Below are 115343 nucleotides of genomic sequence, written 5' to 3' on the forward strand. Positions count from 1 at the left end.
GCGGTCAGTATCCTGGAGAAGTGTCCGTGGGCCACAATGAGCACGTTATCGAGTCCGGATTCCAGCACGCGGCCCACGATCTTGTCCGCCCGCGCTGCCACTTCCTCCAGGGCCTCGCCGTTGGGTACACCGTGGGTCCAGATCAGATACTCCGGGTTGTCCTTGCGGATCAGGTCCGAACTGATGCCTTCATAGTCGCCGTAGTTCCATTCCACCGCGAGGGGTTCCTGTTCGGCATCGGGGAAGCCTGCAAGTTCCGCCGTCCGGCGTGCCCGCCGCAGCGGCGAGGTCAGCACCAGGTCGAAGTCGACGCTGTCGAGGACCTTCCGTGCCTCCACGGACTGCTGCTCGCCTTCGACCGTCAGGGGAAGGTCCGTGAGTCCGGTGTACTGGCCGCTCTTTGACCATTCGGTTTCACCATGGCGCAGGATCCAGAGCTGGGGGCGGGCAGTGCTGTTGAGTGACATCACTTATGACTCCTCGGTAGTGGAAAGTTCGACGCCGGCGGCCGGCTCGTGGTGGGCGGCTTCAGGCTGGTCCGCCCACCACTCACGCAGCTTTGCCTCGGCTACAGCGGGTTCGAGCGGGCCGTACTCCATGCGCTGGTCAAGCAGGAACTTATAGGCCTTGCCCACCACGGGCCCGGGTTTCAGGCCAAGCAGGGCCATGATCTGGCCGCCGTCGAGGTCGGGCCGGACTGCTTCCAGTGATTCCTGTTCCCGCAGCGCCGCGATGCGCGCTTCAAGGTCGTCATAGGCGAAGGACAGCCGGTCCGCCTTGCGCTGGTTGCGGGTGGTCACGTCCGACCGCGTCAGCAGATGCAGGCGGTCCAGGAGGGGCCCCGCGTCGGTCACGTAGCGGCGGACCGCGGAGTCGCTCCAGCCGGCCTCGCCGTAGCCGTAGAAGCGCATGTGCAGCTCGACCAGCCGTGCCACAGCCTTGATGGTGTCGTTGTCGAAGCGGAGGGCCTTCATCCGTTTCTTGGTCAGTTTGGAGCCCACCATGTCGTGGTGGCGGAAGCTCACCGCGCCGCCCGGCTCAAAACGGCGCGTAGCCGGCTTGCCGACGTCGTGCATCAGTGCCGCAAACCGCAGGACAAAATCCGGGCCGGGCACGGGGCCCTCAGCGCCGGTTTCCATCCCTGCGGCCTGCTCAAGTACCTGGAGGGAGTGCTGGTAGACGTCCTTGTGCCGGTGGTGTTCGTCGGCCTCCAGGCGCAGGGCGGAAACTTCGGGCAGGACGAATTCGGCCAGGCCGGTGTCCACCAGGAGGTCTATGCCCACGCGGGGGTGGGTTCCGCAGATGAGTTTCACCAGCTCCTCGCGGATCCGCTCCGCGGAAATGATGGTGATCCGCTCCGCCATCTGCGTCATGGCCTGCTTCACGTCGTCGCGGACGGCCACACCAAGCTGGGAGGCAAAGCGGGCCGCCCGCATCATGCGCAGCGGGTCATCGGAAAAGGATGTCTCGGGGGCCCCGGGAGTGGCCAGCACGGAGGCGTGGAGGTCGCGGACTCCGCCGAAGGGGTCCACGAGTTCCATGGTGGGCAGCCGCAGCGCCATGGCGTTGATGGTGAAGTCCCGGCGAAGGAGGTCATCCGTCAGGGATGAGCCGAACGCGACGGCGGGCTTGCGCGACTCAGGATCGTACGCCTCGGCGCGGTAGGTGGTGATCTCGATCTGGAAGCCGGACTTCTTCATGCCGATCGTCCCGAACGCCCGTCCGATCTCCCAGAAGTTGTCCGCCCATTTACGGATCAGCGCCAGGGTCTGGTCCGGCGTGGCGTCCGTGGTGAAGTCGAGGTCGGGGGAGAGCCTGCCCAGGAAAAGGTCACGCACGGGCCCGCCCACCAGCGACAGTTCATGGCCGGCGTCGACGAAGCGCTGCCCGAGCTCCAGGACCACCGGGTCCACCTGGAAATCGACGGTGTGGGAGTCGGACTTTTGATGTGCGTGCGCCATAGTTACTTAAGCTTGTCAGAAAACCACGCCAACAAGCACCAATAGGGGCCGCGGAACCATGCCGTTACGTCGCGGGTTCCGGAAACTGCGTCACACGCAGTCCACTTTCTTGTCATGTTCCGGTCATCACCAAGGGGCAAGAGTCGTTAGAGTGGACTTCATGGCCCATCCCGTACCGAGTGCTCCAGGCAGGAGGACAAACCCACCGTTGCCGTCGGCAATCGGTGCCCATGTCGCGCCCGCCCAGCACCCGGGGCCGGCCTCGCTGCCTACCGTCGAGGAAGTCTCCGCCGGAGGCGTTGTTGTTGACACGTCCGACGGCGAGCTGAGGGTTGCGATCATCGCCCGCCTTAACCGCGGCGGCCGCCTCGAATGGTGCCTGCCGAAGGGCCACCCGGAGGGCAAGGAAAAGAACGAGGAAGCGGCAGTCCGCGAGATCGCCGAGGAAACGGGCATCAGCGGCAACATCCTGGCGCCGCTCGGCAGTATCGACTACTGGTTCACCGTCAGCGGGCACCGCGTCCACAAGACCGTCCACCACTACCTGCTTCGGGCCACGGGCGGCGAGTTGACCATCGAAAACGATCCCGACCAGGAAGCCGTGGATGTCGCCTGGGTACCCATCCAGGAGCTCGCACGCAAGCTCTCTTTTCCGAACGAGCGCCGCATTGCCGACCTCGCCAGAGAAGTCCTGCCGGAACACCTCTGAGGTCATGTGACTGATTCCATGAAGCGCCCGCGTGCGTAACTGCGCACCTTTGAGACGATGAAGGCCATGTCAGCAGCCAATCCAGCCACTCCCGAGCCGGGCTCGGCCGAATCCAAGTCTGTCCAGCCCGGAGAGGCGCGTTCCAGTGCCATCATGGCGGCCGGAACGCTCGTTTCGCGTTTCCTGGGATTCGGCAAAACCTGGATGCTGGCGGCAGCCCTGGGTCTGGGATCCACCGTCAACGACACCTTCATCAACGCGAACAACCTGCCGAACCTGATCTTCCTGCTCGTGGCGGGCGGCGTATTCAATGCCGTTCTGGTGCCCCAGATCATCAAGGCGAGCAAGGCTCCGGACAAGGGAGCGGACTACATCAGCCGGCTGTTGACGCTGGCCGTCCTGGTGCTGCTGACCCTCACGTTGCTGGTGACACTGCTGGCGCCGTGGGTCATTGACCTGACGACGCAAGGCTACTCGCCGCAGCAGAAGGCCCTGGCGGTGTCCTTCGCATTTTGGTGCCTTCCGCAGATCTTTTTCTACGGTCTGTATGCCCTGCTGACCCAGGTCCTCAATGCCCACGGTGCGTTCGGGCCCGCGATGTGGGCGCCGATCCTGAACAACATTGTCGCGATCGCCGGCCTCGGCATGTTCATCTGGACTTTCGGCGCCAACGTGACCAACCCCCACACCCCGGACACGTGGGACTCCAGCCAGACCTTCCTGGTGGCCGGATTCTCCACTATCGGTGTCATCGCCCAGACCGCCATCCTGCTGGTCCCGGTGTTCAGGCTCCGGCTCGGCCTGCGGCCGCGCTTCGGCTGGCGCGGGGTCGGGCTGGGCCAGGCCGCCAGGCTGAGCGTCTGGACCCTGGCGACGGCCGCCGTCGGGCAGTTGGCTTTCCTCTACGTCATGCGCATCGCCACGATCCCGGGTGCTGAACGGCTCCGCCTGGAACAGGCAGGGGATCCGGCCGCCGACACGCTGCCCGGCAACGCCGTGCTGGAGGTGGCCAGCCAGCTCTACCTGCTCCCACACTCCATCATTGCGCTGTCGCTGGCCACCGTGCTGTTCAACCGGATGACCAGGGCCTCGCAGGACGGGGACCAGGCTGCGCTGCGCAACGCGCTCTCGCACGGGCTGCGGACCATGGCCGTGGCGACGGTGTTCGGCGCCCTGGCCCTCTTCGCGCTTGCCGGACCGCTCGGGATGTTCTTCTCCGGCGGGGTGCGCCAGGACGGCGTCATGCTGGCCCAGACGCTGACCATCCTTGCCCTCAGCACACCGTTCATGAGCGCCAACTTCATGATGTCCCGTGTGTTCTACGCCAACGAGGATGCCCGGACACCGTTCTTCATCCAGCTGGTGCTGGCCCTCGTGAATGTGGTTGCTGCCTTCACGATCCAATTCCTGCCGTTCGATCAGATTATCTTCGCCATCGCCATCCTCTACACCGGCGGCAACATCCTGTCCGTGATCGTCAGCGCAGTCTTCCTGCGCCGGCTCCTGGGACATCTGGACGGCCCGCGGATCGCCAACTCCTACATCCGCATGGGCTACGCCGCACTGGGATCCGCCGTGGCCGGTGCTGTGGCCTTGTGGCTGATGGGCAGCTACAGCGCCGACGGCTTCGCCTGGAGCACCCCTGCCGCCGCGTTGGTGACGATCGTCGTCGTCGGGCCCGTGATGCTCGCGGCCTATCTGCTCCTCCTGAAGCTCTTCCGTGTGACCGAACTTCGTGACCTGCTGCAGCCGCTGCTGGGCCGCCTGGGCCGCGGCTCCGTTGCCGCTGCCCGTGTGCCGGCGGAATCCGCCGGAAGCACCCCCTCAACGGGGCGAACGACGCCGCAACGCGCCACCGTCTCGGTGGACACCGGCCTGATCCCGCGCATCTCGGGTGAATTCGACGCCGCGTCGTTCCGTGCCGGACCGCAGGTTGAGGAACCATCGGAAAGCCGGGACGAACCCTCTCCGGATTCCACGGACGGCTACCTCCCCGCCGAGGATCTTCCCAATACCGCTCGGGGAAGCATTGTGCGCGAAGAGATTCCGCTGCCGGGCCGCAGGACTTATCAGGGCACGGCCGGCCACAACCCCTACTTCAGCCACCGTCGGAAGAAGAAAAGGTGACAATGCGGCGGTTTCACCGCGCCTGTCTCACACGGCCGTTATGCTCCATCGGCTAGGATCAGAAGCTAACTAGGGTAATTACAGACCAGAAATTAACCGGCTAACCGGTGGATCCGCTTTGGCATGACCGAAGCGGCGATTCCCCGGACAGTCTAGGAGGAACCCGTGTCCCACCCGATCGATGTTGGATCAGTGCTCGGCGGCCGCTACAAGGTCACCGCCACCGTATTGACCTCACACGACCATGATCTGGTGCTGGATGGTGTTGACCAAGTCCTCAACCGGCCGGTGAGCATCCTGGTTGCGGGTCCGGACAATGCGGAGCAGGTGGCCCAAAGCGCCCGCGAGGTTGCCACCGGAGAACGTCCGGGAAATGTCCAGATCCTGGACCTGGGCGTCAGCGATGCCACAACCTACCTGATCACCAACCACACGTCAGCTGCCGATCTCCTGGACCTTGTGGTTGCGTCCCACCCGCCCTACGTTGAGCCCTTCTTTACGGACACGCTCGGCAGCGAGATTTTCGGCCAGGCACGGTCCCACGAGCCCGAGACCTACGACGGACTCTACGACGAAGAAGAAGTCGACGCCGGCTACATCAACTACGGCAACAACAAGCCCGCCGGTCAGGACGGCAAACAGTCGACGCCCCCGGTGGTGCCGCCTCGCGCTGCACCGGCGCGCCCGGCGTCGGCACCCTCCCTTGGCTCCTCCGGTGCCGGTGCGGCCAATGGACGCGGACCCGGGGCCGGGGCTGCAGCCGGTGCGGCCGGGGCCGCCGGGCTTGCTGCCGGAGCAGCAGCGGCGGGCAAATCGTCCAGGGGTCCTTCCACCGCACCCCAGGCGACCACCCCGCAGCAGGCCGTTTCCCCACAGGCCAGCACACCGGCGTCAGCGCCCAGCGGACAGCGGAACACCGAAGCGCTAAGTGCCCAGGCTCCGGCTGCGGAATCTCCAAAGGTGTCCCTGTGGGCCGACGATGACTATGACTACGGGGATGAAGCGGCGCCCTCCACCGGACCCGCCAAGACGGCGCGGGAGCGCATGGCCGGCACTTTCCCGGCTTTTGCCCGAAACAGTCGCAACGACCAGACAGACGAATACTACGACGACGACGAGCCGGTGGAGCGCGAGCCCCGGTCAATGCGATGGCTCGTGGGCGGGCTGCTGGCCGCCGTACTGGTAGTAGGCCTCATCTTTGCCGTATCCAACCTGGGAAGCCTGTTCAAGAGCGAGCCCCAGAGCAATCCCGCCCCGGGAACCTCCGGTGTGTCCCAGCCGCAGACGTCAGGGGAGGCCACCCCGAGCCAGTCATCCTCACCCGTGGCAGGCCCGCCGGCGGTCGACGGAGTATCCCGCCTGGGCGACTTTGACTTTGCCGCCACCTATGACGGCGACCTGTCAAAGACCTTTGACGGCAACGGTGCAAGCTACTGGTCGGATATGGAGTTCGCCACGGACAACTGGGGCGGCCTGGCTCCTGACGTGTCACTCGTCGTCAAACTGAAGAGTCCGTCGAAAGTCTCTTCCATCACCCTCAGCCAGCTGGGCGGTTCCGGCGGCAGCATCAGTGTGCTGACGAATGACCGCCCGTCCATGGAGGGTGCCAAGCAGGTTGGAAGCAACAGCTTCACCTCGCCGGACCTGACCATGCCGCTGTCTGAGCCTGTGACGGCGCAGTATGTGATTGTGACCATCAAGAACCTCCCCAAGCTGGCGGCGCCCAAGACACGCTTCGGCTACGGACTCCGTCTCGCCGAGATCAAGGTCCAGTAGGCATCCCCAGGCCCGGCAGCAACGGGTTCATGAACGCGCTCGAGGCCCGGTAACACGGCGTCTCCCGGCCCGACGAGACGGTACCCTGAGTGGTGGCGTCTTGTTGGGCTACCGCCTTCCCCGGAATATTCAGCACCAACTATGGGTTGTGCCATGTGGCCGGCCAGCAAAAGCAGGCGCATCGACTAAGGAAGAGGTTCACCGTTCAGTGAGCAACGCAGAAAACACCGCGTCCCAGGTACGTGATGTCATCATCGTCGGCTCCGGCCCTGCAGGCTACACGGCTGCAGTCTATACGGCACGAGCCAACCTGAAGCCGCTGCTCCTTGCCGGTTCCGTCACTGCCGGTGGGGAACTGATGAACACCACCGACGTGGAGAACTACCCCGGGTTCCCTGAGGGCATCATGGGCCCGGACCTGATGGAGAACTTCGAAAAGCAGGCCGCCCGTTTCGGCACGGAGATCCAATTCGAGGACGTCACCGCACTGGACCTCGACGGCGACATCAAGACCGTCACCATCGCCACGGGGGAGACCTTCCAGGCCCGCGCCATCATCCTCTCCACCGGATCGGCTTACCGCGAGCTCGGCCTTCCGAACGAGAAGCGACTGTCAGGCCACGGCGTTAGCTGGTGTGCAACCTGCGACGGTTTCTTCTTCAAGGATCAGGACATCGCGGTTATCGGCGGCGGAGACTCCGCCATGGAGGAAGCACTGTTCCTCACCAAGTTCGCCAAGTCAGTCACCGTCGTTCACCGCCGGGACACGCTGAGGGCCTCCAAGATCATGGCGGACCGCGCACAGGCCCACGAGAAGATTAATTTCGTGTGGAACACCGCCGTTGACGACGTCCTCGGCGGAGACAAGGTCACCGGCCTGAAGCTGAAGAACCTTGTGGACGGCACCGAGTCGGAACTGGCTGTGACCGGCGTCTTCGTGGCCATTGGAAACGATCCCCGCACCGACCTGATCAAGGACACGCTGGACCTCACTCCGGAGGGGACCATCGCCGTCGAGGGCCGCAGTTCCAAGACGAGCGTCAAGGGCGTATTCGCTGCCGGCGACGTTGTGGACCCCACGTACCGCCAGGCAATCACTGCGTCCGGCTCAGGCTGCGTTGCAGCTATCGATGTCGAGCACTACCTCGCAGACTTCCACGCCTAAACAGCGCACTATTGATCCGAAGGGAAACAACAAGCTAATGAGCAACGCAAAAGACGTAACGGACGCAAGTTTCAGCACGGATGTACTGTCGGCCGACAAGCCGGTCATCGTGGACTTCTGGGCCGAATGGTGCGGTCCCTGCCGCAAGCTGGGCCCGATCCTGGACGAGATCTCCGTTGAGTACAGCGAGAAGGTCAATGTCGTCAAGGTAAACGTTGACGACAACCCGGCTATCGCAGCCGAGTACGGCATCACCTCAATTCCGGCCGTCTACCTGTTCCAGGGTGGCGAGGTGAAGAACACCGTCATCGGCGCCAAGCCGAAGCAGTTCTTCGAGAAGGAATTCGCCGACGTCCTGTCGTAGCTCGTTGACCGCCTAGGGCCGATCAAGCGCCGCGGGCTCCGGTCGCAGAAACGGTGGCCATCACTCATCAGGGTGATGGCCACCGTTTTTCGTTTCTTGGGCGATGTCCCGGTGGGTTGGGAGTATTCGCTTGAGATGCAAGTAGCCGTTTGAGGTGGGAATCAAGGCTTGAGGCGTGAGTGGCTCCAGTGGGCAACTGGGGGAGTCGCTCAGAGAGCCCAACTCTGGTGAGTTGTATCAAACGGTGCTCTTCTTCAGAACGGCCCCTGGCCGACGCTACGATTTTGCCCTTACCTGGGGACACTGCAACCCGTCCGGATACGGTCCTGGGGGGTACCAGCACCTGAAGAAGCGGATCTGACGGCAACTGTTTCACGTGAAACAATCTGACCTAAATGCGTGAAGGCCGATGTGGTCGGAGTCGACCGGGCGTGTGGCCCCAAGGAGGTTCGCGCCGGCGAAGGAGGGAATGACGGCGCAGTCTCGTTCACCAGTTTCTGAATGCCGATGTTTCACGTGAAACAGGAAACTGGGGGAATGGCACATTCCTAGTCTGGGGATGCCTCGAGTCCTACGACTTCACGGCACCCTTTCTTCCCGGTTGCCACCGACCTATGCACGCCGCGCCAAGTGCCCTAACCACTAACGGCAAACCCTTACAGATTTCGGAGGGAACGCACGCATCCCAGGTTCCGGAATCTCTGCTCTGGAACCTCCAAGTCGCGTACAGCATGTCGTTGGCCCCCTACCCCGGACCGCGGGAGCGCGTCTCCGCTTGGCCCGTCATGAACCCACAGGGTCGCAGCTAGGGGATGGGCGTGCGCGCAGAAGTGGCCATTGCGTCCGTGCAGCTGCACCGCCAAGGCGTGTCCGAGTTGATTTCCACCGGCGGCGATTTCGACTTGATCCACTGAGTCCACTTTGGAGCGCCTATCGCCGGCGACGTTCAAGCCGGTGGCCGCTTCCCGAGGTGGAAAACACGTAGACGCGTCGCACCCACAGAACGCTAGGCATGCGGGCAAGTCGAAGGCCCAAATGGAGTGCACCCGGATCATGTGATCGATGTTCCCATCGGATCCGAGAGCTTCCAGAATGCGTTGCACGTCAGGGGCCCGGGAGTCCCGGAGATCAACGAACGTCGTCCGGCGGAGGGCATAGGACACTATTCGCCGACGCGCGTGGGACTTCTTGTCGGCTTCAAGTACCAGGAGAATGTGGCTATGAACCACTATTGTGTGCTGATGAGTTCTTCCCTAGGGGTTTCGATTGGTTCAGGTGCCACATGGGTCGAGTCTGCACCCAAAATAGCTCGCTCTCCGCGGCTAATCGAACGGCCTCTGGACCGGCTGTTTTTTGCTGCCGTTACCGGGATTCACTTCTGCGTCATCGAAGCCCGCCCGCCGCACGCTCGGAACTTGGAACAAGGCCGGGCGGCCAAGGTCCTCAGAATCGAACCCAGCAACTGATAACGGACCGTGGGGTACGGGTCACGCAAGGGAGCGGGGTGCAGCCCGACGACGGCGATCTGCCATTCGTCCCGATCACGTCAAACGAGGAATCACCACCTGGGGTGCTCGAACGTTTCACGTGAAACATCCGAGACGACGGGCCGTTCCAAAGCTCAATCACTTCCCAGTGCGAACCACCAGGCCAAGCCCATTGCGAACCTCACGGCCCAGCCCAGTTTGCAGATCAGAAGCGCACCATGGGGCAACACTGATGCTCAGCCCTGCTGAAGGGGAGCAGCGGTGTGGGGAGCAATTCCAAGGCTCGACGATGCCCGGACAGACCTGAATCCCTACGCCTCGAGGGTGAATTTCGGGGCACCGCAGCCTATCCCGCTATTGTGTGCACTTGTTGGCTCTGCCGGCAGGGGCCACTCTGCCCACTACGGTGATCCAGCTGAAGTGGAGATTGCACAGCCGGCTATTCCCGCCAGGGACTGAACCGATCTGATCGGTGGTCCTCCGGTCGGCTGCTCCGTGAAAACAAACCCTGTTGTGGCAACTACTACCGGACCGCACTTGGATCTCCACCGCAGGGTTTACGCCGCCCCTAAACGGACCGCGAAGCACTCCACCGATCGCTATTTCAGCGGGCACTAGCAGTCGCCCATAGTCCAATTGGCGCTGGAGGTCATGTATTGCGGCATCCAGGTGTATATCTAACTGCTCCACATTCTGAACTGTCATTCCGGAAGTGGGTCGACAGCTCGGCGGGCCCCAATATTGTTTCACGTGAAACAGTGCGCCAAATGCGTGTGGGAACCGCTCGGACCATCACCGTGTACTCTTCCGGGGGCACATGGACAGCACGAGCGGAGGGATACCGAACGAACGCAGGAAGGAAAGGGGAATCGGGTGCCCCGGCTTCTTCAGCCAATGTTGTGGGCTGCGCTGGAAAGGCAATGTGCGCCGCACACGGCGCCAAAACCAAGCGGACGATGTGGGCCTGGAAGGTGATGGGACACGGAACGCCCAACTATGTTTCACGTGAAACACGGATTTCATTTGCACTTAGTAACCGATCTGGATTTCACGGCATCGTCTAGAGGACCTTCGGAGTTCAATGTGCGGGAATAGCCAAAGGAACACATCGCGGCCCAAGTGGCTTCTTGCGGGCTACGCCCCGGGCAGCACGAAGAAGTGTGTCGCATGATTCGCGAAGCAATGCGGCGCTATCCACTTCCAATCTCCTGCAGGGGCAGCAACCGCCCTCAGTCATACAGCTACTCACGGCATCATTCAAGGCTGTGGTAGATCGGCAGTCGGTCTCACTAGCCACCAGAACCAGCCTGTCCTGACCATATGCTGGGCTCCTGTCGTCTCCGCTTAGAAGCTGACACCAGCAACGGGCGTAAACAATTGATCATATGCCCGGCCACAAGTTGCGCGTGCAAAATCCAGCGATCGAGGAAGCTTCTTTCGAACCATCATGTCCAGGGAACATCGGTTGCTGCTGCGCGAAGATCTGGCCTGTCCACTGTGGTGCAAGTGGTCCCAGTCTGGTGGAGCGGCGGCTCTCTCACCGCTTCTCTAGGGGCGCAACCACACGCCCGCGTTGTTGCCGCCACTGCACGCCCGGCCTGGTGCGTCGCTAGGGATCTCTACGGAAGCCTACAGGAGGCACGCCGACAGATCCGCGCACTGACTCCAACAGCCCATGGCTCAGACTACAACGGGAGCTCCGTGATTCCGAGACTATCGATGATTCATCTCGATCCTCCGGCTGCCCTGAACCCGCCGCATCAAGCTGCTTGCATTCCGAACAGGGCGTCCTGATCCAGGCGGGCCGCTCCTGCCAGACTGGAAGTGGATCCCGAGGAGCGCCATGCGCCGGCGTCTCGGCCAGCACCCACCCTTGCCGGATACGTTGAGCCACCAACCATAACGACTTCACGCGAAGTCGCCCGTTGCAGCCTCCCGACCACACATACATGTGCCATCGCGAATCCCGGCCGGGCAGATCATCCGGACAGTGTACGGCTCCCCCCGAGGACTAGCCGCAAAGGCGCTGAACGTCGATGCGTAGCCGTGCACCACTGCCAACGGATTCCGAGCGCGAGACTGGAGAACGCCTCTCAGGGCGGACTGCTCTGCAGCCCGGCTCAAACTGGTCCGTGGGACCTGCCTCGAGGGAGTCTTGGGGACCTGACCCGAGATGGAGCTTGAGCGCTGTACCTGGCGCACGCACCCTTCGGTGTCTTAGTCGAATGTCCACTTTGGCCGGGCGGGTGAGAAGGACCATCTCATGGATCCCGTACCACTGGACGCTGACAAACACGGTTCCTACTAGAGGCTCGGCACCTGCCATAGCTTCATCCTTATCGACGGCGCATGGGGTGCGGGTCGGGTGAAGAGCCCCGAGGTCTCCATCTTTTCGGGCCATTCAGACTGGGCACAAGGCGTTCATCGGAGCATTCGATGCCAACCATCAGGCACTGGCTGGGACGATTTTGCGCCAGGGAGGCTTCTCTTTCTGCGGCGTTCCCGAGGCAATCACACGAACTTCTTCACTGTGATGCGCCTGTCGGGCGCACAGCCGGATATCATTCGATTCACCGCGGAGCAGTCCTGCAACCAGCTTTTCCCCAGTTCTGATTCATTTCTCCACAGACGATATCCACAAGCTTATCCACAGGCCGGGCGGTGGGGTACTCATTGTGACTTTCGACATATCCGACTCGGTTATCGGTCGACCCTCGCGTGTGGCGCGAGTCACTTAAAGCGACGGTTGTGAAGTGTACTGATTATTCATCAAGATGAGACGCAAAAGACGCTAGAAACGGGCGATATTGGCCGAAATTGCTGCATTTTGGCGCTGCTTCGCCTCGAATGGAACGGCGAGCGATGTTTCACGTGAAACACGCAAGGCGACGACGCAAAAACGGCCTTTCGGCCTGCTGACGTTCGCCCGCGTAGGACCTGAGTGAGAGCGTGTCATCCCGGCTCTATCCACAAAGTTATCCACAGGGATATCCACCACGTTATGCACCTCGTTATGCACCGGTGTGTCCGCTCCGCCTGGTCTTGGGCAAGGGACTTGGAGACCTTCACGCGCCACCCCAAGGGTAAGAGAAGACTCCGCGCCGCAGGACCAGAGACATCACAATGCCAGCGAGAGAACACATACTGGACCTCCTTGTTGTCGCTTCTTCCTGGGTTCAACGGCGTCGTGCTCAAACGATGGTGATGTGGGGATGCCCAGAGTTTCGGCTAGGCCGGCGCCCCCATTGGCAGGCCGCCGGATCGCGGACGCGATTCGAAAGGAACGACACATCCGGATCGGCGGTCAACGAGCAAAGTCGACGCGCAGACCCCGCAAAGGCGCGGCCTCCTAAAAGCAAAGTTGGGCTACGGGCAGCAGCGCACGAAAATTCATTCTATGGTTTCCAGCCAGGCACCACCCGCCGCGGGGTTCCGAGCAACGGTTCAAGACCAGGATCACTCGCGTCGCTATGGGAAGGAACGTCCAGGCGGTTCGATACGACGCGAGGAACTCGTCGTGAAACCCAATGACGCCCCCAGTGCGGCGGACTGCCGTGACTAGTGATCCATCGAATTCGCGCGCAGTCGACATTCCCGCGGGGGAGGCTGCCTACACTCGACGCGGGGCTAGCTGGAGTTGGCCGAGGCTTTCGATCGAGAATCTGCGGAGGCACTAGGGCTAGCCCGGTAGGTTGGGGACGCGGTTCTGGACGAAGAGGGATTCGAGAAAAACTGCGGCGGATTCAAGTGCATCTGACCGTCGGCCTGTCGGCGGCATCGCAGCCGCTGCACCGGGGGAGCCCAGCGCATCATAGCGTCGTGGGGCCATGGGCAATTGGGGTTCAATGGAAGAGTGTCCCTAATGGCTATCCACCACGGAATCGCAGAGCCATCTCCGTCCACGGCTAATTAAATATGACTACTTGGTTCAACCAGTATGTTCTACGTTTCACGTGAAACATACAGGTTCGATCACCATCCCCGATCGCCAGCTGACGGATCCTGAGTCGCACCAAAGTCGAACCCCGTCGTCGGCTCGGTTGCGGCTTCAGAGCATCGGCGCCTCCGCTGACGGCGGACCCGTAGCCACAGGGGAGACATAGTTGATGTCCTAACGAGACGTGGCCCCATGAGCGATTCAGTGTTGCGGCGTCGCCGCGGTCGACCACACATCGACTAGCCCAATACACGTCCTCGGAGGAAGGCGGGTCCGCCCGTCAAAGGCGATGACCACGTTTCACGTGAAACATCTCGGATCCATGCGCCGTCACCACCCGTCCCCTCTCCTTGCTCGTTGACCGTGCAACCTGGGCCCTGCATTCTGGGTACGCCCCCAAGATCAAGTCGAGTTGCCGACGAGCGCGTCATCAAAATCGAAGTCGCCGATTCCAACAAGCTCCTCTGCTGCAAAGTGGAGTTCACAGCAAGGAGTTACCTGATGACTGCCGCAACTACCAAACAGCTTGATCCTCACGGGAAGTACTCCTTCGGCGCTGACAGCCACCAACAGACTGCCCGCGAGGCATGCTGTTGCAGCCTAAACAGGGGCGGAAGCAACACCAACAAGGGTCCTACGGACACAAGGACCAGTCTTCTGGAGGACTGAAATCCTGGCGATGGTCACACCATCGACGTAGACAGACCACGGTTTGGTGTATTGACCACGGCCTACCTGCCGTGGTTCTTGGCGCGCTATCCGCATCTGCACCCTCCTGAATGTGCCGGCAAAAACTACCGGATGAAGCGTGGCAGTAGTCCTTGGCGATGTCCATTCGCACCCCGTTCCAAGACAGTGTGGCATTGAGTCACCCAGTACTTGCGCCCCCACAGCCTCCGGAATCCGAGAATGCGCCAGACGGCATGCCCCATCATCCTCGTCGTGCCCAGTGCACCCGCAGCTGACCGCCGTGGCCACCGCGTTTCACGTGAAACATGACGGCATTTCAAACTGCGCAGCCCCAGGAGCTGGGAAGAGATATCAGGCCGAACGGAGGAGCCCAGAGGCAGACTCCCTGTCCTGACCACACAGATAGAACCATCGTGTCTGTTCCGCCCAACCTTCGGGCCACCAAAGAAGTCCATATTGGTGAAATCCGGCTTGTTCATCGTGTCGGCTGGCGCCGATGGCTTTCAATCAAATGCAGAGCATGACTCGGAGCGGCGTTCCGGAGCCGCAGCAGAGGGAATCGGATCGACTACCGCAGCAAAAAGAGTACGACCTCCTGATCGAACGGCACTCCTCCCACAGAAGCGTGCAGTGATGGCTGGGCTTGGCGACATCCCTTGAGGCGCGAAACCTACCGAGAAGGGGAGACAAGCGGTTTCCACGTAATTCCAGCTCACAAATCGTCCAATATAGGTGCTTCGGAACCGCTGTGTGCCCTGCGTAACGCTGCAGGCCCACCGTTCGCGGCTGGAGTGGCACTGGATCAGCAAACAGCGGACCGGGCCCCACAGAGGCCCCAGACTGCCTCAGGGAGCACTTCAGCAGCCCCGCAGAGCCCCATCCAGCCGCCCGTGCCAAGGGGGTTGCGTCGGAAAGCAGGGCGTCCCATCCCCACACGGAGCATCGCCGGATGTGACGCCAAACTAGCAACGCCCACGAGTCGACGCCCGCACAAGCGGCATCACTTCCAACTGCATGTGCAGCAACGACAGCAGCAGTACACAACTGCCCTGGCCCGACTTGAGCAACAACGCCGCTTCAAGGGACAAACGAAAAGGGCCTGTTTCACGTGAAACAGGCCCAACTCCGTGGTGCAGTCTTAGTTCTCGGAACCAGGTGACAGAACTTCCATGATCCGGTTCAGGTCTTCCACGCTGGCGAACTCGATGCTCACGCGCCCTTTCCTGGCGCCGAGGGAGATCTTGACATTGGTGTCCAGCCGGTCGGAAAGCGACGATGCGAGGTAATCCAAGCGTTCGTGGCGTGCGCCCGGGCGGGGGACGTTGTTCTTAGTGGGTGCCGCCGGGCTCTGGTACAGAGTGACAGCTTCCTCCGTTGCGCGAACCGACATTCCCTCTGCCACGATTTTCTGGGCCAGACGTTCCATCGCTGCCGCATCAGGAAGGGCAAGTAGGGCCCGTGCATGGCCCGCGGACAAAACACTGGCAGCGACCCGGCGCTGGACCAGCGGCGGCAGCTTCAGGAGACGGAGTGTATTTGAGACCTGGGGACGCGAGCGGCCAATGCGGTCGGCAAGCTGCTCGTGCGTCGTGCCAAAGTCCTCGAGCAGCTGCTGGTATGCAGCGGCTTCTTCGAGGGGGTTCAGCTGGCTACGGTGAAGGTTTTCAAGGAGTGCGTCCCGAAGCAGGTCGTCATCCGTGGTGTCCCTGACGATTGCCGGGATGGTTTCGAGCCCTGCCGCCTGTACTGCACGCCAGCGACGTTCGCCCATGACGAGCTCAAACGGTTCGCCACCTTTTTCGGTTGAAGTGCGGACCACAATTGGCTGGAGGACGCCTATTTCGCGGACGGAGTGGATAAGCTCCGCCATGTCGTCCTCATCGAAGACGGAACGGGGCTGCTTTCGGTTCGGATGAATGTCACCGACCGGAATCTCAGCGAACCGGACGCCGGGAACCTCCACCAGCTCCGGTCCGTCGTCGGTGTCCGTAGCCGGGCTTGAACCGGCCTCATTCTGTGCAGCAGCACCGGACTGCTTTGCGGCACCGGAGCTGGCAACAGTGTTCCGGGCAGCTGCCTTGTTTTCAGAAGTCTTTTCAGCCGAGGAATTCTCGGTCAGAGATTTCTCGGAGCTTGGCTTTTCTGGTGCCGAAGCAGCTGCGTCCTCTTCAATGAGAACGCTGGCGGCCGTCGTCGGCCTCTTCCTGGCTTCCGGGAAAAACAGGTCAACAGGGCGTGAAGGCGCTGCGCCGTTACCCGAAGCGTTAGCCGGAGCGGAACTTGGAATGAGTGCGCCAAGACCACGACCGAGGCCGCGTCGCTTATCGCTCATGGATAAATCCCTCCAATGGAAGAGCCCGGCAGACCCGGCTCTGGCTAGTGCAATTGTTGAAAATTCTAACGTTCAGCGATTTCCGCTGCGGCTTCCAAGTAGGAGAGTGCACCGCTGGAGGACGGATCGTAGGTCATCACAGTCTGCTGGTAACTGGGTGCCTCCGAGATCCTGACGGACCGCGGAACCACTGCACCAAGGACCTGGTCAGGGAAGTGCTGACGGACTTCGGCAGCCACCTGTGCTGCAAGGTTCGTGCGGCCGTCGTACATGGTGAGGAGAATCGTCGAAACAACCAGGTCCGCGTTGAGGTGCTTCTGGATCATTTCGATGTTCTTCAGGAGTTGGCTGAGGCCTTCCAGTGCGTAGTACTCGCACTGGATGGGGATCAGGACCTCGCCGGCGGCGCAGAAGGCGTTGACGGTGAGAAGGCCAAGGCTCGGCGGGCAGTCGATGAAGATGTAATCAAGACGCGCCTCGCCTGCCTTCTGGCGTTCCTTGGCGTAGACGTCAATCGCACGCCGAAGCCGCTGCTCCCTGGCAACGAGGGAGACGAGTTCGATTTCTGCACCGGCCAGGTGGATAGTGGCGGGGGCACAAATCAGGTTGGCTATGTCCGGGCACGGAGCCACAACATCCTTGAGGGGCAAATCGTTGATTAGGACATCATAGATGCTGTCCACATCCGCATGGTGCTCTATCCCGAGGGCCGTGGAGGCATTGCCCTGGGGATCAATGTCAATGACAAGGACGTTCAGTCCCGCAGCCGCGAGGGCAGCGGCGATGTTCACCGTGGTGGTGGTCTTGCCAACGCCGCCCTTCTGGTTTGAAACCGTGAAGACGCGGGTTTTCTCAGGCTTGGGAAGCTGCCGGCCGATCAAACGCTCACGGCGTTTGTTCTCGTGCGCGAGGTCGCGGGCGATGGGGCTCGAGTCATCGATGGAGTCCATGATGTTCCCGCTGACCGAGTTCGAAGTTTCACGTGAAACTGCGGTCGACTTGGAGCGGTTTGTAACCGAATTCAGATGATTCCACGAGTCACTCTGCGCGATTGAGGGCGCAACAATGGCCCGTGCGGACCCCAGGGACACAAACGGGGGTATCCGCTGTGTGGAGGCTTCGCTACTGGTCACTGTGACACACTCACTCTCATTCGGCTTTTTCTGCCGTTCACTAGCCTAACCGCTTCCCCCTAAAGTCCTGTGGCACCGGGCCAGCGGCTAGGCAATCTTTTGCTTCTTATTAACGATGATTCGGACCACAGTGGTGGGTTCCTCCAGGAGGTCCTCACCGACTACTACGACGGATGTCTGCACGCCACCGAGCTTCCGGATGGCTTTGGCAGCCTTCTCGATTTCCTCGCCGGCACTGCGTCCCTTGATGGCCACGACCTCGCCCTTGCCCGCAAGCAGGGGGATGGTCAGACCGGCCAGGTTCGACAACGCGGACACTGCCCGCGCCGTGACGACATCGGCGTTCACCATACCCACAGCCAGTTCGGCGCGGGTGCGCATCACGGTGACGTTAGTCAGCCCAAGATCGTCTACGACTTCCTGCAGCCAGATCACCCGGCGTTCCAGCGGCTCGATCAGCGTCAGTTCCAGATCGGGACGGGCGATGGCCAGGCACAAGCCCGGCAGCCCGGCACCGCTCCCAACGTCAGCGACGTGGCTGCCGGAAGCGATTTCCCGCTCAATGACGGCACAGTTCAGTACGTGTCGGCTCCAGAGCCGGGGAATTTCGCGGGGGCCGATGAGTCCCCGCTCGGTCCCGGAGGTCGCCAGGTGCTCCACATAGCGCTTCGCAAGTTCCAGGCGATCACCGAAGATCGCCTCGGCTGCCTTCAGCTCCGCGGCAGTGATGTCAACCATTGTCAGCGTCCCGGCGTCTTCAGTCTGCGGAGACAACGATGTGCCTCCCGGCACCTTCGCCTTCGGATTCGCTGACGAAACCAAGATCGGCCACAGCGTCGTGAACGATCTTCCGCTCGTAAGCGCTCATCGGCTCCAGCGCCACAGCGTTTCCGGATTCCTTGACGGAGGCCACGGCGTCCTCTGCGATCTTCTGCAGGTGGCCGGCGCGCTCCTGCCGGTATCCGTTGATGTCCAGCACCAGCCGGGACCGGTTTTCGGTGGCTGAGAGTACGGAAAGGCGGGTCAGCTCCTGCAGGGCTTCCAGCACTTCACCGTCACGGCCGACGAGGCTGTCCAACCCTGAGGACTCTTCCTCGGCCACGATGGAAATGTAGGTCCGTCCATTCCGGACCTCGATGTCGATGTCGCCGTCAATGTCGGCGATGTCCAGCAGCTCTTCAAGATAGTCGGCCGCGACGTCGCCTTCCTCTTCCAGCCGGCTCGCGGAAGAACCCTTGCCCGAATCCTGGCTCTCGTCCCGGGCGTCATCCTGGTCTTCAATGGCCTCGGCGGTAACGGCGTTTTCGGTGCTATCGACAGACATTACTTCTTCTTCCTGTTCTTACGTTGTGGCTGGATGCGCTGGCCCTTGGCCTCGGCGATGGCGGCTGCCGCGGCGGCTTCAGCCTCGACGTCGACCTTCTTGCCTCCCAGGATGGGCAGGGCCGGAAGGCCCTTGGCGGCGCGGCGCTCGGCGAGGGCCTTGGCGGCCGGGGATCCCGGCGTCGGCATGCGGCGGATGACGAAGAACTGCTGTGCCATGGTCCAGAGGTTGGTGGTGGTCCAGTAGATCAGCACACCAATGGGGAAGTTGATGCCACCCACACCGAACACAAGGGGCAGGATGTAGAGCATCATTTTCTGCTGGCGCATGAACGGGCTGGCCATGGCCTCTTCGGACATGTTCTTGGCCATGATCTGCTTCTGCGTGATGAACTGCGATGCCGTCATCGCCAGGATCATCACAATGGAGAGGATCCACACCGCCACAACATTGCCGCCGGGGGGCGTGCCATGAAGCAGCGTGGCGGACAACGGGGCGCCGAAGATGCTCGACTGATCGAACTGGACCACCTGTTCGTGGCTCATGGCGCCGATGCCCTTGCCCGCCTGGGCGCTCGTGGTGATGCCGGAGAGCACCTGGAACAGCGCGAAGAAGAACGGCATCTGGATCAGCATGGGCAGGCAGGCAGAGAACGGGTTGGTCCCGTGCTTCTTGTACATGGCCATCTGTTCCTGCGCCATAGCCTGGCGGGAGAGCTGGTCGGTCTTGCCCTTGTACTTCTCCTGCAGCTTCTTGAGGTCCGGCTGCAGGAGCTGCATGCCGCGCTGGGCCTTGATCTGCTTGACGAACACAGGGATCAGGGCGGCACGGATCACCAGCACAAGCCCGATGATGGACAGCGTCCACGTCCAGCCGTTGGCAGCCGGCAGGCCAATGGTGCTCAGGCCCTCGTGGAAGCCCACCATGATGATGGAAACCAGCCACTTGAACGGAAACATGATTGTTTCAAAGAAGTCCATACGATATCCCTATTCGTCAGGCCGCAGTGCGGCCTTCTCCATCAGACTGTGCAGCCAGGTACTTGTCCGGGTTGTTCAGTACAACAATTGTGGGGGTCCGGTGTTCGGGCCAGTGGCGGTGGCCGGCGGGGACGTGGTCCACGCCGCCGGCGTTCCAGGGATGGCAGCGCGCCAGGCGCCGGGCCGCCAGCCAGCTTCCTTTCACGGCGCCGTGCACCGTGATTGCTTCGAGGGCGTACGCCGAGCACGAAGGAAAGAAGCGGCAGACCTGGCCGTACAAGGGCGAAATCACCTTGCGGTAGGCCATCAGCAGCAGGATAAGAAAGTTGCGGGGCAGGTTCCAGAGCGTCTTGCCCATGAGGAGCGCTGCTGTTTTGAGGAAACGGACGACGGCGGCAATGGCGTTACGCACGCGGTGTCCCTTCCTGTGTTGTTTCCCGTGAAACCGCTGACGCGGCCCGAGGAAGGCGGCCGCCCAGCCGTTTCATGGTCGTTTCCAGAGCGGCGTTGTAATCTGCCAGCAGTTGGTCCCAGCTGGCAGCCGCGGCCGCAGGCAGTGCCCGGACCACAATGGCGAACCCGGTACCGTAATCCTGCAACGACAAAGCACCGGCTTCCCTCAGTCTCCTCTTAACGAGGTTCCTGACAACAGCGTTCCCAACACTCTTGGAAACGATGAATCCGATCCGGCTTGGTTCGTCAGCAGCAATAGCTACCGTATATAACACTACGTTCCGGCGTCCATTGCGGACGCCGGAACGTACAGTTGTTGAAAAATCGGTTGATGTCCTTAGACGGTTCCTGGTGGCTAGCACCGTTAAACTCGCAAAGGGATGTAGACCGACGAGTCAGTGTATTTAGGCCGACAGTTCGGTGCGGCCCTTGCCACGACGGGCTGCCAGGATGGCACGGCCGGCACGGGTACGCATACGAAGGCGGAAGCCGTGCTTCTTGGCTCGACGGCGGTTATTCGGCTGAAAAGTCCGCTTGCTCACGTTAGTTACTCCAGTGGATCAAAGGTGCGCCCACCCGATCAAAAAGGGGAAGAACTGGCCGACGCTAAGTTTTGTATGTGCACACGCTGCCCTCGGCTCGTAGGACGCGGAACGTCAGAGAGATTCAAATGAGGTCGAAAAGCGGACACAAAGGACTTCACAACGTTAGGCCAAAAAGCCTGCCCTAGTCAAACCGGGCCAGGGTTCACTGCCCTGCACCCGCTGTGGTTAACCTCTACCCACAGCCTGTGGATGAAGTGGCTCACAGGGTGCGTTTTCGAACCACAACGGTGTAATTATCCACAAGGCTCTACCCAGCTATCTTCTAGGCTTTTGATCCCCTAGAGTGGCTCAGTAGCCGATTATCCACGCTCTGTGCATAACCCTGTGGATATAAGCCGGAACCACCCCTGGTTCAGGACTTGTGGCTGCAGGTAATGCAGGCAAGCAAGTTTGAGGAACTGATTGATGACAGTAGACGAAGCCAACCACGCGAATACTGTCGGAAGTTCCTGGCGGCGGGTTGTGAGCCTTCTGGAGCAGGACCACCGGGTTTCACCCCGGCAGCGCGGCTTCGTAATCCTCGCCCAGGCGCAGGGACTGATCGGGTCCACCCTCCTGGTGGCGGTGCCCAACGAACTCACCCGCGAAGTCCTGCAGACCCAGGTCAAGGACGCCCTCGACGACGCCCTCCACAACGTCTTCTCCGACGACATCCGCTGCGCCATCGACGTCGACACCGATCTGGTGCCCCTCCACACGGAGCCGGAACCCGCCGTCGAACTTTCCCTCGCGACCGATCCCACGGTGGAACTGAAGCCGCAGCCCATGCTGCCGAGCACTTCCCATGAATTCGGCCGGCTCAACCCGAAGTACGTGTTCGATACGTTCGTGATCGGTTCGTCGAACCGGTTCGCGCATGCAGCCGCCGTCGCCGTCGCCGAGGCACCGGCCAAGGCCTACAACCCACTGTTCATCTACGGTGATTCCGGACTGGGCAAGACCCACCTGCTGCACGCGATCGGGCACTACGCCCGCCGCCTCTACAGCGGCATCCGGGTCCGCTACGTGAACTCCGAAGAGTTCACCAACGACTTCATCAACTCCATCCGGGACGACGAGGGCACCAGCTTCAAGACCACGTACCGCAACGTGGATGTCCTGCTGATCGATGACATCCAGTTCCTGGCCGGCAAGGACCGCACGCTGGAGGAGTTCTTCCACACGTTCAACGCGCTCCACAACAACAACAAACAGGTTGTCATCACGTCCGACCAGCCGCCCAAGCTGCTCGCCGGGTTCGAGGACAGGATGAAGTCCCGCTTCGAGTGGGGCCTGCTCACCGACATCCAGCCGCCGGAACTGGAAACCCGCATCGCGATCCTCCGCAAGAAGGCCCTCAGCGAAGGCCTCTCCGCACCGGACGACGCCCTCGAATACATCGCGTCCAAGATTTCCAGCAACATCCGCGAGCTCGAGGGCGCCCTGATCCGCGTCACCGCCTTCGCCAGCCTGAACCGTCAGCCGGTGGATGTCGCCCTCGCGGAAATGGTGCTCAAGGACCTCATCACGGACGACGGCGCCCAGGAGATCACCTCGGCGCAGATCCTGACCCAGACGGCCGACTACTTCAAGCTCAGCATGGAAGAGCTCTGCAGCAAGTCGCGGACCCGCACGCTGGTCACCGCACGCCAGATCGCCATGTACCTGTGCCGCGAGCTGACGGACATGTCGCTTCCCAAGATCGGGCAGGAGCTCGGCGGCCGCGATCACACCACCGTGATCCACGCAGACCGCAAGATCCGCGAACTGATGGCCGAGCGACGTGTGATCTACAACCAGGTTACGGAGCTGACCAACCGCATCAAGCAGCAGCAGCGGGATTCCTGAGCCTGGCCTCCGGCCCACATCCTTACCTTATTAACAGGAGCATGTGGATAAGCCTGTGGATAGTTAAGGGGACAACCGCGGTTAATGGGCTTAAAACCCTTAAGGCATCTGTGGATCAGCGAAACCGCCAAAAAAGTTGTCCCCATCCACACCCTGTTTAAAACCTGCTTCGCCCACAACGGATGAACAGGGCTTAACCGCGGAATCGTGCCGCGAAACAGGGTTATCCACAGTTTCCACAGCAGTTATTAACACTACTAATCCCAAAAAATTGAAATTCCCTCAAACAACAATCTCGTTCCCCGCCCCGCACAGCCTCGTGACCTCGGCCCGGAAGGGCCAGCGTCCCTGTCGGGGATGGGGAAATCCTCAATGTTCCGGCTAAGCTGTCAGCAGCGCTCCCATCCTTGGGTCTGTTTCTGGTTCAGCAAGCGCGGACCATGCAGGTTCCGGTGTCCGGGGGCAAGGTTTTTTGGACTCCCTGAGGGAGTTCCCGTTGAAAAAATGGCAGCAGCAATGAAAGGCGGCACCCTTCCGTGAAGTTCAGAGTCGAACGGGACGTCCTGGCAGAAGCCGTCACATGGACCGCCCGGTCGTTGTCTCCGCGGCCGCCGGTTCCGGTGCTTTCCGGGCTCCTCCTCAAGGCCGAGTCCGGCACCGTGAGCCTCTCGAGTTTTGACTACGAAACCTCGGCCCGCCTCGAAATCCCTGCTGATATCAGCGTTGAAGGCACCATCCTGGTTTCCGGACGTCTCCTTGCGGACATCTGCCGCAGCCTGCCGTCTGCCCCCGTTGAAGTCGAAACCGACGGCAACAAAGTCACGCTCACCTGCCGCCGCAGCAGCTTCCACCTCGCCACCATGCCCGAGGCCGAATACCCTCCGCTGCCTGCGCTTCCCACCATCAGCGGAACGGTGCCGGGCGATTCCTTCGCCCAGGCCGTTTCCCAGGTGATTATCGCCGCCAGCAAGGACGACACGCTGCCGATCCTCACCGGTGTCCGCATGGAGATCGAGGACGACCTCATCACCCTGCTGGCGACCGACCGCTACCGCCTGGCCATGCGCGAAGTGCCCTGGAAGCCGGTCACTCCCGGCATCTCCACCAGTGCCCTGGTCAAAGCGAAAACCCTCAACGAAGTCGCCAAAACCCTCGGCAACAGCGGAGACATCAACCTCGCCCTGGCTGACGACGACAGCCGGCTGATCGGCTTCGAGAGCGGCGGCCGCACCACCACGTCACTCCTGGTGGACGGCGACTACCCCAAGATCCGGTCCCTGTTCCCGGATGCCACGCCCATCCACGCCACCGTGCAGACCCAGGAACTGGTCGAAGCTGTCAGGCGCGTGTCCCTCGTTGCCGAACGCAACACCCCGGTGAGGCTTGCCTTCACCGAAGGCCAGCTCCACCTCGACGCCGGCACGGGCGAGGACGCCCAGGCGTCGGAGGAACTTGAAGCACAGCTGACCGGCGAGGAAATCACGGTTGCCTTCAACCCGCACTACCTCATTGAGGGCCTCAGCGTGATCGAAACCAAGTTCGTCCGGTTCTCGTTCACCACGGCCCCCAAGCCGGCCATGATCACGGCACAGGCCGATGCCGACGGCGAAGACCAGGGCGACTACCGATACCTGGTCATGCCGGTGCGCCTGCCCAACTAGGTAGCAGCTGATGTCGTTTTGGGCACTCAAAACGACACTTACTGCGACCCAGTTGGGTACATCACCGCAGCCCCACCACAACACCAGCGCAGAAAAGAGTTCCTACCGTGCATATCGGACTAATCGGCCTTGGCAAAATGGGTTTCAACATGCGCGAGAGGCTGCGCAAGGGTGGCATTGAAGTCACCGGCTTCGACCGCAACCCTGACGTTACCGACGTCGCGACAGTTGATGAGCTCATCGCGGCCGTTCCCGCGCCGCGCGTCATCTGGGTCATGGTCCCGGCAGGTGAAATCACCGATGCCGTGATCACCGAGCTGGGTTCCAAGCTCGACGCCGGTGACCTGGTGATCGATGGCGGCAACTCCCGCTTCACTGAGGACCAGAAACACGGGGCCGCGCTGGCTGAGCAGGGCATCCGCTTCGCCGACTGCGGTGTGTCCGGCGGCGTGTGGGGCCTGGAGAACGGCTACGGGCTCATGGCCGGCGGCGATGCCGCCGACATCGAACGGGCCATGCCCGCTTTTGATGCACTCCGTCCCGAAGGCGACCGGGCGGACAGCTTTGTCCACGTCGGCGGAATCGGTGCGGGCCACTACGCCAAGATGGTGCACAACGGCATCGAGTACGGCCTCATGCAGGCCTACGCCGAAGGATATGAACTCCTGGCCGCCAAGGACATCGTCACCGACCTGCCGGGAACATTCCGGGCCTGGCAGAAGGGCACGGTTGTTCGCTCCTGGCTGCTGGACCTCATGGTCAAGGCACTCGACGAGGATCCGGGCCTGGCCTCGATCGACGACTACGTCGAAGATTCCGGGGAAGGCCGCTGGACCGTCGAAGAGGCAATCGCCAACGCGGTTCCCGCGCCGGCCATCACAGCAGCCCTGTTTGCACGCTTCTCCTCCCGCGAGGACAACTCGCCGGCCATGAAGATGGTGTCCGCACTGCGGCATCAGTTCGGCGGGCATGCCACCCGTCCGGCCAAGTAGCGGCAGTCCGAACAGTCCGGGAATCCTGAAGACGGCGTGTACCTAGAAAAGCTTTCGCTGACCGATTTTCGCAGCTATGCCCAGGTGGACCTCACTCTCGAGCCCGGGGTGACGGTGCTCGTGGGGTACAACGGCATCGGCAAAACCAACCTCATGGAGGCAATCGGTTACCTGGCCACCCTGAGCTCGCACCGGGTCAGTTCGGACGCTCCGCTGTTGCGCTTCGGAACTGAGCGCGCCATGATCCGGGCCAAGCTGGTCCGGGGTGAGCAGGCCACCGTGCTGGAGCTGGAAATCAATGCAAGCCGCGCCAACCGGGGGCGCATCAACCGCAGCAACCCCGTGCGTGCCCGTGACATCCTCGGCATCTGCCAGACAGTGCTGTTTGCGCCCGAAGACCTGGCTTTGGTCAAGGGTGATCCTTCGAACCGCCGGCGTTTCCTCGACGAGCTGCTGGTCAGCCTCATGCCCCGCCATTCCGCCACGCGAAGCGACTACGACCGCGTCCTCAAACAACGCAACGCCCTTCTGAAATCAGGCCGTGCCGGCAAATTTACCGCCGGCCACGAGGCAACCCTGGATGTGTGGGACCAACACATGGCACGGGCCGGCGCCGAAGTGCTGCACGCCCGGCTGGAACTGGTGGAACGGCTCAGGCCCCATCTGAACAAGGCTTATGCGCAGTTGACCGACGGTTCCAAAGAGGCGGACGCCATTTACCGGTCCACGCTCCAGGACCTGCTGGACGACGACGGCGCCGGTGCGGCTTTCGCTGCCGAACCGTCCGCCGTCGGGCGCGTTGAGGACCTGCGGGTACTCTCCGTCGATGAGCTGACCGAACGCTATGTGCAGGCGTTTGCGGCGTCCCGCCGCAAGGAACTGGAGCGGGGCATTTCGCTCGTGGGGCCGCACCGTGACGATGTGGAACTCATCCTCGGCGAGGCACCGGCAAAGGGGTATGCATCGCACGGCGAAACGTGGTCCATGTGCCTTTCCCTGCGGCTGGCGTCCTACTACGTGATGCTGGACGATGCCCGCACCGGCGGGTCCGCGCCGATCCTCATACTCGACGATGTGTTTGCCGAACTTGACGTCCAGCGGCGGCGTAAACTGGCGGCAATAGTATCCGGCGCCGAACAGGTGCTGGTGACTGCCGCCGTCGACGCCGATATTCCGGAGGAACTGACCGGGCGGCGGGTGAAGGTCATCCCGGGAGGAATCGATGAGTCGGAATCCCCATGAATAAGGACACCGGAGGTCTGCAGCCCGGCCGAGATCCCGACGACATCGATGCTCCCCAGGCCGCCCTCAACCGGATGCGCGAAGCGGCGGCCGCCCGGGGTGAAATCCGCCGCAAGCACCCGCTGCCCGCAAACGGAGCCAAAAAGCCGGGGCGCAGCGCGGGTACCCGCGGCTTCACCCAGTTCCACGGCACCGGCCGCGATCCGCTGGGCCTGGGCAAGGTGGTGGGACGGTTGGTGGCAGAACGCGGCTGGACCTCCCCGGTAGCGGTCGGATCGGTCATGGCTGAATGGGGCACCCTGGTGGGTCCGGAGATCTCGGCGCACTGCACCCCCGAAAGCTTCACCGACACCACGCTCCACGTGCGGTGCGATTCCACAGCGTGGGCCACTCAGCTCCGTCTCCTCAGCTTCAGTCTCCTGGAGAAGTTCCGTACGGAACTGGGTGAGGGCGTTGTCACCAAAATCCAAGTCCTGGGACCGGCGGCGCCCAGCTGGCGGAAGGGCGGACGGACAGTCAACGGCCGCGGCCCCCGCGACACGTACGGATAGCGGAACGCCACGACCGCCGCTGCGATCCCGGCTGCTGACACTCCCGACTCTTGAAAAATGGCCAAACGGCGTGTAGGGCGCTCAAACTGCCCTGGGCCGTATAGGAACCCAGAGACCGGACCCCTGGAGCCTTGCAGGCGGAGCCAATGGCCTGCCAGCGCCACTTTCCTCTGCGTTTGCGGCCCTGGAATGCGGGATTCCGCCCGCCCACACGGTAGAATCGGGGTAGATAACTGGGCGCCGGTGAAACGTTGACTGAGTCCGTTTTTCGGCGCATTTTCCTGCGGCCGGGGCACGGTTCCGCCAGTCACCGAAGTAGTCGGCGTTATCAGTGACGTGCCTGTTGGCAGGAACCTCTTCTACCGGAGACGGTGACGGCCGGCCATACGAATACAGAGGAGTCGAAAGCGCCTGTGGCTAACGACAATGCAGATATCCCGGCAGTGGAACACGCAGCTGAGGATGCCCGTACAACTGATGCGCCGGCGGAGGCAGCCGAACGCAAGGGATACGGTGCCAGCGACATCACCGTCCTTGAAGGGCTTGAGGCTGTCCGCAAACGGCCCGGCATGTACATCGGTTCCACGGGACCCCGCGGCCTCCACCACCTGGTGTACGAAGTGGTGGACAACTCCGTAGATGAAGCCCTGGCCGGGTACTGCACCCACATCGAGATTGTTCTCCAGGCCGACGGCGGCGTCAAGGTGATTGACGACGGCCGAGGCATCCCCGTGGATATGCACCCCACGGAGCACAAGCCCACGGTTGAAGTTGTTATGACCATCCTGCACGCCGGCGGAAAGTTCGGCGGTGGCGGTTACGCCGTGTCCGGCGGCCTCCACGGCGTGGGCATTTCGGTGGTCAACGCGCTCTCCAGCCGGGTGGACACCGAAGTGCGGCGCCAGGGTCACGTCTGGCGGATGTCCTTCGCCGACGGCGGCAAGCCCCAGGGCGGCCTGGACCAGGGTGAAGAGACGGACCAGACCGGTACGACGCAGACCTTCTACCCGGATGCCAGCATCTTCGAGAGCACGGAATTCGATTTCGAGACGCTCCGCGCCCGGTTCCAGCAGATGGCGTTCCTGAACAAGGGCCTGCGCATCACGCTGACGGACGAACGCAACGCCACACTAGAAAACTCCGAAGACGGGGACCTCGATCTCGACGCCGTCCCCACCGAAGGCGAAGTTGCCGCCGAATACCGGACGGTTGTCTATCAGTACGACGACGGCCTGCTCGACTACGTGAAGCACCTGAACTCCGGCAAGAAGGTCGACGTGGTCCACGAGGACGTCATCGCCTTCGAAACCGAGGACACGGAACGGAAAATCGCGCTGGAAATGGCGATGCAGTGGACCAACGCGTACTCCGAAAGCGTCCACACCTATGCCAACACCATCAACACGCATGAAGGCGGCACCCACGAAGAGGGCTTCCGCGCCGCGATGACGTCACTCATCAACCGCTATGCGCGCGAGAAGAACATCATCAAGGAAAAGGACGACAACCTCACGGGTGATGACATCCGTGAAGGGCTCACCGCCGTTATCTCCGTGAAGCTGGCCGAACCGCAGTTCGAAGGCCAGACCAAGACCAAGCTCGGCAACTCCGAGGTCAAGGGCTTCGTCCAGCGCGTCGTCACCGACGGCCTGGGTGACTGGCTGGAACGCAACCCCGGCCCGGCACGCGACGTGATCCGCAAGGCCATTTCAGCTGCCCAGGCCCGCATGGCCGCCCGCAAGGCACGTGACAATGCCCGCCGCAAGAGCCCCCTCGAGTCCTTCGGCATGCCGGGCAAGCTATCCGACTGCTCCTCCAAGGACCCGGCCAAGTGCGAGGTCTACATCGTGGAGGGTGACTCCGCCGGCGGCTCCGCCAAGCGCGGACGCAACCCGGAAACGCAGGCCATCCTGCCCCTTCGCGGCAAGATCCTGAACGTGGAACGGGCGCGCCTGGACAAGGCCCTCGGCAACAACGAGGTCCAGTCCATGATCACGGCCTTCGGTACCGGCATCGGCGAGGACTTCGACCTCAGCAAACTCCGGTATCACAAGATCGTGCTCATGGCCGACGCTGACGTTGACGGCCAGCACATCACCACGCTCCTGATGACACTCCTGTTCCGGTACATGCGCCCGCTGATTGAAAACGGCTACGTGTACCTCGCCCAGCCGCCGCTGTACCGGATCAAGTGGTCCAATGCGCCGCACGACTACGTCTACAGTGACCGTGAACGCGACGCCCGGCTCGTGGCCGGCCAGGCCTCAGGGCGCCGCATTCCGAAGGACAACGGCATCCAGCGCTACAAGGGCCTTGGCGAGATGGACTACACGGAGTTGTGGGACACCACCATGGACCCGGACCACCGGACCCTCCTGCAGGTCACCATGGATGACGCCCTCGCGGCCGACCAGATCTTCACCGTGCTGATGGGTGAGGATGTTGAGTCCCGCCGAAACTTCATTCAGCAAAACGCCAAGGATGTCAGGTTCCTGGATATCTAAGAGCCCCCACGGCCTTAAATATTCTCGATCCGACATATACCTGAAACGGAAAACATAGACTATGAGTGACGAAACACCCGAGGTTCCGGCCGAATCCGCCGGTCCCGCCGAGCCCGTCCTGGAGGGCGACGTGCTGGTCGACCGCGTGGAGCAGGTGGACCTGCAGACGGAAATGCAGCGCTCCTACCTCGACTACGCCATGGCCGTCATTGTCGGCCGCGCGCTGCCTGACGTCCGTGACGGACTCAAGCCCGTCCACCGCCGGGTTCTCTACGCCATGTTCGACGGCGGATACCGCCCGGACCGCTCCTTCAACAAGTGTGCCCGCGTGGTGGGCGAGGTCATGGGCCAGTACCACCCGCACGGCGATACGGCCATCTACGACGCCCTGGTGCGCCTGATCCAGGACTGGACCATGCGCTACCCCCTGGCGCTGGGACAGGGAAACTTCGGTTCGCCGGGCAACGACGGTGCTGCAGCACCGCGTTATACCGAAACTAAGATGGCCCCGCTAGCCATGGAAATGGTCCGGGACATCGACGAGGAAACCGTCGACTTCCAGGACAACTACGACGGCAAGAACCAGGAACCCACCATCCTGCCGGCGCGGTTCCCCAACCTGTTGGTCAACGGCTCGTCTGGCATCGCCGTCGGCATGGCCACCAACATTCCGCCGCACAACCTCCGCGAGGTTGCCGACGGCGTGCAGTGGTACCTGGCCAATCCGACGGCCAGCCGCGAAGAGTTGCTGGAAGAACTGCTGCTCCGCATCAAGGGCCCTGACTTCCCGACCGGCGCCACGATCCTGGGCCACAAGGGCATCGAAGACGCGTACCGCACCGGCCGCGGCTCCATCACCATGCGTGCCGTGGTCAACGTTGAAGAGCTCCAGGGACGCACCTGCCTGGTGGTCACCGAACTGCCCTACCAGGCCAACCCGGACAACCTGGCCATCAAGATCGCCGAACTCGTCAAGGACGGGAAGATCTCGGGCATAGCCGACCTCCGGGATGAGACCTCCGGCCGCACCGGCCAGCGCCTGGTCATCGTGCTCAAGCGCGACGCCGTGGCCAAGGTGGTGCTGAACAACCTCTACAAGCACACCCAGCTGCAGGACAACTTCGCGGCAAACATGTTGGCAATCGTCGACGGCGTCCCGAGGACCCTCAGCCTGGATGCCTTCATCCGCCACTGGGTCACCCACCAGATGGACGTCATCGCACGGCGGACCCGGTACCGCCTGCGCAAGGCCGAAGAGGAAGCACACATCCTGCGTGCCCTCCTCAAGGCTTTGGACGCACTGGACGAGGTTATTGCCCTCATCCGCGCGTCCAACACCACCGAAGCGGCCCGCGACGGCCTGATGCAGCTGCTGGACATCGATGAACTTCAGGCGCGCGCCATCCTGGACATGCAGCTTCGCCGGCTTGCCGCCCTGGAACGCCAGAAGATCCAGGACCGCCATGCCGAGCTGGAAGCCCTGATCGCCGAGTACAACTCGATCCTGGCCTCGGAAGAGCGCCAGCGCGAGATCATCAGCACCGAACTTGCCGAAATCGTCGCCAAGCACGGGGATGACCGCCGCACGAAGATCCTGATGGGCTTCGACGGTGACATGTCCATGGAAGACCTCATTCCTGAAGAGGAAATGGTGGTCACCATCACGCGCGGCGGCTACGTCAAGCGCACGCGCAGTGACAACTACCGCTCACAGCAACGCGGCGGCAAGGGCATCAAGGGCGCCCAGCTGCGCGGGGACGACGTCGTGGAACATTTCTTCGTCACCACAACTCACCATTGGCTGCTGTTCTTCACCAACCTGGGACGCGTCTACCGTGCCAAGGCTTACGAACTCGTGGAAGCGGGGCGTGACGCCAAGGGCCAGCACGTTGCCAACCTGCTGGCTTTCCAGCCGGACGAGCACATCGCCCAGGTGCTGGACCTCCGCGACTACCAGCACGCCCCGTACCTGGTGCTAGCCACCAAGCGCGGCCTTGTCAAGAAGACCCGCTTGGAGGACTACGACACCAACCGCTCCGCGGGTGTCATCGCGATCAACCTGCGCGACGGCGACGAACTCGTCTCGGCACAGCTTGTCTCGGAAACCGATGACCTCATGCTGGTTTCCCGCATGGGCCAGTCCATCCGCTTCACGGCTACGGACGATGCACTGCGCCCCATGGGCCGTGCGACCTCCGGCGTGACCGGCATGAAGTTCCGCGAGGACGATGAACTGCTGGCGGCAGATGTCGTCAAGGACGGCTCGTTCGTTTTCATCGTCACCGAAGGCGGCTACGCCAAGCGCACTGCGGTGGAGGAATACCGCCTCCAGGGCCGCGGCGGCCTCGGAATCAAGGTCGGCAAGTACCAGGAAGAGCGGGGCCACCTCGTAGGCGCCCTGATTGTCCAGGAAGAGGACGAAGTCCTGGTGGTCATGGAAGGCGGCAAGGTGGTCCGGTCCTCGGTGGCCGGCGTGCCTGCCAAGGGCCGCGACACCATGGGCGTCATCTTCGCCAAGCCGGACAAGAACGACCGCATCATCGAGGTTGCGCGCAACAGCGAACGCGGTCTGGAAGGCGAGGAGGCTGAAGCCACCGACCCGGAAAACCCGTCCGAAAGCCCGGCTGCGGCCGGGAATGACGTAACGTTGGCTGAAGGTGCCGGATCACATGACGGGTCCGCAGAGGAAGATTCAGCACCGGCCGCGGAGTCCGAAGAGTCATCGGACGACGCTGAGCTGGACGAAGAAAATACCGGAGGTAACGAGTGAGCAATTCCGACTCATATCCCAAGCCGAACAGCAACACTCCCGGCGGGATCAGGCAGCCGGCGTCCGCTCCGCGCGTGAACGCCCCCGTACGTCCCCAGCAGCGGCCTTCTACGCCGGGCGCTCCGGCGCAGCGTCCTGTGGTCCCCGGGCAGCGCCCGGCCCAGGGGCAGCGCCCTGCGCAGCCGCCCCAGGGGACGCGCCCCGGCGTTCCCGGCCAGCGTCCGGGCCAGGGCAGCGCCCAGGGCGCTCCTGGGCTGGTCAAGCCGGCTCCGAAGGCGAAGGTCCGCCGTGCCCGGCTCCTCGTCAGCAAGGTGGACCCCTGGTCCGTGCTGAAGATGGCCTTCCTGCTGTCCGTTGCCCTGGGCATAGTCACGGTTGTTGCGGCGATCGTCCTGTGGACCGTCCTGGACCTGACCGGCATCTTCGATCAGGTGGACAGCCTGCTCGGAACACTTGCCGGTTCAGAAGGCGGCGGGTTCGAACTGAAGAAGGTGGCTTCCCTCGGCCAGGTCGCTTCCTTTGCGGTCATTATCGCAGTGGTGAACGTTGTGCTGCTGACAGCCCTGTCGATGCTTTCGGCCGTGCTGTACAACATTTCCGCCACCCTCGTCGGTGGCATCGGCGTGACCCTGACGGACGACTAGTCCGTGGATTTTCGCCGGAATTCCACCGGCGAAATGCCTCGATTTGAGATCGGGCCGGGATGTGCTGTAAAGTCGTGTCTCGGCCCGATGAGGCATCGGGGCGTATAGCTCAGGCGGTTAGAGCGCTTCGCTGATAACGAAGAGGTCCCAGGTTCAAGTCCTGGTACGCCCACGGAACCTGCACAGGTTTTGGAAATGGTTCGGGTAACACCGAGCCGGAACGGGGTGCATGTGAAGAAGTTGCTGGTTGTTGCAGTGGCTATCGCAGGCGCCTTGCTTTTCAAGAAGGTGCAGGAATCCGAAGCCCGGAAAACGGTCTGGAGCGATTCGACTGACAAGGTCGAATAGTCCGGATTCCCGGTCCGGACGCTGGTAAGCAGCGTTCCGGAACTAGGGTACGATTGATGGGTTGCTTCTTATGGGGGCATGGCGCAATTGGTAGCGCACCTGCTTTGCAAGCAGGGGGTTCGGGGTTCGAGTCCCCGTGCCTCCACCATAAGGAAGGCCCCGGAATGCGGAAACGCAATCCGGGGCCTTTTGTTTTGCCCTCAAACCTTGCGCTTGGCGTAGTCGTCCATGCCCTGCCAGTCGATGACGATGTAGGGCTCGTCTCCCACCACCCAGGCGTCGTGCCCGGGCGGAATGATGCCGAAGTCGCCGGGGCCGTACTCCATCTCTTCGCCGTCGTCCATGACCACCTTCAGCCGACCCGAAATCGAGTACCCCATATGGCTCGCCATACAGCTTTCCGTTTTCGCGATTGGTTTGACGTGTTTGGACCACTGCCAGCCTGGCAGGAAGGTGGCGCGTCCCACTGCGCCAGCGTTAATGTTGACCAGTTCCAGCTGACCCGTTCCGTCTTCGAAGGGGCGGGTTTCCTCCGGTTTGTCCAGGCTCATGCGGATCAGTGACGACATGATGGTCTCCTTCTTGAATGACAGTGAGACCGGGGTATAAGACTGGCACTGCGGTATTCCACCGTCAAGGACACGATGGCAGCGGAACCGGGCCTTCAGGGGCAGCACTACTGTTGGAACGGTGAACTTCTTCCTCGCCGCTTTGGGCGTGCTGGGAGTGGCCTCCTCCGGGCCCCTCATCGCCGCCACGCTGGGTGCCACCACTGTCAGCGCCCTGGCCATCGCCTTCTGGCGCAACGCCATCGGAGCCGCGGTCATGGCCGCACCGGTCCTGGTGACGAATCCCCGGCAGTTCGGCAAGGTGACACCCCGCGAGTTCCGCTGGTCCGTCCTCGCCGCCGTCGCCCTAGCACTGCACTTCGCCTGCTTCATCACCTCCCTCCAGCTCACGTCCGTGGCAGCGGCGACGGCGTTGGTCTGCCTCCAGTCCGGCTGGATCGCGGTCTTCCAGCTCTTCCGGGGAGTGCGCCACCCCTGGCAGGTACTGGTGGGCTTGGGGATGGCGTTCGGCGGCGTTGTGGCGATCACGGGCTTCGACATGGGCACGTCACCGGAAGCCTTGCTGGGCGACCTGCTGGCGGTAGCAGGAGGCGCCCTGGCCGGCCTCTACACGCTGGCAGGCGGCAAGGCGCGCGAAACCATGGGCACCGGCACCTACACGACGCTCTGCTACGGAATGTGCGCTGCCGTGGTGGCGCTGCTGGCACTGTTCTCCAAGCAGCCGCTGGTGGGTTTCGACGCCGCGGGCTGGCTGGGGATCCTTGCCATCACCGTGTGCGCCCAGCTGGTGGGGCACACAGCCTTCAACCATCTGTTGGCGACCATGAGTCCGCTGCTGGTATCCATGATCATCCTGCTGGAGATTCCCGGCGCCGCGCTGCTGGCGGCCGTGTTCCTGGGTGAGACTCTCCCGGGCGGCACCTACGCCGGTCTGGCGCTGATTATGGTGGGGCTCGCCGTCGTCGTAGCCGGACAGCGGCGCAGAAGGCCCTTACGCGCCGGCACAACCCGCCTGGCGGAGCTGGGAACGGACTGACGCCAGGGAGGCTACAGAAAGCCAGCCCCCGCTGAAGGCGCGGCTGAAGACTACTGTCCGCCGCGGCGCGCAGGCTGGGTGGAGTTCACCGTGTGGATGGCGCGCAGGAGCTTGGCCGGGAAATAGACGGAGAAGAACACCACCATGGGCGCTTTGAGGGCCATCTTCTTGACGTTGTGGGCCTTATACGTCCGGTCGAACCGGGTCACGTAGTACCGATAGTCGCGGGGGGAATCCTCGAGCCGGCGGGCGGACATTCCGGATACCATCTGGGGCCAATACTGGACCCTGAGGTCGTGGTCGGCCAGATGCAGGGAGAGGTCGATGTCCTCGTGCATCTCGTCTTTTTCGTCCCGGCAGGTCTCGTCCCGGATGGTTTCCCAGGCGGAGCGGCGGAGTGCCATGTTGGAGCCGAAGAGGAAGTGGTACTGGTGCTTGGCCAGCTTGAGCATCAGCTGCCGCATTTTGTCGTCTGCTTTGAGCCCGAAGCGGCGCATCGGCATGTCGTAATAGACCACGGGGCCGGTGGCAGCCTGGACGGAGGGGTCAAGGAAGGCTTTCTGGACCTGTTCCACCCAGTCCGGTTCCACCACGGAGTCCGCGTCGATCCGGCCCAGCACCTCGCCTGTGGCGTGGTTGAGGCCGAAGTTACGGGTCGGGATGAGGCCCTGGTCCCGGTCCTGGCTCAGCAGGATGATGGGACTCTCGGGGTATTCCAGCTGCATTTGGCGCACGATCTCAGCCGTGCGGTCCTTGGACATGTTGTCCACCACGATGATCTCCGCGGCAGGCACCGACTGGTAAACAGCCGCGATGAGGCACTGCCTGATGACGCTTTCTTCGTTATATGCCGGTATGACGATGGATACGCCCGGCAGTAGCGCAGCGTCGTGCGAGGCATCCTCGGCGGATCTATCGGGTGACATCACCACAAATTTAGCACCCTTGCGTGTCCCAGCCCGGGATGCCGGGTGAAGGTCGGGGAAACAACAGAGGGACCCCGCAGTGCGGGGTCCCTCTGATGTGGTGCCGTACGACGACGGCCAGGCTTACTTCTCGGTTGCCTTGGCGGCACCGTTGTTCATGCTGGAAGCGATGTTCTTGACGGCAGTCTTGGCGTCCGTGGCAACCTTGGCTGCCTCGTTCTTGGCGTCCTCAACTGCATCCGCGGCCTTCTCAGCGGCGTCGCCGGAAGCGTCAGCAACAGCGTCCGCCGCGTCGACGGCCTTCTCGCCGGCGGTGGCCGGGGTGCCAGCGTCCTCGACGGATGTCGCAGTGACGTCATTGACGGTTGTGGCGGGAACGGGCGCAGGCGCTACAGGGGCCGGCGTCTTCCACGGATCCTCCACCGGCTTGGAGGCCTTCCAGGCGGCCACACCGGCTGCAACTGCCGCGGCGATCACGCCGAAGATCAGCAGTCCGCGGTGCTTGGGCTTCTGCGGCTTGGCCACTTCCCCGGTGACAACGCGGGTGGCTTCGGCTGCTGCGGCCTTCAGCTGCTGGCCCGCGACCTGCGCCTGGTCCTGGATGGAATGCACCACGCCTGAGTCGGCAAGCCTCTGGGCGACGGCATCCACATGGGCCGGTGCGCTTTCGAGCGTGCGGTGCACTGCCTCCGAAGCCTGGCCGATCTGGTCCGAAAGCCTGGGAAGGTACTCCACCACGACGCGGTCACGGGCCTGGGAGATCACCGGGGTGGCCTTGTCCAGTGCCTCGTGGAGGCGCGGGGTGGCGTTATCCACAACGTCATGGATCTTGGGCGCGAGGTGGGCCAGTCCGTCCTGGATACGCGGCGTCACGGTGGCAACGCCGTCGGCCAGGTTGTGGGCTGCCGATTTGAGCCCTTCCTGAATCTTCGGGGAAGCGGTGTCGATGCCGTGCTGCAGGCGGGGAACCGCCCAGTCCACGGCTGCTTCAACGCGGGGGGCTGCCCAATCCTTGGCGTTCTCTACCGCGCTGCTGACTGACTGCTCCAGGTCACGGGCAATACGATCCGATTTCTTCACAACTACCTCCCGATTAATGTGACGGTTCTTTCGTTAGCCTACGTGGATTGGATGGCACCGGCTATTCTTCATAAGCATTTTGGCCGGATTTCACCTAGCGCGGAACTGCCCGGCAGGCCTCCTGCGCCATAGCCCGACATGGAACAATGGGCCTATGACTGCCATCGCAACCGCAAAAGCAACCATCCACACCAGCCTCGGCGACATCGTCGTCAACCTCTTCGGCAACCACGCGCCCAAGACGGTCAAGAACTTCGTCGGCCTGGCCACGGGCGAGCAGGCCTGGACCCACCCGGAAACCGGTGAGGACAAGACCGGAACCCCCCTGTACAACGGCACCATCTTCCACCGCATCATCAAGGACTTCATGATCCAGGCCGGGGATCCCCTGGGCCGCGGCGTCGGCGGACCGGGCTACAAGTTCGACGACGAGATCCACCCCGAACTGACTTTCAACCAGCCGTACAAGCTGGCCATGGCCAACGCCGGCATCCAGATGGGCAAGGGCACCAACGGCTCGCAGTTCTTCATCACCACCATCCCCACCGACTGGCTGCAGGGCAAGCACAGCATCTTCGGTGAAGTTGCCGACGACGAGTCCAAGAAGGTCGTTGACGCCATTGAAGGTGTCCGCACCGGCATGGGTGACCGCCCGGTCGAGGACGTCGTCATTAACAGCATCGACGTCGAGCAGCTCTAACACTCCATGAGTTACGGAATTCCGGCGGCTGAGCCGTCCGCACAGATTCCGGTGTGCCCCCGGCACCCGGACAGGCCTTCCTATGTCCGGTGCCAGCGCTGCGGGCGCCCGGCATGCCCGGAATGCCAGCGGGCGGCCGCCGTCGGGTTCCAATGCATTGACTGCGTCAATGAAACAAAACGTACGACGCCGACAGCCAGGACCGTCTACGGCGGCACCGCCGTCACCGGCAGGCCCTTGGTGACGTTCGGGATCATCGCCGCCTGCGCGCTTCTCTACGTGCTCCAGTGGCTGATCCCTGGGCGGGCGGTCGAGGAAAATCTCGCGTTTGCCTCCGTGTACGCCACGCCCGAGTTTGGCTATTTCGAGCCGTGGCGGATGCTGACCTCCGCTTTCCTGCATTCGCAGGGATTCATCCTCCACATTGCCCTTAACATGTACATGCTGTGGATGTTCGGCCAGGCGTTGGAGCCGCTCCTCGGCAGGCTCCGCTTCCTTGCCCTGTACCTCATCGCCGCCGTTGGCGGCTCGGTAGGATTCCTGCTCCTCACGCCGGTCCTCCCCCCTTCCGGAGTTGTGGGCGCCTCCGGCGCCATCTTCGGACTGTTCGGAGCCATGCTGGTGGTCCAACGCCACCGCGGCGGGGACACAAAGCAGCTCTGGGTGCTGATCGCCATCAACGGTGTCATCGGCTTCATCGTCCCCCAGATTGCCTGGCAGGCCCACCTTGGCGGCTTGGTCACGGGTGCTGCCTGCGCCGCAGCAATCGCTTACGCCCCCCGCGGTCCGCGACAGTGGCTCTGGCAGACGGCCGGCCTGGTGCTTGTCCTCGGCCTGCTCATTGGTGCCACCTGGCTGAGAATGGCCGGCGTCTAAGCATTCGGCTTACGCCGGGCCTGCCGGGACCTGCCCCTGTGCGCCCTGCCCCGTTCGGCCATGTGGCCAGAGCCGTCCCTGTGGGACTGCCCCACCGGAACTACTCCGCAGGGCGCCCGCGCACGGCCCTTCACGTTCTACTCGCGCGCTACTCGCGCGCCGTCGCGGAGCCTGATTTCTTTACAAGCCCCGCGCACCCTGGACCCCGGACGCGCCCTTGCCCTCGCCGACGCGCGGCGCCATGTGCGCGTGCGTCCGCCCCTCCGACGCCTTGCTGGCGCATCCGGCGCCATGCGGCAGGTGACCGCCCGTCCGCATGCCGCGCCCGCGGATCCCTAAGGCAGTCCTCGGGCACCCTCTTGACCTGGCCCGCACCTGTTGGGCCTGGCTTCAGCCCGCACGCCTGGCTTCAGCCCGCCGTCGTCCCGGAAAGTTTTCCACAGCGGTTATCCACATTGTTGGTAACTTACACGGTTGTAGTTCAGCATCCGTCTCCCGTGTTGCCCTTGCCAGCTGGCGATTATCGACAGGGGACCCGTTTTTTGTCCACATCTGTGGATAAAGATGTTCCTGGGGGCTGTGGTTAAGTGGACAACTCGGCCGCCGGTACAGCCCCTCGAACACCTGGAAGAACCCTGAGTGTCCGGCCCGCAGCCGGCCGTTTCCCGCCCGGCTCGGTGAAGCGCGCTCCGCGATCCGCACACATCCCGGTGGAAAACTGCCGATACGGACCGTAAAGCAGTGAAAGGCACCAACTCTTCAACAGGTTATGCACACTGTTAATAACTGCACGCGACGAAGCCGACCCTACAAATTGACCGGCATGCGGCCTGAAAGGGCAATCGACGGCGAAATAACCCCCAGGTTATCCCCACCTGTGGATAACTTCTGGGGATAGTGCTGTTCTTAAGTGGATAAGTGCGTGTCAGCAAAGATTCGACGTCTTCGGCGACGCCGCTGAGGGTTGAGGTGGGACCGACAAGTCTTGTTGGAGCGGATTTACGGCAAACGCCGGCGGTGGGTGGGTTATCCACAGAGAATCCACAGTGTTAATAACTTACAGGCCTGTGGTTCAGCCCGGGAGTGCATCGATGACGGGCCATGGCCTGCGGAATGGCTGGCCGGCGGTCCCAGTCTTATCAACACTGTGGATAACTTTCCCCACAGGGCGGGATAACCCTACGCCGGATCCGTCCACACCCCGGACGAGCCTCGGCGGTGGCTGTCGACCAGATGGGTGTCGATCATGCCGATCGCCTCCATAAGTGCATACATCGTGGTGGGGCCCACGAACGCGAAGCCTTTGCTGCGCAGCGCTTTGGAGAGTGCCACGGATTCAGGCGATGTTGTGGGTATCCCGCCGTGGGTCAGGGGATTTGGGGTTACCGCCGGTTGGAAGCTCCAGACGAAGTCCACCAGGCCGCCCTCGCCCCGCAGGGCGATAGTGGCTTGGGCATTGGTGATGGCAGCCCTGATCTTGAGCCTGTTCCGGACAATGCCGGCGTCGAGCATCAGGCGTTCGATGTCCTCTTCGGTGAAGGCGGCCACGGTATCGGGCTGGAAGTTGTGGAAAGCCAACCGGAAAGCGGGCCGCTTCCGCAGGATGGTGGCCCAGGACAGCCCGGCCTGGAAAGCCTCGAGGCTGATGCGTTCGAACAGCCCCTGCTCGTCGCGGACAGGCATGCCCCACTCAGTGTCGTAATACTGCTGGAGCAAGGCGTCTGTGGCGGCCCACGGCGGACGGGCAAGGCCGTCGCTGCCGACAATAGTGCCGCGTTCTTCCGGGGTCATCTGGGTTCCTAGCTATCCGGTGCGGGTTTGCTGCCTCCAGCATATTCAGCGGCAAGCAGCTGACATGCCTCCGCCATAGCGAAGTTCGTAGCCGACGGTGCACTCTCACATTATGCTGTGGCTCTGATCACAAAATACTGGGAGGTACGTGTGAGGAAAACCAAAATTGCCGTGGCTGGCATTGCAGGGGTCGTTCTCGGGATGCTCAGCATCCAGGCCCCGGCCGTAGCCGCACCACCTGGCGACGACGGGACCACCGGGCCCGCAGCGGCAATCCGGCAGGACAACCGTCCCGGACCGCGCACGAAGGAACTCGTTGACAAGCGCAAAGCGGCCATTGAAAAGGTGGCCCGGGGACAGGCGAAAGCCAGTGACGACGGCGTAGTCCAGTTGGCGGAGGACAAGTTCGCCGAGATCGAAACCAGCAAGCAGGACAAGATCTTCACCATCCTTGCCGAGTTTGGCGACCAGGGTTCAGGTCGCCTCGGAACTGCGCCGGGTCCGTTGCACAATTCGATCGCCCCACCGAACCGCTCCGTGGATAACACCACGCTGTGGACCGCGGATTTCAGCCCGGCCCACTACGAAGAACTTTTCAACGGCAGCGGCGAATCGATGAAGGGTTACTACGAAGCAGTTTCAAACGGCAAGTATTCCGTCACCAACACTGTGACGGACTGGGTCAAGGTGCCCAACAACGGATCCTTCTATGGCGACAACGCCACCGAAGACACCGGGGGCTCATGGGCCTTTATCCGTGACTCCGGCAATGCCTGGTGGAATTCCCAGGTTGCGGCCGGCAAAACACCGGCAGAAATCGATACGTACCTCGCGCAGTTCGACGTGTGGGACCGCTATGACTTCGACAACGACGGCAACTTCGACGAATCCGACGGCTACATCGACCACTTCCAGGCAGTGCATGCCGGCGAGGGTGAGGAAGGCGGCGGCGGTGCCCTGGGCGAGGACGCCATCTGGTCCCACCGCTGGTACGCCTTCGGCAACCAGTTCGGCTCGGCCGGCCCCGACGGGAATCTTTCCGGCGGCACCCGGATCGGGTCTTCCAAGTACTGGCTGGGCGACTACACCACGGAACCCGAAAATGGTGGCGTCGGTGTGTTTGCACACGAATTTGGCCATGACCTTGGACTGCCGGATTTCTATGACACCTCGGGCGCCGCGACCAACAGCACCGCGTTCTGGACACTGATGAGCTCGGGGTCCTGGCTGGGCCACGGTTCAGCGGCCGAAGAAGGGATCGGCACTACCCCGGGCCTGATGGGGCCGGAAGAGAAGCTCTTCCTCGGCTGGCTGGACCACAGCACCGTGCAGGCAGGCTCCACCGGGGACTTCGTCCTTAATCCGGCCCAGCTTCAGGCCGAGGGCAAGGACCAGGCCGTCCGGGTTAGCCTTCCGGACAAGACAGCCACCACGGACTACACCGCCCCCGCTTCCGGAACCAAGGCGTGGTGGACGGGCAGCGAGGACAACCTCAACGAGTCTCTGACCCACGCTGTTCCGGCGCAGTCGCGGGTGACCGTAACGGCGAACGCCTGGTACGACATCGAGGCGGACTACGACTTCCTCTACGGTGAATACTCCACGGACGCCGGCAAGACCTGGCAGTCCGCCGGGCGTGCGCTCAGCGGAGCAGCCGGATGGGGGCAGGTTCGCTACTCCTACGACGCCGCTGGCGCGGCTTCTCTCTTCCGCTTCAGGTACCAGACCGACGGCGGCGTCCACAAAGCGGGTGCCTTCATTGACGACGTGAAGATTTCGGCCGGAAAAGCCGTCATCCTCAGCGACGACGCCGAGTCCGGCCAGGGACAGTGGCTTGCCGACGGGCAGTGGCAGCTGAGCACCGGTTCGGTCACCCGTACAACTGAGCAGTACTACCTCGTGGAAAACCGCGAGTATGTGGGCTTTGACGCCACACTCGCGGAGGGACCGTACGCCTTCACGAAGGGCATCACTTCCCCGAACTGGGTCGATTTCTTCAAATACCAGAACGGCATGCTGGTCTGGTACATCGACGATTCCTATGCTGACAACAATGTTTCCGCCCATCCGGGTGCAGGCTCGGCGCTGCCGGTCGATGCCCGGCCCGCACCGCTGAAGTGGTCCGACGGCACGATGCCCGGCAACAGCCGGCAGCCGTTCGACGCGACCTTCGGGCTGGAAGCAACGGACCCGCTGTGCATCGCGAAGGAAGTGCAGACAGGCACTAAACGCAATCCGGCCATCGAGTCGCTGGACGCCTGTGCGGTGAGCAGCGCGCCGATCGGAGTCTTCAAGGACATTGATCCGCTGGCCTACTACAGCGCGGAGAACCCCTCTGGAAGCGTGAAGGTCGCAGGGCACGGGGTAGAGATATCCGTAACGTCCGACGCCGGCTCAGACCTCGCTATCCATGTGGTCAACCCCGGTTTGTAGCCGGGGCACAAAAAAGTCGGACCGGCATAACGTGCCGGTCCGACTTTTTGCGTGAGGCGGGGTGTCGCGGAAGGGGCTGACAGCCCCGTGGCGGATTCGGCTACGAACGCCAGCGGGTGGTCATCAGGAACCCGGCGATGGCAATGCCGAACCCGGCCACGATATTCCAGGATTCCCATGCCTGGACGGGAAGGGCGCCTTCACTGATGTAGAACGTGATGATCCACAGCAACCCGATGATCATCAGGCCGAACATGACGGGCTTGAACCACACCGCGTTGGGCTTGTATGCCTGCGATGCAGAAGCCGGCTTTTCCGCGGCGGCGGTTTTCTTTCGTGGCTTTGACTCGGGCACGGGTCCTCCTGGTCGGGCTGAATCAAGGGCGGAGCCTCCGGCTTGGTATCCTGCAAGAAGGAAGATGCCGGCGGTGTTGGCGCCTTTGGTCAGGTCTGAATTCTTACTAGCAGCCAATTCTAGCTGTAGTTCAGAACACACCGGCGCCCGCCCGCGCTGCCAATTGAGGAGATCACGTGGTGTTGCTGGAGAAGGGGACGACCTCCGCCGTGCCGGCACGCGGCGGCGGAGTTCTCCGGAAGCTCGTCCAGATCGCTGGTGAGCTGCTCATCACGGTGGGAGTCGTCCTGCTCCTGTTCGTTGCATGGCAGCTGTGGTGGACCAACGTGGAGTCCGATGCCAAGCAGACTGAAACCATCAGGAATTTCGCCCAGGAACTGGGCGGTTCCGAGGGCCCTGTGGCTTCAGACCCGGCCGTCGGGACACCTTCAGCGCCTACCGACTACGGCCCGCCGAAGGTAGCTGAGGCGCCCGGACATGGCGGAACCATCGGCATCATGTACATTCCCCGGTTTGGTGCGGACTACACACGGCCCATCGTGCAGGGAACCTCCACGGATGTACTGGATACGCTCGGCCTGGGTCACTACAGCGATACGGCGATGCCCGGGGCGACAGGTAACTTCGCGGTGGCAGGTCACCGCCAGACGCACGGGGCCGTCCTGGACAACATCCACACCCTGGTCCCGGGCGACAAGATCTACGTCCAGACCAAGGACGGATTTTATGTCTACGTCTTCCGGAACAACCAGATTGTGCTTCCGTCAGCTACGGACGTGCTGCTGCCGGTACCCACCCAGCCCGCAGCCCGGCCCACGGAAGCCTACCTCACCATGACCAGCTGCAACCCGCGGTTCGGCTCGCAGGAACGCATCATTGCGTATTCCCTGCTGGACCACTGGCAGCCGGCATCCGCGGGTCCGCCGGCGGAAATAGCGGCCCAGGTGGCCAAGGCGCTCGGGAAGGGCTGACGTTATGTACGGATGGATATTCCGCCACTTGCCGGGGCCGCTGTGGCTCAGGATCGTCACATCGCTGGTGCTGCTTGCCGGCGTGCTGGTATTGATGGTTCAGTTCCTCTTTCCCTGGATGTCACAGTTCACCCAGTTCACCGACTCAACGATTGGTTTAGTAACTCGACAATGAGCACCACCAAGATCCTGGTCGTAGACAACTACGACAGCTTTGTTTACACCCTGGTGGGATACCTCCAGGAGCTCGGCGCCGAGACAACGGTGGTGCGTAACGACGACGTCACCCTCGCCGAGGCGATCGAGATGGTGGACGCGCGTGACGGTGTCCTCATCTCGCCCGGGCCCGGCACCCCGGCAGAAGCCGGCGTCTGCATTGACCTGATCAAATGGTGCGGCAGCCATGACAAGCCGATGTTCGGTGTGTGCCTGGGACACCAGGCGCTGGCAGAAGCATACGGTGCCACCGTGACGCACGCCCCCGAGCTGATGCACGGCAAAACGTCACTGGTGGAGCACGAAGGAACCAGCGTCTTCGCCGGTCTCCCCTCCCCTGTCACGGCCACCCGGTACCACTCCCTGGCAGCCGTCCGCGAGACCATCCCCGACGTCCTGGAGATCACCGCCCAGACGGCCAACGGAGTGATCATGGGCCTCAGGCACCGGACAGCACCGCTTTGCGGCGTGCAGTTCCACCCGGAATCGGTCCTCACTGAGGGCGGCTACCAGATGCTGGGCAACTGGCTGGAATCCCTGGGCATGGAGGGCGCAGCCGAAAGGGCTGCCAAACTGAGCCCGCTCATCCAGCACTAATTGGTCTAGCCCCGGTCCCGGTCGGTCGGTGTGGGTGTGGGGGTCGGCGTCGGACTGGGGCTGGGCGGAGGCGCCTTGGCAACAATCACGCTAATGGTCTTTCCCTGTTCAACCAGCGCGTTGACCGGGTCGCTCTGCTCGGTCACCTTGCCCGCTTCAACTTCCGAGTTTTCGACTTCCCTCACTGCGATGCTAAGGCCGAGGTTCTTGAGTGCGGCCTCCGCCTCCGCCTGCGGCAGGCCGCGGAGCTCGGGCATGGCCACCTTGCCGGTGGACACCACAATTTCCACGGTGGTTCCAATGGCGACGGTGTCGCCCGGAGCGGGCTTGGTGGTGATCACGAGCCCCGCGGGCACCGTGGCGCTGTTCGCCATGGTGGTGCCGGGCGCGCCGGCTAGGCCGATCTGCCGCAAAACATCCCGGGCAGCGGCTTCCGTCCGCCCCGGCAGGTCATTCGGGATCTTGACGGCGCTCGGACCGTCGGAGATGTTCAGGGTCACCTTGGAGTCGGGTTCCATGGACGTTCCTGCCGCGGGCACCGTACCGATGGCTGTGCCCTTGGTGACAGTGTCGTGCTGGAGCCGGTTGATCTGCGGACTGAGCCTGGCGTTGTACAGGCGCTGCAACGCCTCGGATTCGGTGAGCGCAGATACCGAGGGCACCTGGATCTTGGCCACCGGAGGGGGCGGCTGGTTCATCATGTTGTAGAGCCAGAGGCCACCCCCGGCGAGGACCAGCAAGGTGAATATCACCAGGGTGGCAATCCAGGTCCGACGGCGGGACTTCTGCCGCGGCGTGCGGTCACGTTCCGGCGGAAGCCCGAGGGGAAGCTCGCTTGCCTCCGAGGGTTCGTATACCTGGGCCGGAATTGGCCGGTCATCGCCGAGCGTGTCGTGGACCGGCCGGAGCCTTCCGCTCGGCGAATCGTCAAGGAAGCTTGCACCCGTGACCGAGTACGGGGCCGCCTGGGCCGTCCGTTCCGCGGCTGGGACCGTGTTGTGGGGTTCCGTCGAGGCCTCGGCTGCCGCCACGTCCGGCACGGGAATGCCATTGCGCGCCGCCCGGAGGGCCCGCTGGAACGCCGCCGCATCCTGGAAACGGTCCGCACGGTTCTTTTGCAGGGCCTTGGCCAGGACGCTGTCCAAGGCCTCTGACACGTCTTGGTTGAGGCTGCTGGCCGGTTCCGGGATCTCGCGGACGTGCTGGTAGGCCACGGAAACGGGACTGTCGCCAATGAACGGAGGCCGCCCCGTCAGCATTTCGTACAGCAGGCAAGCCGCGGAATAGAGGTCGCTGCGGGCGTCCACCGTTTCACCGCGGGCCTGCTCAGGGGAAAGATACTGCGCGGTGCCCACCACCGCCTGGGTCTGCGTCATCGTGGCGGACGAATCGGCCATGGCACGGGCAATGCCAAAGTCCATCACCTTGATGGTGTCCGAATCCTCGCAGAACATCACGTTTGCCGGCTTGATATCCCGGTGGACGATACCCGCCCGGTGGCTGTACTCAAGGGCCGAGAGCACACCAAGAGTGAAGTCGATGGCATGGCCGATACTGACTTCCTTGGCGCGGATAAGATCCCTGAGGGTCTTTCCGGACACGAACTCCATCACGATGTAGGGCACCCGGACGGTGTCCTCCGGACCTCCCGGAACCGCGTGGTCCCCGGTGTCGTAGATGGCAACGATCGAGGGATGGTTCAACGCAGCCACCGCCTGGGCCTCGCGCTTGAACCGCGCCTGGAACTGCGGGTCCCGGGCGAGGTCCGGCCGCAGGAGCTTGATGGCCACTGTCCGGCCCAGCCGGGTATCAACGCCGCGGTGCACGTCGGCCATGCCGCCGCGGCCGATCAGCTCACCGAGTTCGTACCGTCCGTTGAGGACGCGCTGGGTATTCACTGGGAGGCTGTCCTCTCTGTGCGACGGGATACGGGGTGAGTCCGGCAAGGTGCGCCCTAGTTCGACGTTGAGGTAGTGGGCGTGGGCACGAGTTCCCGGGCCAGGTGGTAAGTCACGACAGAACCGGCGGGTACCTTCTTGCCGGCGCCCGGCTCCGAACTGACGAACGTGCCGGGCTGCTGGCCTGCGCTGCCTGCTACGTCTTCACCCTTCACCCAGCGCAGCCCGGCGTCTTCGATGGCGCTCTGCGTCTGTGCTTCAGAGCTGCCGACGCCAATTGCCGGCACTGACGACTCCTGGCTCGGGTCGGGGCCCTTCGAATAGGTGACAGTGATGGCCTGCCCGGGGTTTACCGGACCCGACGGCTCGATATTGGTGACCGTGCCTGACGGCGCATCGTTGAAGACCTGCTCGCCAACGACCTGGAGTCCCATGCCAACCAGCGCGCTGCGGACCTCGTTGTACGGCCGGCCAAGGTAGGCGTCCGGGATCAGGTTAATGGTCTCCGGAGTGCTTTGCGTCGGTGTGGGCGTCGGGCTCGCGCTGGTGGGCGTGGGGCTCGCCGATTTGGACGTCGGCGACGTGCTGCTGGGCTTGGCGCTGCTTGACGTCGACGAGGACTCTGCCGGAGCGGACGGGAACAGGATGCCGGCCTGCGTGAGGATCACACCCACGAGTGCGAAGAGCACCAGCAGGATCAGTGCGATGAGCGGCCACGTCCACGGGCTGCGGCCCTGGCGCTGGGGCTCATCCACGGGTTCGTCGTACCGGTCCTTCTCTTCTTCCTGCTCCCAGCTGCGTTCGGCAGCTAGGGCGTCGGCGCGTGACAGGGTGCTGCGCGGACCGGTTGCCCCGGCAGCCCCGGCGGCAAGCCCTGCGGTTGCACCGGCGCCCGCGGCGCCGACAACGGGAAGTGCGGAAGTCGTCGTCGCCGATTTGTCCTTTTCCGGACTGGATTCGATGACGCCGGTCGCAGCGGTGGGGATGTCCACCGGTGCTGTGATTGGACCCGTGGCCGCCTCGAAGAGCAGCATTCCGGGTACAGCGGCATGCGCAGCGGCGATGTCGCCGTTGCGGATGGCTTCCGCTGCCTCGGACAGCTTGATGGCGTTGGCCGGGCGGTTCTTGGGATCCTTGGCCAGCATGGACATCAGGAGTGCCCGTACCGGCGTCGGCAGTGTTTCCGGCAGCGGCGGCGGGGCATCATTCACCTGGGCAAGCGCAATGGCGATCTGCGATTCACCGGAGAACGGACGGTGGCCCGTGAGGCACTCGTAGCCGATGACCCCCAGTGAGTAGATGTCCGAGGCGCCCGTGGCGGTCTGGCCGGTGGCCTGCTCCGGGGCGAGGTACTGGGCCGTGCCCATGACCTGTCCGGTCTGGGTGAGCGGGACCTGGTCCGCCAGCCGGGCGATGCCGAAGTCGGTCACCTTGACGCGGCCGTCCGGCGTGATCAGCAGGTTGCCCGGCTTGATGTCGCGGTGAACCAATCCCTGAGAGTGGGCCACGGACAGGGCGCGGGCAGTCTGGGCGATCATGGACAGCGTACGGTCCGGGGACAGCACCTGTTCGTGTTCAATGATGCTGCTCAGCGGATGGCCCGGGACCAGCTCCATCACCAGGTAGGCCGATCCCTCTTCTTCCCCGTAGTCAAAGACGTTGGCGATGCCGACGTGGTTCAGAAGCGCCGTGTGGCGCGCCTCGGCACGGAAGCGCTGGAGGAACCCGGGGTCGCCGGTGTACTCCTCTTTGAGCACCTTGATGGCGACTATCCTGCCAAGGATAAGGTCCTTGGCTTTCCAGACTTCTCCCATCCCGCCAATCGCAATACGCGTGGTCAGCTGGAATCTCCCGCCGAGGGTGATTCCTGATGTAGGCCTCACTTATTCAACACCGCCTCAAAAATCTTTTTCGCGTTCGGACTGGTTAGCTGTGCACCGGTAGTGATGTCCACGCCCTGCATGACGATGGTCACCGACACCTGCGGGTCATTGGCCGGGGCGAACCCGGTAAACCATGAATTGTTCAAGCCGTCTGTTCCCAGCTCGGCGGTGCCGGTCTTACCGGCCACCTGGACGCCCGGCACGGCCGCGCCACGGCCAATGCCCTGACTGACGACGCTGGTCATCCACTCGGTGATCTGCTGCGAGATCTCCGGGCTGGTGGACGTCCGGAGGACTTCCGGCTTCGGTTCGCTGATGATCCGCAGGTCCGGGGACCGCAAGGTCTTGATCAGGTTGGGCCGCATCTGGACGCCGCCGTTGGCGATGGCTGAAGTCATCAGCGCAATCTGCAGTGGTGTGGCGCGGACATCGCGCTGGCCGATGGCGGACTGGGCGAGCCCGGCCGCGTCGAGTTCCTCCTCCGGGAAGGCCCTCTTGGCGTAGTCCAGCTTCAGCTGGTCACCGAGGTCCTCGCCGAAGCCGAACTTTGCGGCCTGGTCGGCGATCGCTTGCTGGCCCAGGTCCCTGGCAATCTCCGCGAAAGGAGTGTTGCAGGACTGCTGGAGGGCAAAGGCGAAGTCCGCAGTGTTCTGCGTGTAGCAGTTGCCGCCAGCGTAGTTGGGCAGCTTGTACTGGATGCCGGGGAAGCTCATCTCGGCGGGGTTGGGCAGGACACTGTCCTTGTTGTACTTGCCCGAGCTCAGCGCCGCAGCCGTATCAACGAGCTTGAACACCGAGCCAGGCGCCAGAAGCGCGCCGGTGGGGCCGCTGACGTTCTGGTTCAGGTTGATTCCGGGGATCTTGTTCAGCTCGTTGTAGTTGGCTGCCTCGGCGTCCGGGTCCTGGGTGGCGATCAGGTTGGGATCGTAGGACGGCTTGGACACCATGGCCAGGATGTCGCCCGTTTTGGGGTTCGTCACCACAATGGAGCCGCGCTGGCCGTCCGGAATCAGGTCGTAGGCGAGCTTCTGGATCTCAGGATCCAGCGTGAGTTCAACCGAGGCACCCTTGGGCTGGTTGCCGAGGAACAGCTGGCCCACCCGGTCCAGGAAGAGCTGGTCCGAGCTGCCGGCCAGTTGCTGATTGAGGGCGCTTTCCAGTCCGGTGACACCGAAGCTCCGGGAGAAGTATCCCGTGATGCCGGCATACAGTTCGGGCTCCGTGTAGGTCCGCTGGAATTTACAGCTTTCCGAGGCGGCAACGGACTGGGCGATGGGCTTTCCTCCGACGATGATGGCACCGCGGTCGTTGCAGTAGTTCTGCAGGATGGCGCGCTTGTTCCAGGCGTTGGCCTGCAGTTCGTCCGCGCCCACCACCTGGACATAGCTGAGGGCGCCGAAGATCAGCGCGAACATGGCTACCGCGGCAATCCATGAATTCCGAATTGCATGGTTCACAGTTGTTTCACCGCTTCAGTTGGCGCGTCGGGATGGGCGGAGGAAGGCTGCCGGCCGGGTTGTTGGGCCGGTCGCGGCGGGGACGATGGAGCGGGCTTCTTTTCGCCGGGCTCCGCGCCGTGCGGCATTGGCGTGGTGTCCACCGGCCCGCGTGCGGTGTGCGAGATCATCAGCAGCAGGCCAACGATGATCCAGTTGGCCAGCAGCGAGGACCCGCCCGCTGCCAGGAACGGAGTGGTGAGCCCGGTCAGTGGAATCAGCCGCGTGACGCCGCCGATCACTACGAAACACTGCAGGGCGATGGCGAAGGACAGCCCGCAGGCCAGCAGCTTCCCGAAAGCATCCCGCGTGCCCAGCGCTGCACGGAAACCGCGCGTGAACAGGAGCAGGTACATCAGCACGATGGCGAAGAGGCCGATCAGGCCAAGTTCCTCGCCGAAGGAAGCGATGATCATGTCGCTGTTGGCAAACGGCACCAGGTTCGGCCGCCCCTGGCCGAGGCCCGTGCCCACCAGGCCGCCGTTGGCCATGCCAAACAGGCCCTCAACGATCTGCAGGCTGCCGCCGAACTGCCGGCCGTAAACTTCGTCCGTAAAGGCGTTGAGCCACCCGTCGATGCGGAGACCCACGTGGGAGAAGACCCGGGAGGCGATAAAGCCGCCGCCCAGCAGCAGGCCCACACCGATGATCACCCAGCTGATCCGGCTCGTGGCCACGTAGATCATCACGATAAACAGGCCGAAGAACAGCACTGAGGAGCCGAGGTCCCGCTGGAAGATCAGCACGCCGATGCTCACCAGCCAGGCCGTGATCATGGGGCCCATGTCCTTGAAGCGCGGGAACTGGAGCGGCCCGATCTTGCGGCCCGCGAGCAGGATGAGATCGCGGTTGGACGAAAGATAACCGGCGAAGAATATAGCCAGGGTGATCTTGGCGACTTCACCCGGCTGGAACGTCATCGGGCCGATCTTGATCCAGACGCTGGCTCCAAGGATTTCGCCCGCGGAGACGCCGGGCACCAGCGGCAGAATCAGCAGCAGCGCACTCACTGCCAATGAGATGTAGGTGAAACGGCGTAGGATCCGGTGGTCCTTGAGGAACCAGATAACGGCGATAGCGACGCCCATGGCGACCAGCGTCCAGCGGAGCTGGTTGTTGCCGGTGTCCTCACCCACCCGGTCGAGGCGGTGGATCATGGCAAGGCCCAGGCCGTTCAGGGCGACCACGAGTGGAAGAATAACCGGATCGGCATATTTTGCGCGGATGCGGAGCACCACGTGGAAAGCGAGGGCGGCAGCGGCCAGCATGCTGGACTGGAACCAGAAATCCGTGTCAAACGCTTTTTCCTGGTCAACCCCTACGAGGGCGTTGGCGCCGATGCCGACGGCAAGGGCAAGAACCAGCAGGGCAAGCTCGGTGTTCCTGCGCGGCTTGGGGGTGGCGGCCTCGAGCTGTGTCATTTGGCCTCCTCACAAGCGTTGGTGGCGGTCGGTGTGGGCGTGCCGGGCGGTGCTGTACCGCTCGGCGAGGGCCCTGCTCCGGAGGCCGACGGAGTGGGGCAATCGTCCGCCGGCGACGTGGTCCCGGTCAGGTCCAGGTTCTTGACGATCCGCTGTGCGTCATAGAGGTCGCGCGCCGGTACCGTCTGGCGGACCCTCTGCTGCGAAAATTCCGGGAGATCCGACATCTTGATTTCCGTCACTGTCTCCAGGGTCGACAGTTGAATGGGTCCCAGGCGCTGTGAAACGCCGTTGTAGATGGCAACCCGCTGGTCGTATTCGCCGATGTAGTAGCGCGTCTGCGTCCAGGCATAGCCGAGCCATAGTCCGACGCTCAGGATCACGAGCAGGGCCGCGGCCGTGGCGATGGTGACCCAGCGGCGCGGCTTCGCGGCAGGCTTGTATTCGTCGGTTTCCTCACGGTCCTGATCCGCCTTGTGCGTGAGCACGGTCGCGGCGCGGCGCGCGACGGTCCGGCCGGCGATCGTAGGGATGGAACCGGCTTCAGCGGCCGTGGCGGCCGCGCCAACGAGCTCATGTGGACGCGTTGAAAGTTCCTCGCGGAGAACGGCAGCCGAAAGGTGCTCGCCCAGGTGCGGGTCCGTGGTGGTGGAGGGTTCAGCCGGTTTTGGTGTCGGCCCGGGGACGGTATTGCCGGCGCTTCCGCCGTCAGTGCTCCCGGTGCCGCCGTCGCCGTCGGCAACGTCTCCGGCAGGCTTCGGTTCGGAGCCATCGGCAGTCCCGGGGGCGGCTTCCGGGGGATTTGCCCCGCCAGTTCCGCGGGTTCCGTCGGTCGTTTCCTGCAGCTGTGCCTCTTCGTCAGGAATTTTGGTGGCGGGCGCCGGGGTGGCCGCCAGGGCTGCCGCGCCGGCAGCCATTGCGCTGCCGGCCTGCGGCTGGACGATTTCGACGGCGGCCGTGCGGACGTCGTCGGGAGTCTGCTCCACGATTTCCAGCATGACCACGGTGACGTTGTCCGGGGCGCCGGCTTCAAGGGTCAGGTCCACGAGCGTTTCGACGCATTCACGCAGGTCCTTGGTCTCGCGGACCGTGCGTTCCACCACGTGGCCCGCAACGTAGTTCAGGCCGTCGGAGCACAGGAGCCACCGTTCACCGGGTTCGACGTCAAGGGTGGCCAGATCGAGCTCTGGGCTGGCATCGACGTCGCCCAGTACCCGCATCAGAACGTTCTTGTGCGGATGTGTTTCCGCTTCTTCCGGGCGCAGCCGGCCCTCGTCGATGAGCCTTTGGACGAACGTGTGGTCGACGCTGATCTGCTTGAATTCGCCGTTGCGCAGCCGGTAGGCCCGGGAGTCGCCGATATGGGCGAAGTGCAGTTTGCCTTCGGCCAGGAGCAGGGCCGTGACAGTGGTGCCCATCCCGGCAAGCTTGGGGTTGATGTGGACCAGTTCGGACAGGAGGGAATTGGCGGTCTGGATTTCGTCCGCCAGCACGGTTCCCGCGTCGCCGTCGTAATTCCCGTGGTCCAGGTGGAGCATGTCCAGGACAGTCGCCGCGGAGGCCACGTCACCCCCGGCGTGGCCACCCATGCCGTCGGCCACAACGGCCAGGTGCCGGCCGACGTAGGCGGAGTCATCATTTTTGGCGCGGATGCGTCCCACATCCGAGCGGGCGGCATAGCGCATGATGAGCGGCCGCATCGGGGTTTGGCCCTTTTCGGCGGGAATCTCCGGGACGGCCACGGCTATGGCCTCAATTCGATGACCGTCTTGCCGATTCTCACGGGGACACCGAGCTCCACCGGGAGGGCGCGGGTGAGCTGCTGATTGTTGAGATACGTGCCGTTGGTCGAGCCAAGATCCTCGATGAACCAGCGGCTGCCCTGCGGGAACAGCCGGGCGTGCCGGCCTGAGGCGTAGTCATCCTCGAGGACCAGCGTGGCTTCCTGCGCGCGGCCCAACAGGATGGGACTCTCTGCGAGCGGGATGGTGTGGCCTTTAAGCGGACCCTCTGTAACAACCAGCTGCCGGGCCTGCTGTTTCGCGGGCGGCGGAGCGGCTTCCGCCAGTTCGGGGTGTTTGCGTACCTGGCGGGCAGTCGGGGCACCCATGGCGGCCTTCCGGCCGATCATCAGGTCCCGGCGCATGGCGGACACGATGCTGAAGATAAGGACCCACAGCAACAGGAGGAATCCGAAGCGCAGGGCCGTAATGGTCAGTTCGCTCACTGGCGGCCACCGGAGTTGGCGGGCAAAAGGCGGAAGATGATTTTGGTCCGTCCCATCGTGATGGTGGAGCCGTCAGTAAGGTCTACGCTGCCTACGACCTTGTGTCCGTTGACGTAGCTGCCGTTGGTGGATCCCAGGTCGACGGCCTCTGTAGTGCCGTTGGTGGTGCGGATTTCAAGGTGGCGGCGGGAAACCCCGGTGTCGTCCACCAGGATGTCGGCCTCCGATGACCGGCCCAGGACGATGGACGCGGCATTCAGCGAGTATCGCTGTCCGTCAATGTCCAGGACCGGCTGGAGCCGTACCGGCTGCCGGCGCGGAGCAGCCGGGACGTTGTTCCGTGGCACGGGCGGAGCCGCAGCGGAACCGGAGGCGTTCTCAGTCTTTGAATCAATCTCGAAATCGCCCGCGCGGATTTCTTCGTCGCGGCGGAAGGAAATGCGGACCGAACCGCGGAGCGTGTAGCCCTGGCTCCGGACGTGGTTGATGACCACGTCGCAAAGTTCTTCCGCCAGGGGCGTGCCCCATTCCTGTGCCCGCTTGAAGTCGTCGGCGCTGAGGCGGACGTCAAAAACATTGGGGGCAAGTGTGCGTCCGGCGGCGATGGTGATGGCCTTGTGGTCCACTTCCCGGCGAAGACGGCTGGCGATTTCCACAGGCTCAACCTGGGCGCGCGAACCGGTGGAGAAGACACCGCGGACGGCCTTTTCGATGCCGCGCTCGACTTTGTCCAGCATTCCCATGGCACCTCTCCTCTCCTGACGGCTGCGGGGCAGCACACGTTTCGGAACTCAGTTCACAACATTGCCGGGAGTGCGCCGGGGACGGGCACTCCTACATCTGATACTACTGGGCAGGGCTGTGAATGACCTTAATGCACAACGCCGGGGCGGGCAGAATAGTTCATCCCGGCCTGCGCTGGCGCGGTTCGGACGGCATCATCCGAATGCCCCGTCCCGGGGCGCATTTCTGCCCGGATGGACAGCCGCAGGACCCGATTGGTGTTTTGCCGTGGTTGTCCGTTATGCTTGATCTCGCTGCTTTTACAGGGCTGGGAGTCCGGAAATCGGGCTTCCTGCCGGGTGAAAGAAGTTGCGCGCGAGTGGCGGAACGGCAGACGCGCTGGCTTCAGGTGCCAGTGTCCGAAAGGGCGTGGGGGTTCAAATCCCCCCTCGCGCACGCAAATGGAAGAACCCCGGTCTTAGGACCGGGGTTCTTCTGCTTTAAGAGGATATATTCGCAGTGCCCGTGCCTAGCGGGCTGCGGCCGGCTGCCGGGTTTCTGCTGAGGCGGCACCTTCGGGGGCCTCAGCAGCAGGAGGGGCCGACGTCGTCGTCCGTTCCTTGAGGAAGTACACCAGGCCGGCGGCGAGCGTGGAAGCCGCCGCCAGTGCGAACAGGCCGGGGACAACGCTTCCGGTCTGTTCCTTGATGAGGCCGAAGCCGAACGGTGCAACGAGGCCGCCCAGGTTGCCGAGCGAGTTGATGATCGCGATGGCCGGCGCGAGCACCAGCGGATGCAGGCCTGACTGCGGGATGGTCCAGAACAGCGGCGACGCACTCTTGAAGCCCATGGCGGCGACGGCGAGGAAAACGAGGGCCAGGACCGGGGAGGCAACGGCCGCCGCGAACGTTCCCACAGCCGCGACGAGCAGGGCCACCACCAGCAGCGGACGCTTGGGCTTGGCCCGGTCCTGCCATTTGGCCGCAAAGTACATCGCGAAGACGGCACAGACCCACGGAATGGCGGACAGGAACCCGACGCTCAGGTCCGTGGTGCCGGTCAGCCATTTGGCGTCCTCGATCCTGGCGTCCAGGAGGAAGTACACCGTGATGCCGACGGCGACGGAGAGCAGGCCTTCGAAGCCAAAGAGCCACTGCCAGCCGCGGAAACCGAGGGCGCCCTGGAGGCTGAGCAGCATTCCCGCGATGGGTCCGGAGAGGGCAGCGGCAACCGAGGAACCGGCAATGAAGATGGCGGTGGCCTTGCCCCGCTGGCCGGCCGGAACCCACCGGGCGAAATAGAAGATCACGGCGGGGAAGAACCCGGCCTCAGCGGCGCCGAGCAGGAACCGCAGCACGTAGAACATCATTTCGTTCTGCACGAAGGCCATCAGGAAGGAAACGATGCCCCAGCTGATCATGATCCGGGTGAGCCAGACCCTCGCGCCGAACTTCTCCATCATCACGTTGCTGGGCAGTTCAAAGATTGCGTAGGCAATGAAGAACAAACCTGCACCGAAGCCGTAGGCGGCGGCGCCGATTCCGACATCCGCCTCCAGGTGCTCGTGGGCGTAGCCGATGTTTGATCGGTTCAGCTGGTTGCAGACGAGCATGACCAGCATGATGGGCAGGACGCGCCGGAAGAACTTCTTGGTGGCAGACGCCAGATCCGTGACAGCGATGTCTACAGACTGCATGGGGAAAATCCTCTGTAAAGATGAATAAAGCTCACGCTGCGGGGGACGGGTGCCCGGCCCTTGTGGTCCCCGCCACAGCTTCCCCTCGACTTTATTCAACGGCAGTAATGCCCGTCCAACACATCTTGTGCATTGCCTGATACCTATAGGGCACCGCGGGAGCCCTGGTTCAGGTGCGCGGGCCGACGTCTGGTTTAACCGCAGTGACCGGGCAACCGGCTTCGAGGATGACGCGCTGGGCAGTGCTGCCCAGGAACAGCTTCCCCACCGGGGAGCGCCGCCGAACGCCGATCACTATAAGCTCAACATCCTCCTCATAGGAGGCATCGATCATGAAGTCCGCCGTGTCAGTGCCTTCGTGGGGGCGGAGGGAGGCCTGGACTCCCGCGGCCGCTGCCGTGGCGATGGCGTGGCGGATGTCCGACTCCGCCTCGGCGGACGCTTCGCCCGCGGCGGGGCCCATGATCTGCAGGGCGGTCTTTCGCAGTGCCGCCTCCCCGATGGCGGCGCTGAGCGCGGCACGGCCCTCCTGGCTGGCGACGTAGCCCACTGCCACGCTCATGCCTGCACCGCCGTCAGGACCGAACCGGTGGCCACGAACTGCCGCAGATTGGCGAGGGTAAGTTCTGCCATGGCCGCCCTCGTTTCGAGGGTTCCGCTCCCGAGGTGCGGCAGGAGCACCACGTTGTCCAGGGCGAGGAGGTCTTCCGGGACCTTCGGTTCCTCCGCAAAAACATCCAGCCCCGCCCCGGCCAGCCGTCCGGCCAGCAGGGCAGCTACGAGGGCCTCCTCATCCACCACGGATCCGCGGGCGATGTTGATCAGGTAGCCACTGGGCCCGATCGCATTGATGACGTCGGCGTCCACGAGTTTGGCCGAACCGGGCCCGCCGGCGGCGGCGACAATCAGCACGTCGCAACCGGCAGCGAGTTCGCGCGGTGAGGCCTTGTACTCATAGCTGACCCCGTCCACGGGATTCCGGCTGTGGTAACTGATATCGCAGTCGAAGCCTTCCAGCCTCCGGGCGATGACCCGCCCGATCCGGCCAAGACCGAGGATGCCCACCCTCTTGCCGCTGGCTTTGGTGGCCAGGGGGAAGTTGCCTTCGCTGAGCCAGTCACCGCGGCGGACGAAGCGGTCCGCGGCGCTCACCCGGCGCAGGACGTCCAGGTATAGGGCGATGGCAGTGTCCGCCACGCAGTCGTTGAGGACATCGGGGGTGTTGCTGACGGTGATGCCGCGCTGGGCGGCCTGGGCAACGTCCGTAGTGTCATAGCCGACGCCGAAGTTGATGACCGCGCGAAGGTTGGGCAGGGCGCGCATCAGGTCCGGGCCGACGCCGAACTTTCCGGAGGTTACGGCAACCTCGAAGGACCCGCCGTGGTGCTGCAGGAATTCTTCCCGCTCCGGGGTGGAGTCGGGGAGCCGCACGGCGCCGTACTCGCTCCGGATGGATTGTTGGACGGTTGGCATGAGTGGCCCTACCTGCAGGACAGCGATGTTCTTCATATCTGCACCCTAGGTTTCCGATCCATACGCGTCCAACATGTAAATGGCATGGATCGATGCCCGAAGTGAATCGGTGGTGCTACTCCAGCGGAACTGCGCGGATTTCGGGGATAAGTGGTGCCTGTCACAGGCGGCCGGCGCCACGAGGGGTCCCCGCCGGGCCTACCGGGCAGCCGGCAAAAACCTTGTGGAGCCTTTGGACCTCAACTAGCTTGAGTCCAGCGCGGCCCGAAACACCTGATCTTGTTGCCCGGTTCCACTGGTGCAAGAGGACCCCCCTGCCGCAAACACCCAATTCGGAGGAATCCAATGACGTCTTCTTCAAAACCCCCATTTCCCGCCTTGCTCAAATGGCCGGCCCTGGCATCCGTCGCGATGCTTGGTCTTAGCGGCTGCTCAGTGGCCAATTCCGACGCCGGCGCCGCCTCCTCGAATACGGTGCGCGTGGTGCTCGGCCAGGAACCGCCCACCCTGGAAGCCTGTGAGTCGAACCTGACCTCCACCGGTGTTGTGGTCCGTTCGAACGTCACCGAGCCGCTGATTGAACGCAACCCGCAGAGCGGGGAACTCGAGCCCAAGCTCGCCACCGAATGGAAAGCCACCACGGATACCGAGTGGACCCTCAAGCTGCGCGAAGGCGTGACCTTCCAGGACGGCACGCCGTTCAATGCCGAAGCCGCCGCCTTCACCATCGAAAGAGCGGTCAACTCCAAGCTCGGCTGCAACGTGGAGGGCTACGTCTTCGGCGACGCGGACCTCGCCGTAAAGGCCGTGGATGCCACCACCCTGACCGTCACCACCCCCGAACCCGATCCCATCCTGCCGCTGCGCCTGTCATTCCTCGAGGTGGTTCCGACGTCCACGAGTGCCACGGAGAAGGTCCGTGAGCCGATCGGCACGGGTCCGTACAAGATTGAGAAGTGGGACGCCGGCCAGAAGATCACGCTGTCCAGCTGGGACGGTTACTGGGGCGACAAGCCCGCCTACGCCAAGGCCGAGTACCAGTGGCGTTCCGAGAGCTCGGTGCGCGCTGCCATGATCACCAGCGGCGAAGCTGACGTTGCCATGGGGCTGAGCCCGGACGACAACATCGGAGGCCTTGGCGTCGACTACCCCAACAACGAGACGGTGGCCCTGCGGCTCGACGCGAACGAGGCCCCGCTCAATGACATCCGCGTACGCCAGGCAATCAATTACGCGCTCGACAAAGAGGGAATCGTCAACTCGCTCTACCAGGGCAAGCACCAGGTGGCCGCCCAGCTGGTTCCCGAAGGCATCGTGGGGCACAACGCGGAACTGAAGGGCTGGCCGTTCGACCTGGACAAGGCGAAGTCCCTCGTAGCCGAGGCAAAGGCCGCCGGCGTTGATACATCCGCGCAGATCTCACTCGTGGTCCGCAGCGCACAGTTTCCCAAGATCACTGAACTGGCCCAGGTCCTCCAGGAACAGCTGAGCCAGGCCGGCCTGAACGTGAAGCTGAAGATGCTGGAAACCAGCCAGCACCTGACGTACCAGGTCCGCCCGTTCGCGGACGACGAAGGCGCAGTTGCCCTGATGACCCAGCACGGCAACCAGGCCGGTGATGCGGCCTTCACGGTTGACCAGTACATGCTGTCCACCGGAGCGCAGAGCTACTTCGGCACGCCTGAGTTCGACGCCATGATCAAGAAGGCGGACGCGGCCTCCGGCGAAGAGCGGAAGAAGGACTTCGAGGAGATCTTCGCCTACCAGAACGACAAGGTTGTCCAGTTTGCCCACATCTCGCACCAGACCGGCATCATCGGCAAGGCCAAGTCCGTGAATTACACGCCCAATTCGTCCAGTGGCGACGAGCTGCGTGTTTCGGAAATGACCCCGGCAAACTAGCGCGGACCTCCGGGAAAGAAGGACAGCCATGCTGATCTACTTGAGAAAGCGGATTGTCTCCAGCGCTTTGCCGCTGGTGGTGGTGATCGTTGGGGTGTTCGCCCTGGCCAGGATGACGGGAAACCCCGCCAGCCTGTACCTGCCGCTGAATGCCACCCAACAGATGCGCGACGACTTCACCGCGCGGAACGGACTGGACCAGCCGCTGCTGGTGCAGATGGCCGACTATTTCGGCGGAGTGCTCCGGCTCGATTTCGGGCAGTCGCTGCGCACGGGGCAGGATGCCGCGGCCATGGCGCTGCGTGCCTTCCCGGCCACCCTGCAGCTGGCCGCCACCACCATGGTGCTGGCCGTGCTGCTGGCCCTGGTGGTCGGTTGCTGGGCTGCGCTGAAGCCGAACGGCATTGCGGACCGCATCTCAAGTTTCGTCTCGATGGCTGCCGCTTCGATCCCGGATTTCTGGCTGGCAATCGTGGGCATCTGGGTCTTCGCCATTACCCTGGGCTGGCTCCCGACATCAGGTGTGTCAGGAGCCGGCGCCTGGGTGCTGCCGATCGCCACGTTGCTCCTGCGGCCGTTCGGCGTGCTGGTCCAGATCGTCCGCGGCTCCATGGTCTCCGCCCTCTCGGAGCCCTACATCAAACTGGCCCGCAGCCGCGGAGCAGGCGAACTCCGGGTGGTCACCCACCACGCGCTCCGCAATGCGGCCGCCCCTGCGCTGACAGTGGCCGGCGACCTGACCGTGGGCCTCGTCAACGGCGCCGTGGTGGTGGAAACCATCTTCGGCTGGCCAGGGATCGGAAAGCTCATGATCGACTCGATCCTGCAGCGGGACTTCGCCGTCCTGCAGGCAGCCGTCCTGCTCACCGCCGTCGCGATCTTTGCCCTGAACATCCTCATCGACATGGGGTACGCGCTGCTGGACGCGCGGGTCCGTCCCGTCACGGTTAAGGCTTAGGAGTAGCCATGAAGAGTTCACTGACTGAGGGTGTGGCGCCGGATCAGCTGCCGGTGGCCCACGAACACCAGAACGAAAAGAATGACGGAAAACAGGACGGAAGGCTGAGCCTCTTCCGTCTCCTGCTCAAGGACCGCTTTGCTACCGTCTCGGCGCTGATCCTGGTGTTCGTCGGCCTGACTGCCCTTGTCGGCCCTGCGCTGATGGGCGATTTGGCCACCAAACAGAACCTGCTGTTCGCCAACAAAGCACCATTCACGCTGGCGCACGGCTGGGAATACTTCCTGGGGAGTGATTCGCTGGGCCGCAGCATGCTGGCCCGACTGGTCGTGGCGAGCCGGACCACCCTGTCCGTCGCCTTGCCCGCGGTGGCCGTGGCCCTGTTCGTTGGCTCCCTGTGGGGCGTGTGGGCAGGTTATCACCGGGGCTGGCGGGAGAACGTGTCCATGCGCATCGCCGACGTGATCATGAGTTTCCCGTCCCTGCTGCTCGCCGTCGTCGTGCTTTATGTGTTTAGCCCCAGCGCAGCAAACATCGTGCTGATCCTGGCCCTTACCCGCATCCCTATCTACCTGCGCACCGCACGCGCCGAGTCGGCGGAGCTCCAGAGCCGGACATTTGTTGACGCGGCGCGCACGTTCGGCGCCAAGCCCAATGCGATCATCGTCCGGCACGTCATCCCGGTGGTGCTGCCGACGCTCCTGACGCTGGCCACGCTCGAGTTCTGCTACGTGATGCTCGCCGAGTCGTCACTGAGCTTCCTGGGCATCGGCATCCAGCCTCCGGACGTCAGCTGGGGCCTGATGGTCTCCCAGGGCCGGCAGTACCTGCAGACCGCGTGGTGGCTGTCGATCTTCCCCGGCGTTGCCATCGTGGTCACCACCATCGCCGCCAACGTCCTCGCCGCCTGGCTGCGGATCGCCACCGATCCCGCCCAGCGCTGGCGCCTCGCACTTCCCCGCAAGCGGCTGATCGCCCGCATCCCAGCCAAGGAGGCAAAGCCGTGAAAACAGCTACCGACCAAGCGCCCGCCAAACGCTCGCGTGCCGCAGCAACAGCCGCAGCCGCAGGCACAGGCGCAGCAACAGGGCAAGCGAAGGCACACGACGTTGTCCTGCAGGTCCGCGACCTCGCGGTGGACATCCGCACACACCGCGGCACAGTTCGCGCCGTCAACAGCGTGGCTTTCGAGGCCCGCGCCGGAGAGACACTGGCGCTGCTCGGGGAATCAGGCTGCGGAAAATCCATGACGGCCAAGGCACTTGCCGGGATCATGGATCCCGTCTGCGACCTGGCTGACGGTGAGATCCTCCTCAACGGCACAGACCTCGCCGCACTCACCGCCAAGGAACGGCTCAAATTTGCCGGGCCCGAGCTGGGCATCGTCTTCCAGGACGCCCTGACTGCGCTGAACCCCGTCTATACCGTGGGCACGCAACTGGGTGAGGCCTTCCGTATCCACCGCGGCCTCAACGCCAAGCAAGCACGGGTTGAGGCGATTGACCTGATGAAGCGCGTCGGAATCCCCGAGCCGGAATCCAGGATCAATTCCTACCCCCATCAGTTCTCCGGCGGCATGCGCCAGCGCATCCTCATCGCCATGGCCGTGGCCCTCAACCCGCGCCTGCTGATCGCCGATGAACCCACCACCGCCCTGGACGTCACAGTCCAGGCGCAGATCATGCAACTTCTGCGGAAGCTCCGGGAGGAGGGCCAGATGGCCGTCATCCTCATTACCCACGACCTTGCGGTGGTGGCTGAGGAAGCCGACTCCGTGGCCGTGATGTACGCCGGCAACGTGGTGGAGAGCGGACCGGTCTCCGAGGTTTTCGCCGACCCGCGCCACCCCTATACCAAAGGGCTGCTGGAATCGGTGCCCGTGCACCTGGAGCGCGGCGCCCGGCTGAAGTCAATTGCCGGCAGTCCGCCGGAGCTCCACGACATTCCCGCCGGCTGCGTCTACCAATCCCGCTGTCCGCTGGTGCAGGACATCTGCCGGGCCGAGCGGCCCGTGCTCCGTCCGGTCACCTCTGTTACCGGCACCCCGGTCACGGGCGCCCCGGTCACAGGCACACCCGTGAACGTCCCTTCCGGCACGGAGCCGCGGCCCGCGCGCACCGCCGCCTGCCACTTCAGCGAGGAGATCAACAATGTCTGAGCCGCTTCTGAAAATTGACGGCCTGACCAAGACGTTCCATGTGGCCAAGAGCGCCAGCGGCAACACCCGGCTCAAGGCCCTGGACGGAATCAGCCTGACAGTGGGCCGGGGAGAGACGCTCGGGTTGGTGGGCGAGTCCGGTTGCGGCAAGTCCACGCTGGCGCGGACCCTGATGATGCTGGAAACACCGGATGAGGGGACCGTGAGCTTTGAGGGAACCAACCCCTTCGGGCTTCGCGGCAAGGAACTGCTGGGCTGGCGGCGGCGCGTGCAGATGGTCTTCCAGGACCCCTTCGCCTCCCTGAACGCCCGGATGAACGCCGGCGACATCATCGCCGAGCCCTGGGCCACCCACCGTGGCCTCTACCCGACGTCCAGGGAACGCGAGGCCAGGGTCCGCGAGCTGCTCCACATGGTGGGGCTGCGCCCCTCCGATGCACGCAAGTCGCCGCAGGAATTCTCCGGCGGCCAGCGCCAGCGCATCGGCATCGCCCGTGCCCTGGCCCTGAACCCGGACGTCATGATTCTCGATGAGCCGGTCTCGGCCCTGGACCTTTCCGTCCAGGCGCAGGTCCTGAACCTGCTCAACGAGCTCCAGCAGGAACTCGGGGTGTCCTACATCTTCATCTCGCACGACCTGACCGTGGTCCGCCATGTGGCGGACAGGGTGGCCGTGATGTACCTCGGCCGGATCATCGAGACAGGTGCCACCGAGGAAGTCTTTGACCACCCCCGGCACCCCTACACTGCGGCCCTGATGTCGGCGTCCCCGAAGTTGGACGTCACCGGAACCAGGCGGGACAGGATTGTCCTCCAGGGCGAGCTGCCCTCTCCGCTGGATCCGCCGTCGGGCTGCCGTTTCCGGACGCGGTGCTGGAAAGCCCAGGACATCTGCGCTGACCTGTCGCCGGAACCGCAGGTCCTGGCGGCCCCTGACGGCACGAAGCATGTTGCAGAGTGCCATTTTCCGCTCGATTCCATCAAGGGCCTGACCGGCGCCACTGCCGCGGCCATGTCCACGGCCACTGCCGCCGCCCAGTCCACTGCTACTGCCGCCGCCCAGTGACGAAACCTGAGTGACTGGTGCGGAGTATGCCGTCATCGCCGGGGTGATCTTCCTGGCCGCGTGCCTGCAGGCGTCCAGCGGCTTCGGCATGGGCATGCTCGCAGCGCCGGTGATCGCGATGGTGGATACGGCGCTGCTTCCGGCCACGCTGATCCTCCTCGCCTTCCTGGTCACCGTGATGGTGACCGTGCGGGAGCGTCAAAGCCTGGATCTGCGGGGCACGGGCTGGGCCCTGATGGGCCGGATTCCCGGGAGTTTCCTTGGTGCGTGGCTGGTGACGGCACTGTCCAGGGAAGGCCTCGCCTGGGTAGTGGTGGCCGTGGTGCTGACCGGCCTGGTGCTGGCGGGCCGCGGCTGGGCGCCTCGCCCCGTCCGCGCCAACCTGATCGCTGCCGGCGCGGCCTCCGGCATCATGGGTACCGCCACGTCCATCGGCGGCCCGCCTATGGCCCTGGTCTGGCAGGGACACCATGGTCCCAAGCTGCGCGGCACCATGAGCGCCTTCTTTATGGTGGGATCGTCGATTTCGATGGTGATGCTGTGGATGACCGGCGCGGTCACCTCCGAGATGCTTTCCCTGGCGCTGTGGATGGTTCCTGCGGCCGTTGCCGGCTACGCGGCATCCCGGTTCGTTAATCGCTTCCTCAACGCCGCACGCCTGAAGGCGCTGGCCTTGGGGGCGTCGGCGCTGGGAAGCGCCATGCTGATCGTGCAGTTGGTCCTGGCGGCTACGTAGCCTTAGCGGGCCGTGGCACCAGGTTCACGAGCTCCCCGCCGCGCGCCAGCAGCCCGATGTTGGTGGCAATGTCCGCCGCCCGGCGTTCAAAGGTGATGCGTGCATGACCGGAATGGTGCGGGGTCAGAACAGTGTTCTGCACGGACGCGAAGGGCAGTTCCGCGGGCGGAACCACACCATCCGCAGGCGACCCCCACCAGACGTCGAGGCCTGCTCCGGCGATGCGCCGTTCCTTCAGGGCTGCGTACAGCGCGGCCTGGTCAACCACGGGTCCGCGTGCCACGTTAATAAGGAACGCCGAGGGTTTCATGGACGCCAGTTCCGCGGCCCCGATCATCCCTTCTGTGTCGGAATCCAGCGGCACGGTCACCACTACGACGTCGGACGCGGCCAGGAGCCCGTGGAGCTCGTGGTTTCCGCCCACCCAGTCGAGGCGGACTCCCTGCGGCAGAACGGCCGAAGGATTGCGCCGCACAGCGAGAACCTTCATGCCCAGCATTCCGGCGACGCGGGCGACTTCAGCGCCGATGGAACCCAGGCCCACCAGCCCCAGCGTCAGGTCGGCGAGGATGGGATGGAACGGCACGTCGTCGGCCGTTGCGATGGTCCGCCACCGCCCCTGGCGGATGTCCCGGTCGGCGGCAGCAACATTGCGGGAAAGCATCATGGTGACCATCAGGACGTGCTCTGCGATGGGCCGTGCGTGGTGGAAGGTGTTGGCCACCCGAGCTGACGGCACCAGGTGCGGGAAGGAAATCTTGTCGTAGCCTGCACCCGTGACGTGGACCAGCCGCACGCGGCCGGCAGCCTCCGCTTCCGCGGGGCCGAGGGAGGAGCAAACCACGACGTCGGCGCCCGCCAGGGAGCTAAGCCGGCGTTCGGGAGTCCAAGCCGCAGCCATGTCCCACTGGTGAGTGCCGCCGTCGGCCCTTAGCTTTTCCTCAAAGCGGCTGATGATGGGGTCCGTAACCACGATCTTCAGTGATTCCAGGCGGTCCGGATTCTGCTCCCCGGGGTTTACCACCGGGGGCTCTGAAGTTCGTAGGAGGGGTGGAGCCGCTGCATATAGCCGGTGTCATCCCGGCTTCTGAGTCCGCAGTCCAGGTACTGGCGGTGCAGGCGTTCCAGGGCGTCACGGTCCACCTCGACCCCCAGGCCCGGGCCGGTGGGGACCTTGACGGCACCGTCCGTGAACGTGAACACGCCGCCGGCAATGACGTCCTCCGACGGGTCCTTCCACGGCCAGTGCGTGTCGCACGCGTAATCGAGGTTGGGGGTGGCTGCCGCCAAATGGACCATGGCGGCGAGGCTGATGCCCAGGTGGGAGTTCGAGTGCATTGACAGCCCCAGGCCGAACGTCTCAGTGATGCCGGCCAGGAACTGGGTGCGGCGGAGGCCGCCCCAGAAGTGGTGGTCCGAGAGGATGACATCCACTGCGCCGGCAGCCACGGCAGGCGCCACGTCCGCGAAGCTGACCACGCACATGTTCGTGGCCAGCGGCATGCCCACCTCCCGGCGCACGGCCGCCATGCCCTCAATGCCGGGCGTGGGGTCCTCAAGGTACTCCAGAACGCCGTGCAATTCCTTGCCCACGCGGATGGATGTCTCCACCGTCCAGGCGCCGTTGGGATCGATGCGGAGGGGCAGATCGGGGAACTCGGCACGGAGGGCCTGGATGGCAGCGATCTCTTCTTCCGGCGCGAAGACGCCGGCCTTCAGTTTGAGCGCGCTGAAACCGTAGCGGTCCACCATGGTCCGGGCCTGCATTACGATCCCGGCAGGATCCAGGGCTGCGCCCCAGGCGTCGTCTTCCTGGCCGGGGTGGCCCGCCCACTTGTAGAACAGGTACCCGCTGAACTGCACAGAATCGCGGACGGCGCCGCCGAGGAGGTCGCTGACCGGCCGGCCGAGGAGCTTGCCTTGGATATCCAGGGCGGCGACGTCGAATGCTGACAGCACGCGGTCGATTGTGCTCGAACCGGTGACCATGCCGCTCATGCCGTGGCCGCCCTGGATGTTGTCCTGCTCCAGTGCCTGGGCGATGCGGCTGCGCAGCCCGTTGATGTTGAAAACGTCCGTCCCGGGGAGGGTCGCAGCTGCGAGCTGGAGCCGGGCAACGTGGCCGGCATCGCCGTAGGTTTCACCGAACCCTGATACCCCGGCGTCCGTCCGGACCTCCACGATGGCACGCAGCGCGAACGGTTCGTGGACGCCCACGGTGTTCAGGAGCGGCGGGTCCCTGAAGGCCACGGGCGTAATGGAGACGCCCGTAATCCTGGCCTGGTTGACGTGCTGGGCGGGATCGTATGCCTGGTCCACTGCGCTGGGCTCCTTGGGTTGTCTCGGGGGTTGATTTACCTGCTCCGTTCACCGACCATAGGGGGAGCCATCGATCCAAGTCCAAGCTAATTTGTGCACTCAACAATTCAGTAAAGGTATGAATGTTTTCCCTACCCCAGTTAGAAGCGTTCGTGGCCGTCGCTGAAGAGCTCCACTTTGGCGCCGCGGCTGAACGGCTCAACATGACGCAGCCGCCGCTGAGCCGCCAGATCCAGATGCTCGAAAAGAAGCTGGGAACCCAGCTCTTCGGCCGCACCAGCAGGAAAGTGGAGCTGACCGCCGCAGGTGCCACGCTGCTTCCGCGGGCGCGGCAGATCCTGGATATGTGTATCAAGACGGACCTGGACGTCCGTCGGGTGTCCTCGGGCGAGGCAGGCGCGATCACTGTGGGGTACACGGCCATAGCGGGGCAGAGTGCACTGCCGGTGATGCTGCGTCGTGCCGCGGAGGGGATGCCAGGGGTGTCCTTTGTGCTCCGGGAACTGGTCTCAACGGACCAGATGGACGGGCTGGTGAAGGGCAGTGTGGATATCGGCCTGCTACGGCCCATCGTCGCCCGGCCGGGCGTAGTGTCCCGGCCGCTCATGCAGGACCGCCTGGTGGTGGCGCTGCCTGAGGGGAGTTCACTGCTGGGCAACATGGCGGCGCCGAAGGGGGAGCCGCTGCCCCTTGGGTCCCTGGACAGGCTGCCGTTGCTGATGTATTCCACCAAAGAGGCCCGGTACTTCCATGACCTGGTGCTCCGGCTGTTTGCCAGCGCCGGCGCCCACGCCAACATCACCCAGTACGCCAGCCAGGTTCCGGCTCTCCTAGCCTTCGTCCAGGCCGGACTGGGTGTGACGCTTGTCCCCGCCTCCGCCATGGCTTTCGCCCCCGCCGGAGTGGAATTCCACGAGATCGACGGTCGGCACGGCATCCAGGAGCTGAACCGGGTGGACCTGGAGCTGGCGTGGAACGAAGAAACAGCCAACCCCGCTGTCCTGCGGCTTCTTAGGCTGATCGAGACGTTCTGACCGGCCCGGGCCTACTGACGTCCGGCCCGGAGGCGCCGCCTCGAGTTGGCCAGGTGGCTGCGCATGGCGGCCGACGACGACGGTTCGTCGCCTTCCGCGATGGCCGCATAGATGGATTCGTGCTCGTGGACCACTTGTTCGAAGTGGTCGCGGGCATAGTGTTCGACGCCGGTCATCAGCCGGGTGCGGGGCATGGCGATCATCGTCTGGCCCAGCGACGCGAGGCAGTCCGAGTAGAAGGGGTTTCCCGACGCCGCGGCGATTGCCTTGTGGAATTCGTAGTCGGACTTCATGGCGTGCGCCGGGTGGTCGCCGCTGGCTGTGAATTCCTCCAGGGCGTTCAGGAGGGCCTTCAGTTGCCGGTCCGTCCGGTTGCGGGCAGCAAGGGCGGCTGCTTCAGCCTCGACGCCGATGCGGAACTCGAGCAGGTGGAGCCGGTCCTCCATACTCGCCACCGGCCGGCCTCCCGGTGCCGGCGGATCACCGTGCGGGGGCGGGGTCAGCGCGAAGCTGCCCCGCCCGCGTTCGGTTTCGACGAGTCCTTCGGCCTGCAACCGGGTGAGGGCTGCCCTGACCACGGTGCGGCTGACGCCGAACTCGCCGATCAGCGTGTTTTCGCTGGGAAGCTTGTCGCCGGGCTGGATGACGCCGTCAACGATGCGCGTGCGAAGGTCGGCGGCGAGGTCCGCGGTCAGGTTCCGGCTCATGCGTTCAAGGTTACGCGCCGAACTCCACGGACTCGGTGGTCCAGGCGCGGGCCTGGTCGCTGAGGGTCACGCCGAGGCCCGGGCGGTCCGGAACCAGCATGCGGCCGTTCTTGGTTTCGAGGCGCTCGTTAAACAGCGGGTCCAGCCAGTCGAAGTGCTCCACCCACGGTTCGCGGGGGTAGGCGGCGGCGAGATGAAGGTGGATCTCCATGGCGAAGTGCGGTGCGAGTCCCAGTCCCCGCTCGTCCGCCAGTGCGGCCAGTCGCAGGAACTGGGTGATGCCGCCGACGCGGGGAGCATCGGGCTGGATGATGTCGCAGCCGTTGGCGTTGATCAGGCCCTTGTGCTCGGCCACGGAGGCCAGCATCTCGCCGGTGGCGATGGGGGTGTCCAGGACGTTGGCCAGGTGGGCGTGGCCCTCGAAGTCGTAGGCGTCCAGCGGCTCTTCGATCCAGATGAGGTTGAATTCCTCCAACTGCCGGCCCATCCGCAGGGCGGTGGCGCGGTCCCATTGCTGGTTGGCATCCACCATGAGCGGCACGTCCCAGCCGATGTGTTCGCGGATTCCGGCGACGCGGCGCAGGTCCTCTTTGCTGTCTGGGAGGCCGACCTTGATCTTGATGCCGCCGATTCCCTCCTCGATGGACTGGGTGGCGCGTGCCTTGACCTCGTCCAATGAGGCGTTGAGGAAACCGCCGGAGGTGTTGTAGGTCTGGACGGAGTCGCGGTAGGAGCCCAGGAGCTTGGCCAGCGGCAGGCCGGCGCGCTTGGCCTTGAGGTCATAGAGGGCGATGTCGATGGCGGCCAGTGCCTGGGTGGCTACGCCCGAGCGGCCCACGGAAGCGCCGGCCCAGAGGAGCTTGGTGTAGATCTTGCCGATGTCGTTGGGGTCCTCGCCGATGATGCCCTCGGCCACCTCCTTGGCATGCGCGTACTGGGCGGGTCCGCCTGCGCGCTTGGAGTAGCTGAAGCCGATGCCGCTGTGTCCCTGCTCGGTGGTGATTTCCGCGAAGAGGAAGGCCACCTCCGTCATGGGCTTCTGGCGGCCGGTGAACACCTTGGCATCGCTGATCGGCACGGCCAGGGGAAGTCTCGCAGTGGAAAGTTTTACGTGGCGGATGAGGTCTACGGTGCTCATGGGTGCTCCTTGAAAGCAGGATGTCCGGGCTACATTGCCCTCCTAGTTAGAATACAAGTTTGAAACTTGTATTACAAGTATGCCCCTCACGTTTGATGGTGATTGCGTCGCGGCTGTTGTCCCGGGTCGATGTGGGGTGGCGGGATGAACCACGGGATGCCGCTATTGACGTGGATGGTCCATTGCTCCTTGTGGATGAGGTGGTGGTGATGGGAGCAGAGCAGGGTGCCGTTGTCGGTGCTGGTGTTTCCGCCGTGTGACCAGTAGGTGATGTGGTGGGCTTCGCACCAGGGGGCGGGGATGGTGCAGGCGGGGAAGGCGCAGCCTTGGTCGCGGGCGGTGATGGCTTTGCGGATGTGGGGCGGGAAGATCCTGGTGGTGCGGCCGATGTCCAGGATGCGCCCCTGGCTGCCTAGCAGAACGGGGATGATGTCGGCGTCGCAGGCGATCTTCCGGATGGCGGAGGCTGGGACGGGGCCGGTGAAGGTGAACGAACCCGTGCCGGGGATGCCCGGAATGCCGGGTGATCCGGCGGGGCTGTCGCCGGAGCATATTCCGGCGCACGTGGCCGAGTGGCCGCTGTTTGTCGGTCCTGAGCCGGTGGCCGGGGCGGAGGTAGTGGGGCCGGAGTGGTGAGCCGTGGCGTCCTCGGGGCTAGCGTTGCCGGGACGGCCAGCGTCGCCGGTGCCGGTGCGGGTGCCGGTGGCCGCGGTCCGGGACCGGTAGCGGGGCCCTTGGGCGGTGGTGTGTTCGAGGCGGTCCAGGAGGTCGCGGTAGTCGATGGTGACCATGACCTGCGGGCGGAGTCCTCCCGCCGCCGGGAGGGTTCCGGTGGTCAGGGCTGCTTTGCAGGCGCCGACGAAGCCGTCCAGGAGCCGCTGCGGCCGGGTCCGCCGGTCCAGCTCCAGTTCCTGACACTGATCCGGATCTGGGTCCGGGACAGCTTCTCCGCCGGCGGCCGCGTCCGTGCCTTCGCTGGCGTCATGCCTGGCGACGCATCCATCAGTGCCGCCTGCCCGGGTGCGGGGGTTGGTGGCGGTGTTCATGACGGTCAGGAGGGGTTCGTACTGGTCCGGGGTGGCGAAGATTTCCAGGTGGTGGAGTCCGCGGCGGGCCGGGCGGAGGAAGACGCCCTGGCGGCGGCGGAGTTCTTCCTCGGAAGGTTCGGATCCGTCCTGGTCGATCGCGTCGGTCCAGCGGCGGGCGATCCGGGTGAGGAAGTCGGTGTCGTATTCGGCCGCGGTGCGGGTCAGGGCGTGTTCCATCCGGGCTGTGGTGTCCTCGGTGGCGTGGTGCCGGACCCGGTCCAGGGCCATTGTGATGATGGTCGCGGGGCGGGACGCGACGGTTCCGGTGGCGACGGCGGCGGCGAGTTCGGGCCGCTCCGGAGGCTCCGTGTGGCCCGTGAATCCCGTCCCGGGCAGCACCGCGGACGCGAGACTGATCCGGCGGCGGGCTTCGGGGGCGCTGATCCGCAGCCGTGCCCGGAGGAACTCGGTGGCGTTCCGGTATCCGTCATCAGCCGGGTCCGAATTGGCGGGGTTCGGCGCCGGGGGCGCCTCATGATCCGCTGCGGCCGCTTCTGCGCCCCATCCGGTGACCCAGCCGACGCCGGTGCTGGAGCCTGAGCCGGCTGCGGCTGAGCGCGCAGCCACTGCGGCTTCCCGACGGCTCCGGTCCACGGCCCCGGCCGCGACGATCTGCAGGTATTCCGCGGCCCGGGAGATTTCCTCGACCTTGTCGGCGAAGTCCGCGGCCTCGCGGAAGCTCAGCAGCGCCGCTTCGTCGACCGCCGTCGAACCGATACTTTTGAGCAGCTCAAGGCACCGCGCCAGCTCACCGGACCCGCCGCCGTCGGACGCTAAAGTATCCGGATACTGGAGTCCCGCGGGGACACTGCGCAGGCCTCGGCCGCGCGCCGCGGGAAGACTGGCAGCTGGCAGTTGCACAGCAGGCGGCTGAACAGCAGCAGCATCAGCGGGCAGCTCGGCCCACCGCAACGCTCCTCCTGCTGCAGAATCCCCCACGGCTTCCATGAACTAAGTCTGAAGTGGGGGTACGACAATAATGCCGGCCCGGAACTAGTGAACCAGCCAGGCCACAACGAGCAGCGCGCCGACACTCAGCAACGTGGTGCAGAGGATCACGTCGCGCGCCACGGTCATTCCGCGGCCGTATGGGGAGGCGAACAGGAACACATTCTGGGCCGTGGGCAGCGCAGCCATGATGACGCTCGCCAGGAGGTGCTGCCCTTCCAGCCCGAAGACGAAGCGGCCCAGGACCCACACAACGAGCGGCATTCCGGCAATCTTCAGGAACGTGGCCACGAGCGTCTCAGTGCGGCCGTCGCCCTTCTGCAGCGGGGCCCGGCCGGCGAGTGACAGCCCGAAGGCCAGCAGCACCATCGGAACGGCTCCGCCGGCCAGCATGTCGATGGGCTTCTGCAGCAGTTCGGGCGCGGTCCAGCCGGTCAGTGCCACGACGGCGCCCAGTCCGGAGGCGATGATCATCGGGTTGGCGAAGGGCTGAAGAAGGAGCTTCTTCCAGGAAATCCTGGAACCGGAGGCCACACCCAGCACCGTGAGGTAGAACGGCGCCATCACCAGGATCTGCACCAGGAGCACCGGGGCAACGTGCTGTGCCGTGCCCACCGCGTAGAGGGAGACCGGGATCCCGATGTTGTTCGCATTGGCATAGCTGCTCGCCATGGCACCCACCGCGGTTTCGGCGGCGGGACGGCGGAAGAACAGGAAGCTCGCCAGGCAATAAAGGAGCCCCACTATCGCTGCCGAGAGCAGCGCCAGCGGGGCGTCCGTTCCGAGTGCCGCCCGGATATCGCTGCCGGCAACCACCGTGAACAGCAGGGCCGGGTTGGTGACGTAATAGGCGGTGCGGGTCAGGGCGCCCTGGATTTCGGCCCCCAGGATCCGGAGCCGGGCAGCGAAATAGCCCACGGCAATGACGGCGGAGATGATCAGTATTCCGGAGACAACGCCGCCCAAGATGCGCCCTTCTATTTAGCTGTCTATGCAGGTGTTGCAAACAACGGTAGGCATCACCTGGGTGGGTTTCCGCACGGCCGTCTCCCCGTTGCGGAAGGAGGGCCGGCCGTGCGGAAGCTGGGTCTGGCGCCAAGCTGGGGCTTGCGCCTGCCAGGAGTTAGCGCACCAGGCAGGGGCGCTTGGGATCAAACGCCCAGCCGTCGATGTAGTACTGCATGCCGATGCTGTCGTCGCGGGCATCCAGGCCGTGCTCCAGGTACAGCTGGTGCGCCTTGGCCAGGGCATCGCGGTCCAGTTCGATGCCGAGCCCGGGAGCGGCCGGAACCTCGATGGCACCGTCCTTGATCTGCAGCGGCTCCTTGGTGAGCCCCTGCCCGTCCTGCCAGATCCAGTGCGTATCCAGCGCCGTGATCTCGCCCGGCGCGGCTGCCCCGGTGTGCGTGAACATGGCCAGCGAAATATCGAAGTGGTTGTTCGAGTGCGAGCCCCAGGTGAGCCCGAATTCATGGCACAGCTGCGCCACCCGGACGGAACCGTGCATGGTCCAGAAATGGGGGTCCGCCAGGGGAATGTCCACGGCGTTGCTGCGGATGGCGTGGGACATTTCGCGCCAGTCCGTGGCAATCATGTTGGTGGCCGTCTTGAGCCCGGTAGCGCGGCGGAATTCCGCCATGACTTCACGTCCCGAGAAACGTCCCTCGGCGCCGCAGGGGTCCTCGGCGTAGGCCACCACGCCCTGCATCCGCTTGCCGAGCCGGATGGCCTCCTCCAGGAGCCAGCCGCCGTTCGGGTCGAGGGTAACCCGGGCGTCGGGGAAGCGCTTGGCCAGTGCGGTGACCACATCCACTTCGTCGTCGCCGGACAGCACGCCGCCCTTGAGCTTGAAGTCACTGAACCCGTAACGCTCCTGCGCGGCTTCCGCCAACGCAACCACCGCTGCGGGTGTCATCGCCTCCTGCCGGCGCAGCCTCTCCCAGCGGTCCGCCGGGGCATCCTCCACGAGGTACGGCAGATCCGTCCGCCGGCGGTCACCGATGAAGAAGAGGTAACCGAGCATGGGGACAGAAGTGCGCTGCTGCCCGTCGCCGAGCAGTTCCGCGACGGGGACACCCAGGAACTGCCCGTGAAGGTCCAGCAAGGCCGATTCGACGGCGGTGACAGCGTGGACGGTGGTGCGGAGGTCGAAGGTCTGCAGCCCGCGGCCGCCGGCGTCGCGGTCGGCGAACTCCGCCGCGATCTCGCGCAGCAGGGAACGGTAGCGGGCCACTGGCTTGCCGGAGATGAAGGCTCCGGCCTCCTCTATCGTGGTGCGGATCTTCTCGCCGCCGGGGACTTCGCCGAGGCCGGAGCGCCCGTCCGAATCGGTAATGATCACCACGTTGCGGGTGAATAACGGTCCGTGCGCGCCGCTCAGGTTCATCAGCATGCTGTCGTACCCCGCCACGGGAACTACCTCAACCTTGGCGATCGTAGGCTGCGTGCTCATGCGTTGACCTCGTCCTTTGCGTCGGCGGCGGCTTCAACCGTTCCGTCGATCCGGCGGTTCAGGCGCCACGGATTGGCATCCTGCAGCGGTGCCGGAAGCAGTTCCTGGGGCAGGTTCTGGTACGCGACGGGCCGCAGGAAGCGGTTGATTGCCAGTGTTCCTACCGAGGTGGTCTTGGTGTCGGAGGTTGCGGGGAAGGGGCCGCCGTGGACCATGGCGTGGCCTACTTCGACGCCGGTGGGCCAGCCGTTGACGATGATCCGCCCCACCTTCTGCTCGAGGGCGGGGATCAGTTGGGCCGCCGTCGGGTAGTCCGCTTCGGTGAGCTGCAGAGAGGCGGTGAGCTGGCCTTCGAGCCGGTTGATGGCTTCTACCAGTTCCCCGGCGTTGGAGTAGCGGATCACCAGGCTGGCGGCGCCGAAGATTTCAGCGTGCAGCACGTGGTTGGAGACGAAGTCTCGGACCTGGGTTCCGAAGATCGTGGGAGCAGGCGCGTTTTTCGTTGCACCTTCGGTTCCGCGGCCGACGACGTCGACGCCGGTTGCGCTGCCCAACGCGGCGGCGCCGGTGTTCCAGGAGCCGGCGATGCCTTCGGTCAGCATGGTCTGGCCGGCACAGGCGGATACTGCGCGGCCGACGGCGGCAGCCAGTTTGTCGCCTGCCTCGCCGGCCGGGGCGAACAGCAGGCCGGGGGAGGTGCAGAGCTGTCCGGAGCTGCCGGTGACGGCGGTGACGTACTGCTGCGCGAGTGCGTCAATTTGTTCGGCGGAACCGTTCAGGGCGCCGGGGAAGACAAACACCGGGTTCAGTGAGGACATTTCCGCGTAGACCGGGATGGGCTCGGGGCGTGCCGCCGCCGTGCGCATCAGTGCGATCCCGGCGGCTTGGGAGCCGGTGAAGCCCACGGCCTTGATGGCCGGGTCCGCCACGAGGGCCTGGCCGATGCTGGCCCCGGGGCCGTAGATCAGGGAGAAGACGCCCGGGTGGAGCCCCGAGTCGCGGACGGCCTTGACGATGGCCTGGCCGACGAGCTCGCCCGTGCCGGGGTGGGCGTTATGGGCCTTGAAAACCACCGGGCAGCCGGCGGCGAGGGCGGAGGCGGTGTCTCCTCCCGCCGTCGAGAAGGCCAGTGGGAAGTTGCTGGCGCCGAAGACGGCCACCGGTCCCAGCGGGATCTGGCGCTGGCGGATGTCCGTCCGGGGGAGCGGCGTGCGCTCCGGCAGGGCGGGATCGATGCGGACGCCGCGGAAGTCGCCTTGGCGGACCACGGAGGCGAACAGGCGGAGCTGGCCGGTGGTGCGGGCACGTTCGCCCTGCAGCCTGGCCGCGGGCAGTCCGGTCTCCTGTCCCGCGCGGATGATCAGTTCGTCGCCGATGGCTTCGATGTTGTCCGCGATGGCATCGAGGAATGCGGCGTGCGTGTCCGGGTCCAGTGTGCTGAAAGACGCGTACGCCTCGGCGGCCGCGGCGGTGGCTGCCTTGAGCTGCTCTTCGGTGAGCAGGGTGTAGGCGGGTTCCAGCTGTTCGTTGCTGGCGGGGTTGAAGCCAAAGGCGGTCTTGCCTTCGCCTGCGACGGCCTGCCCTGCGATGAGGGAATGTCCGGTAAGTGTCACGGTGATTACTCCTAGGAGATGGTGGATCAGGAGAGGGTTGTTCAGGAGACGGTGGCGATGAGGGCTTTGAGGTCGGCCAGGTCCTGCGGTGCCAGGTTCTGCAGCGGCGGGCGGACTCCGCCGGCCGAGCGGCCGATGGCGTCCAGGCCGCCCTTGACGATGGACACGGAGTAACCCTTGACCCGGTCGCGGATATCCAGGTAAGGGATCACGAAGTCGTTAAGCTTCTTGTTGACAGCGACGCGGTCCTGGTTGCGCACGTCCTGGTAGAAGTCCAGGGCGAACTGCGGGACGAAGTTGTACATGGCGCTGGAGTAGGTGCTCATGCCCAGCTGCAGCAGCGGGAGGGCGAAGGTTTCCGCCGTGGGTAGGCCGCCGAGGTAGAACAGCCGGTCACCGAGCTTGGCGTAGACGCGGGCGTCATGTTCGAGGTCGCCCACGCCGTCCTTGAAGCCGATCAGGTTCTCGTGGCGGTCGGCCAGGGTGGCTACGGTGGTGTCCTTGTAGATCGCGTTGGCGCGGTTGTAGATGATGACGCCGAGCGAGGTGGAGCTGCAGACCGCGCTGACGTGGTCAATCAGCCCGCCCTGATCAGCTTCGGTCAGGTAGGGCGGCAGGAGCAGGATGCCGTCGGCGCCGGCAGCTTCGGCGGCCTGGGCGTTTTCAATGGCCTGGGCCGTCGAGCCGCCGGCCGAGGCCAGGACGGGAACAATGTTTCCCACTTCCTCGACGGCGGCGCGGACCACGCGGGCCGATTCGGCCGGCGTGAGGGAGAATCCCTCGCCGGTGCCGCCGGCGGCGAAGAGGCCTGCCACCGGGAAGCTGGCCTGCCAGGCCAGGTGCTTGCGGTAGTTCTCCTCGTCGAACTGGAGCTGCGAGTCGAACGAGGTCACCGGGAAGGAGAGCAGCCCGTCTTTGAGAACGCTGGCAAGTTCCTGGGGTGAATGTTTGGCCACGATGAGTCCTCCATGTCGGCGCCGCGTCGGTGCGGCAGTTGATGTCTTCTCCTTCAGCCTAGGGAGCCTTATGATGCATGTCTAAGTTCATTTTTGTATGCATTGATACCATCCGTGCATCACTCTCGTTGGGTCAGTTCTCCTGGAACTCGAGGGACCTCAGGGCCCGGCCGAGTGCAGGGTTGGTGCTGCTGCGGTTCCAGATGGCGTGGAGCTCCACGGGATCGTTGACGCTGCTTTGCAGCGGCAGGAATTCGACGCCGTGGACGCCCAGCAGGGTGGCCGAGTGCGGCACGAAGGCCACGCCCCGTTTGGCGGCGACCAGGGACACCATGGTCAGGATCTGGCTGACGGTGTGGACCACGTTTGCGTGCTGGATGGAGATCATCCGGACCACGAGGTCGTAGAAATACCGGGCTTGGGTCGATGAGTGCATGATGAGCGGCTCGTCCCGGAGGTCCTCTTCGGTGATGTCCCTGGTGAGGCCGGCCAGCGCGTGGCCGGACGGCACTGCCAGCACCATGGCTTCGCGGTACAGCAGGTGGGAATCGAAGACCTCATTGTCGAAGGGCGGCCGGGCAAGGCCGAGGTCGAGTTCACCGGACTGCAGCCCGTCGATCTGCTCACCGGTCACCAGTTCCTGCAGGTCGATGTCGACGTCGGGGAGCGTGGCTGCGATCTCCTCCAGCAGCGGGCCCAGGATGCTGAAGCCGCTGGCTGCCGTGAAACCGATCCGCAGCAGGCCCGACCGCCCCGAGGCGATCCGCCTGGCTGTTATGGGCGCCCGGTCCGCCAGCGCCATCAACCGGCGGGCTTCGTCCAAAAAGGCGCGGCCTGCGGCGGTGAGCTCCACCTTGCGGTTGTCGCGTTCCAGCAGTTCTGCCCCCACCGCCTTTTCCAGCTTCTGGATTTGGCGGCTCAGGGGCGGCTGGGTCATGTTGAGGCGTTCGGCAGCCCGGCCAAAGTGGAGTTCCTCCGCCACGGCAATGAATCCTGCAAGCTGGTCAAAGGTAAACATGATGCCTTCCGGGTATCACTCGATGCATATTCGGGCTTAGACATGCATCATAGTGGCTTCTTACACTCGATACAGCTAACCGGCCGTGATCCGGTTCACAAACGCCCGGGGCAGTTGCCCCACAGTGCTAACGAGGAGTTCCAATGATGCACTTCCCCACCCGCCGAGCCGTACTTGGGACGGCTTCGGCCATAACGCTCCTGGCCCTGACTGCATGCGGCAACGTTGCCGGCGGCAGTGCCGATTCGTCGAAATTCCCCAGCGGACCCATCAACGTGACCGTGGGGCAGGCCGCAGGCGGCAGCACGGACCTGATTGCCCGGGCCGTCGCCGAGGGCGCCTCCAAGACCCTCGGCACCCCGATGCCCGTAGTCAACAAGCCTGGCGCCAACGGTGCCCTCGCCACCAAGGAAGTGGCGGGCAAGCCGGCCGACGGCCAGAACCTGCTCCTGGTGACGGCATCGCTTGTCACCATCACGCCGCTGGCGGTCACAGCGGACGAAGCAGTCAACATCGACGACCTTGACATCATCACCGGCCTGTCCCAGGACGACTACGTGCTGGTTGCCAGCACCCAGTCCGGGTTCAAGAGCATCAAGGACGTGACCGCGGCCGGCCGCAACATCACCTTCGGCACCACGGGTGTGGGCACCGGCAGCCAGCTGGCCCAGACCGTGCTCTTCAAGCAGGCCAACGTGCAGGGCACCGACGTTCCCTTCGACAGCGGCAAGCCCGCGCTGACGGCTGTCCTGGGCAACCAGGTGGAGCTGGCGACCATCCAGCTTGGCGAAGCAATGCCGCAGATCCAGGCCGGAAAGGTGGCCCCGCTGCTGGTCTTTTCCGAGGAGCGGAACAGCTTCCTCCCCGAGGTCCCCACGGCCAAGGAATCCGGCTATGACGTGCCGGTGGCCCAGTACCGCGCCGTCGCAGCCCCCAAGGGGACCCCGCAGGACGTGAAGGACAAACTGCTCGCTGCCTTCAAGGAGACCTTCAAGTCGGATGCCTACAAGGAGTTCAACAAGAAGAACATGCTGACCCCGAAGGAAATCTCCGGCGAGGAAGTGGTGACGCAGTGGAAGGACTACGCCGCCAAGTACAAGACCCTGGTTGAAAAGTACGACATCAGCCTCAGTGGAACGAAGTGATTCCAGTGAAGGAAACACCTGCAGCGGGAGCCGGCCGCAAGCCGACGGAGCTGCCGGCAGGGTTGCCGACAAGGCTGCCGGAGGAGCTGCCGGCTGACTTGCCCGATGACCTGACGCCGGAACAGCTTGCGGCGCAGTGGGAAGAGGAGAAGCCGCCGGCTGCCGGCCCCCTTGCCAACGCCGCGTCATCCCTGGCGGTGCTCGGCGTCGGCATCGGTGCGCTGGTACTGTCCGTCGCGATGGGCCTGGGTACTCCGTCAGCACCGCAGCCCGGGCTGTGGCCCTTCATCATCAGCTGCGTCATGGTGGCCCTGGGCCTTTTCCAGCTCATCGCGGGGCGCCACAACCGGGACGCGGAGAAGTTCACCCGCATGTCCACGGCCCCGCTGACCGGCCTGGTCACGCTCGCCGCCATGGTGGCCCTGATGCCGCTGATCGGCTTTGAATTGCCCGCACTGGTGCTCTGCATCATCTGGATGCGTTTCCTGGGCGGCGAGACCTGGCGGTCCACGCTGCTCATCAGCACCATCGTCGTCGCGGCGTTCTACGGCATCTTTGTCCTGGCGCTCGGCACGTCCATTCCCCACCTCTTCTAGGAGACCCCCGTGGATTTTCTAAATCCCGTTATCAACGGATTTGCGGTTGTCCTGGAGCCGACCAACCTCCTGTACTGCCTGATTGGCGTCGTGATCGGCATGCTGATCGGCGTGCTGCCAGGACTGGGGCCCGCGGCAACCATCGCCATCCTCCTTCCGCTCACCTACAACGTGGAGCCTGTCACCGCCATCATCATGCTGGCCGGCATCTTCTACGGCGCCCAGTACGGCGGCACCATCACGTCCGTGCTCCTCCGGCTGCCCGGTGAAGCGTCCTCCGTGGTTACCGTCTTCGACGGCTACCAGATGGCCAAACAGGGCAAGGCCGGGACCGCACTGGGACTGGCCTCCATAGGCTCATTCGTCGGCGGCACAGCGTCCATCATCGGCCTGACATTCCTTGCGCCGGTCGTGGCAAGCTTCGCACTGGATTTCGGCCCGCCGGAGTACACCGCCCTGGCGATGCTGGGCATCCTGCTCGTGGCCACCATCAGCAGCGGATCCAAGGCCAAGGCGCTCGTCGCCGCTGCCCTCGGACTGCTGCTCGCGACGGTTGGCCGGGACATCTTCACCGGTGAAAGCCGGTTCACCTTCGGCAGCCTGGACCTCGCTGACGGCATCGACTTCGTGCCGATCGCTATGGGCATCTTTGGCCTCGGCGAAATCCTCTACAACCTCGAGGAGCGCCACCGGGCTGCGAAAGCGCCCTCCAAGGTGGCCAATGTCTGGCCGTCACGGAAGGACCTGAAGCAGGCGTCCGGTGCGATCGGACGCGGCTCTGTCCTGGGCTTCTTCCTGGGGATCCTCCCCGGTGGCGGGGCCACCATTGCGTCGATGGCGTCCTACGCCATGGAGAAGAAGCGGGCCAAGCAGCCTGAACGTTTCGGCAAGGGCGCCCCGGAGGGCGTCGCCGGACCGGAAACGGCCAACAACGCCGCGGCAACCTCGTCCTTCATCCCGCTGCTCACCCTGGGCATTCCGGCCAACGCCACCATGGCACTGATGTTCGGCGCCCTGCTGATCCAGGGCGTGACCCCGGGGCCGCAGCTTGTGGAACAGGATCCGGAGCTCTTCTGGGGCGTGGTGAACTCCATGTACATCGGCAACATCCTGCTGCTGATCATGAGCCTTCCGCTGGTGGGCATCTTTGTGAAGATCCTCCGCGTCCGGGCCGCCATCCTGGCTCCCGTCACGGCCCTCATCACGCTGATGGGCGCCTACACCATCAACAACAGCATGTTCGAGGTCTCGCTGGTGGTCGTCTTCGGCATCGTTGGCTACCTGATGAAGAAGTTCGGCTTCGAACCGGGGCCTCTGGTGCTCGCGTTCGTGCTCGGCGAACTGCTGGAAAGCTCCATGCGGCGCTCACTGCTCGTATTCGGCGGCGACCCCATGGGCTTCTTCGGCCGTCCGATCTCCGCCACGCTGATTGTGGTATTCGTCCTGGTCGCTGTGCTGCCGGGTGTCAGGGCCATGCTGGCCACGCGCAAGGCCTCCGCAGCAGCAGAGCCTGCACCGGCCAAAATCAAGGAGAAGGTATGAGCATCATCGTTGGATTCGTTCCCACCCCTGCGGGCGAGGCCGCACTCACGGCAGGCATCGCCGAAGCTACCCTCCGCAACGAGGACCTGGTGATCGTCAACTCAGCCCGGGAGGGTGCGCTCGTGGACAAGTCCGTGGCGGGCGAGGACGTGCTGGCCCGGGCGGCCCAGCGTGCGGCGGAGGCCGGCGTCACGGCAAAGGTCATCCAGCCGCCCTACCATCACGACCTGGCCGACGAATTCCTGGACGTTGCCCGCGAAGCGAACGCGTCGCTGATCGTCATCGGCCTGAGGCACCGTTCGCAGGTTGGCAAATTCATCCTCGGCAGCCATGCCCAGCGCATCCTGATGCAGGCTGACCGCCCGGTCCTGGCAGTGAAAGCCGACGGCGCGCACTTCTAACGCAGGCGCTTCCAGCGCGGACCCGCCGCCACGCGGCCCTCCGCCGAGCGTCACTTCGCGGAACGGCTGGACCGCAGGCGATCCGCACCCAAGGGGCGGTACGCGGCCTTCACAGGTGCGCGGCCGCCCCTTCCCGCACCCACTACAAAAGTCTTCCTGAGGACACCATGACCATAGTTTTGAACGCACCAGTTTGAGCGCACCCGATGTGAACGCCCGGGCATCGAACAGCCCGCGGCACCCTGCCCGCCCGCCCCGCCCCGGAGCCCGCGCCCTGGAGCCGATGCCCAACTGGATGAAGCTTTCGCGCAAGGATGATGTGGAGATCTTCCGCCGCGGTGAGCTCGTCGCGTCCGGCCGCGTGGACATGCTTGCCCTCGACGGCAGCGTGTTCTGGGTTGTCCAGAATGACGGACAGGGCCGTGCCATGTTCCTGCACAGCGACGGATTCACTGTCCCCGCCTGCCCCGCGCCCGCCCCGTCGACTGACCGCCAACCTCCGCCTACTTCCGCAGTGCCCCCAGCCCGGAAATCAGCGCCTCCAGGCCCAGGCTGAAGGCGACGTCGGCAGGCCTTTCGTGGCCCTGTTCCGCCAGGCTCCGCACCGCTGCCGTGAAGTTGGGCGTGGATTCCGCCATGCTGCCCGGATCGAAGATGTCGGCCGGTGCCGTGACGTCGTAGGCCGAACCGAAGATAAACGACTCCAATGCCACGATTGAGGAAACGATGCGCTCCTGGGGGAACCCGGCCTCGCGCAGTCCCTGGCTGACGGTCTCGTACATGGCCAGGGTCTGCGGCGCATCCGTAACCGGCAGGACCGCGATGACCGGGATCAGCGGAGTGTGCTTGGAAAAGACGTCCCGGTAGCTCCACGCCCACTGCCGCACGGCCTCGTCCCACGGCTCCGTGCCGAAGGCGGACACATCCACCAGCGATGCGAGGTGGTCCTCCACCAGGACCAGGACGTCCCGTTTGGACGTCACATGGTTGTAAAGGGCCGACGGCGCCACCTGCAGTGAGCGTGCCAGTGCGGCCATCGTCAGGCCGTCGTAGCCGCTCTTGCCGATCAGCCGCAGCGCGGCAGACGTAATGACCGCCTGGTCCAGCACTGCCGAGGATGGCCTTCCCGCGCGGCGCTTTGCCGGGATTTCGGGGTGGCGGGAGTCCGTGGCTGGTCGTGCGGCTGCCGGCATCGTCGGCCTTTCTGCTGGCGGGGTCCCCAGCATTATTCCATTGACCCCTTCCGTGACGTCCCTGAACCCGCTATAGTTTTCCTAAATGAATGGCATTCATTTAGTGGTTCGCATCACAGTGGCGGCCACGGAGAGGACATCATGCTGGAACTTGACCGCGACGTCGTTGTCGTAGGAGCCGGCCCCTCGGGCCTCACGGCAGCCCGCGAACTGAAGAAGGCCGGCCTCAGCGTCGCCGTGCTGGAAGCGCGGGACCGCGTGGGCGGCCGCACCTGGACCGACACCATCGGCGGCGCCATGCTGGAAATCGGCGGCCAGTGGGTCTCGCCGGACCAGACGGTGCTCCTGGAACTCCTGGACGAACTCGGCCTGGAAACCTACTCCCGCTACCGCGACGGTGAATCCATCTACATGGGCGCCGACGGGAAGAAGACCCGCTACACCGGGGACTCCTTCCCGGTCAGCGAAACCACGGCAGCCGAAATGGACAAGCTGATTGGCCTGTTGGACGGGCTGGCGGCTGAAATCGGCCCCACCGAACCCTGGGCCCACCCCAAGGCGCGCGAGTTGGACACCATTTCCTTCCACCACTGGCTCCGCCAGAACTCCCCGGATGAGGAGGCCTGCAACAACATCGGCCTGTTCATCGCCGGCGGGATGCTGACCAAGCCCGCGCACGCTTTTTCCGCGCTGCAGGCCGTGCTGATGGCAGCCTCCGCGGGATCGTTCACGCACCTGACGGATGAGGATTTCATCCTCGACAAGCGGGTCGTGGGCGGTATGCAGCAGGTCTCGCTGCTGCAGGCGCGGGAGCTGGGTGACGACGTCGTGCTCAACAGCCCGGTGCGCACTATTAACTGGACGGAAGAGCGCGACGGCGGCCCGCGCGTCACCGTGGTGTCCGAGCGTGCCACGGTTAACGCCCGCTACGTGATCATGGCGGTGCCGCCGAACCTGTATTCGCGCGTCTCTTTCAACCCGCCGCTGCCGCGCCGCCAGCACCAGATGCACCAGCACCAGTCCCTGGGCCTGGTCATCAAGGTGCACGCCGTCTACAAGACGCCCTTCTGGCGCGAAGACGGGCTGTCCGGAACCTGCTTCAGCGCCGGCTCGCTGGTGCAGGAGGTCTACGACAACACCAACCACGGGGATTCCCGCGGCACCCTGGTCGGCTTTATTTCCGATGAGAAGGCCGACGCCGTCTTCGAGCTCAGTGCCGAGGACCGCCGCCGCACCGTCCTCGAATCCATCGCGGCCTTCCTGGGGGACAAGGCACTCGAGCCGGAGGTGTACTACGAATCCGACTGGGGTTCCGAGGAATGGACGCGCGGGGCCTACGCCTCCAGCTACGACCTCGGTGGCCTGCACCGCTACGGCAAGGACCAGCACCAGCCGGTGGGGCCCATCTACTGGAGCTCCTCCGACCTCGCGGCCGAGGGGTACCAGCACGTGGACGGAGCTATCCGGATGGGGCAGCTGACTGCCGCCCGCGTAGCCGCCGTCGCCAGGGTCACCGCCCCGGCCTAGGTAGTGGGTTCCGTCGGCGCCTGCCGCCGGAACCGGGCGCCCCACCATTCAACGTCGAATGAACCCCCCGAGAGGCAACCCCGTGTCAACCGCAACCCAGCCAGGCAAGGCTGCACACAAAACCCTGAGCGAAAAGGGACTGAAGGCCGGATCCGTGGGGCTGACCGGCGCCGTCGTCATCGGGGTGTCCTGCATTGCCCCGGCGTACACCCTCACTGCAGCCCTCGGCCCCACCGTGTCCGAGGTGGGCGTCCACCTGCCGGCGATCTTCCTGATGGGGTTCATCCCCATGTTGCTCGTTGCGCTGGGCTACCGCGAACTCAACAACGCAATGCCCGACGCCGGGACCTCCTTCACGTGGGCAACGCGCGCCTTCGGGCCGTGGATCGGCTGGATGGGCGGCTGGGGCCTGATCGCCGCCACCATCATTGTGCTTTCCAACCTGGCCGCCGTTGCGGTGGACTTCTTCTACCTCATGCTGGCCCAGCTCTTCAGCAATCCTGAACTGGGCGAGCTGAGCAAGAACCTGCCCCTCAACATCGCCACCACGCTGGTATTCATTGCGCTGGCCTGCTGGGTTTCCTACCGCGGCATGGAGGCCACCAAGAGCGTCCAGTATGTGCTGGTGGCATTCCAGCTCCTGGTGCTCGGCTGGTTCGCGGTGGCTGCGTTCAGCCACGTTGCCAACGGCTCGGCCTTCGACGCCACAGCCATCTCGCCGGACTGGTTTAACCCGTTCGCCGTGGATTCCTTCTCCTCCTTCGCCGCCGGTGTGTCGCTGTCGATCTTCATCTACTGGGGCTGGGACGTCACGCTGACCATGAACGAGGAAACCCGTAACCCGGAAAAGACGCCGGGCCGGGCCGCGACCGTTACTGTCCTGGTAATCGTGGTCATTTACATGACCGTGGCGCTGGCCACGCTGTCCTTCGCGGGAATCGGCGAGGAAGGACTGGGCGCCGGAAACCCCGAGAACCAGTCCAGCATCTTCGCCGTGCTCGCCGGTCCGGTGATGGGCCCGTTCGCCATCCTCATGTCCCTGGCAATCCTGAGCAGCTCGGCGGCGTCCCTGCAGTCCACGTTCGTGTCACCGGCGCGGACCCTGCTGGCCATGGGCCACTACAAGGCGCTGCCGCTGAAGTTCGGTAAGGTCAGCTCCCGCTACAAATCCCCGGGCTACGCCACGGTGGCCGCGGCCGTGGCGGCCGCCGCCTTCTATGTGATCACCCGGACCACGTCCGAGAATGCGCTCTGGGACACCATCACTGCACTGGGGATGATGATCTGCTTCTACTACGGCATCACGGCCCTGGCCTGCGTCTGGTTCTTCCGCGCCCAGGCCTTCAGTGGAGCGCGCGCATTCCTTTTCAAGTTCCTGGCACCGCTGCTGGGCGGCGTCATCCTGCTGGTCATGTTCGTCAAGACGGCCTACGACTCCATGGATCCTGACTACGGTTCCGGGTCCTCCGTGGGCGGCGTGGGGCTGGTGTTCATCCTCGGCATGGGCGTGATCCTGCTGGGCGCGGCGCTCATGCTGGTGATGGCCAGGCTCCGCCCGGAATTCTTCAAGGGGCAGGTCCTGTCACGCGGGATCTAAGGTCCGGCGGGATCTGGGGTCAGGCGCTGTTCCTGGCACGCGCCCGCGAGGCCCTGATCATCATCGAAATGCTGATCGCTTCCACCACGGCAATGGCAGCGCACATCCAGTAGAGGCCGTTCAAGGCGACCAGGACGATGGCAATCACGCCGGTTACGACGGTGACGATGACCGGGATCAGCCAATCCGGGCGCACGGACTTGGGTGCGGTGTCCGGCGTGGTCATGAGTTACTCCTGGGCTTGGGTGTGGCTTGTGGTTTAGTGCTGCGGGTCATTGAAAGTAAGCACACTTACTAATAGGCTGAACCGGGTGGGGACTTCCCCAGCCTGGACCAGAACGGGGAACACCGAGAGTACTGGACCAGCCCCGGCGGCAGGGCGGCAACGGTGCTTCAGTGGATCAAGTCCAAGGTGACGCACAGCCGCATGAGCGTCGGCGACAGCGGAACCGTGGACCTGTAGTCCTCACTGCAGTTGCCGGAGTGCTGACAGCACCTCCGGCAGCAGCACGTCGTTCCGTCCCCACACCGGGTCCAGGACCTCCACGTACCAGGAATCGGCCAGGACCAGGGCCAGCGATTCGTTGGTTTCATCCGACCAGTCGCGGAGCTGGTCTTCGTCCACGGGGTTTTCGCTGGACCCGAGGACCGTAACCACGTCGGCGCCGTCGAATGTGACCGGTACTGCCGCCGCGCTCGTTTCACCAGGGGCATGGCCGATGGTGATGAGCTCGGACCGGGTGGACAGGGCCATAAGTTCGGCCGCCGCCGCTGCGCTGCAGAAACCGGTCACGTACTGGCGCTGTGCATGGCCGTCGTCGGAGCGCACGCCCGGCTGGGATTCCTTCGTGAAGAGCCCGTTCCGGTTGATTTCCGCGAGGTCTGCGGCGATGGGCCGGGTCTCCTCGTCGAAGCTGGGCGCAAAGGTGCCGGGCTGGTATTCGCTCCGGGACTCAAGCCAGCGGGCGGTGAGCTCACCGGCCGCTGCGAGCGTGGTGGCCTGCCGCCAGACTCCCCGGTCCGATCGCAACCTGCCGTGCTGGTCTCGTGTGTCCGTGACTAAAGGCTCCATTATGGGATGCTACCGCCGCTGGCTCAGGCCGGCCCAATGTCACCGACACACCGGTTAACGTCCGCGCGGTGTATATCCCGCGGCTTACGGCGGCTCGGGCGGCTCACGGGGAAGGGACGCCTGCTGCAGCTTCAGCCCGCCCCAGGGCATGTTCCAGCCGGGTGACGGCGGGAACGTAGCCCGCGGCTTCGACGGCGCGGAGGCGTTCGGCTTCCTTCATGGCTTTGATCAGGGCCGCCGTTTCGGGCCGGCGCACGTCCGTCATATCCGGGAAGTCGATGCAGCACGCGGGATCGAGCTCGTAGCGCTGCCACCGGGCCAGCACCGTGCGGTGGCGTGCTGCCGCAGCCTCCAGGTCCTGGTGTGTGGCGGCCCGGTGCAGCCGCTCTTCCTGCCAGGCCAGCACGCGGGGACTCCACACAAACGACGCCGCCGCCGTGAATGCGGCGAGGGAACCGGTTGCCAGGCCTAGCCACGGTGAAGCAAGTGAGGGGATCAGGACAGCCGGGAACACGATCACCAGTCCGGCGAAGGCGTCCCAGAAGACGGCGTCGAGCTGCCCGGCGTCGCGCCTGGCGTGGTACCGCGCCGAAAAGACCGCACCGGCCACGCCGCACACCACAACGGCGGCACAGACGGCCAGCTGCAGGGGCCCCATGGGGACCGACTCCGTGATGACAGACACCGCTCCACCTCCAACGGAACCTGACCGGGGTGGCTGGGCTCCGCTAATTCCATTGGAATCCCGGCAGGCCCGGCAGTCAATGGGCAGGACTCCCGACGTGTCCTGCCCGGGCTTTTTTGCGGCCCGGTCCCGTTCCGGGGCGGGCGGCGCACGGGTAGCCTAGGCACCATGCGACTAAAAATGTGCAGCATCCACGTCAAGGATCCGGCCGCGGCCCACCAGTTCTACACGGAGACCCTGGGCTTTGAGACCCTCATGGTCATGCCCGAATACAACCTGTACATCGTGAAGGATCCCGGCTCCAACGGGGGCAGTTCCGCGTCTGTGGGGCTGCTGCTGGAGCCCAGCGACAATCCCATTGGGGCGGACTACATGAACGGCCTGCACGACGCCGGGATTCCGGCGATCGTCTTCGGCGTTCCCGACGTCCGGGCCGAGTACAAGCGGCTCACTGCCCTGGGCGTCATCTTCCAGGCCGAACCGACCGAGGACCCCACCGGCATCTCAGCGGTGCTGGACGACGGCTGCGGGAACTTCGTTCAGCTGCACCAGGACTAGGGCAGGACCAACGGCTCGGGGGGGCTGGACCGGACCCGCCCCACGGCTGGTACTGTGGCCGCATGACTGCAGCTTTGGTTCGGCCCAGGAATGGCAAGATGATCGCCGGCGTCTGCGCCGGCCTAGCGGCAAGGTTCGGTATTTCAAAAGCCCTCGTCCGAATTGGCTTTGTGCTGTTCGGCCTGTTCGGCGTGGGTGAGTTGGTCTACATCGCGTTGTGGATCATTATGCCGAAGGAGTGACTTCCTGTCCTGAGCATGGTGCCGCCACCGAATCCCGCACCACCAGGGGGCATGCCAAAACGGTGGGGTGGGCTGCGAAGGGCCCCAGATCAGTCTTGCCTTCAATGGCGTCAATGAGGTTTTCCGTGGCCCAGACGCCCATCTCGTAGTGCGGCAGTGCCACCGTGGTGAGGGCCGGATGGAGGTTCTCGGCGATGAGTTCCTGGTTGTCGAAGCCAACCACCGAGAGCTCGTCCGGAATCCTGAGGCCAAGTTCGCCGGCGGCCCGGTACAGGCCCATGGCCATGCGGTCGTTGTAGCAGAACACGGCCGTTGGCCGGTCCTCCGACTGCAGCAGGCGCACTGCCGCCTGGTAGCCACCGGGAACTTCGGAGTGCTCGGACTGGACCAGTCGGGAGTGGAACTCCAGGCCGGCATCCGCGAGGGTCTCTTTGAAGGCCCTGAGCCGGGAGTGCGTGGCGGGGACGTCATCGGTGTTGTTGATCATCCCGATCCTGGTGTGCCCGGCGTCGATCAGGGTCTGGACCGCCGCGCGCGCCCCACCCTCCTCATCAGGGATCACCGACGGGACGGTGTGGCCCACGTCCTCGGAATCGACCAGAACGGACGGAAGCCCGGCCAGGCTTTTCGGCACGCTGAACCGGCGGTGGTACATCGTGGCGTACAGGATGCCGTCGACCTGGCGGTCCAGCAATGCGGCAACATCGTTCTCCCTTGAATCCGCCGATCCGGTGCTGGTGGAGTTGATGATCATGATGTTGTAGCCGCGGCGCTTGGCGGTTTCTTCCGAGCCCAGGATGATCCTGCCGGCGTGCGGAGTAGTGGCGATTTCCTCGCTGATGAACCCGATCATCCCGGAGCGCTGGGTCCGCAGCGCCTGCGCCAGCCGGTTCGGGCCGTACCCGAGCCGGCGGGCAGCCTCGTGGACCCGTTCCCGGGTTTCAGCCCCCACCCGCGCGTAGGCAACATGGTTAAGGACGTGGGAGACGGTGGTGACGGACACGCCGGCCGCGGCTGCTACGTCCTTGATTCCCACTGACTTGCTCATGCGTCTCCCACGTCCTTATGTTGTTGCTGATTCTACGTGCGGCTCACACGGGCCGCGGTCAGCCTCCCCACATGGCCCGGTTCAGGGGAGTCACCGTCATGCTTTCGAGCCGTGCGGTTCCGCCTTCGGAGAAGACCGAGATGTTGGTCGCGCCAGCGTCCGGAAAGACCTGGTCCGTGATGGTCGTCAGGCCGTCCTGGGCGAAGAGTTCCACGGATGCACGGTCCACATACAGGCGCAGGCGGAGCCGGCCATTGATCAACTCGACCCGCGGGTCGTCTACTGAACTGAAGGCTGGATGAAACCCCTCGTTGCCGGAGCTGGTCCTGTCGATGGAGAGCCGTTTCGTGGACGGAGCGTAGCCGATCCGGGTGGCTTCGGTTCCGTTGCCAAGGACCTTCAGGCCAAACGACGACGCCGTGCCGGGGGAGAACTCGGCATCAATCTGCACCACGTCCCCTGTGACCGGAAGCGTGGTGGTTCCCGGCACGATGTCCTGGGCCGGCGCCGTGTACGTGGCTGCCGTGTTCTTCAACGCATCGGCCTGGGACACCACCTGCTGCCGCAGCCGCGGGCCCATGGACGTTTGGGTCAGTACGACTTCACGCGGCAAGGCCATCGTTCCCCGCCAGGTGGTGGTTGGGGTGTCCTGGCCGTAGTCCCAGTTGTTCATCCAGCCCACCATGATGCGCTTGCCGCCGGGAGCGTTGTTGAAGGACACCGTGGCGTAGTAGTCCCTACCCCAGTCCAGCCAGTCGTGCTGCTCGAGGTGGGAGGCGTCCGAGGAAACAAACTCATCCGCCAGGAGGTGTCCCCAGCCGCCGCGGTTGTTGTCCACGATCCTGATGGTGGCCTGGCTGCCCTTGTAGGCGCTGACGTCCCAGGCTTTCCACTCCAGATGTTCGGAGTCGTTGCCGGTGGCGGTCCGGACGGTCTGGCCGTTCACCACCAGGTTCACCGTGGTTTCGTTGCTCCGGGGCTTCGCCTGCTCCGAACCCAGCACCATGTGGTCAACCGTCAGGTGGCCCCATGGCCCGGTTGCGTTGTCCACAACCCGGATGCGCGCGATCTGGCCGTACCAAGGGGACACGTCCCAGTTCTGCCAGTTCAGATCGCCTGAATTCGTTCCGGTTGCGGTACGCACCGGCACGCCGCCCACCAGCAGTTCGACCTGGAGCTGACCGTCAGTGCGTTGGCCACCGCCAAGAAGGAAGCCGATATTGGTGTTGGTGAGGTAGAACTCCGGGGACGTTATGGTGCCCACATTGTTGTCCTGATTCGGTCCCCCTTCGAAGGTGTTGATCCGTTTTCCGATGGCGAATTCACCGCCCGACGTCGAGGGGTTGACTGCCGCCTGAAAGTCGCCGGCGAGCTGCCAGCCGGCTTGGGTGAGCGTTCCGGGGTAGTCGAAGCCGTCGAACAGCAGATAGCCCGGAGGGGCCTGGTTTCCCGACTGGTTGCCGGGTTCCTGCGGGTGCTTTCCGCCGCCGGCAAGGAAGTTGAGGTAGTCCTTGTCCACCGTGAAAGGTGCTGATTCCATGGTGCCAACCGGGTTGTCGCCGCCGTGGAAGCTGTTCAGCAGCCCGCCTCCGATGTTGCCTGTGACCGCCATTTGTCCTGAAAGACTCCCGGGGGCGGGGGCGCTTCCCCAGGGGCCGGAACTGTTCGACGGATCGTTCTGGACGTTCCAGCCGCTGTAGTTGCCGCCGTTGAAGCCGGCATGGACGTTGCCGGGTGGAAGCTGGTCGGCGGGATCGATGTTGTCGGCGGTGAACGTTGTGCCGTTGAAGGTTCCGACGAAGTATTGTCCGCCGCTGCCGCCGGCGACGGCTCCGGGGTTGATGTTCACGGCGAGGACCCACTTGACGTTATTAGGGTCTCCGTCGACGGCAAGGGGGAACAGATCCGGGCATTCCCACTGCCCGCCCGTCGCATTTGCCGGACCGAAGCCGTCCAGATAGTTCCATTGCAACAGGTCGTTGCTCTTGTAGAAGAGGACCCGGTGCTCGTCTGCTTCAACGGCGGCCATCACCCAGTAGTCCGGACCGGTCGGGTTGTCGTACCAGAAGACCTTGGGGTCGCGGAAGCTGGAGGTGTTCCTGTTGAGGACCGGGTTGTTGCCGTACTTGGTCCAGGTCTGCCCGTCGTCGGTGCTGAACGCCAGTGACTGCGCTTGTTTGCCGGCGAGGCTGGGGTGCGCGGCAGTGTAATTGCTCGTGTAGGTGGCCACCAGTGGCGGATTCTGGAGAGTCCCCAGTCCGCTGGTGTTCTGGGTGTCCACCACTACCGACCCCGAGAAGATTTCCTCGATGACCTGGCCGGATCCGTTGAACCCCCGCGGAATAGCGAGCGGCTGTTCCTCCCAGTGGATCAGGTCGGTGGAGGAAGCGTGGCCCCAGCTCATGTCCCCCCAGCGTGTCCCGTTGGGGTTGTACTGGTAATACATGTGGTATTTTCCGTTGTGGTAGACGAGCCCGTTGGGGTCGTTCATCCAGTTCGCTTCCGGCGTGTAGTGCACGTACGGCCGGTATTGCTGGGTGGCCGGGTCCGGGTCGGTGGCCTGGGCGGTACTGGCGGCAACGGTGAATGAGGCGGCGGTGAGTGCCAGGGCCGCCCCGATCGACATTAAGGCTTTGATGCGATTTGTCATCTTTGACAGACCTTTCGTCTAAGGCTTGCGTTGCAGTACGACGACGGCGGACCCACCCTTGGGGCGGTGTCCGCCGTCGTCCTTTTTCATGCCGTGCGGTTACGGCGTGGGCCTGAACGCGTAGTTGGACGCGTACCGCACCACCTGGTTGCTATCGCCGCTGTCCAGCACCTTCGACCCGGAAGTTGATGCGTCCAGCACAACGGTATGCACCGTGATGGCTGACACCGTGTTGTTGGTGGCGATGTAGTTGTTGTTGCCGGAAGCCACCAGGATGATGGTGGGCGTCTGCCCTGACGGTGTGACGGACCCGGAGGCCACGTCGAAGCTGAAGTGGTTTCCCGTGACGGTGTTGTTGCTGCCCGCGATGTGCACCAGTCCGAAGAGATCGTCCAGCCCGTTGGTGTAGGGCTTAAGAGGATCGAAGGGTTCCATCTGGCGCAGGAAATGGTTGGCCCCCACAAGGTTTTCCGTGCAGCTTCCTTCAAAATTCACCATGCCGGGGTAGAACGCATGGAAACGGTTGGACGTGATGGAGGAACGCGTGCAGTCCTTGAAGTGCACGCTGCTCTTGCCCCTCGGGAAGACGTTGTTGCCCGTGACCAGCAGGCCCATGTGCCCCTCGGCGAAGATCGAGAATCCCACGTAGCCGGCCCCAATGAGGTTGTCCGTGACCTTCGAGGCCTGGCCCGATCCGGCCAGCTCCACGCATGATCCGCATTCGGCCAGGAAGTTGCCGCTGACGCTCAGGGCGTCCGCATCCCTCACCACGAGGCCATGCTCGAGATACACCATTCCCATGCCTTCGACCCGGCAGGAATCGTTGGCAGAATCGAAGCGGATGCCTGTTTTGCCGTTGGTGTAGTCGTTCTCGTTGGACCCGAAGGACACTCCGTCGAGGCAGAAGTTTTCGAATACCACCGAGCTGAGCCGTGGATCCCCGGCGCGGTAGACCCGGAAGGCGTCGGTGTTCCCGTCGGTGTTTTCCACCCGTACGCGGCTGCCGCCGGGATTGATCTCGTGCCAGCCTGAGGTGCTGCCGGCGTTGTAGCGGATGCTCAGGGAGGTGAAGCCGTGGCCCGAGCCGCGGATGGTCAGGAAGCTGATGTCCACGTTGACGCGGGTTTTGAGGGAGTAGTCTCCCGGCGGGATGTAGATGACGGCGCCGGGCTTGGACGCCTGGCTGGTCTGCTGGCTCTTGATGTCAGCGATGATGCTGTTCATGATGAGCCCGATGTCGTTGTACGGGGTAGCGGACGGATTCCCTGGCACGCTCCAGGTGGTGACGTCGTAGACGGTGGTCAAAGCTGGTTCTCCTCACATCGTTGGGGGACTGAACATTGGTGCTTTCGGTGCTGGGCCCACGCTGCCCGGGTTCCCTGGCCGAGCGTCAGCGAGGTCAGGGAGGCAGTGGGGACTAGAGGACGCCGATCAGGTGGCGGTGTCCCGACGGCGGTAGTCCGGCCTCGGCCGTTTCTGCCACCTGAGCGGGTGCTGCGGCTGCAGCACTGCCGGTGGCTGCCAAGGTGAAGGCAGCGCCTGCCACTGCTGCCGACGCCGTGAGGGCGCGCAGCACGCTCCGGCGGCTGATGATGTCCGGGATGGGTTTCATACGTTCTCCTTTGAATGGGGTCCCCGGCTGAGCCGTACGACAGTTTGGGAAGGGGTTCGAACGTTAAGAGCGGTTTGCCGGCGGACGGGAAGGTGCGCCGTCAGGCGGGATGCGGAGGCACACGGCCGATGCCAAAACTTGCCAAATCAGCCAAAATATGCCAAAACGGTTTGTCTACCTGCGCCGCTGACTCTAGGGCCGCGCTGGCCCGCACGTCAAGGCCCAAAATATTTCGCGTTGTGACGCTTGACACCCTTCCTCCGGCGCCCATAAAGTGATGCCAAGTCGTTTTGGCAAAACGATTCTCCACCCCTAAACACTCTTGCCATCCCGTTCCGAGAGAAAGTCGACAGCGATGTCCACTCGAAAGACCATCTCCAGGCTCGCCTCCATCAGCGGCCTTTGCACCGCAGTCGCCCTTGTGGCCACCGGGTGCGGTGCAGGGGGCCCGGCGTCATCCGGTAGCGCCGCAAGCTCCGTCAACGTCCTCGTCGAAGCCGGCGGGCACGCCGAGCTTGCCGGCGTTGCTGAGGCCTGCAAAAAGGACACCGGCCTCGACGTCAATTTCGTCGAATTGCCCTACGACGGCCTGTTCAACAGGCTTTCCAGCGAACTCTCCTCCGGCACCGTCTCCTTCGACGTTGCCGCCCTGGACTCCGTGTGGCTCCCCAGCTTCAAGGACGCAGTCCAGCCCATCGACGAGCTGTTCACAGATGAGGCCAAGAAGGACATCTTCCCCGCGCTGGTCAAGGAAGCAAACATCGATGGCCACTTCATCGGCATGCCCGCCTGGACCAATGCCGAAATCATCCTGTACCGGAAGGACCTCTTCGAGGACGCCAAAAATAAGGCCGACTTCAAGGCAAAGTACGGTTACGAACTGGCAGCCCCCACCACCTGGAAGCAGTACCAGGACATCTCTGAATTCTTCACCAAGGACGGCATGTACGGCACGGACGTGAAGGGCGCCGTCGAAACCGAATGGTTGGCCCACGTTCTCCAGGCTGGGTCTCCGATGGTTCTGGACGACAAGAACAACGTCGTGGTCGACAACGCGGCCCACAAGGAAGCTCTCGACTTCTATACGAGCCTTGTGAAGTCCGCACCGTCCGGAGCCGCGCAGGTTGACTGGGCCGCCGCGCAGAACCTGTTCAACCAGGGCAAGACCGCGATGACCAAGTTCTGGGCCCACGCCTACCGACAGATTCCCACCGACGCCGCTGTCTACGGCAAGGTGGGCGCGGCGCCCATGATCGGCGGATCCGCCGGCGTTGCCGGTGTCCCGGGGCCGTGGTACCTCTCCGTCCCCAAGGCGACGAAGAACGCAGACGCCGCCAAGAAGTTCATCAAGTGCGCCTACGACCACAACGATCTGGGTATCGAGTCCACGCTGGGCCTCGCCGCCCGCATCTCGGCCTTCGAGAAGTACCAGGACAAGCCCGGTTATGAGAGCTTCGGGCCACTGATCGAGACGCTCAACGGCAAAGCCACGGCAACCCGCCCGGCAACGGCGAAATGGCAGCAGATCGTGGACACCGTGCTTGTTCCGACCCTGCAGAAGGCAGTGGCCGGCGGGGACAGCGCGTCCCTCCTGGCTGAGGCCAAGACCAAGATCGAGGCCCTCGTCAAGTAAGACTTCGCGGCTGGCACCGCCTGATGCTGCACTGACAGCAGAAGGGGGTGCCGGCCGCGGACCCAACCAGCGGAAGAGAACCCCGTGCGTATCACTGATCGCCGCTTCGCCCTCTATTTGATGACCCCGGCAGCGTTGTTCCTCGCAGTATTCGTTGCCTACCCCCTGTTCAGGCTCGTGGCCGACAGTTTCTTCAGGATTTCCCCCGTCCTCGGCGGTCCCCGCGACTTCGTGGGCCTGGACAACTACGTCCGTGCCTTCGCCTCCGAGGCCTTCATGGGTGCGGGCTGGCGGACCCTCGCCTACACCCTGGTGGTGGTGACACTCGAGTTCGCCCTCGGTCTGGGCATGGCGCTGCTGTTCACCACGCTCGGCCGGAAGTCCCAGGTCTGGCGAACCGCCTTCCTATACCCGCTCATGATCGCCCCGATCGTCGCCGGCCTGCTGTGGAAGTTCCTGATGATCGACAACTTCGGTCTCATCGGCACCCTCCTTCACCAGGCAGGCATCCTCTCCGACCCGAACCAGATCGGCTGGTTGTCGAATCCGGACATCGTCCTGTTCTCCGTTGCGATCCCCGACATCTGGCTGACCACCTCGTTCATGTGCCTGGTGCTGTTCGCCGGCCTCCAGAACATTCCGGGCGACCTGATCGAAGCGGCCCGGCTGGACGGGGCACGCGCACCGGCCATGCTGTTCCGGATTATCCTGCCCCTGCTCCGGCCTGTCATCGCTGTTGCGCTGGTGGTCCGCGGCATCGACGCAGCCCGCGCCTTCGACACCATCCTGATCCAGACCAACGGCGGGCCCCAGTCCGCCTCCGAAACCATGAGCCTGCTGATCTACCGGACCATGATCCGCTTCGGCGATCCCGGACTGGCAAGTGCCATGGGAACCATCTACCTGCTGGCCATGCTTGGCATTGCGTTCTTCGCCGTGGCCACCATCTGGCGGCCAGGAAAGGACAGCTGATGCGCGTTGCAGAAAAAATTAAGCACGACGGCGGGATGCCGGCTGCAGTGCCTGCCCAGCCTTCTGCGGAGGCGTCCGTGCCGGCCGGCATGCGCCGGCGTCGGGCCGTGAACCGCGAAGGACTGGAGGCCGGCAAACGCAGCACGCGCACCATCCTGTGGATCCTGCTCGCAGCCTCGTTGGTGCTGTACGGGTTCCCGTTCCTGTACCTGCTGCTCACATCCTTCAAGCCCCCCATCGACACCATCGCCGTGCCGCCCACCATCCTGCCCAAGGAATGGACGCTGGTGAACTACGTCAATGCGCTGGGCCGCAGCGGCGTGGTGGCCTCCATCATCAACAGCACCCAGACGGCCATCATCAGCACGCTGCTGTCGCTGCTCCTGGCCGTTCCTGCGGCCTACGGCATCACGCGGTACAAGACCGCCAGCGGAAGGGTGTTCATCATGGCCGCGCTGGTCACCCGCATGGTGCCGCCGGTGGCCATCGGCATCCCGCTTGCTTCCATGATGGCCTCGGCCGGGCTTGCCGATACTCCGATTGCCCTGTCCATCGCCCACACCACCATTTCACTTCCCTTGTCCATCTGGCTGATGGCCAGCTTCTTCGAAGCTGTTCCACAGGACTTGGAGGAGGCAGCGACAGTGGACGGCTGCAGTAGGCTGGGCGCCCTGTGGCGGGTGGTGATCCCTGTGGTCTCCGGCGGCATCGCCGTCACCGCGATCTTCGCCTTCCTGGCCTCCTGGAACGAGTTCCTCTTCGCCCTCCTCATGACGGCGATCCGCTCCCAGACCACTCCCGTGGTCATCGCGAATTTCCAGACCCAGTTCGGCCTCGACTGGGGATCCATGACGGCACTGGCTGCCGTCTACTCGATCCCGGTCATCCTCCTCACGCTTCTCCTGCAGCGCAAGATCGTCGCAGGCATGACGCTCGGCGCCGTCAAGGGCTGAGAAACCACAGCACAAAGGGAAGAACCTATGTCAAGCAACAACTGCTACGACGTGACTACGTGGCCCGTCGGCAATCCGTCCGAGGACGTCGGTGAAGTAATCAACAGCATCATCGCTGACATCAAGGACCGGCAGACGGTCACCGATGCGAACAATGGAGGAAAGCCAGGCGCGGTGATCTACATTCCGCCCGGGGATTACCACCTCCGCACGCAGGTGGTCATCGATGTCAGCTTTCTCAGGATCCATGGTTCGGGACACGGCTTTACGTCGTCGAGCATCCGGTTCAACGTTCCCGAAGACGAATGGCCCGACCTGCATGAGCTGTGGCCCGGAGGGAGCCGCGTTATCGTCGACATTCCCCTCGGCGGAGACGTGGAGGAATCCAAGGGAGCCGCCTTCTACGTTGAGCGAAGCGGAAGCCCGCGGATCAGCTCGGTCGAGTTCTCCAACTTCTGCATCGACGGGTTGCACTTCAACCCGGATGGTTCGGGGATGCATCCGGAGAACACCTACGTCAACGGCAAGACCGGGATCTATGTCGCGAACGCCAATGACTCATTCCGGGTGAACGGCATGGGCTTCGTCTATCTTGAGAACGCGCTCACCATCTACAACGCGGACGCGCTTTCAATCCACGACAACTTCATCGCTGAATGCGGAAGCTGCATCGAGCTGCGCGGGTGGGGACAGGCATCAAAGATCACCGACAACCTGGTGGGAGCAGGCCCTAAGGGTCACTCGATCTACGCCGAGAACCATGGCGGGCTCCTGATAACCGCGAACAACGTCTTCCCCCGTGGTGCGAGCAGCGTCCATCTCAACGGCGTCACGCGGTCAAGCGTCACCAACAACCGTTTGCATTCGTTCTATCCCGGAATGCTGATTCTCGCGAACAGTTCGGAAAACCTCGTGGCCACGAATCACTTCCTGCGTGACCATGAGCCCTGGACGCCCTTCCTGGGAGTGGACAACGGACTGGACGACCTCAACGGACTTCTCTCTGTCAGCGGCAGCAACAACTCTGTCGTCGCCAACCACTTCTCCCAGATCATCGACGCACAGAGCATCCGCCCAGCAGGTGCGACGCCTGTCATCATCCGGCTCATGGCGGGGGTTGGCAACTTCGTCTCCAACAACCACGTGGTGGCGATGGACATTCACTCCACGTCAAGTGACTCCTGCTTCGAGGCTCAAGTGGACGCTCTGTTGACCACCGAGGCCGCGAACGGCCTCGCCGTTACGGCCGTCATGGTCGATTCCGAATCAGCCCGGAATACGATCCTTGATTCCGGAAGTGACGCCCAAGTTATCGCAGACAGGGCTGTTAACGCCTTGAGGGCCACACCCACGGTCGGTTTCCAGACGGCACCTGCACTCGTGGCCAAGTAACCCGCTCAGGCCCGGCGGGACCCGGGGATCGCCAAACGGGCTCCGGGACGAATAAGCCGAACGTAGTATCACCACCAACACCATGACGTGGGAGACCAAATGACCAATAGATCAGTCGGCATCAAGGATGTGGCGGCCGCGGCCGGGGTCTCTGTCACGACCGTCTCCCACGTCCTCAATGACGTTGCCTACGCCCGGGTGGGCGCAGGAACAAGGGAACGGGTCCACGAGGCAGCCCAACGGCTGGGTTACGGGCCCAACCGGCTCGCCCAGGCCCTGCGCACTCAACGCTCCGGGATGATCGGGTTCATCAGCGAGGAAATTGCCACCACCCCGCACGCAGGCAGGATCATCCTCGGGGCCGAGGAAACGGCTCGGGCCCGCGGGTACCGCATCATGATCATCAACTCCACCAGCACCAGCTCCCAGGATTCCAAGGAGAGCCAGGTGGCGGATCTGCTGGACCGGCAGGTGGACGGCATCCTGTACGCCACGATGTATCACCGGAAGCTGGCTGTCCCCATGAACCTGGCCGGACTTCCGGCGGTCCTGGTGGACTCCGAAGACATCAGCCACACTGTTTCCTGCGTCATCCCCGACGAAATGGGCGGCGCAAGGTCGGCCGTGCAAACCCTGATCGACGCCGGGCACACCCGGATCGGCATGCTCAACAACACTGATGACGTGCCGGCAACATACTCCCGGCTCAGGGCCTTCAAGGACACGCTGGCAGATGCCGGGCTGCCGTTCCACGAAGAACTGGTCCAGTCCGAGCTTTCGGAGGTGCCTGGCGGCCACCAGGCGGCCCTGCGCCTGCTAAAACCTGAAAGCCGGCCCACGGCCGTGTTCTGCTACAACGATCGCATGGCCATGGGCGCCTACCGGGCGGCCCGGGAACTTGGTCTTACGATTCCGGACGACATTTCCGTGGTCGGTTTCGACAACCAACAACTCATCGCCGAAAACCTCTACCCCGCGCTGACAACCGTCACCCTGCCCCACTACGAAATGGGCGCATGGGCAACCGAAAACCTGATCGACGCCATCGAGGGAAAAACGGACCTGCAGCTGTTCGCCGCTCACCCAACCGCTCTTCCCTGTCCCATGGTTCTTCGCGATTCCGTCGCCTCCCCAAGACATCAGGGCGCTTCGAGTGGAGCAGCACTGGACTCACCTACGCTCGCCAACACCTGACCTCGAGCGCGTCCAGTAAAGGGATGCGCCCAACCTTCCAAGGACCTCGAATGCACAGCTCCCCAGTTCCGCCACGCCCTGAAACGGATGTCGTCGTCGGCGACTCGGCGCGCCCAGACTTCCCGAAAGAACTCCGATGACTGAAACAACAACGCACCCTGCCGGCCCCGCCGAAGAAACAGCCCCCAACTTCCGGCCGATACTTCACTACACAGCCAAGAACACTTGGCTGAACGACCCCAACGGACTCGTGTGGCACCAGGGTCTCTACCACCTCTTCTACCAAAACAACCCCTTCGGCAACGTCTGGGGCAACATGTCCTGGGGACATGCCACCTCAACTGACCTTCTGCACTGGACCGAACACCCGGTTGCCATCGCCTGCGACGAGGAAGAAGACGTCTTTTCAGGCAGCATCGTGGTGGACCACGGCAATACATCGGGATTCGGCACAGTGGAACATCCGGCCCTGGTGGCCATCTACACGAGCGCCTTCAAGGAAGGATCGGTGCACCAAGGGACACAGGCCCAGTCCCTCGCCTTCTCCACGGACGCCGGCATGACGTGGATCAAATACGCAGGCAACCCGGTGCTTGGCCGCGGCTCGGCCCATTTCCGGGACCCCAAGGTCTTCCGCCACGACGGACCGGCCGGTTCCTGCTGGGTCATGGTGGCGGTGGAGGCCCAGTACCAGCAGGTTGTGCTGTACCGCTCGGCCAACCTCAAGGACTGGGAATACCTGAGCACCTTCGGCCCTGCCAATGCGGGCGGCGGTGAATGGGAGTGCCCTGACCTGTTCCCGCTTCCCGTCGACGGAGACCCGGGCAACGTCAAGTGGATCCTGGTGGTCAACATCAACCCGGGTGCCGTGGCCGGCGGCTCGGGAGGGCAGTATTTCGTGGGGGACTTCGACGGGATGGAGTTCACCGCCGACCCTGATTCGCTGGTTCAGGCGGATTCGCACGGGAACACGGATCTCAGACACTGTCTGTGGCTCGACTGGGGACGTGACTACTACGCCGCCGTTTCCTTCAGCAATGCGCCGGAGAACCGCCGCATCATGATCGGCTGGATGAACAACTGGGACTATGCCAACTCCTTGCCCACGTCTCCGTGGCGCTCCGGGATGTCTCTTGCCCGCGAGGTCGAACTCGTGACGGTGGACGGTTTGCCGCGCCTGGTGCAGCGCCCGGTGCTGCCGTTGGGCTGTGGGGAGCCGGCCCGCATCATCCGGGACCTGGAACTTCACGATTCCGCCTTGGAACTGCCAGACGCGGTGCCCGGATCAGCCCAGCTGATCGAGGCCGAGATCCTGCCCGGCACGGCCCGGACCGTTGCTTTCAGGCTTCTCGGCGCAGCGGGCGGGAGCGCCGCGACGGTTCTCAGCTTTGATGCCGTGACGAGCCGGCTCAGCCTGGATCGCCGCAACTCCGGAAACACCGCCTTCCACGGAAAGTTCGCGTCGGCTGAGTCGGCACCCGTGAAGCTCGACGGCGGCGTGCTAAGGCTGCGTGTGATCGTCGACCAGTGCTCGGTGGAGGTCTTCGCCCAGGGCGGCAGGGTTGTCCTGAGCGATCTGGTGTTCCCACTGTCCGGGAACCGGGGCACCGACGTGCGCGTGGAAGGCGGCACGGCCATTGTGCGGAAACTGGCCGTCACGGCCTTGTCCTAAAGACACCACCGCTTGCGGCTCCCACCCACGGCCTGTTCAACGGTCCGAAACGGGAGCACAATGAGTCCACCTTTACCTTGGTGGTGATGACGCGTGGCGCTGGCAGTCGTGGTTGTTTGCACGTTCTTGCTGCTCGTTGCCGTGGCAATGGTCATCGCTTGGGGAGGACGCTCCGTAAGGGCGCCCGTAGGGCCCGCGTCGACGGCGGATCTTCCCGTGCCTTCATCAGTGCCCGCACGGGACGTCGTCGTGGAGGCCCAGGTTTCCGCACTGCGCCGCTACCTCTGGTGGGCCAACGTGGCAACGGTGGCCGCCTTCGCATCCGGGATCCTGGTGGCGTGGGCCGGCGGCAGGCTGGTGATGCGCATCCTGGCCGCCACCTCCCCGGCGTCGGCCCAGGGGCGACTGACCGAGGCCCAGGCCAACGTGGGTTTCCCCACCATTGAGGGCAGCATCGCCCTACTGTTCTTCGGGGGACTCCCGGCCGGCTTCGCCGCCGCGTTCATCTATGTGCTGCTCCGCCGTTGGCTCCCCGCCGGAAGGTGGGCGGGACCGGTGCTTGGAGTGCTGCTTCTCCTGGTCTTCGGCGCCTCCGTGGAACCGTTCCGGGCCGACAATATCGACTTTGCGATTGTGGGGCCGGGCTGGCTGTCCGTGGCGCTCTTCTCCGCGCTGGCCGTCCTGCACGGTGCCGTCGTGGCCGCAGTGGCGGGCGCGTTCAGCGGGCGCCTTCCGCTGCCGTCCCGACAGAACTGGAAGTACTACCTGCCGCTGCTGGCGGCCGTCCTGTTCGTGCCCGCGGGCGTGGTGCTCGGCATCGGTGCGCTGGTGGTCATGGTGTGGGCCCAGCTGGCTGCAGTTCTACGGGCAATGCGGCTGCGTGCCGGCCGCGGGACGCGTGCGGTCAGGCCGCCAGATGTCGCCCGCCGCGGAGGGGCCGTTGACTGGGCAGGGCGCGGGATTCTCGGCGTGGCAGCGGTGACGGCCTTGCCTCTCTTCGTCACTGCAGTGACGTCGATTGTCTCTCGCTGATCGGCCCTGCCCCTGCGGCGGCACCGTTGATTGCATCAGTGAGTGCCTCCAACACCTCGTTTTGGGCGCCGCCGGCATCGATCCGGAGGAATCCGGGGAACTCCGGAAGTGCACGGTAGCCCTCGCTGAGCGCTGTCAGTTCCTCGAGTGTTTCAGTGTCGGTCCCGCGCAGCAGAATGCGTTCCAGTGCCTGTTCCGGAGCTAGGTCGAAGTGGATCACGAGGTTCGGTTTGGGCAGGCGCCGCAGGAGCCAGGGAAGGAACCGGCCGCGCGGAATCCCGCGGACGCTGCGCAGCCCAAGCTGGCAGTAGACGTGGCGGTCCATGACCACCAGGCCGGTAAACCTGCTGGCGCGGGTATGTGAAACCACCACGTTGAAGGTCCGGATCACGGTTTCCAGGGCATCCGCCAGCCGGGGGCTAAGGGGGATTCCGGAGCGGGCCGACCACTGCGTTAGGTTCCGGCGTCCGGCATGATTGCGCAGGAGCAGCGCCTTGCTGCCGGCCAGACGAGCGGCTTCCACGGCTCCGCGGGCGGCAGTGGTTTTTCCGGCACCGTCAATTCCGGTCAGGACAATCAGCAGGGGTGGCTCGTTTCGTCGGGCGGCAGCTCGTGCGCCGCAATCGGGTGTTGGAGGTTGTGTGTCGGGAGCGGGGGCGGGGGCTGGCGCCAGGGTGTCACGAATCTTGTTCGCTGTTCGCCGTCCGGATTTCATCCGCCGTTAATGGCGGCCTTCTAGTGTGGTTCCTCAGTCACCATCCGCTAGAAGGGATCCATCATGGCCGATATTGCCGCTGTGCTGGGACGGCTCACCCCGGAAGAGCTCGACGAGCTCCGGGCCCTTGGTCCCCAGGGGCATCTGACCAAGCAACTCATCGATGCCCTGGACAGGGCGGCCGGCGGGTCAGGTGCGGGCCGAGGGTATTACGTGCCCACCGGGAGCGTGAGCGCAACGGGCGGACCGCATCTTGTGCTGCGCAGCGACGTTTCCGCCTGGCTGTTCGGAGCAGCCCCGCAGATTCCGCACGGACAAGCTGTGGACGCCGCAGCCGGGACGTTGCCGACAGGAACCGACTGGTCCGAGCTGCGACCCGGCGACAGGGTGTCCATCGTGCGCGGCAACCGCGTTACGGCGTCGGGCATCGTGGACACCATGACCGAGGATGCCTCCACGGTGTGGGTGCTCTTCGACGGTGTTGCACCGCGGCGCATGTTCCACCGAGGCGACCCGGACGAACTGCGCCCCGTGCGCTAGTTTCCCCGTCAGCGGGGTTTGTCCTTCACACCGCGGCTACGGGACCTACTCGGCCTTGGCGCGGGCTTTCTTGGCGTCCTTCTTGGCGGCCTCGTCCTTCACCCGCTGGGCTTCGGCGCGGACTGCGGCGTGCGTGGAGCGCTCGGTGACCAACCAGGCCGGGGGCGCCTGGAGCAGCGCGGTGATTTCCGCCGACGTGAGGGCTTCCTCGACGCCGCCGCGTGCCAGGCCGCTGATGGATACGTTCAGCTTCTGTGCCACCACCGGGCGGGGGTGCGGGCCGTTGCGGCGGAGTTCGGCCAGCCACTCCGGCGGGTTGGCCTGGAGCTCGGCGAAATCGGCGCGGGTGATAACCGAATCCTGGAACTCCTGGGGTGTTGCGGGCAGGTATATGCCAAGCTTCTTGGCAACGGTGGCCGGCTTCATGGACTGGGAGTTTGCAGAGGTCATACTTCAAGGGTATCCGGCGGGCCGCCTGCAAGGCACCAATACAGCACCAATACAGCACCAACGCAGTACCAATATCGCCCCAGCGCAGTACCAGCCTGCACCAACCGGGCACCGTGCAGCCCTCGCCGCGGGGCCATCCTCGAGCTCTGGCGGTACTGTGAACGTGTGTCCGCTGAAGAAGAAATCCCGCAAGCACCCGCACCTTCGGAACCGGAAGGGCGGGGGCTGTGCTTCGCGTACGTTGCCGGCGTGACGCCGGGGAAATGGATCCGGCGCTGGGAAGAGCGGATGCCGGACGTTCCGCTGAGCTCCTTTATGTCCGACGACGGCGCGCAGCTGTCAGTCCTGCGCGACGGCGCCGCGGACCTCAGTTTCGTCCGCCTCCCGGTGGAGCGCGAGGGCCTGAACGTGATTCCCCTGTATGAAGAGCAGCCTGTGGTGGTTGCCCCCAAGGGCCACGAAATTTCGGTGTTCGAAGAGGTGGCGCTGGCCGACCTTGCAACGGAAACGTTCCTGGACGTGACCGGGCTTGGCGGCCCGGAAATGGCGTTGCAGGTGGTTGCCTCCGGCGCGGGGCTCGCCATTCTGCCGATGTCGGTTGCGCGCCACTTCAACGTGAAAGACACGGTGGCGCGGAAGCTCACCGGCGCCCCGACCACGCAAATTGCGCTTGCCTGGTCCAGCGAGCCCAACGACCATGCACCGGACGAGGTGATTGAGGAGTTCATCGGGATCGTCCGCGGGCGGACCGCCCAGAGCTCCCGCCAGCCGTCGGCGCAGGTTGAGAAGCCCAAGAAGGAACCGAAGCCGGACCGGCGGGGGACCGGTGTCAAGAAGCCCAAGGTTGCACAGCGCTACGCCCCCAATCCGGACAAAGGCCGCGGGAAGGGTTCACGCAAGAAGGGAAAGCGCTAAGGCTCTGCCGTAGGCTGCGCAGTTTTGGACGCCGCGGCCCTTAGGCGGTGCAGGCGTCCTTCAGGGCCGTGACGGACTCAGCGGGGACCTGGTCGCCGGCTTCGGCGATCTGCCGCAGGGGAGTGGTGATCTCCGACGGCACGCCTGCGGTCTCCGCGCCGGCCACAAGGCCACCCAGCACTTCCTTGTCCTTGACGCTGACGAGCCCGTCTTCCACGAGTGCGCAGATCTGGCCCTTGACCTGGTCGGCGGCTGCGGTGGCAACCTGGGATGCTCCGTCGTTCACGGCTTTTTCGGCTGTTTCCTGAACCTGGCCGCAACCGGTCAGCACAACGATGAGGGCGGCAAAGGACAGGGCGGCGAGGCTGGATTTCATCCTCCCACCCTAGCAAGGGCGCCTGTGCGTCGACTGAACCGGGCGCCGGCGGACCGAACCTACGGCGCCTGGGCCGCCCGGGCCGCCTGCCGCCTGCGTCAGGCGGAGACGCGGCCCGTGGTGCCGCGCACGATCAGGGCGGGCTCGATCAGCTTGCGGCCGGGTCCGAGGGCGGGGTCCCGGATCCGTGCCAGCAGGGTGTCTGCGACGTCGACGCCCACCAGGTCGCTCCGGTTGTCCACGGACGTGAGGTCCAGGTACCGGGACTTGGCCAGCTGGGAGTTGTCGTCCGATCACCGAAAGGTCTTCCGGTACGGATAGGCCCCTGGCCTTCGCGGCCGCGAGGGCACCGAGGGCCATGGTGTCGTTTGCGGCGAACAAAGCAGTGGTGTCGGGTTGGTGGTCGAGCACCCAGCACGCGGCCGTGTAGCCGTCCTCCTCCGACGTTCCCTGCGATTCGCCCGCGATCCGGACCTTGAGCCCGGCTTCGACGATGCGTTTGCGGAAGCCCGCACGCCGGTGCGCGGCGGCTCCGTCCGAACCGGAAAGGTGCCCGATGCGGGTGTGGCGGAGCTCCAGCAGGTGGCTCGCCGCCAAGCGGCCGCCGCCGTCGTCGTCGTTCGTGATGAGGTCGGCACCGGCCGGAACACCGTGACGCCAGCCTGCGACGACGGTGGGAACCCAGGTGCCCGAGAGCATGGCCTCGCTGGGTTCGGCGGCGATCACGAGGCCCGCGACGTGCATGGCGAGCAGGCCGTCCGTCGCCTCCTTGATCCGGTTCTGCCCGGGGCGCGAGTCCGCCACCGTGACCTGGTAGCCGTGCACCGACAGCGCGGATTCCATGCCGCGCAACAGATCGACGAACCACGGGTTCCGGAAGTCGTCGATCACGAGCCCGATGCTCTTGGTCTGGCTGCTTGCCAGGGCTGTTGCGGCGCGGCTGGGCCGGTACCCAAGCTCGGTCATGGCGGCCAGCACGGCCTCCCGGCGCTTGTCGCCGACCTTCGATGGGTTCTGCAGGACCAGTGACACCAGCGACGGGGAGACGCCGGCATTTTTGGCGACGTCGTAGATCGTGGGCCGGCGGGACCGGGGGGTGTTCAGGGTCATGGGAGAGCCTTTCGTGTCTCGTTATCGAGACGGATCCGGCAACGAGAACGGCTACCGCCAGGTGATCCTCGGCCCGGGCCACCCCTACATCGCCGGCGGTCTGGCCATGGACGCCCCCGAAGTCGGCTTCGGCCAGAACGACGCGTTCGGGTACCAGGCCCGCGCGTTCCTCGAAGAGGTCGCCGGCCTCAGCGAAGAAGAATCCCTGCCCCGCTGCGCCAGCTTCGATGAAGGCGCGCGCAACATGGAACTGCTCGGCGCCGTCACGGAGTCCGCGCTCAACAACGGAAAGACGATCACGCTATGAAACTGGGCGTCTACAACGCAATCCTGCACGACCGGCCGCTTCCCGAGGCCCTCAAGGTCATCGCCGTTCTCGGGCTGACCGGCATCGAAATCAACACGGGCGGATTCCTGCCCGCCGTCCACGTGCCCAACATGGACCAGATCCTGGAAAGCGACGCGGCCCGCGACGACTACCTGGCGGTCTTCGAGGGGACGGGCGTCGCGATCGCCGGCCTGAACTGCAACGGCAACCCGCTGCACCCGAAGCGTGATATCGGCGAGAAGCATGCCGAGGACATCCGCCGCTCCATCCGGCTGGGACAGGACCGCGTGGTGACCATGTCCGGCCTGCCCGGCGGCGAGCCCGGGGCCACCACGGTCAACTGGGTGGTCAACGCCTGGAATTCGGCTGCCCCGGACGTGCTCGACTACCAGTGGGGCATCGCCGCCGATTTCTGGAAGGAAACCGACCGCCTCGCGGCCGACCACGGCGTCAAGGTGGCCCTTGAACTGCACCCGCAGAACATCGTGTTCAATACCGCCGATGTCCATAAGCTCATCGAGCTCACCGGCGCGACCCATGTGGGCGTCGAACTGGACGCCTCGCACCTGTTCTGGCAGCAGATGGATCCGGTCGCGGTGGTCCGTGAACTTGGTCCGCTGGTCTTCCAGGCCGCTGCGAAGGACGTCCGCGTCAACACCGGGAACGCCGCGCTCTACGGTGTCCTGGACAACAGCTTCCGCCGGCTCTCGCCGGAGGAAAACCGCACCAACCTCGGCGGCGACGAGTGGGCCAACGAATGGCCCAAGAACTCCGCCTGGGACTTCGTGGCACTCGGCCGCGGGCACGACACCGCCTACTGGACCGAGTTCCTGCGGGACGCTGACGCGGCGCTGACTGCGTCGCATGCAGAGGCGCTGCACCTCACGTCGTAAGCGCCCGGCGTTTGCCTGCTAACGGCTATTCGGTAGCAAACGCCTGGCCGTGTGCACTGACGTGCTGCACGATGTTCCGGCCAGCCTGTTGCAGGGCTTCGGCTGCCAGGCCGGGGTCCCGGGACGTGTCGTGTGCAGTGATGTCAGTAAGGGCCACGACTCCGGACAGGCCCAGATCGCTGGCTGCTTCCCCGTCGAGCATCGAGGTGCCGACAGCCGCCCACACCGGCGTGCCTGCGGCGCGCGTGCAGACGGCGGAGATGAGTTTGCCGTCCGATGTCTGGGCATCGAGGCGGCCTTCCCCGGTCACCACCAGGTCTGCCTGCTGCGCGTGCTCATCAAAGCGCAGGAGGTCGAGGAAGTAATCCGCTCCGGAGACGAGTGATCCGCCCAGAAGCAGCAGTCCGAAGCCGATGCCTCCCGCGCTGCCCGCACCCGGAGTGCCGGCGAGGGCCTCGGCGTCGATCCCCGGAAGCGGCCGGCAGGCGTTGACCAGGCCGTCCAGTCCCCGGTCCAGCAGGGAGACCTGGGCGGCATCCGCCCCTTTCTGCGGCCCGAAAACGTGTGCGGCCCCCTGCAGTCCCCGGAGCGGGTTGGTGACGTCGCTGGCGCCGACGATTGCTGTTCCGCCGAAATTGAAAACGCCGCCCAGGTCCACCTGGACGATCCGGTCCAGTGACCCGCCGTCCGGTTCCACGGGGTTCCCGTGGGCATCACGGAATTCCGCGCCCAGGGAGGCCAGCATTCCGGCGCCGCCGTCGGTGCTGGCGCTCCCGCCCAGGGCCGCCACGATTCGTTGCGGCTTGAGCTGCGCCGCTGCCAGAATCGCCTCACCCAGGCCGCGGCTGGAAGCCGACAAGGGACGAAGCGCTCCCCGCAGCGTGGCCAGGCCGCACGTCCCGGACACCTCGACGACGGCGGTGGTCCCGTCAAACGCGATCTGCGCCTCCGTCATTTCTCCGTCAGCGCCGGTCACCTCGGCTGTTCGCGGCTGTGAGCCGGCGAAGACCGCGGCCTCGACGCTGCCGTCCCCGCCGTCGGCCAGTGGCAGGACGGTGACCTTAAGGCGGGTGCCGTTTGCAGCGGACTCGATGCCTGAGCGGATGGCGTCAGCGACGCCGATCGCGTTCAGGCAGCCCTTGAATTTGTCCGGTGCAATCAGGATGCGGACCGGGCGCGCTGCCTCCGGCAGGGCCTCGGCGCGGGAATCGTCGGTTCCGTGGGTGGTCTTGGCGGATTGCAGCATGCTGGTGGTCTCCGGTGTGGTCGGTGGATGGGGTTTTGGCTATCGGCTGCCTTGGATTGTCTAACAAGTGGCCGCCCGGTACGAAGTCGCCAGGCCTACAGCGAAGGCCGCGATAGAAAAACTTGTTTCCGAGTCGCTCCTGGAGCGCCGCACGAATAAGACAGCAAAAGTCATGACGCTGGGACCGGATGACGTCAGGGACATCTACCTCACCCGGGCACGGCTGGAGAAGGCCGTGTTGCTGGAGCTGGCGGAGTCCCGCACCGTGCCGCCGGCCGCCGTCGCCGCCCAGCGCGACCTGGAGAGGATTGACTCGGGTTCCGGCCTGGACACGGTCGACCCGGACATGCGGTTCCACATGGCGCTCGTGGACAGCATCGGCAGCCCGCGGACCAGCCGGATGTACGAATCGCTCGTCTCGCAGGTGAGGCTCTGCATGGCACAGGTACAAGGTTTGGAACTGGTCCAGCCCGAGCGAATTGTCAGGGAGCACCAGCACCTGCTCGACCTTATCGAGGCCGGCGACGGGCCGGCTGCCACCGCCTTCCTGGATGAGCACCTGAGCCGGCCCCGGGAACGCCTGGTCGCAGCCGTGGGCGGCGTGCCCGGTCCTGAGGCCGACCTCGGGTCGTCGCTGGACGCGCAGGGCTAGGCAGGCCCTAGCCCTGGCGGGCCTTCATCCGGGGATTCTTCTTGTTGATGACGAAGGTCCTGCCGCGGCGCCGCACGATCTGCGCCCCCGGTATCTTCTTCAGTGCCCGCAGTGAGTTCCGTACTTTCATGGGTGTTTCTCCTTTTACTTGGGTGGGGGAGTCGGGGTTGTGGCCTGCCTCGGTTAGGAGGTCAGGGTGAAGTCGAACGGGTCGGGCAGGTCCGCGGGGCGCGCGTCCATTTCGGCGTCGGTGAGCTGGCAGTCCTCAAGCAGCCGGGCGAACTCCGCCGGGTCGAGGTGTTCACCGGTTGCCGCGATGACGGTTCCGCGATCGCCATGGTCGGAGTGCCAATCCAGGGAGGGCTCGCGGTCCGTTGCCCCACTGGCCGGGGGCTGCGCCGTTTGATCGGCCAGCCAGGGGCCGGTGTTTTCGAGCCAGACGCGGGGTCCGATTCCCTGGATGGCGATCCTGCAGTCCGGGGCTGTCGCGATCCACAGCCGGCCGCGCAACCAGCAGCACCCCTCGGCCAGCCTTGCCAGGGCGTCCCGGAAGCGTTCGGCGTGGAGTGGGCGCTGGACTCTCTGCGTGACCGTGACGAACGGTGAGGCGGGCGCCTGGGCCGGAGTGCGCACGGACCCGGCGATGGTCCTGCCCATGGCCTCTGCATAGTTGTGGCTGCCGCGTCGTGCGGCATCCGCGCCGTCAGCGATGCGCGCGTGCGGTGCTAGCTCGTTGAGCAATTGCACGCCACGGGCGCGCTGGTCCGGGTTCACCGGAACGAGCAGTGGATCGGCCATTAGGACGGTGTCGCTGAAGGCGAGTTCACCGATCAGGAACTCTCCGGGCGTGCGCTGGTCCTCCGGCGTCGGGGTGAACCCGGATTCAAACAGGGTGTGGTGGTCCCAGATATGGTCCTCGAGGGAATCCGGTGCGCACACCACCATCACTGAACCGACGGTGAACTGGCTCGTCAAACCCTGTTTCAGGGCGCTGACCGCCGCCGCGGCGGGGACTGCGGGCGGCAAAGCAATGACGATGTGCTCCTCGCCGCGGGCGAGCAGGCGTTCGACGGTCGGGACCACATCCAGGCGCACCGTGCAGCTCAGGCATCCGTGCTCCAGGCGGGTCTCCTCACGGTCCACAGGGGCGTTGGGGCCGAAGACGCGGCGGACGACGACGCCGTCGTCCAGCAGGTCATGCACAACGAGCATGGCCGCAGGATGGGCAGCGGCCAGCATTTCGCAGGCGCGCTGGCGGCACAGGACATCGAGGGAACTGACAACAGTAAGAAGCATGCGTCCACTCTAAATGAGAATGGTTCGCATTTGCAACTGTCCCTTCGACCCTTCATTATGGGAGCGTCGTGGTTCTATTCGGCGTCGCGGGCCCTTTCCAGGCCGTCAAGAACCAGGTCAAGCCCAAAAATGAACTCGCCGGCGAAGCTGTAACCCGGCTGCAGAACATGCTGGGACGTGAGTTCGGCCAGGTGGGGGTATTCATTCGCGGGCAGGTGCGCGAGCATCACCTGCGCCATCGCAGCCGCCTGCTCTCCGGAGTCGAACGGCAGGCCCTTTTCCTGTTTCGCGAAGCCGTAGATATACGCGTCCAGGACCGAGAATGCGTGTGCCGTCATCGCGACGGAGAATCCCCCGCGCCTAAAGGTACCGAGCACGCGGTCGTGGTGCCTTAGCGTGGCGGGGCCCGGGTTGGTGCCCGAATCCATGAGCCCATTCGCCCAGGGGTGGCGCGAAAGCATCTCCCGGACTGACAGCGACCGCTTCCGCAAAGCTGGTTTCCAGTCATCGGCGGGAGGCGGCAGTTCGATTTCGGCAAAGACGGCGTCGATCATGCCGTGCAGCAAATCCCCCTTGTTGGAAACGTGGTTGTAGAGCGACATCGCTTCCACGCCGAGCTCCACGCCGAGCTTCCGCATGGTGAGCCGCTCGATGCCTTCGGCATCGGCCAGCCGGATGGCCGTCCCGAGCACGCGCTCCCGGTTGAGCCGCTCCCGCGATTCCATCACTGGCTCACTTCGTGGCGCCATTCCCTACCCTCCTGACTACTGCCCCTTGACCCGCTTACATTGTAAGCGTACCTTTCACTTACACCGTAAGCTTACAACGTAAGGAAGATCATCATGAGTTCTTTGGTAGTTCCCCCGCTTCAGAAGCTGCAGTACGGGCCGCTCGACTTTCGCCGTTGGACACAGGGCACGGCGAGCCTGGTCTCCGGCGTCGGGCTCGCGGCCATGGCTGCGCTGATGATTGCCGGCTACTTCGGCGGCATCGTCCCGCTGGTCACTGCCGGAGATGCGGCCGGGACGGCCGCGGACATCTCCGGCTCGCCGGCGCTGTTCCTCGGTGGCGTGGCCTGCATCTTCGTCGTCACCCTGCTGGACATCGTGGTCGCGGCCGCCTGGTATGCACTGTTCAAGCCAGTGAATCGCAGGCTGTCCGCTGTTGCGGCGTGGATCCGCGTCATCTTCGCCGGACTGTTCATGCTGGCTGCGGGCCATCTGGTGAGTGCGTTCAGCCTCCTCGGCCAGCCGGATCTGGCGCTGCAGGCGATTCGGCAGTTCAACAGCATGTGGCTCATCAGCCTCGGTCTCTTCGGCATCTATCTCTTGCTGATCGGCTACCTGGCAGTGCGCTCCGGATTCATGGCCAGGGTCTTCGGCATCCTGTTGGCGATCGCCGGGCTCGGGTACGTCGCGGACGCTGTTGGAACTGCATTCAGCCTGGACTTCCCGGTCGTCTTCGGTTCATCCGGATTCGTGGGCGAAGTTGCCGTCATCTTCTGGCTCCTTATCAAGGGCCGTCGCCTCGCGGCCTAGCTCCGTTCTTCGGTCCGATCAGTTCGGTCCGCGGCGGCGTCCGTAGGATGGCATACTTCTTGGTGACTGGAATCTGGGGGACATATGACGATCGAGCCGTACCTGATCTGGGCGCTGTTCGTTGGCGGCGCCACCTATTCATTTGTCCGCGTTGTGCGGAAGGCCAGGCGCCATGAACGGTTGACTGCCGGCTGGCCAAGGGTCCGGGCCATTGTCACCGGAAGTGTGGCTGGATGGAGCAACGGGGCCGGTGGCACGAGCAATCGCCGTCGCTACTTCCCCACCTACCAGTTCGCGGACTCCCACGGGACACTGTTTGCCGGCGAATCCGAGGTCTCTTCCGCCGGCCAGCCTGTCCCGGGAACGTTCGTAGAGGTGACGTACAACCCCCTCAACCCGAACCAGTCATTCCAAGTCTCGTCCCAGAACAGAATCGCTATCGGGTGCCTCATGGCGTTCTTCGCGGTGTTCGCGGTTGTTTCGTTCGTGTTTATCACTCTCTTCGGGCGGGGCTGAGGCGTGGATCCCATGACATCGCCGTTCGTGCTGCTGCCCGGATTGATGATGGTGCTGGGCCTGGTCCCGGCGGGTCTGTCCCTGGTCGCGTCATTCCGACGGCGGCGTTTGTTCCGCGGCTGGGTGCCGGCGCAGGCCACCGTCACCGGAAACCTGCACGGCACAGACGGCCCAGCCAGCAGCGGCACGCACCGCTATGCCCCGTCCTACGCGTTCCAAGACGCCCACGGCCAGCGGTGGCTGGGCCAGGCGGATATCTACGGCCCGGACCAGGAGATCATCGGCACTACCATTCCAGTGATCTACAACCCGGCCAACCCCGCTGAATCTACGCGCCCGGCCCATTTCGCCAAAGGCCGCTTGGCGACAGGCCTCCTCGTGGCCGGCTTCGGGGCTGCGGCAATGTTTGGGGCGCAGCTCCGCTAGGTGCAAGCCCAAGCCTGTCGGCAGGCCTTCCTGCAGAACGTGGGGCTGGGCGGCAACGTCCTCTTGCGCTGATGCGGGAGCCTGGGGCCCGCAGGCTGGAAGCCGGCTGTGCTTGGTGTTTTACTGGTGTGAAGAACGGCCGCCGCTGCTATCCGCTGTCCCCTCGGGTGCCGACGAACACGAGTCCTTGGAGGTTCGGTGTGAGCGATCGAGACGACTTCATTATTTGGGTTGGCTCCCGACTCTAGGACGCCGAGATCGCTTTGCACAACGGGGATGCGGCTCCGCGGTTTGCGATCTGGTCGCGTGGGGAACCGGTCACCGTCCTGGGCGCCTGGATGTCAGCAGCGGGGCCGAGGAAGTGGGGAACATTTTCCCTCCGCTGGAAAGCTCCTTCAGGGATTGCACGGCCTACGCGCACGAAGTAGTCGCGGCCGACGTGATCGGGGACATCGCCGACACCGTTGGCTACGAGCACACGAGTGCCTCGGTGAACGGAGAGCCGAGGACATACACCCTCCGTGTAACCCAGGTGTACCGCCGCGAAGACGGGGAGTGGAAGGTGGCTCACCGCCACGCCGACACGGTGGTGCAGCCGGAAGCGTCGTAATCATGGATCTCAGGTTCCGCAGGCGCGGATACTCGGTCGTTCTGCCCGGACTCGTCATACTGGCCGGGGTCTTGAGTGGCTGCGGTGCCTTCAGTAACCCGCGTGGATCGCAGCCTACGCGGGTTGAGTTCATATAGACTCTGCGTGTTGCCCCGGACCCCGGTGACTCCCCGTAATGGCGGACGTCACAGGAGGAATTACCGATGCGAGGCAATCAAGCGTCTGGGTGCGCGTCCTTGCACCCGCACCACCAGTCCGGGCCGCTCGCTCCTGCGGCCCCGGCGCCCCCGTCGACTGCAGGACCCAACGACAGCCTCCCGATGCAGCTTGGCGTGAAACGGCGCCGCCCACCCGACCAGCGGCCCGACGGCGTCGTGGACGCAACTGACCTTGATGCACTGCTGCTGGAAGAGATCGAGCGTCTCACGGCAGAGCTGAAGGGACTGGCCGCCCTCTACGCTTCGCTCCGGTCCGCCCCTTCAATCAGTGCCACTGCGCGAGCGGTCGATTTGGACCAATCCCTGGAGAGAATGGCCGCGAAAGCCCTCGACATCCAGATAGTGTCCCGGCACGCATTTCTCCGGAGGCAGTGGCCGAGCGAGCAGTCGGTCTGGGCAGGCGAATTCAATCAGGAATCCGAGTTAGGAAAAGCAGAATGATCAGCACCATCGACGGCGGACGCGAATTTCTCATCGAAACCAATGACGCACATCGCCGTGACGAGTACCTGAACGCCGCAGTCGAAGCAGCGCTCCAATACGCGACGAAAGAGGGCAGGCACGGCATCTTGGTCACACGCCACGGCCACACTACTTTCACCGTGGCTGTCAGCGGAAAAGTCCCGTACGGGCAGACCTGGGAAGAAAACAGCCCGCAGTGACCCAACAGGTGCCCACGTCGCCAAATGTCTCCTCCCGAAACCCACAATGGCCCCGGGGGATCATGGCCACCTCCGGGGCAGTGGGTCAGGGCAT

At 64.3% G+C, this 115343-nt stretch carries 104 protein-coding genes, 3 tRNA genes and 2 pseudogenes (1 of these 109 only partly in view); 57 read left to right on the plus strand and 52 right to left on the minus strand.

All coding sequences use genetic code 11. The features are described from left to right. On the minus strand, positions 1-467 hold the 5' portion of the coding sequence (locus tag CXQ91_RS14375; protein ID WP_104174700.1) for a histidine phosphatase family protein. It extends 115 nt beyond the left edge of the window; 467 of the gene's 582 nt are visible here — the first part of the coding sequence; the start codon lies at positions 465-467; the stop codon falls past the left edge of the window. Positions 468-470: 3 nt separating this feature from the next. After that, complete coding sequence (locus CXQ91_RS14380; RefSeq protein WP_104174596.1) at positions 471-1961, minus strand: CCA tRNA nucleotidyltransferase; 1491 nt, start codon at positions 1959-1961, stop codon at positions 471-473. A gap of 208 nt (positions 1962-2169) precedes the next feature. Between CXQ91_RS14380 and CXQ91_RS14385 the strand changes: the two genes are divergently transcribed. From CXQ91_RS14385 to trxA, 5 genes are all read left to right on the plus strand, one after another. Further along, positions 2170-2670 carry an NUDIX hydrolase gene (locus tag CXQ91_RS14385; RefSeq protein WP_104174597.1) on the plus strand — a complete coding sequence of 167 codons (501 nt, stop codon included), beginning with the start codon at positions 2170-2172 and terminating at the stop codon, positions 2668-2670. A gap of 66 nt (positions 2671-2736) precedes the next feature. After that, positions 2737-4797: a murein biosynthesis integral membrane protein MurJ gene (murJ, locus tag CXQ91_RS14390; protein WP_258073991.1), complete on the plus strand. Its 2061-nt coding sequence runs from the start codon at positions 2737-2739 to the stop codon at positions 4795-4797. Between the two features lie 165 nt (positions 4798-4962). Continuing rightward, complete coding sequence (locus tag CXQ91_RS24760) at positions 4963-6573, plus strand: ABC transporter substrate-binding protein (RefSeq protein ID WP_181038895.1); 1611 nt, start codon at positions 4963-4965, stop codon at positions 6571-6573. A gap of 208 nt (positions 6574-6781) precedes the next feature. Next, positions 6782-7738, plus strand: a complete 957-nt coding sequence (gene trxB / locus CXQ91_RS14410) for a thioredoxin-disulfide reductase (protein WP_104174601.1) — start codon at positions 6782-6784, stop codon at positions 7736-7738. Positions 7739-7775: 37 nt separating this feature from the next. Continuing rightward, positions 7776-8102: a thioredoxin gene (gene trxA, locus CXQ91_RS14415; RefSeq protein ID WP_011693983.1), complete on the plus strand. Its 327-nt coding sequence runs from the start codon at positions 7776-7778 to the stop codon at positions 8100-8102. 5826 nt (positions 8103-13928) lie between these two features. Here trxA and CXQ91_RS25290 read toward each other — a convergent pair. From CXQ91_RS25290 to rpmH, 9 genes are all read right to left on the minus strand, one after another. Beyond that, a complete protein-coding gene (locus CXQ91_RS25290; RefSeq protein ID WP_258073993.1) occupies positions 13929-14063 on the minus strand; it encodes a hypothetical protein in 135 nt (44 codons plus the stop codon). Positions 14064-15354: 1291 nt separating this feature from the next. Then, positions 15355-16548: a ParB/RepB/Spo0J family partition protein gene (locus CXQ91_RS14425; protein ID WP_104174603.1), complete on the minus strand. Its 1194-nt coding sequence runs from the start codon at positions 16546-16548 to the stop codon at positions 15355-15357. Positions 16549-16613: 65 nt separating this feature from the next. Further along, on the minus strand, positions 16614-17681 hold the full coding sequence (locus CXQ91_RS14430) for a ParA family protein (protein ID WP_104174604.1): 1068 nt from the start codon (positions 17679-17681) through the stop codon (positions 16614-16616). An 87-nt stretch (positions 17682-17768) separates the two neighbouring features. Beyond that, a complete protein-coding gene (gene rsmG / locus CXQ91_RS14435; RefSeq protein WP_104174605.1) occupies positions 17769-18419 on the minus strand; it encodes a 16S rRNA (guanine(527)-N(7))-methyltransferase RsmG in 651 nt (216 codons plus the stop codon). Positions 18420-18438: 19 nt separating this feature from the next. Then, entirely contained in the window at positions 18439-19005 is a 567-nt protein-coding gene (locus tag CXQ91_RS14440; protein WP_104174606.1) for a R3H domain-containing nucleic acid-binding protein, read from the minus strand. Next, positions 19005-19985 carry a membrane protein insertase YidC gene (gene yidC, locus CXQ91_RS14445; RefSeq protein ID WP_104174607.1) on the minus strand — a complete coding sequence of 327 codons (981 nt, stop codon included), beginning with the start codon at positions 19983-19985 and terminating at the stop codon, positions 19005-19007. Before yidC ends, CXQ91_RS14440 begins: the two co-directional genes overlap by 1 nt. 16 nt (positions 19986-20001) lie before the next feature. Then, positions 20002-20397, minus strand: coding sequence for a membrane protein insertion efficiency factor YidD (gene yidD / locus CXQ91_RS14450; protein ID WP_104174608.1), 396 nt, complete (start codon positions 20395-20397; stop codon positions 20002-20004). After that, entirely contained in the window at positions 20390-20800 is a 411-nt protein-coding gene (gene rnpA, locus CXQ91_RS14455; protein ID WP_104174609.1) for a ribonuclease P protein component, read from the minus strand. Before rnpA ends, yidD begins: the two co-directional genes overlap by 8 nt. A gap of 42 nt (positions 20801-20842) precedes the next feature. Next, a complete protein-coding gene (gene rpmH, locus CXQ91_RS14460) occupies positions 20843-20980 on the minus strand; it encodes a 50S ribosomal protein L34 (protein ID WP_003800212.1) in 138 nt (45 codons plus the stop codon). Positions 20981-21448: 468 nt separating this feature from the next. Here rpmH and dnaA point away from each other — a divergent pair, with 468 nt between their 5' ends. The 11 genes from dnaA to CXQ91_RS14510 all read left to right on the plus strand — a co-directional run bounded on the left by dnaA (position 21449) and on the right by CXQ91_RS14510 (position 33730). Next, positions 21449-22870, plus strand: coding sequence for a chromosomal replication initiator protein DnaA (gene dnaA / locus CXQ91_RS14465; protein WP_104174610.1), 1422 nt, complete (start codon positions 21449-21451; stop codon positions 22868-22870). A 536-nt stretch (positions 22871-23406) separates the two neighbouring features. Further along, a complete protein-coding gene (dnaN, locus tag CXQ91_RS14470) occupies positions 23407-24531 on the plus strand; it encodes a DNA polymerase III subunit beta (protein ID WP_104174611.1) in 1125 nt (374 codons plus the stop codon). Between the two features lie 107 nt (positions 24532-24638). Continuing rightward, entirely contained in the window at positions 24639-25523 is an 885-nt protein-coding gene (gnd, locus tag CXQ91_RS14475; RefSeq protein WP_104174612.1) for a phosphogluconate dehydrogenase (NAD(+)-dependent, decarboxylating), read from the plus strand. 36 nt (positions 25524-25559) lie between these two features. After that, positions 25560-26765, plus strand: a complete 1206-nt coding sequence (recF, locus tag CXQ91_RS14480) for a DNA replication/repair protein RecF (RefSeq protein WP_104174613.1) — start codon at positions 25560-25562, stop codon at positions 26763-26765. Then, positions 26762-27316, plus strand: a complete 555-nt coding sequence (locus CXQ91_RS14485; RefSeq protein ID WP_104174614.1) for a DUF721 domain-containing protein — start codon at positions 26762-26764, stop codon at positions 27314-27316. Before recF ends, CXQ91_RS14485 begins: the two co-directional genes overlap by 4 nt. A 413-nt stretch (positions 27317-27729) precedes the next feature. Next, positions 27730-29820: a DNA topoisomerase (ATP-hydrolyzing) subunit B gene (gene gyrB, locus CXQ91_RS14490; RefSeq protein WP_104174615.1), complete on the plus strand. Its 2091-nt coding sequence runs from the start codon at positions 27730-27732 to the stop codon at positions 29818-29820. A 61-nt stretch (positions 29821-29881) separates the two neighbouring features. Beyond that, positions 29882-32590 (plus strand): DNA gyrase subunit A, encoded by a 2709-nt coding sequence (gyrA, locus tag CXQ91_RS14495; RefSeq protein ID WP_104174616.1) that lies wholly within the window; start codon positions 29882-29884, stop codon positions 32588-32590. Continuing rightward, positions 32587-33234, plus strand: a complete 648-nt coding sequence (locus tag CXQ91_RS14500; protein WP_104174617.1) for a DUF3566 domain-containing protein — start codon at positions 32587-32589, stop codon at positions 33232-33234. The genes gyrA and CXQ91_RS14500 overlap by 4 nt, the downstream gene beginning before the upstream one ends. A 98-nt stretch (positions 33235-33332) precedes the next feature. Next, positions 33333-33406: transfer RNA gene (locus CXQ91_RS14505), tRNA-Ile, on the plus strand. 23 nt (positions 33407-33429) lie between these two features. Continuing rightward, positions 33430-33582 (plus strand): DLW-39 family protein, encoded by a 153-nt coding sequence (locus tag CXQ91_RS25025; protein WP_258073995.1) that lies wholly within the window; start codon positions 33430-33432, stop codon positions 33580-33582. A gap of 72 nt (positions 33583-33654) precedes the next feature. Continuing rightward, positions 33655-33730: transfer RNA gene (locus CXQ91_RS14510), tRNA-Ala, on the plus strand. Between the two features lie 52 nt (positions 33731-33782). Here CXQ91_RS14510 and CXQ91_RS14515 read toward each other — a convergent pair. Beyond that, on the minus strand, positions 33783-34151 hold the full coding sequence (locus tag CXQ91_RS14515) for a cupin domain-containing protein (protein ID WP_104174618.1): 369 nt from the start codon (positions 34149-34151) through the stop codon (positions 33783-33785). Positions 34152-34272: 121 nt separating this feature from the next. On the opposite strand from CXQ91_RS14515, the gene CXQ91_RS14520 reads away from it, so the two are divergent. Then, the gene (locus tag CXQ91_RS14520; RefSeq protein WP_104174619.1) at positions 34273-35187 is read left to right on the plus strand and encodes a DMT family transporter; all 915 of its coding nucleotides are present in this window, start codon (positions 34273-34275) and stop codon (positions 35185-35187) included. Between the two features lie 50 nt (positions 35188-35237). Here the strand turns inward: CXQ91_RS14520 and CXQ91_RS14525 are convergent, their stop codons facing one another. Together CXQ91_RS14525 and CXQ91_RS14530 are read right to left on the minus strand one after the other, a co-directional pair. Next, complete coding sequence (locus tag CXQ91_RS14525; protein WP_104174701.1) at positions 35238-36113, minus strand: glycosyltransferase family 2 protein; 876 nt, start codon at positions 36111-36113, stop codon at positions 35238-35240. A gap of 123 nt (positions 36114-36236) precedes the next feature. After that, entirely contained in the window at positions 36237-37193 is a 957-nt protein-coding gene (locus CXQ91_RS14530; protein ID WP_104174620.1) for a hypothetical protein, read from the minus strand. A 154-nt stretch (positions 37194-37347) separates the two neighbouring features. Between CXQ91_RS14530 and CXQ91_RS14535 the strand changes: the two genes are divergently transcribed. Both CXQ91_RS14535 and CXQ91_RS14540 read left to right on the plus strand, forming a co-directional pair. After that, complete coding sequence (locus CXQ91_RS14535; protein WP_104174621.1) at positions 37348-37893, plus strand: peptidylprolyl isomerase; 546 nt, start codon at positions 37348-37350, stop codon at positions 37891-37893. A 6-nt stretch (positions 37894-37899) separates the two neighbouring features. Continuing rightward, positions 37900-38769: a rhomboid family intramembrane serine protease gene (locus tag CXQ91_RS14540; protein ID WP_104174622.1), complete on the plus strand. Its 870-nt coding sequence runs from the start codon at positions 37900-37902 to the stop codon at positions 38767-38769. A 1179-nt stretch (positions 38770-39948) separates the two neighbouring features. Here the strand turns inward: CXQ91_RS14540 and CXQ91_RS14545 are convergent. Continuing rightward, the gene (locus CXQ91_RS14545; RefSeq protein WP_104174623.1) at positions 39949-40560 is read right to left on the minus strand and encodes a DNA-3-methyladenine glycosylase I; all 612 of its coding nucleotides are present in this window, start codon (positions 40558-40560) and stop codon (positions 39949-39951) included. A 150-nt stretch (positions 40561-40710) separates the two neighbouring features. Between CXQ91_RS14545 and CXQ91_RS14550 the strand changes: the two genes are divergently transcribed. After that, positions 40711-42993, plus strand: a complete 2283-nt coding sequence (locus tag CXQ91_RS14550) for an immune inhibitor A domain-containing protein (RefSeq protein WP_104174624.1) — start codon at positions 40711-40713, stop codon at positions 42991-42993. Between the two features lie 100 nt (positions 42994-43093). On the opposite strand, the gene CXQ91_RS14555 is transcribed toward CXQ91_RS14550, so the two are convergent. Further along, on the minus strand, positions 43094-43348 hold the full coding sequence (locus tag CXQ91_RS14555) for a cell division protein CrgA (RefSeq protein WP_104174625.1): 255 nt from the start codon (positions 43346-43348) through the stop codon (positions 43094-43096). A 176-nt stretch (positions 43349-43524) separates the two neighbouring features. On the opposite strand from CXQ91_RS14555, the gene CXQ91_RS14560 reads away from it, so the two are divergent. Together CXQ91_RS14560 and CXQ91_RS14565 are read left to right on the plus strand one after the other, a co-directional pair. Then, positions 43525-44319, plus strand: a complete 795-nt coding sequence (locus tag CXQ91_RS14560) for a class E sortase (protein ID WP_104174626.1) — start codon at positions 43525-43527, stop codon at positions 44317-44319. Between the two features lie 171 nt (positions 44320-44490). Then, positions 44491-45132 carry an aminodeoxychorismate/anthranilate synthase component II gene (locus CXQ91_RS14565; RefSeq protein ID WP_104174627.1) on the plus strand — a complete coding sequence of 214 codons (642 nt, stop codon included), beginning with the start codon at positions 44491-44493 and terminating at the stop codon, positions 45130-45132. A 5-nt stretch (positions 45133-45137) separates the two neighbouring features. Here CXQ91_RS14565 and pknB read toward each other — a convergent pair whose 3' ends face one another. The 7 genes from pknB to CXQ91_RS14600 are packed head-to-tail and all read right to left on the minus strand — an operon-like array spanning position 45138 to position 54800. After that, entirely contained in the window at positions 45138-47030 is a 1893-nt protein-coding gene (gene pknB, locus CXQ91_RS14570; protein ID WP_258073996.1) for a Stk1 family PASTA domain-containing Ser/Thr kinase, read from the minus strand. A 56-nt stretch (positions 47031-47086) separates the two neighbouring features. Then, complete coding sequence (locus CXQ91_RS14575) at positions 47087-48913, minus strand: protein kinase (RefSeq protein WP_104174629.1); 1827 nt, start codon at positions 48911-48913, stop codon at positions 47087-47089. After that, a complete protein-coding gene (locus CXQ91_RS14580; protein WP_104174630.1) occupies positions 48910-50370 on the minus strand; it encodes a penicillin-binding protein 2 in 1461 nt (486 codons plus the stop codon). The genes CXQ91_RS14575 and CXQ91_RS14580 overlap by 4 nt, the downstream gene beginning before the upstream one ends. Beyond that, entirely contained in the window at positions 50367-51830 is a 1464-nt protein-coding gene (locus CXQ91_RS14585; RefSeq protein ID WP_104174631.1) for an FtsW/RodA/SpoVE family cell cycle protein, read from the minus strand. The genes CXQ91_RS14580 and CXQ91_RS14585 overlap by 4 nt, the downstream gene beginning before the upstream one ends. Next, entirely contained in the window at positions 51827-53572 is a 1746-nt protein-coding gene (locus CXQ91_RS14590) for a PP2C family protein-serine/threonine phosphatase (protein WP_374953662.1), read from the minus strand. Before CXQ91_RS14590 ends, CXQ91_RS14585 begins: the two co-directional genes overlap by 4 nt. A gap of 2 nt (positions 53573-53574) precedes the next feature. Then, positions 53575-54057 carry an FHA domain-containing protein gene (locus tag CXQ91_RS14595; protein ID WP_104174632.1) on the minus strand — a complete coding sequence of 161 codons (483 nt, stop codon included), beginning with the start codon at positions 54055-54057 and terminating at the stop codon, positions 53575-53577. Next, positions 54054-54800, minus strand: a complete 747-nt coding sequence (locus tag CXQ91_RS14600) for a DUF3662 and FHA domain-containing protein (RefSeq protein WP_104174633.1) — start codon at positions 54798-54800, stop codon at positions 54054-54056. The genes CXQ91_RS14595 and CXQ91_RS14600 overlap by 4 nt, the downstream gene beginning before the upstream one ends. A 353-nt stretch (positions 54801-55153) precedes the next feature. Here CXQ91_RS14600 and CXQ91_RS14605 point away from each other — a divergent pair. Then, positions 55154-55236, plus strand: a tRNA-Leu gene (locus CXQ91_RS14605). 73 nt (positions 55237-55309) lie between these two features. On the opposite strand, the gene CXQ91_RS14610 is transcribed toward CXQ91_RS14605, so the two are convergent. The 3 genes from CXQ91_RS14610 to CXQ91_RS14620 form a co-directional block, all read right to left on the minus strand. Further along, positions 55310-56476 carry an MFS transporter gene (locus CXQ91_RS14610; protein ID WP_104174634.1) on the minus strand — a complete coding sequence of 389 codons (1167 nt, stop codon included), beginning with the start codon at positions 56474-56476 and terminating at the stop codon, positions 55310-55312. Positions 56477-56645: 169 nt separating this feature from the next. Beyond that, a complete protein-coding gene (locus CXQ91_RS14615) occupies positions 56646-57038 on the minus strand; it encodes a universal stress protein (protein WP_104174635.1) in 393 nt (130 codons plus the stop codon). Then, positions 57035-57985 carry a 2-hydroxyacid dehydrogenase gene (locus CXQ91_RS14620; RefSeq protein WP_104174636.1) on the minus strand — a complete coding sequence of 317 codons (951 nt, stop codon included), beginning with the start codon at positions 57983-57985 and terminating at the stop codon, positions 57035-57037. The genes CXQ91_RS14615 and CXQ91_RS14620 overlap by 4 nt, the downstream gene beginning before the upstream one ends. Positions 57986-58294: 309 nt before the next feature. Between CXQ91_RS14620 and CXQ91_RS14625 the strand changes: the two genes are divergently transcribed. The 6 genes from CXQ91_RS14625 to CXQ91_RS14650 are packed head-to-tail and all read left to right on the plus strand — an operon-like array spanning position 58295 to position 64769. Continuing rightward, positions 58295-59851 carry an ABC transporter substrate-binding protein gene (locus CXQ91_RS14625; protein ID WP_104174637.1) on the plus strand — a complete coding sequence of 519 codons (1557 nt, stop codon included), beginning with the start codon at positions 58295-58297 and terminating at the stop codon, positions 59849-59851. 28 nt (positions 59852-59879) lie between these two features. After that, positions 59880-60809 carry an ABC transporter permease gene (locus CXQ91_RS14630; protein ID WP_028272355.1) on the plus strand — a complete coding sequence of 310 codons (930 nt, stop codon included), beginning with the start codon at positions 59880-59882 and terminating at the stop codon, positions 60807-60809. 8 nt (positions 60810-60817) lie between these two features. Next, positions 60818-61816: an ABC transporter permease gene (locus tag CXQ91_RS14635; protein ID WP_104174638.1), complete on the plus strand. Its 999-nt coding sequence runs from the start codon at positions 60818-60820 to the stop codon at positions 61814-61816. Continuing rightward, a complete protein-coding gene (locus CXQ91_RS14640) occupies positions 61813-62967 on the plus strand; it encodes an ABC transporter ATP-binding protein (protein WP_219816531.1) in 1155 nt (384 codons plus the stop codon). Before CXQ91_RS14635 ends, CXQ91_RS14640 begins: the two co-directional genes overlap by 4 nt. After that, positions 62960-64033 (plus strand): ABC transporter ATP-binding protein, encoded by a 1074-nt coding sequence (locus tag CXQ91_RS14645; RefSeq protein WP_104174639.1) that lies wholly within the window; start codon positions 62960-62962, stop codon positions 64031-64033. Before CXQ91_RS14640 ends, CXQ91_RS14645 begins: the two co-directional genes overlap by 8 nt. A gap of 10 nt (positions 64034-64043) precedes the next feature. Next, the gene (locus CXQ91_RS14650; protein ID WP_104174640.1) at positions 64044-64769 is read left to right on the plus strand and encodes a sulfite exporter TauE/SafE family protein; all 726 of its coding nucleotides are present in this window, start codon (positions 64044-64046) and stop codon (positions 64767-64769) included. On the opposite strand, the gene CXQ91_RS14655 is transcribed toward CXQ91_RS14650, so the two are convergent. Next, positions 64762-65793 carry a 2-hydroxyacid dehydrogenase gene (locus CXQ91_RS14655; protein ID WP_104174641.1) on the minus strand — a complete coding sequence of 344 codons (1032 nt, stop codon included), beginning with the start codon at positions 65791-65793 and terminating at the stop codon, positions 64762-64764. The genes CXQ91_RS14650 and CXQ91_RS14655 overlap by 8 nt on opposite strands. Next, complete coding sequence (locus CXQ91_RS14660; protein ID WP_104174642.1) at positions 65787-67088, minus strand: glucarate dehydratase family protein; 1302 nt, start codon at positions 67086-67088, stop codon at positions 65787-65789. The genes CXQ91_RS14655 and CXQ91_RS14660 overlap by 7 nt, the downstream gene beginning before the upstream one ends. A 122-nt stretch (positions 67089-67210) precedes the next feature. Here CXQ91_RS14660 and CXQ91_RS14665 point away from each other — a divergent pair, with 122 nt between their 5' ends. Then, positions 67211-68122 carry a LysR family transcriptional regulator gene (locus CXQ91_RS14665; protein WP_104174643.1) on the plus strand — a complete coding sequence of 304 codons (912 nt, stop codon included), beginning with the start codon at positions 67211-67213 and terminating at the stop codon, positions 68120-68122. 11 nt (positions 68123-68133) lie between these two features. Here CXQ91_RS14665 and CXQ91_RS14670 read toward each other — a convergent pair whose 3' ends face one another. From CXQ91_RS14670 to CXQ91_RS14705, 8 genes are all read right to left on the minus strand, one after another. Beyond that, positions 68134-68829 (minus strand): FadR/GntR family transcriptional regulator, encoded by a 696-nt coding sequence (locus tag CXQ91_RS14670; protein ID WP_104174644.1) that lies wholly within the window; start codon positions 68827-68829, stop codon positions 68134-68136. Between the two features lie 10 nt (positions 68830-68839). Further along, positions 68840-69967: a mandelate racemase/muconate lactonizing enzyme family protein gene (locus CXQ91_RS14675; RefSeq protein WP_104174645.1), complete on the minus strand. Its 1128-nt coding sequence runs from the start codon at positions 69965-69967 to the stop codon at positions 68840-68842. 86 nt (positions 69968-70053) lie between these two features. Next, entirely contained in the window at positions 70054-72003 is a 1950-nt protein-coding gene (locus tag CXQ91_RS14680; protein ID WP_104174646.1) for an HNH endonuclease signature motif containing protein, read from the minus strand. Between the two features lie 45 nt (positions 72004-72048). Then, complete coding sequence (locus CXQ91_RS14685; RefSeq protein ID WP_104174647.1) at positions 72049-72969, minus strand: AEC family transporter; 921 nt, start codon at positions 72967-72969, stop codon at positions 72049-72051. Between the two features lie 157 nt (positions 72970-73126). Then, positions 73127-74455: an enolase C-terminal domain-like protein gene (locus tag CXQ91_RS14690; protein ID WP_104174648.1), complete on the minus strand. Its 1329-nt coding sequence runs from the start codon at positions 74453-74455 to the stop codon at positions 73127-73129. After that, positions 74452-76068 (minus strand): aldehyde dehydrogenase (NADP(+)), encoded by a 1617-nt coding sequence (locus CXQ91_RS14695; RefSeq protein ID WP_104174649.1) that lies wholly within the window; start codon positions 76066-76068, stop codon positions 74452-74454. Before CXQ91_RS14695 ends, CXQ91_RS14690 begins: the two co-directional genes overlap by 4 nt. 41 nt (positions 76069-76109) lie before the next feature. After that, positions 76110-77024, minus strand: coding sequence for a 5-dehydro-4-deoxyglucarate dehydratase (gene kdgD, locus CXQ91_RS14700; protein ID WP_104174650.1), 915 nt, complete (start codon positions 77022-77024; stop codon positions 76110-76112). Positions 77025-77157: 133 nt separating this feature from the next. Then, complete coding sequence (locus tag CXQ91_RS14705; RefSeq protein WP_104174651.1) at positions 77158-78042, minus strand: LysR family transcriptional regulator; 885 nt, start codon at positions 78040-78042, stop codon at positions 77158-77160. Positions 78043-78185: 143 nt separating this feature from the next. On the opposite strand from CXQ91_RS14705, the gene CXQ91_RS14710 reads away from it, so the two are divergent. The 4 genes from CXQ91_RS14710 to CXQ91_RS14725 are packed head-to-tail and all read left to right on the plus strand — an operon-like array spanning position 78186 to position 81726. Next, the gene (locus CXQ91_RS14710; RefSeq protein ID WP_104174652.1) at positions 78186-79187 is read left to right on the plus strand and encodes a tripartite tricarboxylate transporter substrate binding protein; all 1002 of its coding nucleotides are present in this window, start codon (positions 78186-78188) and stop codon (positions 79185-79187) included. A gap of 5 nt (positions 79188-79192) precedes the next feature. Next, the gene (locus CXQ91_RS14715; RefSeq protein ID WP_104174704.1) at positions 79193-79783 is read left to right on the plus strand and encodes a tripartite tricarboxylate transporter TctB family protein; all 591 of its coding nucleotides are present in this window, start codon (positions 79193-79195) and stop codon (positions 79781-79783) included. Positions 79784-79792: 9 nt separating this feature from the next. Continuing rightward, positions 79793-81325: a tripartite tricarboxylate transporter permease gene (locus CXQ91_RS14720; RefSeq protein ID WP_104174653.1), complete on the plus strand. Its 1533-nt coding sequence runs from the start codon at positions 79793-79795 to the stop codon at positions 81323-81325. Beyond that, complete coding sequence (locus CXQ91_RS14725) at positions 81322-81726, plus strand: universal stress protein (RefSeq protein WP_104174654.1); 405 nt, start codon at positions 81322-81324, stop codon at positions 81724-81726. Before CXQ91_RS14720 ends, CXQ91_RS14725 begins: the two co-directional genes overlap by 4 nt. A 503-nt stretch (positions 81727-82229) precedes the next feature. Here the strand turns inward: CXQ91_RS14725 and CXQ91_RS14735 are convergent. Then, positions 82230-82919: a TetR/AcrR family transcriptional regulator gene (locus CXQ91_RS14735; protein WP_258073998.1), complete on the minus strand. Its 690-nt coding sequence runs from the start codon at positions 82917-82919 to the stop codon at positions 82230-82232. 141 nt (positions 82920-83060) lie between these two features. Here CXQ91_RS14735 and CXQ91_RS14740 point away from each other — a divergent pair, with 141 nt between their 5' ends. Continuing rightward, the gene (locus CXQ91_RS14740) at positions 83061-84446 is read left to right on the plus strand and encodes an NAD(P)/FAD-dependent oxidoreductase (protein ID WP_104174657.1); all 1386 of its coding nucleotides are present in this window, start codon (positions 83061-83063) and stop codon (positions 84444-84446) included. Between the two features lie 58 nt (positions 84447-84504). After that, positions 84505-86043, plus strand: coding sequence for an APC family permease (locus CXQ91_RS14745; RefSeq protein ID WP_374953663.1), 1539 nt, complete (start codon positions 84505-84507; stop codon positions 86041-86043). Between the two features lie 19 nt (positions 86044-86062). Here CXQ91_RS14745 and CXQ91_RS14750 read toward each other — a convergent pair whose 3' ends face one another. After that, the gene (locus CXQ91_RS14750; RefSeq protein ID WP_104174659.1) at positions 86063-86269 is read right to left on the minus strand and encodes a hypothetical protein; all 207 of its coding nucleotides are present in this window, start codon (positions 86267-86269) and stop codon (positions 86063-86065) included. A 123-nt stretch (positions 86270-86392) separates the two neighbouring features. Here CXQ91_RS14750 and CXQ91_RS25640 point away from each other — a divergent pair. After that, a pseudogene (locus tag CXQ91_RS25640) lies at positions 86393-86506 on the plus strand (pyridoxamine 5'-phosphate oxidase); the annotation flags it as partial. A 3-nt stretch (positions 86507-86509) separates the two neighbouring features. Here the strand turns inward: CXQ91_RS25640 and CXQ91_RS14760 are convergent. Beyond that, the gene (locus CXQ91_RS14760) at positions 86510-87115 is read right to left on the minus strand and encodes a DUF6919 domain-containing protein (protein WP_104174660.1); all 606 of its coding nucleotides are present in this window, start codon (positions 87113-87115) and stop codon (positions 86510-86512) included. Positions 87116-87218: 103 nt separating this feature from the next. Then, the gene (locus tag CXQ91_RS14765; protein WP_146072344.1) at positions 87219-87800 is read right to left on the minus strand and encodes a hypothetical protein; all 582 of its coding nucleotides are present in this window, start codon (positions 87798-87800) and stop codon (positions 87219-87221) included. A gap of 168 nt (positions 87801-87968) precedes the next feature. Between CXQ91_RS14765 and CXQ91_RS14770 the strand changes: the two genes are divergently transcribed. Together CXQ91_RS14770 and CXQ91_RS14775 are read left to right on the plus strand one after the other, a co-directional pair. Continuing rightward, on the plus strand, positions 87969-88358 hold the full coding sequence (locus CXQ91_RS14770; protein ID WP_104174662.1) for a VOC family protein: 390 nt from the start codon (positions 87969-87971) through the stop codon (positions 88356-88358). Positions 88359-88420: 62 nt separating this feature from the next. Continuing rightward, positions 88421-88600, plus strand: a complete 180-nt coding sequence (locus CXQ91_RS14775; protein WP_104174663.1) for a PspC domain-containing protein — start codon at positions 88421-88423, stop codon at positions 88598-88600. On the opposite strand, the gene CXQ91_RS14780 is transcribed toward CXQ91_RS14775, so the two are convergent. The 4 genes from CXQ91_RS14780 to CXQ91_RS14795 form a co-directional block, all read right to left on the minus strand. Continuing rightward, positions 88584-89648 (minus strand): LacI family DNA-binding transcriptional regulator, encoded by a 1065-nt coding sequence (locus CXQ91_RS14780; protein WP_104174664.1) that lies wholly within the window; start codon positions 89646-89648, stop codon positions 88584-88586. The two genes, CXQ91_RS14775 and CXQ91_RS14780, sit on opposite strands and share 17 nt — an antisense overlap. 58 nt (positions 89649-89706) lie before the next feature. Further along, positions 89707-92298: a GH32 C-terminal domain-containing protein gene (locus CXQ91_RS14785; RefSeq protein ID WP_104174665.1), complete on the minus strand. Its 2592-nt coding sequence runs from the start codon at positions 92296-92298 to the stop codon at positions 89707-89709. Between the two features lie 99 nt (positions 92299-92397). Then, positions 92398-93603 (minus strand): NosD domain-containing protein, encoded by a 1206-nt coding sequence (locus CXQ91_RS14790; RefSeq protein ID WP_104174666.1) that lies wholly within the window; start codon positions 93601-93603, stop codon positions 92398-92400. 112 nt (positions 93604-93715) lie between these two features. Then, entirely contained in the window at positions 93716-93910 is a 195-nt protein-coding gene (locus tag CXQ91_RS14795) for a hypothetical protein (protein ID WP_104174667.1), read from the minus strand. Positions 93911-94265: 355 nt separating this feature from the next. Here CXQ91_RS14795 and CXQ91_RS14800 point away from each other — a divergent pair, with 355 nt between their 5' ends. From CXQ91_RS14800 to CXQ91_RS14830, 7 genes are all read left to right on the plus strand, one after another. Continuing rightward, positions 94266-95543 carry a sugar ABC transporter substrate-binding protein gene (locus tag CXQ91_RS14800; protein ID WP_104174668.1) on the plus strand — a complete coding sequence of 426 codons (1278 nt, stop codon included), beginning with the start codon at positions 94266-94268 and terminating at the stop codon, positions 95541-95543. A gap of 84 nt (positions 95544-95627) precedes the next feature. Then, on the plus strand, positions 95628-96515 hold the full coding sequence (locus tag CXQ91_RS14805; RefSeq protein ID WP_104174669.1) for a carbohydrate ABC transporter permease: 888 nt from the start codon (positions 95628-95630) through the stop codon (positions 96513-96515). After that, positions 96515-97468 carry a carbohydrate ABC transporter permease gene (locus CXQ91_RS14810; protein WP_104174670.1) on the plus strand — a complete coding sequence of 318 codons (954 nt, stop codon included), beginning with the start codon at positions 96515-96517 and terminating at the stop codon, positions 97466-97468. Before CXQ91_RS14805 ends, CXQ91_RS14810 begins: the two co-directional genes overlap by 1 nt. 27 nt (positions 97469-97495) lie before the next feature. Next, on the plus strand, positions 97496-98860 hold the full coding sequence (locus CXQ91_RS14815; protein ID WP_104174671.1) for a right-handed parallel beta-helix repeat-containing protein: 1365 nt from the start codon (positions 97496-97498) through the stop codon (positions 98858-98860). Between the two features lie 99 nt (positions 98861-98959). Beyond that, positions 98960-100054: a LacI family DNA-binding transcriptional regulator gene (locus CXQ91_RS14820; RefSeq protein ID WP_104174672.1), complete on the plus strand. Its 1095-nt coding sequence runs from the start codon at positions 98960-98962 to the stop codon at positions 100052-100054. Between the two features lie 136 nt (positions 100055-100190). Continuing rightward, entirely contained in the window at positions 100191-101726 is a 1536-nt protein-coding gene (locus CXQ91_RS14825) for a glycoside hydrolase family 32 protein (RefSeq protein WP_104174673.1), read from the plus strand. 216 nt (positions 101727-101942) lie between these two features. Next, positions 101943-102758 (plus strand): hypothetical protein, encoded by an 816-nt coding sequence (locus tag CXQ91_RS14830; RefSeq protein WP_146072345.1) that lies wholly within the window; start codon positions 101943-101945, stop codon positions 102756-102758. Here the strand turns inward: CXQ91_RS14830 and CXQ91_RS14835 are convergent. Continuing rightward, positions 102727-103341 carry a thymidylate kinase gene (locus tag CXQ91_RS14835; RefSeq protein WP_181038901.1) on the minus strand — a complete coding sequence of 205 codons (615 nt, stop codon included), beginning with the start codon at positions 103339-103341 and terminating at the stop codon, positions 102727-102729. The genes CXQ91_RS14830 and CXQ91_RS14835 overlap by 32 nt on opposite strands. A gap of 195 nt (positions 103342-103536) precedes the next feature. Here CXQ91_RS14835 and CXQ91_RS25295 point away from each other — a divergent pair, with 195 nt between their 5' ends. Further along, on the plus strand, positions 103537-104013 hold the full coding sequence (locus CXQ91_RS25295) for a hypothetical protein (protein WP_258073999.1): 477 nt from the start codon (positions 103537-103539) through the stop codon (positions 104011-104013). Between the two features lie 45 nt (positions 104014-104058). Here the strand turns inward: CXQ91_RS25295 and CXQ91_RS14845 are convergent, their stop codons facing one another. Next, positions 104059-104463, minus strand: coding sequence for a DUF5997 family protein (locus tag CXQ91_RS14845; RefSeq protein ID WP_104174676.1), 405 nt, complete (start codon positions 104461-104463; stop codon positions 104059-104061). Between the two features lie 165 nt (positions 104464-104628). Here CXQ91_RS14845 and CXQ91_RS14850 point away from each other — a divergent pair, with 165 nt between their 5' ends. Next, on the plus strand, positions 104629-105378 hold the full coding sequence (locus tag CXQ91_RS14850; RefSeq protein ID WP_181038896.1) for a LysR family transcriptional regulator substrate-binding protein: 750 nt from the start codon (positions 104629-104631) through the stop codon (positions 105376-105378). 40 nt (positions 105379-105418) lie between these two features. Here the strand turns inward: CXQ91_RS14850 and CXQ91_RS14855 are convergent, their stop codons facing one another. Further along, positions 105419-105754 carry a hypothetical protein gene (locus CXQ91_RS14855; protein ID WP_104174677.1) on the minus strand — a complete coding sequence of 112 codons (336 nt, stop codon included), beginning with the start codon at positions 105752-105754 and terminating at the stop codon, positions 105419-105421. Positions 105755-105763: 9 nt separating this feature from the next. Beyond that, complete coding sequence (locus tag CXQ91_RS14860; RefSeq protein WP_258074000.1) at positions 105764-106864, minus strand: LacI family DNA-binding transcriptional regulator; 1101 nt, start codon at positions 106862-106864, stop codon at positions 105764-105766. A 28-nt stretch (positions 106865-106892) separates the two neighbouring features. Here CXQ91_RS14860 and CXQ91_RS14865 point away from each other — a divergent pair. Together CXQ91_RS14865 and CXQ91_RS14870 are read left to right on the plus strand one after the other, a co-directional pair. Next, positions 106893-107171 (plus strand): annotated as a pseudogene (locus CXQ91_RS14865) (gfo/Idh/MocA family oxidoreductase); the annotation flags it as partial. After that, positions 107168-108085, plus strand: a complete 918-nt coding sequence (locus CXQ91_RS14870) for a sugar phosphate isomerase/epimerase (RefSeq protein ID WP_104174678.1) — start codon at positions 107168-107170, stop codon at positions 108083-108085. The pseudogene CXQ91_RS14865 and the gene CXQ91_RS14870, both read left to right, overlap by 4 nt. A gap of 25 nt (positions 108086-108110) precedes the next feature. Here the strand turns inward: CXQ91_RS14870 and CXQ91_RS14875 are convergent, their stop codons facing one another. Then, positions 108111-109331: a glycerate kinase gene (locus CXQ91_RS14875; RefSeq protein ID WP_104174679.1), complete on the minus strand. Its 1221-nt coding sequence runs from the start codon at positions 109329-109331 to the stop codon at positions 108111-108113. Positions 109332-109398: 67 nt separating this feature from the next. Here CXQ91_RS14875 and CXQ91_RS14880 point away from each other — a divergent pair, with 67 nt between their 5' ends. Beyond that, positions 109399-109983, plus strand: a complete 585-nt coding sequence (locus CXQ91_RS14880) for a GntR family transcriptional regulator (RefSeq protein ID WP_104174680.1) — start codon at positions 109399-109401, stop codon at positions 109981-109983. Positions 109984-109990: 7 nt separating this feature from the next. On the opposite strand, the gene ykgO is transcribed toward CXQ91_RS14880, so the two are convergent. The 3 genes from ykgO to CXQ91_RS14895 all read right to left on the minus strand — a co-directional run bounded on the left by ykgO (position 109991) and on the right by CXQ91_RS14895 (position 112004). Beyond that, positions 109991-110113, minus strand: coding sequence for a type B 50S ribosomal protein L36 (ykgO, locus tag CXQ91_RS14885; protein WP_011693081.1), 123 nt, complete (start codon positions 110111-110113; stop codon positions 109991-109993). 53 nt (positions 110114-110166) lie between these two features. After that, entirely contained in the window at positions 110167-111279 is a 1113-nt protein-coding gene (locus CXQ91_RS14890; RefSeq protein ID WP_104174681.1) for a GTP-binding protein, read from the minus strand. A 74-nt stretch (positions 111280-111353) separates the two neighbouring features. Beyond that, entirely contained in the window at positions 111354-112004 is a 651-nt protein-coding gene (locus tag CXQ91_RS14895; protein WP_104174682.1) for a TetR/AcrR family transcriptional regulator, read from the minus strand. Between the two features lie 117 nt (positions 112005-112121). Between CXQ91_RS14895 and CXQ91_RS14900 the strand changes: the two genes are divergently transcribed. The 6 genes from CXQ91_RS14900 (at position 112122) to CXQ91_RS14925 (ending at position 115249) form a co-directional block, all read left to right on the plus strand. Then, positions 112122-112817, plus strand: coding sequence for a DUF4386 domain-containing protein (locus CXQ91_RS14900; protein WP_104174683.1), 696 nt, complete (start codon positions 112122-112124; stop codon positions 112815-112817). Positions 112818-112901: 84 nt separating this feature from the next. After that, complete coding sequence (locus tag CXQ91_RS14905) at positions 112902-113333, plus strand: DUF3592 domain-containing protein (RefSeq protein WP_104174684.1); 432 nt, start codon at positions 112902-112904, stop codon at positions 113331-113333. A 12-nt stretch (positions 113334-113345) separates the two neighbouring features. Continuing rightward, positions 113346-113759, plus strand: a complete 414-nt coding sequence (locus CXQ91_RS14910) for a DUF3592 domain-containing protein (RefSeq protein ID WP_104174685.1) — start codon at positions 113346-113348, stop codon at positions 113757-113759. A gap of 361 nt (positions 113760-114120) precedes the next feature. Continuing rightward, complete coding sequence (locus CXQ91_RS25300; protein WP_258074003.1) at positions 114121-114369, plus strand: nuclear transport factor 2 family protein; 249 nt, start codon at positions 114121-114123, stop codon at positions 114367-114369. 203 nt (positions 114370-114572) lie between these two features. Next, positions 114573-115028, plus strand: a complete 456-nt coding sequence (locus CXQ91_RS14920) for a hypothetical protein (protein ID WP_146072346.1) — start codon at positions 114573-114575, stop codon at positions 115026-115028. Then, complete coding sequence (locus CXQ91_RS14925) at positions 115025-115249, plus strand: hypothetical protein (protein WP_258074004.1); 225 nt, start codon at positions 115025-115027, stop codon at positions 115247-115249. The genes CXQ91_RS14920 and CXQ91_RS14925 overlap by 4 nt, the downstream gene beginning before the upstream one ends. The last annotated feature ends 94 nt before the right edge of the window (positions 115250-115343 follow it).

The sequence above is a fragment of the Arthrobacter sp. Y81 genome (assembly GCF_002929335.1).
Lineage (GTDB): Bacteria > Actinomycetota > Actinomycetes > Actinomycetales > Micrococcaceae > Arthrobacter.

Coding starts and splice junctions, on each gene's coding strand:
- CXQ91_RS14625 (WP_104174637.1), top strand. CDS start 58,295: ATGACGTCTTCTTCAAAACCCCCATTTCCCGCCTTGCTCAAATGGCCG.
- CXQ91_RS14665 (WP_104174643.1), top strand. CDS start 67,211: ATGTTTTCCCTACCCCAGTTAGAAGCGTTCGTGGCCGTCGCTGAAGAG.
- ykgO (WP_011693081.1), bottom strand. CDS start 110,113: ATGAAAGTACGGAACTCACTGCGGGCACTGAAGAAGATACCGGGGGCG.
- CXQ91_RS14485 (WP_104174614.1), top strand. CDS start 26,762: ATGAATAAGGACACCGGAGGTCTGCAGCCCGGCCGAGATCCCGACGAC.
- CXQ91_RS14875 (WP_104174679.1), bottom strand. CDS start 109,331: ATGCTGCAATCCGCCAAGACCACCCACGGAACCGACGATTCCCGCGCC.
- CXQ91_RS14845 (WP_104174676.1), bottom strand. CDS start 104,463: ATGACCTCTGCAAACTCCCAGTCCATGAAGCCGGCCACCGTTGCCAAG.
- CXQ91_RS14820 (WP_104174672.1), top strand. CDS start 98,960: ATGACCAATAGATCAGTCGGCATCAAGGATGTGGCGGCCGCGGCCGGG.
- CXQ91_RS14615 (WP_104174635.1), bottom strand. CDS start 57,038: ATGAGCGTGGCAGTGGGCTACGTCGCCAGCCAGGAGGGCCGTGCCGCG.
- yidC (WP_104174607.1), bottom strand. CDS start 19,985: ATGGACTTCTTTGAAACAATCATGTTTCCGTTCAAGTGGCTGGTTTCC.
- CXQ91_RS14525 (WP_104174701.1), bottom strand. CDS start 36,113: ATGTCACCCGATAGATCCGCCGAGGATGCCTCGCACGACGCTGCGCTA.
- CXQ91_RS14815 (WP_104174671.1), top strand. CDS start 97,496: ATGTCAAGCAACAACTGCTACGACGTGACTACGTGGCCCGTCGGCAAT.
- CXQ91_RS14775 (WP_104174663.1), top strand. CDS start 88,421: ATGACTGCAGCTTTGGTTCGGCCCAGGAATGGCAAGATGATCGCCGGC.
- CXQ91_RS14740 (WP_104174657.1), top strand. CDS start 83,061: ATGCTGGAACTTGACCGCGACGTCGTTGTCGTAGGAGCCGGCCCCTCG.
- CXQ91_RS14710 (WP_104174652.1), top strand. CDS start 78,186: ATGATGCACTTCCCCACCCGCCGAGCCGTACTTGGGACGGCTTCGGCC.
- CXQ91_RS14620 (WP_104174636.1), bottom strand. CDS start 57,985: ATGAAGAACATCGCTGTCCTGCAGGTAGGGCCACTCATGCCAACCGTC.
- CXQ91_RS14515 (WP_104174618.1), bottom strand. CDS start 34,151: ATGTCGTCACTGATCCGCATGAGCCTGGACAAACCGGAGGAAACCCGC.
- CXQ91_RS14910 (WP_104174685.1), top strand. CDS start 113,346: ATGACATCGCCGTTCGTGCTGCTGCCCGGATTGATGATGGTGCTGGGC.
- CXQ91_RS14750 (WP_104174659.1), bottom strand. CDS start 86,269: ATGACCACGCCGGACACCGCACCCAAGTCCGTGCGCCCGGATTGGCTG.
- CXQ91_RS14760 (WP_104174660.1), bottom strand. CDS start 87,115: ATGGAGCCTTTAGTCACGGACACACGAGACCAGCACGGCAGGTTGCGA.
- CXQ91_RS14535 (WP_104174621.1), top strand. CDS start 37,348: ATGACTGCCATCGCAACCGCAAAAGCAACCATCCACACCAGCCTCGGC.
- CXQ91_RS14900 (WP_104174683.1), top strand. CDS start 112,122: ATGAGTTCTTTGGTAGTTCCCCCGCTTCAGAAGCTGCAGTACGGGCCG.
- CXQ91_RS25025 (WP_258073995.1), top strand. CDS start 33,430: ATGGTTCGGGTAACACCGAGCCGGAACGGGGTGCATGTGAAGAAGTTG.
- CXQ91_RS14540 (WP_104174622.1), top strand. CDS start 37,900: ATGAGTTACGGAATTCCGGCGGCTGAGCCGTCCGCACAGATTCCGGTG.
- trxA (WP_011693983.1), top strand. CDS start 7,776: ATGAGCAACGCAAAAGACGTAACGGACGCAAGTTTCAGCACGGATGTA.
- CXQ91_RS14725 (WP_104174654.1), top strand. CDS start 81,322: ATGAGCATCATCGTTGGATTCGTTCCCACCCCTGCGGGCGAGGCCGCA.
- CXQ91_RS14645 (WP_104174639.1), top strand. CDS start 62,960: ATGTCTGAGCCGCTTCTGAAAATTGACGGCCTGACCAAGACGTTCCAT.
- CXQ91_RS14800 (WP_104174668.1), top strand. CDS start 94,266: ATGTCCACTCGAAAGACCATCTCCAGGCTCGCCTCCATCAGCGGCCTT.
- CXQ91_RS14670 (WP_104174644.1), bottom strand. CDS start 68,829: ATGAGCCGGAACCTGACCGCGGACCTCGCCGCCGACCTTCGCACGCGC.
- dnaA (WP_104174610.1), top strand. CDS start 21,449: ATGACAGTAGACGAAGCCAACCACGCGAATACTGTCGGAAGTTCCTGG.
- CXQ91_RS14925 (WP_258074004.1), top strand. CDS start 115,025: ATGATCAGCACCATCGACGGCGGACGCGAATTTCTCATCGAAACCAAT.
- CXQ91_RS14675 (WP_104174645.1), bottom strand. CDS start 69,967: ATGAGCACCGTAGACCTCATCCGCCACGTAAAACTTTCCACTGCGAGA.
- CXQ91_RS14905 (WP_104174684.1), top strand. CDS start 112,902: ATGACGATCGAGCCGTACCTGATCTGGGCGCTGTTCGTTGGCGGCGCC.
- CXQ91_RS14855 (WP_104174677.1), bottom strand. CDS start 105,754: ATGAAATCCAGCCTCGCCGCCCTGTCCTTTGCCGCCCTCATCGTTGTG.
- CXQ91_RS14795 (WP_104174667.1), bottom strand. CDS start 93,910: ATGAAACCCATCCCGGACATCATCAGCCGCCGGAGCGTGCTGCGCGCC.
- CXQ91_RS14785 (WP_104174665.1), bottom strand. CDS start 92,298: ATGACAAATCGCATCAAAGCCTTAATGTCGATCGGGGCGGCCCTGGCA.
- CXQ91_RS14810 (WP_104174670.1), top strand. CDS start 96,515: ATGCGCGTTGCAGAAAAAATTAAGCACGACGGCGGGATGCCGGCTGCA.
- CXQ91_RS14425 (WP_104174603.1), bottom strand. CDS start 16,548: ATGAGCGATAAGCGACGCGGCCTCGGTCGTGGTCTTGGCGCACTCATT.
- CXQ91_RS14380 (WP_104174596.1), bottom strand. CDS start 1,961: ATGGCGCACGCACATCAAAAGTCCGACTCCCACACCGTCGATTTCCAG.
- CXQ91_RS14635 (WP_104174638.1), top strand. CDS start 60,818: ATGAAGAGTTCACTGACTGAGGGTGTGGCGCCGGATCAGCTGCCGGTG.
- CXQ91_RS14825 (WP_104174673.1), top strand. CDS start 100,191: ATGACTGAAACAACAACGCACCCTGCCGGCCCCGCCGAAGAAACAGCC.
- gyrA (WP_104174616.1), top strand. CDS start 29,882: ATGAGTGACGAAACACCCGAGGTTCCGGCCGAATCCGCCGGTCCCGCC.
- CXQ91_RS14890 (WP_104174681.1), bottom strand. CDS start 111,279: ATGCTTCTTACTGTTGTCAGTTCCCTCGATGTCCTGTGCCGCCAGCGC.
- CXQ91_RS14920 (WP_146072346.1), top strand. CDS start 114,573: ATGCGAGGCAATCAAGCGTCTGGGTGCGCGTCCTTGCACCCGCACCAC.
- CXQ91_RS14860 (WP_258074000.1), bottom strand. CDS start 106,864: ATGACCCTGAACACCCCCCGGTCCCGCCGGCCCACGATCTACGACGTC.
- CXQ91_RS14895 (WP_104174682.1), bottom strand. CDS start 112,004: ATGGAATCGCGGGAGCGGCTCAACCGGGAGCGCGTGCTCGGGACGGCC.
- CXQ91_RS14770 (WP_104174662.1), top strand. CDS start 87,969: ATGCGACTAAAAATGTGCAGCATCCACGTCAAGGATCCGGCCGCGGCC.
- rsmG (WP_104174605.1), bottom strand. CDS start 18,419: ATGGTTGACATCACTGCCGCGGAGCTGAAGGCAGCCGAGGCGATCTTC.
- CXQ91_RS14680 (WP_104174646.1), bottom strand. CDS start 72,003: ATGGAAGCCGTGGGGGATTCTGCAGCAGGAGGAGCGTTGCGGTGGGCC.
- CXQ91_RS14705 (WP_104174651.1), bottom strand. CDS start 78,042: ATGTTTACCTTTGACCAGCTTGCAGGATTCATTGCCGTGGCGGAGGAA.
- CXQ91_RS14565 (WP_104174627.1), top strand. CDS start 44,491: ATGAGCACCACCAAGATCCTGGTCGTAGACAACTACGACAGCTTTGTT.
- CXQ91_RS14870 (WP_104174678.1), top strand. CDS start 107,168: ATGAAACTGGGCGTCTACAACGCAATCCTGCACGACCGGCCGCTTCCC.
- CXQ91_RS14440 (WP_104174606.1), bottom strand. CDS start 19,005: ATGTCTGTCGATAGCACCGAAAACGCCGTTACCGCCGAGGCCATTGAA.
- CXQ91_RS14600 (WP_104174633.1), bottom strand. CDS start 54,800: ATGGGAATGCTGGACAAAGTCGAGCGCGGCATCGAAAAGGCCGTCCGC.
- CXQ91_RS14745 (WP_374953663.1), top strand. CDS start 84,505: ATGAACCCCCCGAGAGGCAACCCCGTGTCAACCGCAACCCAGCCAGGC.
- CXQ91_RS14780 (WP_104174664.1), bottom strand. CDS start 89,648: ATGAGCAAGTCAGTGGGAATCAAGGACGTAGCAGCCGCGGCCGGCGTG.
- CXQ91_RS14735 (WP_258073998.1), bottom strand. CDS start 82,919: ATGCCGGCAGCCGCACGACCAGCCACGGACTCCCGCCACCCCGAAATC.
- murJ (WP_258073991.1), top strand. CDS start 2,737: ATGTCAGCAGCCAATCCAGCCACTCCCGAGCCGGGCTCGGCCGAATCC.
- CXQ91_RS14610 (WP_104174634.1), bottom strand. CDS start 56,476: ATGCAGTCTGTAGACATCGCTGTCACGGATCTGGCGTCTGCCACCAAG.
- CXQ91_RS14585 (WP_104174631.1), bottom strand. CDS start 51,830: ATGACACAGCTCGAGGCCGCCACCCCCAAGCCGCGCAGGAACACCGAG.
- CXQ91_RS14545 (WP_104174623.1), bottom strand. CDS start 40,560: ATGACCCCGGAAGAACGCGGCACTATTGTCGGCAGCGACGGCCTTGCC.
- CXQ91_RS14690 (WP_104174648.1), bottom strand. CDS start 74,455: ATGAGCACGCAGCCTACGATCGCCAAGGTTGAGGTAGTTCCCGTGGCG.
- CXQ91_RS25295 (WP_258073999.1), top strand. CDS start 103,537: ATGGCCGATATTGCCGCTGTGCTGGGACGGCTCACCCCGGAAGAGCTC.
- CXQ91_RS14630 (WP_028272355.1), top strand. CDS start 59,880: ATGCTGATCTACTTGAGAAAGCGGATTGTCTCCAGCGCTTTGCCGCTG.